This window comes from Streptomyces sp. NPDC048392 (assembly GCF_043200575.1).
Classification (GTDB): Bacteria; Actinomycetota; Actinomycetes; order Streptomycetales; family Streptomycetaceae; genus Streptomyces.
On record NZ_JBICYB010000009.1, the window covers coordinates 1 to 113,709 of the forward strand.

Genomic DNA, 113,709 nt, shown 5'->3' on the forward strand with positions numbered 1-113,709 from the left:
ACGGCGCCCGCTTCAAGAACGGTCACCTCGTCGAACGCCCCGAAGTCACCGCAGCCTGAACAACCCCACTGATCCACAACTCTTGACAATTACTCCAAGCTGGCCTTGCCTGCTGAAACGATGCGGGATCGTTTCAGTTCGAGTCCGACGTGGACGCGAGCCACGCGTCCATCTCGGCCCGCTCGCGCTGTGCGAGGCGCTGCGACCGCACGGTCGCGTCTGGCCTAAGCAGAGTCGGTTCGTACACGCCGTAGTCGGCAAGCAGATCAGACGAGATGGCGTGAGCCATTGTGCGCAACTGCATGCTTCCATTGCACAGGGCTTCCAGATACCCGATGCGATGGCACGGACTTCCTGTATCACTCGGCACCGGCACCCCCGGCACGAAGCGGGCGGTTCCATTGAGCGGCGTGCGGTCCAGGAGCACCTGGGCAGGAGCCGAAGTGCCGGCGAGCACATCGGCATCTCCGTAGGCTCCGGCCCACTCCGCATAGGCGCAGGCGAGATGAAGCCCGTAGAGCACGCTGCATTCCAGACGGGTGAGGTTCAGCACAGGGGCGGCTGCATCCTCTGCCGTGGGCACAGGTTCCGAAGTCAGATCGATCTGAAGGTGAGCGCTGCCGTCGGAGTGCCAGACGGCGTGGACGCCAGGCCCGGAGATCCGCATGCGGCCCCGGCGGATCACTGGGGCGTGGCCCAGCAAGCCGCGGGACAGAGCCGCCGACGGTGCACCCCCTGGACGCGCCAATACGCCGAGGAACCCTCGCACATCCTGGAGGAAGGTGCGGTCGATGCGGCGCTCTGCTCGTCCCGTAGGAACCAGAGAAATATCCAGTCTGATGCTGCCATCAACGGGAGACGCCAACCACGCGCAGTCGTCCTCGAACTGCGCGGTTACCCGATGAGAGTGGCCTTCTGCCAGTTTGAAGCGGTCGCGATAGAGGGTCGCTATCTCTGACTCGTCCAGCCAGGCAGTGGTCCGGCCCAGCCGACGCGCGTACCCGTACCGCTGCTGCCCCTTACCTCCGGTGGGGCGAACGGCGTGCGGGGCGACCGGACTACGCGGAACCCCGATCAGGATGTAGCCGCACTCCGGAGTGGTGGGACTGTCAGCGATCAGGCGTATGCGGAAGTCCGGGGGCAGGAAGGGGAAGACACGACTGCGTAGGCCCTGGACAAGCTGGTTGTGCAGTTTGTCGCTGATCGTGATGGGGGTCAAACTCTCCGCGCTGCCCTGGTCGTTCTCGGTAACGCCGACGACGATCAGGCCACCTCGCGCGTTGGCCATGGCCGACACGTCCTTGGCGAATTCGTCCAGTCCATCGGCGTCCTTGGTGTACGCGTTGTCCTGCTTGAAGTCCAAGTCCACGTCCTCGGCTGCATGCTGGTCGCAGAGCTCGACCAGATGGCTTCGATCCAGGCCGTCGAAGTCCGCGCCGAGCAACTGAGCAAGTCTGGGGATCCTCACCGTCACCTGCGCAGGTTACGTCCGAAGGGGCACATCAGAGACCTCAAATCCGCGATACATACCGTCCGTTGCGACGCACCCCGAAGGGTGACTCCCTGTCGACTGTGTGTACGCTCTCTGAATCTACGAACGGTCGAGGCGCAGCTCAGGCGCAGCGGCTTGTCGGGGGAGGGACGTAGATGTCACTTTTCGATCCGCAGAGGCTGATCGCGGGCGCACGATTACGGCTGCCGGGACACACCGAGCCTGTCACCGTGATCCAGGTCCAACCAGGTGCCTACTGGGAGTTCCTCGTCAAAGGCGACGCCGGGGACTATCGGAGTGTCAGCCTGCCCGAGGATGAGCTGCCCGGCATCGAGGTGGTCGACGTCGGCGGCGAGCGGCGGTACGACTCGGACGCACGAGTCTTCCGGCTCGGTGTGGAAGCGCGCAGGATCCGCACACGCTTCCAGAACGACATGGGGGCTCTTTCTGTATCCAGCATCGAGCCGCTGCCGCACCAACTCGAAGCGGTGTACGGCAGGTTCCTGGAGGAACCTCGACTGCGTTTCCTGCTGGCTGATGATCCAGGAGCCGGCAAGACGATCATGACCGGGCTCTACATCAAGGAGCTCCAACTCCGCGGTGCGGCCGACCGAGTGCTGATCGTCGCCCCTGCCAACCTCGGCTTCCAGTGGCAGCGCGAACTCGACGAGCGCTTCCGGATCGCGGCCCGCCGCATCACCAGGAACACCCTCGACGCGGACCCCATGGCCAACCCCTGGGAGTCCGACGGCGTCTTCATCGTCTCCCGCGATCTGCTGAAGACGGAGACAGTCCTGGCGTCCTTCGCCGCCGCACAACGCCCTTGGGACCTGGCGGTCCTCGACGAGGCCCACGGCTACACCCTGAAGGTCAACAAGCGCGGGGCGATCGACAACCGCACCGGTCGGTACAAGGCCGCCGAGCGCGTGGCACGTCACGCTGAACGACTGCTGCTCCTCACGGCCACTCCGCACTCCGGCCGCGAGGAGTCCCTGTGGGGGCTGATGCGGCTGCTGGATCGCGACGCATACGGCGACCGGTGCCCCGACCGCGTAGAGATCATGCCGCACCACTACTCCAGGACCACCAAGGAACAGATGGTGGACCTGCGCGGCCGTCCCCTCTTCCGGCCACGCGTCGCGCACACTGTCGCGTACACCCTCGATGGTGCCGAGCTCGACCTGTACAACCGGGTGTCCCAATTCATCACCCAGGGCCTCGCCGAGATCCGTCGCGAGCGCACCGACGGCGGCCGTGCATCCGTGTCCGGTTTCGCCCTGACGACCATGCAGCGTCGGCTGGCTTCTTCCGTACGGGCCATCTGCCGTACCTTGCAGCGCCGCGTGGAGCGCCTGGAGCGGGAACTGGAGCTGCCGACAGCGACAGCCACGGACGTCGACTCGACCCTGCTGGACAAAAACACCAACGGTGACCGTCCCGAGGACGAGCGCTGGGCGCTCGAGGAGCAGGCCCTTGATCAGCTCTCCCTCTTCAGAGACCCGGAAGAGATCGGGGCCGAACTCGATCTTCTCCGCCCGCTGCTGGCGCAAGCCGAGGAGACGGAGCTTCTGGGCGGGGAGATCAAGCTGCAGGAGTTATGGAAGATCCTGGATCAGTACGGGGTCGGCGACGACGCCTCGAAGAAGCTCCTGGTTTTCACTGAGCACAAGGACACCTTGGACTTCCTGGTCCGCGAGCTGTCCCCTCACTTCGACGTGGCTGTCATCCACGGTGGCCTGCGCCCTGCGGAACGGGTACAGGCCGAGCGTGACTTCCGGGAACATGCGCAGATCATGATCGCCACCGAGGCGGCGGGCGAAGGGATCAACCTCCAGTTCTGCCACCTCATGGTCAACTACGACATCCCATGGAACCCCAACCGCCTTGAACAGCGCATGGGACGAGTGCACCGCATCGGTCAGACCGAGAACGTTCACATTTTCAATCTCGTCGCGGCCAACACCAAAGAGGGGCACGTACTGGCCACGGTGCTCGGAAAGATCGAGACCATGCGCCAGAACGAAGCTCTGGGGGACCAAGTCTTCGACGTCATCGGCGAAATACTGTCGGGCTACCGTCTCCCCGAACTACTCGAAGCCGTAGTATCAGGTGAGCGGACATCTGAGGACGCAGCAGCGCAGTTCGGTACAGACGACGGGGAGTTCGACGATCAGCTCATCGCGCGCATGCGCGAACTCTCGGAGAAGGCTCTGGTCACGGGCCACATCGACTGGCGGATACAGCGCCAGGAGACGACCCGGGCGGAGGAACGTCGGCTGCCTCCGGAACACCTCAAACGCTTCTTTGTCGACGCCGTCGACCATCTGCACGGCCAGGCGCGCGAGCGGCTGGACCACGCGAGCATCAGGGTCACTCGGACCCCGGACATCCTGATCGCACGCGACCGGGATCTGGGTACGCTGCGCCAGCTGCAACCCACCTACGAGCGAGTCACCTTCGACAAGAGTGTCGCCGTGCAACGGCTGGCGCAGGACGCGGAGTCAGGGGCGCCCCGGGCGGAGCTCTGCGGTCCCGGGCACCCTTTGTTCGAGGCGATCCTGGATCTGGTCATCGAGCAAACAGCGAGCGCACTGCAGCGCGGCGCCGTCTTTCATGATCCCGGACTCAGCGCTCCCGCACTGCTGCACATCCTGGAAGGCGAAGTCACCGACGGACATCGATCGACAGTCCACCGCAGCATGGCTTCCGTCATCGAGGTCGCCGGCGAGTTCCTCCCCACGAGCGGCGCACTGTACGACCTGCTGCCTGGGCGACCTGCACAGCCGACTGGGGAAGGGTTGGCGCCCGCCCGTCCGGAATCCCAGCTCATCACGTGGGCACGAGCCAATGTCTACGAGGCTCGACTGCGCGAGGTCCGAGAGCGCCGTGCACGCACGGCCGACATTCAAGAGGAGTTCCTGACTACCTCGTTCCGCACCCTGCTGGCTCGCTACGACTCCGAGCTGCTCGATCTTGACGAGGAGTTGGAGGAGGGCAGAGCCGGGGCCGAGGGCCGTCATCGCAAGACGGAACTCATTCGGCGCACAGTGCTCGAACGCCGTGACAGGCGGATTGCGGACACGGCTCGCACACGGCAAGTGGACCGCGGACCTGTCACCGTTCTCGCGCAGGCAGTGCTCCTGCCTCCGCCCGCGTCCTCCAATCCTGTCGATGTCTGGGCCGAGCATGCAGCGAACGGGCGTGGACTCAGCGATCCAGAGATCGAGCGAATAGCCGTCCAAATCAGCATGGACCACGAATACGCACATGGCTCCGAAGACCTCAGGTCCGTCGAAGCCGACAACCTGGGCTTCGACCTCGTCTCCCAACGGGCAGAGACCACTCGCTACATCGAAGTGAAGGGACGCGCCGGGGTGGGGACCGTCGAGCTCACCTGGTCCGAGTACATCGCTGCCGGCAAGTTCGGTCCTGCCTACTGGCTCTACGTGGTGCTCGACTGCGCTACCGATCACCCTCGGCTCTACCGCATTCAGGACCCGGCTGTCGCTCTCGCAGGGAAATTCCGGCCCACGCATGAGGTGCGCTACAGCGTCGCCCCCGGACCCGTCATCGAAGCAGCGCAGGCCGTAGGAGGAGACACACAGTGAGACGTGCGCTCATCGAGGAGAAGCTCCCGCTGGCCCCCGTCAATGCCGCTTCCGCACGGGAGAAGCATCTGCGACACGGCCACATCTCCACCATGCATCTGTGGTGGGCTCGCAGGCCCCTCGCCATGGCCCGAAGCGTGGTGCTCGCTAGCTTGGTCCCCGACCCGGGAACCGACAGCCCGCACTCCCGTGAAAGGCTGCTCACCGACATCAGCCAGGCCGCCCCTTTCGAGGCTTCTTCCCGGACCGCCTATCTGGCCCCGCTGCGCACCGCCCTCGCCGGCGCTTGGCCCGAGCGTCGCCCCAAGGTCCTTGATTGCTTCGCAGGAGGGGGCGCGATCCCTCTGGAGGCCGCGCGCCTCGGGTGCGACACCACCGCTGTCGACATCAACCCCGTCGCCCATCTCATCCAGCGTTGCGTCCTGGAGTACCCCGCTCGCTTCGGCGGTGTGGGCGAGGATGGCGGGCGGCCTTTCATCGACGAGTTGGCCCAATGGGGCCAGTGGGTGCGTGAGACTGCGGACGCCCGGCTTGCCGAGGTTTTTCCACGCTGTGAGGACGGCACCAGGCCCGCGGTGTACTTCTGGGCGCGCACTGTGCCGTGCGCGGATCCGCACTGTGGCCGGACGGTTCCGCTGATCTCTTCGCGCAGGCTCGCCGATTCCACCCGGCACCGGATACGTCTCGACTACGACATACGACGGGACCGGATTGAACTGCGCCTCGCAGAAGGCCCGCCTGCCGACGGCAGCGACTGGAAACTCGGCACCAAGACGAGCCGCGGCTCCCAGGTGACTGTTACTTGCCCAGTCTGCGGGACCGCCCGACCGGACCAGGAACTGCGCAGCTATGCACGCGAGCACGGCTTTGGCTACCACCTTTATGCGGTTCTCGACATCGGCCCTGGCGGGGAACGTACTTACCGTGAACCCACGGCTGCCGACTACACCGCGGTTGAGCGGGCAGAAATCATGGCGGACAGCCTGGAGGACTATCCGGATGGAACCAGCGCCATCCCGGACGAGTTGGTGACCCGTTCCCAGTACCGGCGCTACCCCAACCTGACTTACGGCATCGACACCTGGGCGGGCATGTTCACGCCCCGCCAACGGTTGGTCCTTGCTGTGCTGGCCCAGACCGTTCGGGCTGCCCATATAGAAATGCTGGCACGCGGCACTGAACCAGCACGGGCGGATGCCCTGACCACGTATCTAGGGCTAGCCGTCGACCGGATAGCGGATTACAATTCATCCTTCGTCGCATGGGTCCCATCCGGTGAATTCCCGACACACACATTCCCGCAGCAATCCATCCGCATGGCCTGGGACTTCAGCGAGATCGACCCGTTGGCCCAAGGCCCCGGCAACTGGGACGGCGCCGTTCGATGGATAACCCAGTCCCTGCGTCACTGTGCTGCCGCCACCGAAGGAAATCCCTCCCAAGTCCAGCGCGCCAATGCTCAACACCTCCCCTTTGCCGACGGTGAGTTCGATGCAGTCATCATCGACCCGCCCTACTACGACGCATTTCAGTACGGCGACCTCTCGGACTTCTTCTACGTCTGGCTCAAGAGGTCCATCGGACACATCTACCCTGAGCTCTTCGCCACCGCACTGACTCCCAAGCGTGCCGAGGTAATCCAGAACCGTGCCCAGCGCGACTCCGCCGAGTACATATCCCGCGACGAATTCGAGGCCCGTCTGCAACGTGCCCTGGACGAGGTGGCCCGAGTCGTCGCCGACGACGGCATCGTTTCGTTGGTCTTCGCCCACACCGACAACGCTGCCTGGGAACACTTGCTGCGTGCTTTGCGTCGAGCCGGCCTGAAGGTCACGACCTCATGGCCGATGCAGTCCGAAAGGACAGGTCGCACCACCGACAACGTCGGCTCGGTGCTGGCCTCCTCAGTGGTACTGGTCTGCCGCAAGGTAGGCAGTGCCATCGACGGCTTCTACGACGACGTGGTCCGCGACCTGGACGCCCGCATCGCCGAACGCCTCGCTGTCTTCGATGACATGAAACTGTCCGGCGCCGACTACTTCGTCTCGGCCATCGGCCCTGCTTTCGAGGTCTTCGCCCGCTACTCCCGTGTCCTGCGCCTGTCGGGAGACGAGGTGGAAGTTGACGAGCTGATGGTGCTGGCTCGTCAGGCTGTGGCCCGACACGCCACCAGGTCGCTCACTGGGGGTGAATCCCTGGAGCGCCTGGACAGTCGTGCGCTCTTCTATCTCACTTGGCGCTGGGCATACGACGGACTGGCGATTCCCGCAGACGAGGCATACATGCTGTGCCGCGCGTTCGATCTCCATCTGGACGCCCTCACCGTACGGGGAGGGCTGATACGGAAGTCCGGATCTGACTACAAGCTCCTCGGACCTCACGAGCGCCGCAGCATTACGCTCGGCCAGCGCCCCTCCTGGGTAGATGTCATGCACTGCGCCTGCCTGCTCTACGACGAGGGTCGCCGCCAGGAACTCGACGCGCTGCTCGGCGCCAGTGGCGCAGGCACCGAGCCTGCCTTCTGGGCACTGGTCACCGCCGTCACCCAGCTCCTGCCGGAAGGCTCCCGTGAGCGCACTCTACTGCTCGGTCTCGGTGGCAACCGCGACGACCTGGCGGAACGGGCTGCCAAGTACTCCCCCGACTTCGAGGAGCTCACTCTCTTCGGCCCGCAGCCCTGATACCGCTCCAGCACCCGCAAAGCGAAAGGAACGTCCGTCCCGTGGCCGGCCTCAAGAGTTGGAACGAGATAGCCCCTCCGCATCTGGACATCGTCAACGGCTCATTCGACGAGGCGCTGTTCGCCGCAGACCTGGGCTTGGTCAGCAAAGGAGAGGGGCCACAGGATTACCTTGATGCCCAACTCTTCGTGCAAAAGACGTACTTGACAGCGAATCTGCGCACTGCTCTTGTAGAGATCGGGAATCGACTGGCCGGAAATCCCGCCGCCAAAGCAGTACACAGAATGCAGACGGAATTCGGTGGCGGAAAGACCCACACCCTGCTGTCCGCCTACCATCTCTTTGGCAACGCCCGTGCACTGTCACGCACCCGACTTGCCCGCCAGCTCTCCTCCTCCATCAAAGATGGCCGCCTTCCGCAAGCCACAGTCGTAGTCCTCGACGGCTCCGCCCTGGCCCCGGATCGCACCAAGGAGAACCGCTCACCGGGACGTACACTGCTCGGTCATCTCGCCTTTCAACTTGGCGGGCAAGAAGCGTACGAGGGTGTTCGCGCGGAGGACGAGGCCCGCCAAGCGACCTCCACCGCTCATCTAGTGGCCCTGCTCAAGCGCTACACGCCTTGCCTCATTCTGATGGATGAGACCCTCGAATACCTAGCGAAGACCATCACCGCCGATGGCGACCAAGGCGCTCTCACCACCAACACTCTAGTTTTCATTAAAGAGTTGACCACGGCGGTCGCCAACACCCCCGGCGCCTGTCTGGTCGCGACCCTCACCGCCTCCCACCTCGAAGATTTCACGGGTATCAACCACGAGGATCTACTGGAGCGCTTGGCAAAGATATTCGGCCGGACCGAGAACGTCATCACGCCCGTCGAAGGCGATGACATCTTTCCCGTCCTTCATACCCGGCTGTTCCAGAGCACCGGTACTCCAGCCCAGCGCCGTATCGTCGCGGACGCCTACGGCGACTACTACGCCGAGCAGTTCGGCGATGCTCTGCCAGCTGTATACCGTGATCCGGTCTACCGCGATCGCATCGAGGCCGCTTACCCCTTCCATCCCGAGCTGATCGACCTGCTCACCCATCGCTGGGGCTCGCTGTCCGGCTTCCAGCGCACACGCGGTGCACTGCGCACCCTCGCACACAGCATCAAGGCTCTCCATGCGGAAGGGCGTATCTCCCCCCTTATCCACCCGGGGGACATCCCTCTCCATGACCCCGGCGTGCGGGCTGAGATATTGAAGATCACCGGTGGTTCCTACCTGGCGGCCCTGAACGCCGACATCATTCGCGAGGACTCGCGAGCCCGCATCGAGGACCAGCGCCGTGGCGGCGAGGTCGAGAAGCTGAGGCTGGCGACCAAGCTCGCCACGACAGCCTTCGTCAACTCCTTCGGCTCCGACAAGGTCCCCGGGGCATCCGACGCCCAGATGACCGTCGGTGTGGGCCGACCAGGGCTGTCTCGCGGCGCTCTCGAAGATGTCCGGGACACCGTCAAGAATGTCGCCTGGTACATGCGCTACGAGGGTGGCCGCTACCGCTTCACCACCGAACCCAACCTGAACAAGGTCATCGTCGAACGTGAGAGCGCTGTACCCGAGGACGCGATCGCCGAGCTACTGGAAAGGGCCACCAAGAGTGTGGTTCCGTCCGAGTCCCCTTGGCGCACCCTGACAGACGTCCTAAGCTCTGCGGACGTCCGCGACGAACCTCGTCTGACACTCGCTCTGCTCGATCCCGAGCACCGGGTCGAGCCTTCTGCCCCAGGTGTCGTCAGGGACGCAGCCCAACGCATCCTGAGCGAATACGACCAGTCCGGCCGTATCAATAAGAACACGCTGGTCCTGGTCGCTCCCGACACCGGCGCCCTCGGCCGTGCCCGCGCACTGGCACGAACCCTGGCGGCGATGCGCGAGCTGCGAGACGACGTACACCGGCTGAAGCGGTTTAATCAGGAACAGCAGACCGACCTTCGTGAAAGGGTCGTACGCGCCGAGGACCGACTCCCCGGGCTGCTCACCACGGCCTACCGACATGTGTTCTTGCTGGCCAACGGCACGGGCGGATCGCCGCCCACCACACAGCACCTCGACCTCGGGCTGCCCCGAGCCAGCGAGACCGTCACCTCCCGAGTCACGGAACGCCTGCGGTCAGGTGATGGTCTACTGGATAGGCTCGCTCCGGCCGCATTGTTGTCGGACCGCTTCGACCTGCTGCCGGCAGACGTGGAAGCAGTCGAGATCGAGGACCTGCTCAAGGCGTTCCGGCGCTTCCCCCGGTTGCCGAAGCTCGCCTCTGCCGAGGTGCTGCGCGACTGTCTCGCCGAGGGGGTCAGGCGTGGAGTCTTCGGTCTCGTTTCGGGAGCCACCTGGCAGGCAGCCGACGCAGTGATCCGCATCGGGGAGGAGATCTCTCCAGATGAGATCGACTTCCAGCCAGGCACGTGGCTGGTACGGGCCGCACGCGCCCAGGCCCTGCGTGGTCCTGAGGCACCTCCTGCGCGTCCTTCCGACACGAGTAGCGCGAGTAGCCCGCGGACAGGGACGTCTGTCGCCCCCGAGACCAGAGAGTCGACGACCTCAGAGGCACCAGCGCCAAGGCCGCCCTCGGCAGGCCCCACCGGCCTGCGACTGCATATTGCAGACGTCCCGGCCGACAAGGTTCGCGACGTCGTAAAAGTGGCGGTTCTGCCTTTCGCCGCGCAGGGGGCCGAGGTACGCGTTGAACTGAACGTTTCCGTTCGATCCTCGAAGCAGATACCCCCGCATGTCATTGACTTGGTCGTCGAGGAGGGCCTCGGCCAACTGGGTCTCCGAGCCGAAACGCACGAACAATAGCCAGGTCCGCGATGCCGCCGTGTCCCCCCGGACTGCTCCGACAGCCTTCGCCGCCGAACCTCGCGCGAGACGACGCTTGAACGCGCTGAACTGGTCTCCCGGCGCTGTGTCAACGGCCACTGAGATGCCCAGGTGGGTGGCCGTTGGATGACCAGGCTGGTGGCCATCAGAAACCCAGGCGTGTGGCCAGTGGTGTTCCTGGGGGTGGGGGTCAGTTCAAGGGGACCACTCCCTTCCCGGCGAGGGCCTCGGCGAGGCGGTGCGAGTCGCCGGTGGTGGTCACGAGGTGAGCGTGGTGCATGAGGCGGTCGGTGCTGGCGCCCGCGAGGGTCTTGGGCATGATCGTGTCGAAGCCCGAGGGGTGGATGTTGCTGGTGACCGCGATGGACCGGCGCTCGTAGGCGGCATCGATGATCCGGTAGAACGCCTCGGCGGCGTCCTCGCCGACGGGCAGCAGGCCAATGTCATCAATGACGATCAAATCGGCCCGGCAGATCCGGGCGACGGTCCGTGGGGTGGACCCGTCGACCTTCGACTTGCCGATCACGGAGCTCAGCGTCTCCAGGGTGAACCAGGACACCCGCATGTCCTTCTCGATCGCGGCCTGGGCGAGTCCCTCGGTGAAGTGGCTCTTTCCCGTCCCCGAGGGTCCGGCGATCACCAGGTTCTCGGCCCGGCCGATCCATTCGAGGGTGGTCAGGGAGTTCTGGGTGGGTTCGGGGATGGTGGAGTCCTCGGCCCGCCAGGAGCCGAGGGTCTTGCCGGTGGGGAAGTTCGCCGAGTGCCGGCGAAGCCGGCGGGTGGCCGCGTCGCGGCCGGTGACCTCCTCGGCTATCAGCAGCCGCAGGACCTCGGCGGGGTCCCAGCGTTGGGCGCGGGCGGTGGCCAGGACATCGGGGGCCGCTTTGCGCATATAGGGCAGGCGCATGCGGCGCATGAGCTTGTCGAGTTCCTCGGGGATCGCGGGCGGGTTGGGAAAGCTCATGGAGGTGCCGTTCTCTTGGGTGACGTGCAGTCAAAAGGTGGTGGCGGGCGGCTAATTGGATCAGCGGCCCAGGGCCTGCCAGCCGCTGGTTCCGTTCTGGACGGAGTGGGTTTCGTCCGCGCGGACGACCTCGCCGGCGGGCTTGCTGTCGGCGATGTGCCCCAGGATCGACAGCAGGTCGCCGTCGGCGAAGCGCCCGGCCGTGGCCGCGAGTCCGAGGGCCTGGTCGACCCGGTCGTTGCCCAGGACGGTGGCCAGCTCGACCGCGCGGGCCATCTTGGCGCGGATGCGGGTGGCGCCTGCGGGTCCGGCTTCCTTGAGCCAGCGGCCCGCGCCGGGGCCGATACTCACGAACGCGATCTCAGCTTCCGAGCGGGGCTGCAGCCTCGGCTGGTGAATGCTGCGGCCGTCGGGATGGTCGGGATAGTGCTCGTCGATGATCTGCGGAACACCCGGAGTGGAAAGCTGATGGCGCCCAATCTCGGAGAGATCACCGGAGTTGGTGCGGGCAGTGATGGACAGTTCCTCGCCGACAACCCGGCACCACACCCTCACGCCGGTATAGCCCGGCGGGGTCGAGTAGCGCACCGAGTTGAAGCTGATCGTGCGATCCGAACCGACCAGCCGTTCCTCGCCCAGCGCGAGCGCCAGGGGTTCGATGGGCAGGACATGCAGCGTGGTGCGTTCGATATCGAGGCGGTCGGCGGGTATCTGACCCGTCGCCCGGTGGCGGCGGGAGTTCACCGCGTCGCACCAGGTCAGGCAGGCATCCGCGAGGTCGGCGAAGGTGTCGTAGGCGGCCAGCAGGTTCGCATCCGTGGGCACGAGGTCGGCCTTCGCGATACGGACCGTGGCTTCCGCACCGCCCTTGGATTCGGGGTCGTAGGGCACGCAGCTGACCACCTGGCAGCCGTAATGCCGGCCCGCGGCGACCATCTGCGGATGCCGCACCGGGATCCCGGCGATGTGCTCGACGGTGACCGTCTTCGCATTGTCGGTCAGCACATACGTCGGCGCCCCGCCGATCCGCCGCAACGTGGTGTCCAGGCAGGCCACCAAAGTGCCCAACGTGCAGTCCCAGACCGGGATCACCACCCGGAACCGCGACCAGGACAGCCACGCGCAGAACAACCACGTCCGACGCCCCGCGATGCGCGGACCCTCGCCCCAGTCGAACTGCAGCCACCGGCCCGGCTCGGGAATCCACGGCCGGTACGTCCGGCGCTTGCCCGCCTTCCACGCCGCCTTCGCGGCGTTCACCGCCCTTCTCGTCGAGCGCGCGCTGCCCCGGTAGCCCATCTTCACCAGCTTCTCGTGGACCACATCGGCGCGGATCGTCGCCTTCGACTGCTCGACCCACTCCTCGACCTTCTCCAGGAACGCGTCGATCATCTTCGGCCGCGGCTCTCGCTCATAGGGATTGCGCCCGCCGTTGCGGGCCTCGACATACCGCTTGACCGTCTTCGGGTCGTGTCCCGCCAGGCTCGCCGCCGACCAGACCGTCCCGGTCAGGTCGTACGCCTCAAGGATTTCCATAATCTCCGTGTCAGACTTCGTCACAGGACCTCTCCGGCCGGTAGCTGATGCGCGCAAACACCAGCAAACGGGCGGAGGGGTCTCCTCCAGTTAAGGAAGTGATCAGGAACACCACTGGTCAGACGGCCATCCACCGGGAATTCCGGTGGCCATCAGCCTGGACTCGGCTGGCCGCACATCTGGACTTTGCCACGGCCGCCGTCACGCTGGTCGACTGCTCAGGTGGATACCTTGTGCCCGCATGCATCCACCACAGTGGCGAACGACTCCGGACCGATCCGGCGTCGCTGCTCCACCATGCGAGCTGCAGTGCTGGGTGGGAGCCATCTGGGAGCCAACCCTCTCCCCAAGCCCCTTCGAGACCACCCGAGACCATCTCAGCCCAATGCCCTGACCAGGAAAAACACCAAAGCGCCCGGCGTCGATCACGCCCGAACCTCATTCGGGACGAAGAGGTCGTGGGTTCAAATCCCGCCACCCCGACAGTGAAGTACCAGGTCAGGGGCCTGATCCGCTTAGCGGGTCGGGTCCCTGAGTGGTTTCCGGGAGCGGGTCGGGAACCGTATGGGAGCCGACTACCGTGCGAGGTTCCGGCCGGTGACGGTCTCGTCGTGGTCCGGGGCCGCGGCCTGGCCTGGGGCGGCGTCAGGCCCGTGGCCGCAGCGCGGGGAGCCGACCCTTCCTCGCGCTGTCGCTGGGACCGGCCGCGGGGAGACTCCATGAGACCCAGAGGGCCGGTTTCGCTCAGCGGGTCGGCCCCCGAGTGGTTCTCTCGGGTGCCGCGGGGAGTGTCACCGTGATGCGGAGGCCGCCGTCACCGCGTGGGACGAGGGTGAGGGTGCCGTCGTGGGCTTGGGTGATGGTCTGGGCGATGGTCAGACCCAGGCCCACGCCCGCGTGGTCGGTGTGTACGCGTTCGGTGCCGCGCTGGAACGGTTCGGTGAGTGTGGCTGCCCGCTGGGGGCTGATCCGGTCGCCGGTGTTCTCGACGGTGAGCAGCGTGGCTCCGGGGCCGGCGGTGGTGTGGACGGCGGTGGTGTGGATCCACACGGTGCCCCGGCCGGGGAGGTTGTGGACGATCGCGTTGTGCACGAGATTCGTGTTCAGTTGCAGTAGGAGCGCCGGTGATCCGAGCGTGGGGGTGAGGTCGCCGCCGGTCTCCAGGGTGACGCCGTGCTTCTCCGCGAGGGGCAGAAGGGTTTCGGTGGCTTCTTCCGCGAGGAGGGACAGGTCGACGTGTTCCGGGGCGAAGGACCGTTGGCCGGCGCGGCTGAGCAGGAGCAGGGCCTCGGTGAGGTCGATCGCCCGGGTGTTGACGGCGTGCAGGCGGTCGATGATCTCGCCGGTGTCCTGGTTCGGGTCGGTGCGGGCCACGTCCAGCAGCGCCTTCGAGACGGCCAGCGGGGTGCGCAGCTCGTGAGAGGCGTTGGTGGCGAATCTCTGCTGTTCGGCGACGTGTGCTTCGAGCCGGGCGAGCATCGTGTCGAAGGCGTCGGCGAGTTCGCGGTACTCGTCGTTGGGGCCCGGCAGCCGGATCCGGTGGGAGAGGGACCCGGTGGCGGCCGTGCGGGTGGCGGCCGTGATGCGGGTCAGGGGGGCCAGCATGCGGCCGGCGAGGAGCCATCCTCCGAGCAGGCCGAACACCAGCAGGAAGGCCAGCACGACGGCCGCGATCGGCGCGAAGTCGCGGACGACGGAGTATTGGTAGTCGGGCTGGAAGATCAGCCCGACGTGGGGCACGCGCGTCAGGAACACCCACACCGACGCGAGGATCAGCAGGCCGGCGAGCATGAGGAAGCCCGCGTAGCTGAGGGTGAGTTTGAGGCGAACGCTCCACCCGGGCGGCCTATCCACGGTCGCCTCCCCCGGCCCCGGCCCCGGCCCCCGCGTCCGGCTGTGGGGCGATGCGGTAGCCGACGCCCGGAACGGTGGCGATGATCCAGGGTTCACCGAGACGCTTGCGCAGGGCCGAGACGGTGATGCGGACGGCGTTGGTGAACGGGTCGGCGTTCTCGTCCCACGCGCGTTCCAGGAGTTCCTCGGCGCTGACGACACCGCCCTCGGCGGCGACCAGGACTTCGAGCACGGCGAACTGCTTCCTGGTCAGCGCGACGTAGCGGCCGTCCCGGTAGACCTCTCTGCGGAACGGGTCGACGCGCAGACCCGCGATCTTGCGCACGGGTGGCCTGCTGGGGACGCGCCTGCGGTCGAGTGCCCTGAGTCTGAGCGCGAGCTCCCGCAGTTCGAACGGCTTGGTGAGGTAGTCGTCGGCGCCCAGTCCGAAGCCGGATGCCTTGTCGTCGAGACGATCGGCCGCGGTGAGCATGAGGATCGGCATGCCGCTGCCGGAGGCGACGATGCGTTCGGCGATCTCGTCACCGGACGGTCCCGGGATGTCGCGGTCGAGTACGGCGATGTCGTAGGCGTTGGTGCCCAGCAGCTCCAACGCGGTGTCGCCGTCGCCCGCGATGTCGGCCGCGATCGCGGCCAGGCGCAGGCCGTCGCGGATGGCTTCCGCCAGATAGGGCTCGTCCTCGACGATCAGCACACGCATGCTGCCGAGGTTACGAGTGGGCGCATATCGTCGGCGTATCGAAAACCGCATACGCGCCGGCAACACCGGGCCGCCTTCACTGGCCGTATGCGTCACATCCCACGATCAGCACGAACACGGAGCCGTCCGGTGCGTCGGCGTCTCGTCGCCGGCCCGCCGGTCGTCGTCGCAGTGACTGCCGTGGTCGTCGGCCTCCGGTCGACGGCATCCTCCCTCACGGCCTCCGCGTCCTCCACGGCATCCTTCTCGACCACCTCCCCCACAGCCCCCGCAGCCTCCACGGCATCCTTCTCGACCGCCTCCCCCACGGCCCCCGCGGCGGCGTCGCACTCCCGCTCGGCCGCACCACCGCTCGGGCCTTCTGCCGCGACGGCGTCGCCGGCCCGGCGCGGGGACGCGTGCGGGCTGTGCCGGACTCACGAGGACGAGCCCCGGCACCACCGACTGCGTTCCGGCGCGAGCGACCGCGGCTGTCCGCGGATGTACGCCGACCTCACCCAGGACCGGAGGACGCGGCAGTGACCATCACAGCGGAACGAGGACGGACGAAGGCGCCGCGCGTCCGCCGGGCCCTGCGCGCCGCCACCCGGCCGGGGCCCTGGAAGCGCGGCCCGGTGCTCACGGCGTCGGCGTTGCTGCTGGGCCTGGTCATGCTGCTGCACGCGCGGATTCCGAACCGGATCGGAGCCCTCGGCAGCCTGGCGGAGACCTTCCTGCCGTGGTTCGGCCTGTTGGTCCCGGTGCTCGCGGCCGGGGCGCTGCGGCGCCGCTCCGCGTCCGCGGTGACCGCGCTGCTGCTGCCGGTCACGGTGTGGCTGAGCCTCTTCGGCCCACTGCTCGGGGACAAGTCCCACCCGGGCGGCGACCTCACCGTGGCCACCCACAACGTGGGCGCCGAGAATCCCGACCCGGCCGGTACCGCCCGCGGCCTGGCCGCCTCCGGGGCGGACGTGCTCGCCCTGGAGGAGATCACCGCGCAGGCCCGGGGCACGTACGAGAGGGAGCTGGCGAAGGCGTACCCCTACCACACGGTGCAGGGCACGGTCGGGCTGTGGAGCAGGTTGCCGCTGTCGGACACGCGGCCGGTCGACATCGCGACGGACTACGGGCCGCTGGCGGACACCAAGCCGGCCGGCGTCAGGATGGCGGACAACCGGGCGCTGCGCACCACGGTGGCCACGGACCAGGGTCCGCTGGTGGTGTACGTGGCCCACCTGGGTTCCGTACGGCTGAATCCCAGGTCGGGTTTCTGGACGGGCTCGCGGGACCGGAACGCCGAGGCGCTCGGCGCGGCCGTCGCAGCCGACCGGAGTGAGCGGGTGGTGCTGCTCGGCGACCTGAACGGCACCATGGACGACCGCGCGTTCGCCGGCATCACCTCGCGGCTCCACTCGGTCCAGGACGCGGCCGGGGACGGTTTCGGCTTCAGCTGGCCGGCCGAGTTCCCGGTGGCGCGGATCGACCACATCCTGGTGCGCGGCGTGAAGCCGGCCGGAGCGTGGGTGCTGCCCGCCACGGGCAGCGACCACCTGCCGGTGGCGGCCGGGATCAGCTGGTGAGCGTGTGACCGCTCCAGGTTCTCGCGGTCGAGGCGACGTGTCATCTGACGAGTCCTGACGCGAGGGGTGCGGAGCCTTGGGGCTTCCTCACCCGCCGGCATCTCGAAGGTGCGGCCGGGTGCCGCGTACTCCACGGGGCCGGTGTACCGCCTCGGAGGTCGTCCGTCATGTGCGCTCGAGGCGTAGGGGCCGGCTGCGTCGTCGGGTCAGGTGGGGGACGCCGCGGAACTCCGGCCGTCCACCACTTGCCTGACCTATCGCTTTTCGATAGATTCCCATCGCGAGACGATGGGTGGCCTGAAGACCCGAAGACCCGAAGACCTGAAAATGCGAAGAACCGAAGAAAGTGAAGGAGGGGCGATGGGGAACCTGATGGTGCTTGCCCTGCGTGCCGTACTCGCGGTGCTGCTCGCGGGTTCGGTGTTCGTCCAGGCGGTGATGGTGCCGCTGCTGGCCATGGACTTCGAGGGGGCCGACGCGGCCCTCGCGTCGGTGCGCACACCGGTGCTGGTCATCGTCGTGCTGGGCGTCGTGACGGTCCAGACGGTGCTGGTCTGCGTCTGGCGGCTGGTGACGATGGTGCGGCGCGGGACCGTGTTCTCCCTCGCCGCCTTCCGGTACGTGCATGTCGTGATCGGCGCGTTCGTCGCGGCCGCGCTCCTGGTGTTCGCGCTCGCGGTCGTCCTGGCCCCGGGCGAGGCCGTCGCGCCGGGCATCGTCCTGCTGCTGTGCGGGGTCGTCGTGGCCGTCCTGGGGGTCGCGCTGATCGTTCTGGTCCTGCGGATGCTGCTCGCCCAGGCCGTCGCGCGCGACATCGAGGCTGCCCGGATGCGGGCCGAGCTGGCAGAGGTGATCTGATGCCGATCGTCGTCGACATCGACGTGATGCTGGCGAAGCGCAAGATGTCCGTGGGCGAACTGGCGGAGCGGGTCGGGATCACCCCCGCCAACCTGGCGGTGCTCAAGAACGGCCGCGCCAAGGCGGTGCGCTTCACGACGCTCGCCGCGCTCTGCGACGTACTCGAGTGCCAGCCGGGAGACCTGCTGCGCTGGGAGGGCGTGGAGGGCTGAGGTGCCGGGCGCGGTCGGCTCCAGGTGGCTTCCGGTGCCCTTCGGGGCGCAGTCTGGGAGAGGATCTGCGTGTCCTGCGCGTTCGCAGGGGGCCGACCGGGAAGGACCCAGCTCGTGATCATCTTCGGCACCAAGGGATACCTCTACCAGCTCGCGATACTCACGCTGGTGTGCGGCCGGTGCGGCAATCCCTCCGCGCACACGCTCAGGAAACGCGTCACGAAGTTCACGCTGTTCTTCGTGCCGCTCTTCCCGTTCTCCACGAAGTACGCGACGCAGTGCACCTTCTGCGGCGCCGAGCAGCAGGTGACCAGGGAACAGGCGGAGCAGCTCCAGGCCCAGGAGGCCGGCGGCCGGGGCGGCGTCGCAGGGCCCGGCGGCCAGGCGTACGGGCCGTCGGGGCAGCAGCCGTACCAGCGGCCGTGAGCCCGGCTCGGCGGCGGCTCACCGCGGGCACGGGTGCGGCCGGCCCGCACCGCACACGGAGGACCGCGCCCCTCACCTCGTCCTCGGCACGGGCGAGCCGGGCTGCGCGAAGCTCGCGGTCCGTCGTGCCGTGACCACGGCCGAGCAGCGTTCCGGTACCCGGGCGGGTCCGCAACCGCCGCACACCCTCGCGGGCTGCCGCCGGGCAGCGCGGTGCGGCGCCGCGTTCGGGACGAGGTCGTCCGCGCTGCGGCCCGGCGTGATCCGCGTCGGAGACGACGTGATCCGCGTCGGTTACGAGGTGTGGGTCGGCGAGCGGGGGACTCCGGGCCGGGCCGGAGTAGCCGGGTCCCGGCGGTCGCGCCGGCCGCTGGCGTCTGGCGCGACCGCCGGGTACGTCGCGGCGCGGAGGATAGCGACTGCCCCGCCTTTCCGCGTTGCCGGTTTCCGGCAGCGTTGACTACCCTCACGTTGCCGGACACCGCGCACCGGGCGTGAACGGCAGGGGAGGCGCGGGGTGACGGACCAGCGGACGGACCAGCGGGAGACGTATCTGACCGGGTACGCCGAGATCCTGGCGGGGGTCGCCGGCACGGGGCGTCGGCTGACCCGCGCCGAGTTGGAGGAGCGACGGCTCTTCGGTGAGCAGGCCGCGGAGGCGGGGCACAGTCTGCGCAGTCTCGTACGGCTGCACCTGGACGCCACGCGCGCGTCCTGGCCCGGCGGTTCGGCGGCCTCCGGCCCGGACGTCACGGACACCGTGCTCGCCGCCGTCACCCAGGCCGTCGACGCCTTCGCCGAGGGGTACGAACGCGCGCAGCGGCTCGCCGTACGCCAGGAGGAGGCCGCGCGGCGGGAGTTCATCGACGACCTGCTCTACGGGCGCAGCGACCTGGGCCGGCTCGCCGAACGGGCCGAGCGCTTCGGACTCGTCCTCTCCCGCGTCCACGCCGTCGCGGTGGCAGAGGGACCCGAGGCGTACGACGACGCCGCGCCGGTCACCCGGATCGTGGAGACCGCGCTCATCTCCCGCTTCGGTGACCGGCGCGTCCTGATCACCACCAAGAACGGGCAGTTGATCTGTATCGCGCCCGGCGACCAGGACGACGTCCTCTCCTTCTTCGCCAAGCAGGCCTACGCCGCCACGCACGGCAACAGGGTGGCCATCGGGCGCCCCCGGAGTGGCGCGGGAGGCGTGGTCCACAGCTACGAGGAGGCGCTCGGCACCCTCGAACTCGCCACCCGGCTGGGCCTGGACGAGCCCGTGGTGCGCGCCGCCGACATGCTGGTCTACCCGGTCCTCGCCCGGGACCGGCAGGCGATGGCCGACCTGGTGCTGAGCGTGCTGGGTCCGCTGCGCGAGGCCCGGGGCGGTGCCGAGCCGCTGCTGCGGACGCTGGAGGTGTACTTCGACGCCGGTTGCACCGCGGCCGAGGCCGCCCGGCGACTGGCGCTCAGTGTGCGGGCGCTTACCTACCGGCTGGACCGCATCCACCAGCTGACCGGGGCCAACGCCTCGGAGCCGGTGCACCGCTACACGCTGCAGACCGCGGTCATCGGGGCCCGGCTGCTGGGATGGCCCGCCCAGGAGATATAGGCCTGAGCGGGCCGCCGGGCCGGTCGATCACCGGGTCAGCCCGTGATCTCCACCTTGCCGTTGCGCTGGTCCTGCTGGTTCTGCCGGTCCTGCCGGTCCTGCTGGTCCTGCTGGTCCTGCTGGTCCCGCTGGTCCGGACGGGCCGCCTCGGTGGCGTCGCCCTTGGCCGTGATGCCCTTCAGCAGGGACGCCAGGTCCACGCCCGTGGTCGAGTTGAGCAGTTCCATGCCCTGCGCCACGTTGTCGGCGACCGTACGGGACAGCCGGCTCGCGCCGTCGGTCGAGATGACCGTCATCTTGTCCACGGCCGAGAGCGGCTCGGAGGCCTTGGCCACCACCTGCGGCAGCACCTCGACCAGCATCTGCAGCACGGCGGCGTCGCCGTACCGGTCGAAGGCGTCGGCCTTCTTCCACATCGCCTCGGCCTCGGCCGCGCCCTTCGCGCCGATCGCGGCGGCCTCCGCCTCGCCCTCCAGCCGTACGGCCTCGGCGATCGCAGCACGCCGGGAGCGCTCGGCCTCGCCCTGCTTGAGGCCCTCGACGGCCTGGGCCTCGGCCAGCGCGCTGCGCCGCTGCTTCTCGCCCTCACCGGTGAGCCGGGACCGCTCGGCCTCGGCCTGGGCGGCGGCGATCTCGGCGGCCCGTTCGGCCTCGGCCTGCTTCACCCGCGCGACCCGGCGGGCCTCCGCCTCCTGCTCGGCGGCGTACCGCTGGGCGTCGGCGGGCTTGCGCACCTCGGTGTCGAGCTGCCGGTCCTTCAGTGCGGCCTGCCGCTCGGCGACCTTCTCCTGCTCGGCGAGGATGTCCTGCTGCCGGGCCGCCTCCGCGAGGGGGCCCGAGGCGTTGGCACGGGCTTCCGCCTGGTCGGTCTCGGCCCTGATCTCGGCCTGCTTCAGGTAGAGGGTCCGCTGCGCGACCGCGATCTCCTCCTCGGCCTTCAGCCGGGCCTGCTCGGCCGCCCGCCGGGCCACCGCCTCCGCGATGTCGGCCTCCTGCTTCGCGCGGGCCGCCTCGGGACGACCGAGGTCCTCCAGGTAGGAGCCCTCGGTGGTGATGTCCTGGATCTGGAAGGCGTCGAGGACCAGACCCTGCCCGGACAGGCTCGCCTCCGCCTCCTCGGCGACCTGACCGGCGAACGCGGCCCGGTCCCGGATGACGTCCTCCACGGACATCCGGCCGACGATCGCGCGCAACGCGCCGGACAGCACCTCCTGGGTGAAGCCGACGATGCCGTCCTGCTGCATCAGGAACCGCTGGGCGGCGGCGCGGATCGCGTCCTCCGTGCCCCCGACCTTGACGATCGCGACGCCCTCCAGGTGGGCCTTCACCCCACGCAGCGTCACCGCGCCGCGCACGGCGACCGGGATGTGCCGCGAGGAGAGGTCGAGGATGAACCGCTGCTGCACGAACGGCACGACGAACACGCCGCCGCCGACCACGACCTTCTGGCCGCTGTTGTCGGTGAACACACGGCCCGTCTCCGGATCGGTGGACTTCTTGCCGCGCCGTCCGGTGACGATGAACGCCTCGCTCGGACCGGCCACCTTGTAGCGGCTGACCACCACCAGGGCGAGCAGCACCAGGAGTACGACGACTCCCAGCACCGCGATGACGACAGGACTCATGACAACGCCCCCGAATCAACCAGAGAGAACAGAAACAACAGGCCAGAAGAGAAACATCGGTGTCGGTGCGAAAGTTCGGTGCACGAGGCCGGTGCGGAAGGCCGGTGCGACAGGACGGTGCGAGAGCTCAGTGGTCCACCGGGCGCACCACGACCGATGTTCCCGTCGGCACCGCCTCGACCCACACCTCGGCACCCCGCGCCACCGGCTCCGCGCTGCGCGCCGCGCACTTCAGCGGCTGACCGGCGAGCCGGAGCAGGACCTCGCCGTAGCCCTCCGCCGGGATGGCGGTCACGACCTTGCCGGACGTGCCGACGAGGTCGTCCGTACTGGGCGTGACGGAGGTCTGATCGCGCATCAGCGCGCGGCTGAAGCGGTACGTCAGCCAGCCCGCGCCCACTCCGGCGACCACGCCGGCCCCGGCGGCACCCGCGGGGCCGGCCCAGCCGGTGCCGAGGGCGATGGCGCCACCGAAGCCGGTCATCGCCACGAACCCGGCGACGACCGGCAGCGACAGCCACCCCTCCAGGACGCCGTCCAGCGCTCCCCCGAACGCGCCTTCCAGCAATCCGTCGAAGACCAGCGACAGGGCGAGCAGCACGACCCCCGTGATACCCAGCCCGAGAAACCAGGTCATGCGTGCCGTCCCCCCCTCTCACCCGTCGCTGAGCTTCGGTGCAACGAATCGTCACATGCGACGCGACAGCACGTCATTGCCGGGGTCCGGCAATCTTTACGCGCCTTTAATGCCGCCTCCGGTCTCTCCGGACGCTTCGGGAACCGCGCCCGGCGCCGGTACTGTCCTCTCCCAAATGGGAACTCATACGGGGAGCGTCCCGCACCAGGTTCCGCAGGGTGACGCGTACGCGCACATGGTGGTGTGCGGCGACGACGGGCTGGCGCACCGGCTGGCCGCCGAACTGCGCGGCGTCTACCGCGAACAGGTCACCCTCGTCGTCCCGCCCTCCGGGAGCCGCCTGCGTCAGCCGGTGACCGGCCGGGCCCGCGCGGCCTCGGCGGCACTGCTGGACATGGTCAACGCGGCCGTCAACCGGGCGGGCAACGGTCAACCGGTCGGCGCCGACCGTGAACTGGTCGCCACCGAGCCGACCGAGGAGGCGCTCGCGGACGCGGGCGTCGAGCGGGCCACCGCGCTGGCCCTCGTGTACGACGACGACGAGACCAACATCCGCGCCGCCCTGACCGCACGCCGCCTCAACCCCCGGCTGCGGCTGGTCCTGCGCCTGTACAACCGGCGGCTCGGCCGGCACATCGAGGACCTCCTCGATCAGAGCGCCGCGTTGGCGACCGGCGACGGGCCGGGCTCCCGAGCCGACGGCGCCGAGGCATCGACGACCGTACTGTCCGACGCCGACACCGCCGCCCCCGCGCTGGCCGCCACGGCGCTCGTGGGCACCAGCAAGATCGTCGAGACGGACGGTCTGCTGCTGCGCGCGGTCGAACGCGAACCGCCCCGGCCGGGCGAGGTGGCCGACCCGGGACTGTGCACCCTCGCACTGCTGTCCGCGACGAGCAACGACCCGGCCGGGGCGGACGGTTCGGAGAACAGCGGCGAGCACGGGCCGCAGCTGCTGCCCGACGCGGCGGCGGTGCAGGCGGCCACCGGGCGCGGGACCGTGGCCCTGGAGCAGGTGTCGTACTCCGGGCCGCCGCTGCCCGACGGGCGGGGCGGTGTGCCCTTCGGCGAGCTGTTCTCGCGGCGGCTGCGGTGGTCGCTGGCCGGTCTGGCGGCGTGCGTGGTGGCGCCCGCCGTGGCGCTGATGGTGGTCACCGGCGAACATCTGCTGCACGCCACGTACGTGACGCTGCTCGACCTGTTCTCCATCAACGACCCCGCCCACAACAAGGACACCGGCCGTCAGATCCTCCAGCTCCTCTCCGGCTTCGTCGGACTGCTGCTGCTGCCGGTGCTGCTGGCGGCCGTACTGGAGGCCCTCGGGACGTTCCGCAGCGCGTCGGCACTGCGGAAGCCGCCGCGCGGGCTCGGCGGGCACGTCGTCCTGCTGGGTCTCGGCAAGATCGGCACGCGGGTACTGACCCGGCTGCGGGAGATGGACATCCCCGTGGTGTGCGTCGAGGCCGACCCCGAGGCGCGCGGCATGGCGACCGCGCGGCGGCTGCGGGTGCCGGTGGTGCTCGGGGACGTCACCCAGGAGGGCGTCCTGGAGGCCGCCAAGATCCACCGTGCGCACTCGCTGCTCGCCCTGACCAGCGTGGACACGACCAACCTGGAGGCGGTGCTGTACGGCCGGTCCGTACGGTCACGGCTGCGGGTGGTGCTGCGCCTGTACGACGACGACTTCGCGACCGCCGTGTACCGCACCCTGCGCGCCGCCCACCCCGACGCCCTCACCCGGAGCCGGAGTGTGACGCACCTGGCCGCGCCGTCCTTCGCCGGGGCGATGATGGGCCGCCAGATCCTGGGGGCGATCCCCGTCGAACGTCGGGTGCTGCTGTTCGCGGCGGTGGCGGTGGCGGGGCATCCGCAGCTGGAGGGGAGGACGGTCGGGGAGGCGTTCCGGGCGGGGGCGTGGCGGGTGCTGGCGCTGGAGGTCTCCGACGGGCGGGCGGGGGGTGCCGGTGCCGGTGCCAGTGCCAGTGCCAGTGCCAGTGCCGAGGGAGCGCGGGAGTCCCAGCTGGTGTGGGAGCTGCCCGACACGTATGTCCTGCGGGGCGAGGACCGGGTGGTGCTGGCGGCGACGCGGCGGGGGCTGGCGGAGTTGCTCGGACGGCGGACGAGGCAGCGGACGGACGGATAGGGACGGCGGCCCTGCGACGCCGCCGGGGGACCGGCCCGCGGAAGGCCCGCCCCCTGGCCGCCCCCTGGCCGCCTGTCCTGCCCCGTCCACAACCTCCCCGGACAGAACGGCTAGCCCTTCGGCAGGTGCCTCTTCGCGAAGTCCAGTTCCAGGCGCACCTGCTTGATGCGTTCGTCGACGACCAGGGAACCGTGGCCCGCGTCGTAGCGGTAGACCTCGTGGACGGCGCCCCTGGCATCGAGGCGCTTGACGTAGTTCTCGACCTGGCGGATCGGGCAGCGCGGGTCGTTGACCCCGGCCGAGATGTACACCGGGGCCTTGACCTGGTCGACGTAGGTCAGCGGGGAGGACGCCTCGAAACGCTCGGGGACCTCCTCGGGGGTGCCGCCGAGCAGGGTGCGGTCCAGGGCCTTCAGTCCCTCCATCTCGTCGTGGTACGCGGTGACGTAGTCGGCGACCGGCACGGCGGCGATGCCCAGCGTCCACGCCTCGGGCTGGAGGCCGATGCCGAGAAGGGTCAGGTAGCCGCCCCAGGAGCCGCCGGTGAGGATCAGGCGCTCGGGGTCGGCGAGGCCCGATGTGACCGCCCATTCCCGTACCGCCGCGATGTCCTCCAGCTCGATGAGGCCCACCCGGTGCTTGAGGGCGTCGGTCCACGCGCGGCCGTATCCGGTGGAGCCCCGGTAGTTGACGCGGACCACCGCGTACCCGTGGTCGACCCAGGCGGCCGGGCCCGCGGCGAAGGAGTCGCTGTCGTGCCAGGTCGGGCCGCCGTGGATGTCGAAGACCGTCGGGAGCGGACCGGCCGCACCGGCCGGCTTCTGGACCAGGGCGTGGACGCGGCCTCCCGGACCGTCCACCCAGACGTCCTCCACCGGCACCGAGCGGGGTGACCTCATGCCGGGCGGGTCCAGGACGACGCGGCCGGTGGTGGAGCGGACGGCCGACGGCTCGGCGGCCGAGGACCACAGGTACTCCACGGTGCCGTCGGGGCGGGCCGTCGCCCCGGAGACGGTGCCCGGGGGCGTCTCGATCTCCGTCAGCCCGCGCTCGGCGAAGTCGTAGCGGAACAGTTCGCTGCGGGCCTCGAAGCCGTGCACGATCAGCAGGCCGCTGCCGTCCGGGTACCACTCGGCGCTGACGTCGCCCGGCAGCTCCAGGGCGAGGTCGGTCTGCTCCCCCGTCGCCACGTCCCACACCAGCGGCTCCCAGCGTCCCCGGCGCTGGTGGCCGATGAGGAGGCGGGTGTCGCCGTCGACCGGCGCGAAGCCCAGGACCTCCAGGCCGAGCTCCTCCTCGCCGCCCCGGGTGTCGTCCAGCTCGGCGACGGTCGAACCGTCGGGGCGCACCACGCGCAGCGCCGAGTGCATGGCATCGCCGTGCTCGGTGTGCTCGATGGCGATCAGCGTGCCGTCGCGGGAGAGGTCGCCGACGCCCGCGGACTCGCGGTGCCGGTAGATCTCCGCCGGGGGTCCGCCCGCGTGCGAGAGGTGGATCGTCGTACCGTCCTCGTCGGTGGAGCGGCCGATCACCGCCGTACGCCCGTCCCTGCCCAGGGCCAGGCCTGCCGGGTAGGAGGGGTCGAGGCCCGGCACCGCCGGCTCGTCCTCGCCGCCCGCGAAGGGCTGGCGGCGCCAGACGCCGAACTCGTCGCCGTCCTTGTCGTCGAACCACCAGATCCAGTCGCCGTCGGGTGCGAGCACTCCGTCCGTCGTGCCGTTGGGCCGGTCCGTGACCTGGCGCTGCGCTCCGGTCGACCGGTCCCAGGCGTACAGCTCGTACGTCCCCGTCGCGTTCGACACGAAAAGGGAGCGGTCGGGGGCGTCCTCGGCCCAGTCGGGCAGCGACACCCTCGGCGCCCGGAACCGCTTCTCCCAGTCGGGCATCCGCTCGCCCTGCGTCTGCCGCTCGTGAACGCCCATGTCCGACGGAACGGACCCGTTGCTCTCAGTCATGGCCCCATACTGCCCCGACCGGGCGGCAACGCGCAGAACAGGTCCCCAGCCTGTGGACAACCTCGTCCCGCCCACCCGTCCGCCGACCGTCCGCCCGCTGGTTTTCCACAGCCCCGCGGCGGGGCGGCCGGGCGCGCACCGTACCGTGGAGGGCGTGTACCGGTTTCTGCTGACGCCCCGATGGTGGGGGATCAACGTCTTCGTCGTCCTGGCCATCCCCTTCTGCGTCTTCATGGGTTCCTGGCAGCTGGGCCGGTTCGAGGACCGGGTGCAGGACCACGAGACCGCCTCCGCCCAGCAGGCGTCGGCCGACCGGGAGGCGGCGCGCCCGCTGGCCGAGCTGCTGCCCGTGGACAAGGCCACGGTCGGCAGGCAGACCACCGTGACCGGCCGGTACGACGACCAGCTGCTCGTCCCGGAACGCAAGCTGGACGACCGGGAGGGCTTCTACGTCCTCACCCTGCTGCGCACCGACAGTGGTGAGGCGCTGCCGGTCGTGCGCGGCTGGCTGCCCGGTGCGCCCGACCCGGCGAAGGCCCCCGCCCCGCCCACCGGCGAGGTCACCGTCACCGGCGCCCTCCAGGCCGCCGAGTCCCCCGGCGGCGACGGCGTCAGCAGCCGCTCCGGATGGCCCGACGGACAGACCGGCGCGATCAGCGCGGCGACGCTGCTGAACCTCGTGCCGTACGACGTGTACGACGCGTGGGTCACCCTGAACAAGGGCGACTCCGGGATGCGGGCGGTGCCCGTGAGCGCGCCGCAGAACACGGGCCTGGACCTGAAGGCCTTCCAGAACCTCGGCTACACCGCCGAGTGGTTCGCCTTCGTCGGCTTCGTGATCTTCATGTGGTTCCGGCTGCTGCGCCGCGAGGTCGAACTCGCCCGGGACGCGGAGCTGGGTCTGGTCGCGGAGGCCGGGGCCACGGCCGAAGGGGCCGAGGCGGAAGGGGCCGAGGCGGAAGGGGCCGAGGCGGAAGGGGCCAAGGCGGACCTCGCCTCCTGACCCGGCGGGGCAGCGACGGCGGCGCCGGGTGCCCCGCCCTCCCGGGGGCTACGCTCCCGTGTCCGCCAGCAGACCCGTCCAGTACACGGTCCCCACGCACGCGTTGGCCACCGTGGCCGTCGCCGAGCCGGAGCCGCCCTCGGGGGTGTACGTCACCGACACGCTCTCCTCGGCCGGGCCCTCCTCGGTGACCAGCTGGGTCGTGGGTCCGGCCTCGCCGCCACCGCCCGGGGAGGTGCCGCCCGCGGTGGTCGTTTCCCCGGAGGGCGAGGGCTCGGCCGTGGGCCCGCCGGTGCCGCCCCCCGTGGTGTCGCCGGGGGCGGGGCAAGTCTCGGAGGGCACCCAGGCGAACCGCACCTCGTACGCGGCGCCCGGTGCCAGGGTCAGCGAGGCGGCCTCCAGCGACGGGTCGGGCAGTCCGGCCGCGGCGTCCCCGGCGGCGTGCCGTGCGGTGCCGATCCTGGCGGCGTCCGCCGCGCCCGGCGAGGCGGTGACCACGTTGCCCGGGCCCGTGACGGTGCAACCGTCCGAGGAGACGTTGGTGACGCGGAAGGAGCCGTAGACCACGCCCGTCGAGTCGGGGGCGGCGCTGCTCGCGACGGCCGGGCCGAGCGCCCCCGGGGCGCAGGCGGGGATGTCGGCGGGGCTGCTGGCGGTGGGGGCGGTGCCGGGGGACGAGCCCGCCGCGGCGCCGCTCTCCTCGCCGCCGGGTGTCTCCCTGGGGCCGGTCTTGTCCTTGCCCTCGGGGGTGCCCGCGGAACCGGCGATGCCGCTCTGGCCGCCGGCGGGGTCCTTGCCCTGGGAGACGCCGCCCTGGGCCTGCGAGGCGTTGCCCGCGACGGACGGGTCGGCACCCGTGCCGGTGCGGTTGGAGACGTGCACGAGGGCCGGGACCGCCGTGCCGAGGAACAGGACGGCGGCCGCCACACCGACGACGGCCTGGCGCTTGCGGGCCCGCCTGGCCGGCACCGCGCGCCGCAGGTGCTCCAGGGTGCCGTCGCTCGGCTCCATCTCCCGGACCGCGTGGTGCATCATCGCCCGCAGGGCGGGCTCGTCGGTGTCCAGCCCGTCGGGCCCCGAGGCGTCGGGGCCCTGCTCGGCGGGGCCGTGGTTCACAGTTCCGTTCCCAGGGTGCGTGTGCGTGTGCTGTTCCCGCCCGTCCGGCCCGGCTGGACCGTCCGGTGCCCGGCCCTCCCGGTGGCCGTGGCCGTCGGGCGCGTCGTGCCCGGCGCGGGCGTCGTGCCCGAGGTGCGCGTCGTGACCGGCGCGGGCGTCGTGCCCCTCGCGGGCATCATGCCCGGCGCCGGCGTCGTGACCGACGTGCGCGTCGTGCCCGAGGTGGGCGTCGTGACCGGCGCGGGCATCATGCCCGAGGTGGGCGTCCGGTCGGGCGTCGTTGCCGTCGCTCATGCCGGCGCCTCCATGGCCACCCTGAGCGCCGCGATCCCGCGCGACCCGTACGCCTTGACCGAGCCCCGGGATATGCCGAGCGTCTCGGCGACCTGGGCCTCCGTCATGTCGGCGAAGTAGCGCAGCACGAGGACCTCGCGCTGGCGGCGCTGGAGCCCTTTCATCGCCTTGATCAGGGAGTCGCGCTCCAGCTGGTCGTAGGCGCCCTCCTCCGCGCTCGCCATGTCCGGCATGGGCTTGGACAGGAGCTTGAGGCCGAGGATGCGGCGGCGCAGCGCCGAGCGCGAGAGGTTGACGACGGTCTGACGCAGGTACGCCAGGGTCTTCTCCGGGTCACGGACGCGTTTGCGCGCCGAGTGGACGCGGATGAAGGCCTCCTGGACCACGTCCTCGCAGGAGGCCGTGTCGTCGAGGAGGAGGGCGGCGAGGCCGAGCAGCGAGCGGTAGTGCGCCCGGTAGGTCTCGGTGAGGTGGTCGACGGTGGTCCCCGCCGCCACGTCCTCGGCGCCGTCGCGCTGGTTCGATATGCGGGCCGGCCGCGCTGCGGGCATGGGCGCGATCACCGGCATGCCACCGGCCGGACCGGCCACTCGGGGACGGACGGACCGGACGGGCGGGCGCAGAGCCGCGCCCCGCGTCCCTGCGGTGAATTCGAGTACCTCTGCCACGCCGGTTGGACACGCTCACCCCCGTGAGGGTTGTACGTGCCGGGCGTCACGTTCCGGTGTCCTTCGGGCAGCCACCCGGCTGACGGTGCGTCATAGGCCCTCATCGTCCGCTCTTCCCCTGTGTCCCATGTGAACGGACGTCCCCACGCCCGTCGTCGGCGTCCCCACGCCGACCCACGCGTCCCGCGCCCTGAATGGGGTGACCGCAAAGACGCTCCCCGCCCTCCGCGTGGTTGCGGAGGGCGGGGAGGAAATCCTCTGACGCCGCAGGTGCCCGGTACAAGTGGTCCGGACCGGCTCAGCCGAACTCGGCCGCCACCAGCTCCGCGATCTGGGCGGTGTTCAGCGCGGCGCCCTTGCGCAGATTGTCGCCGCACACGAAGAGTTCGAGCGCGGTCGGGTCGTCCAGAGCCCGCCGCACCCGGCCGACCCAGGTGGGGTCGGTGCCGACCGCGTCGGCGGGAGTCGGGAACTCCCCCGCGGCCGGGTTGTCGAAGAGGACGACGCCCGGCGCGGTGGCCAGGATCTCCCGGGCCGCCTCGACGGTGACCTCGCTCTCGAAGCGGGCGTGCACGGTCAGCGAGTGGGTGGTGACCACGGGGACCCGTACGCACGTCACCGCGACCGGCAGCCGCGCCAGCCCGAGGATCTTGCGGGACTCGTCCCGCACCTTCATCTCCTCCGACGACCAGCCGTCGTCCCGCAGCGAACCGGCCCACGGTACGACGTTCAGCGCGACCGGCTCAGGGAACGGCCCGGTGTCGTCGCCGACGGCCCGCCGTACGTCGCCGGGATGGGTCCCCAGCTCCGTCCCGGCCACCAGCGACAGCTGCCGGCGCAGCGTCTCCACGCCGTCCCGGCCGGCACCGCTGACGGCCTGGTACGAGGAGACGACCAGCTCGCGCAGGCCGAACTCGGCGTGCAGCGCGCCCATCGCCACGATCATGGACAGGGTCGTGCAGTTCGGGTTGGCGACGATCCCGCGGGGCCGCATCCGCACCGCGTGCGGATTGACCTCGGGCACGACCAGCGGCACGTCCGGGTCCATCCGGAACGCGCCGGAGTTGTCGACCACCACCACGCCCTTGGCGGCGGCGACCGGCGCCCACTGCGCGGCGACCTCGTCGGGTACGTCGAACATGGCGACGTCGACCCCGTCGAAGACCTCCTCGCACAGCGCCACCACCTCGACCTCCTCCCCGCGCACGGCCAGCTTGCGGCCGGCCGAGCGCGGGGAGGCGATCAGGCGGATGTCGCCCCAGACGTCCGCGTGCTGGGACAGGATCTGGAGCATGACCGAGCCGACGGCCCCGGTCGCGCCCACGACGGCGAGCGTGGGCCGCCCGTCACGGCCGTCCCGGCCGGTGCCTCCCGTGCCGGACATCAGCGTCCGGTGCCTCCGTAGACGACTGCCTCGTCACGGTCGGAGTCGAGCCCGAAGGCGGTGTGCACGGCGCGCACGGCCTCGTTCACGTCGTCCTTGCGGGTGACCACCGAGATGCGGATCTCGGAGGTCGAGATCAGCTCGATGTTCACACCGGCGTCGGAGAGCGCGGTGAAGAAGTCGGCGGTGACGCCCGGGTTGCTCTTCATCCCCGCGCCGACCAGCGAGATCTTGCCGATCTGGTCGTCGTAGCGCAGCGATGCGAAGCCGATGCCCGACCGGTTCTTCTCCAGCGCGTCGATGGCCTTGCGGCCCTCGGTCTTGGGGAGCGTGAACGAGATGTCCGTCAGCCCCGTGGAGGCGGCGGACACGTTCTGCACGACCATGTCGATGTTGACCTGGGCGTCGGCGATGGCGCGGAAGATCGCGGCCGCCTCGCCCGGCTTGTCGGGCACCCCGACAACCGTGACCTTGGCCTCGGAGGTGTCGTGCGCGACTCCGGAGATGAGGGCCTGCTCCACGTGCTTTTCCCCTTGCTTGATCGGCTCGCTGCTGACCCACGTGCCCTGCAGTCCGCTGAAGCTGGACCGCACGTGGATCGGGATGTTGTACCGGCGGGCGTACTCCACGCAACGGTGGAGGAGGACCTTGGAGCCGGAGGCAGCGAGCTCCAGCATGTCCTCGAAGGAGATCCAGTCGATCTTCTTCGCCTTCGGCACCACGCGCGGGTCGGCGGTGAACACGCCGTCGACGTCGGTGTAGATCTCGCAGACGTCCGCGTCGAGCGCGGCGGCGAGCGCGACGGCCGTGGTGTCGGACCCGCCGCGGCCCAGCGTGGTGATGTCCTTGCTGTCCTGGCTGACGCCCTGGAAGCCGGCCACGATGGCGACGTTGCCCTCGTCCACCGAGGTGCGGATGCGGCCCGGCGTGACGTCGATGATCCGCGCCTTGTTGTGGACCGAGTCGGTGATGACTCCGGCCTGGCTGCCGGTGAACGACTGGGCTTCGTGGCCCAGGTTTTTGATCGCCATGGCCAGCAGCGCCATGGAGATACGCTCCCCGGCGGTCAGCAGCATGTCGAGTTCGCGCCCGGCAGGAATCGGGGAAACCTGCTCGGCGAGATCGATCAGCTCGTCCGTCGTGTCGCCCATCGCGGAAACAACGGCGACCACCTGGTTGCCGTTCTTCTTCGCTTCCACGATCCGCTTGGCGACGCGCTTGATGCCTTCGGCATCGGCTACGGAGGAGCCTCCGTACTTCTGCACGACAAGGCCCACGTGCGCTCCTCGCTCAATCCGTCTCTTTCCGCACGTACGTATATGTACTGCGGTCGGCTCATTTTACCGAGCGTCCGGGTTTCGCCCCTGCGGTATCGCATGGTGAGACCCGGGTACTCGCTCAGGCTGGCTCATGCCCAGGGCGGCGCGGGTCACTCGGAAAGTGCCCTGTGTCACACGTTCACAAGGGAAAGGCCTCAGTCCGCCCGCTCCCCGTAGGACCCGGCGTCGAGGGTGACGTCGACGCCCGTTCCGCCCTCGACGGCAGGCCGGCCGCCGCGCGTACCTCCGCCGCGCGGCGGGGGACGTCCACCCACTCGTACACGGCGTGGGCGTCGGGGTCGGCCAGGAAGGTGTCCGGCACGTACCCGGCGTCCAGCTCCCCGGCCGCCACGGCCGCCTCGTACTCGGCGCGGCAGTCCGGGCACATGCCGCCCCTGATCGTCGTGGTCAGCTCGTCCGCGTCGCAGGACATGCAGCAGATCACCGCGCGGGTGACGCGGGCCCGGCGCGGGGCGGCCTTCTGGCGGATCCTCGCCTTCTTGGGGGGCATCCTGTTCTCCAGTCGGTTGCGGGCGAGACCGCCCGGGTTGTTCACGGTCGCGGGAAGGCCGTCCGTCACCGCACGGGTGATGTCCCGGGGTGTCGCACCGCGTGTCAGCCATTCCTCGGCCAGGGACGCGAGGGACCGGCAGTCGGCTTCGGACAGGCGCATGCGGGGTTCCGCGTCGCGGATTTTGGCGAGGGTGAGGTACGAGGTGGCGGCTCCCGAGTCGGGGCGCGCGTCGGCCTCCGGTCCGGGCAGCTCGGGCTCGTCGGTGCGGGCCAGGCCGGGACGGAGGTCACCGGGCACGACGCGGCCGTTGCGCTGCCGGGCGAACTCCTCCCACCAGGCTTCCGACCTGCGGGTACGCGACCAGTACGTCCGCGTGACCCACCGCATGGTGTTGTCCTCGACGGTGAGGTGTTCCCTGATCCGGCGCAGGTGGCCGGCCTCGGTGAGGCGGGTCAGCGATGTGCGCATCGCCTGCTGGCCGTAGCGCGGGTGTTCCGCCGCGAGCACCTTGTGGCCCATCGCCCGGCCGTCGTCGAGGTGGTCGATGAAGACGGCGACCTCGGCCTCACGCGGGAGCAGATGTGCGAAGTCCGGGTCCGCGTGCGGGTCTTCGTCACCTGCGCGGCGTTTTCCGTAGCCCGGATTGGCCATGGGGTGGGACGGGGAGGGCAGGGCGGGACTAAGGTTGGCGCAAGCCACCATCGAACCTCTGATCTTCGATGCGTCGGTCAGGTCCCGGTTGGTGTTGGCGCACCGCCGGGGCCGACTCATTTGCCGGTCGTTTGCCGCGAACCTAGGGCGGCTTTACGCACCGACGCAAGCCGATCACGGAACGTCACTCTTACGAGGTACGTCGTCGCAACTCACGTGCAGGCTTGGTCGGTTGGGTATTTCAACCACACCAGAAACCCAAGGGAAGAGCTCGGGTCCCGGGGCTCAAGCTCCGGGCTGGACTGCGGCGATGAACGCCGACCAGGCGGGTGCCGAGACCGGGAACTCGGGGCCTTCCGGGCCGGACTTGGAGTCGCGGACGTGGATCGCGCCGCAGCGCGCGACCTCGACGCAGTTGCCGCCCTCGTTGTCGCTGTAGCTCGACCTGAACCACTTCAACTGGTCGCTCACGGCTCATTCACCATCCGCTCGATGAGGCGGGCCGACTCGTCGGGATCGAGAGCCCGCGTGCGGATCATGCTTAGCCGCTCGGTCACGCGGCTGACAACACCCGGATCGGCCGAAAGTTCGCTGGCGAACGCGCCCTCCATGAAGGCGAACCGCTCGTGGTCCTGCCCCTCCACCAAAACCATGGGGCCCATCAGCGCATCGTCGATGAGTGCCTGCGCGTATGCCCGCGTCTGCAGCAGCCCCGGAACGAGAGCGACTTCGTACGTCCACAGACTCGCCGCCTCGCGCTCCCGCTCGATGAAGTCCACCGCCGCGCGGAGTACCGCTCTCTGCTCACGTACTCCTTCGCCGCGCTCAGCATTCCCTGCGCGCCGCACAGTTCGTCCGCGATGTCGAGGAGCCTGGGCGACGGCATCCGTACGCCGCGCTCCATGGACGCGATGGTCTCGGGGGCGTAGTTGGCGGCGGCGGCCAGGGCCTCGCGGCTGACGTTGGCCATGGAGCGCCAGCGTTTGATCTGGTTACCGCTGTAGCACCAGGCCGCGGGTGCCTGGGAGTTGTTGTTCGGGACCGGCACGGCGCCCACCTCCGACTGCCCGCTGGCTACCGAGCGTAGGCGAGTGAGGCGCCTCCTGTGACCCGTTTCGGGGGACGTGGCGACGGTTGCCGGCTGCTGGACGCCGGTGTCGCGGTGGACGTGCCCGGTGAGGACGCGCGCGGCGCTCGGACAGGATGCCGCATGATCACCCAGTGGCGGTGCTGTCGGGGTCCCTCCGCCCCAGAAGCGTGAACACTTCGCCCCCACTGTCCTCACGACACTCATTTGAGCGCCTCAGTGACACTTCCTTGTCATCTGCTCACGCTTTTCAGCACAGCACCCGTCCCCAGCCCGCCGAAACGGCCCGCGTCACGTGACCGGACGCAGACCCAGCGGGCCCGCGATCTCCTGCACCATGACCTTGCCGGCCTCCGACTCCAGGGCGTCGTCGCCGAGGTCCTGGTCGGTGTCGAGGCCGTCCAGCTCCTCCAGGGGCTGGTTCAGGCGGACGTGGGCGACGACCGACTGGAGGGCGCGCAGGGCCGCGGAGGCGGTGGAGCCCCAGTTGGAGAAGTAGGAGAACTGCCACCACCACAGGGCCTCCGTGGTGCGGCCGGCCTTGTAGTGGACCATGCCGTGGCGGAGGTCGGTGGCGACGTCGGTGAGGTCGTCGGAGATACGGGCCGGGACCGGGGCCTTGCGCGGCTCGTAGGGGTCGAAGACCTCGGAGTAGACGTCGATCGGGTCGAGGAGGCGGGCCAGGTTCTCGCGGAGGGCGTCCACGTCGAGCTCCGGGCCCGGGTCGGGCTCGTAGCGATCGTCCGGGACGATGTCCTCGTGGGCGCCCAGGCGGCCGCCGGCCAGCATGAGCTGGGAGACCTCCAGAAGGAGGAAGGGGACCGCCGAGTCCGGTTCGTCACCCTTGGCGACCTCGGTGACGGCCACCAGGAAGCTCTCGATCTGGTCGGCGATCTGGACCGCGAAGTCGTCGGGGTTCTGGTTGGTCGCGTGCAGCGTGGCGTCAGACATCTAGGAGTCGTCTCCCCTCGAAGGCGCGGCCGAGGGTCACCTCGTCCGCGTACTCCAGGTCGCCGCCCACCGGGAGGCCGCTGGCCAGGCGGGTGACCTTGAGGCCCATGGGCTTGATCATGCGGGCGAGGTACGTGGCCGTCGCCTCGCCCTCCAGATTCGGGTCCGTGGCCAGGATCAGTTCCGTGACCGAGCCGTCCGCCAGGCGGGCCAGCAGCTCACGGATGCGGAGGTCGTCGGGGCCGATCCCGTCGATCGGGCTGATCGCGCCGCCGAGCACGTGGTAGCGCCCGCGGAACTCGCGGGTGCGTTCGATGGCGACGACGTCCTTCGGTTCCTCCACCACGCAGAGCACCGCGGGGTCCCGGCGCGGGTCGCGGCAGATGTTGCACTGCTCCTCCTGCGCCACGTTTCCGCAGGTCGCGCAGAAGCGGACCTTGGCCTTCACCTCCATGAGGGCCTGGGCGAGCCGCCGTACGTCGGTCGGCTCCGCCTGCAGGATGTGGAAGGCGATCCGCTGCGCGCTCTTGGGACCGACGCCGGGCAGCCGCCCCAGCTCGTCGATGAGGTCCTGGACCACGCCTTCGTACAACGGACTGCCGTCCTTCCTGAGGTTCGTGCACTACGTACGGTAGATGGCTCCGGCCGGTCTGAGAAAGGCGTACTCAGAAAGGCAGGCCGGGGATGCCGCCGCCGCCCAGCCCCTCGGCGAGCGGACCGAGCTTCTGCTGCTGTAGGTTCTGCGCGTTCTCGTTGGCCGCCTGGACCGCGGCGACGATCAGGTCGGCGAGGGTCTCGGTGTCCTCAGGGTCCACCGCCTTCGGATCGATCCTGAGACCGCGCAGCTCGCCGGAGCCGGTGACCGTGGCCTGCACCAGGCCACCGCCCGCCTGGCCGTCGACCTCCGTCTGCGCCAGTTCCTCCTGGGCCTTCGCCAGGTCCTGCTGCATCTTCTGGGCCTGCTGGAGCAGCTGCTGCATGTTGGGCTGGCCACCACCGGGGATCACGTTCAGCTCCCATCGCTTCCGGGTCGCTACGGTTTTGCCGTTCGGCACGAGCCTACGTGGTCTGGGCGGCCCTCGCCCCAGCACTCTTTCGGGTGATGTCGGGGGAGTCCTATACCTGATCAACGCCCTCTTCCGGGCGGAAAAGAGGCGGAACCCGGCTCTTCGCCACCCGTTGGGCGGTAGGAAGGGGTCCGGCGCATGAGGTCTTCGCGGACGGCGAGCAGCAGTAGGGAGTGCCGGGTGGGTCAGCCGGAGATGCAGCCCGAGGGGCCGCCGCAGGACGGACGGGACGGTGAGGGGGCGGCCGGGCCACGGCCGGGCGACCTGACCGGGCGGGCGTTCCCCCTCGGGGACTGGGCTCTGCCCGCCGAGCGGCTGGACGAGCTGTACCGGTGGGTGGAGCGGGGCGCGCTGGACACGGCGGCCTGGTACCTGGCGGACCGGGTGTGGAAGCGGCGCGGCGCCGTGCTGCTGCGGGCCGGGGCGGCGGTGGGCGCGGTCGCCGGGGCGGCGCTGCCGCTGCTGGACATGTCCGGCGTGGTGGGCGGGGTCGCGCCCTGGGGGTATCTGGCCGTGCTGTGGGCGGTGGCGTGTGTGGCGGGTGACCGGTTCTTCGGGGTCACCTCCGGGTGGATGCGGGACGTGGCCACGGCCCAGGCGGTGCAGCGGCGGCTCCAGGCGCTCCAGTTCGACTGGGCGTCGGAGAGCGTGCGGGAGGTGCTGGGACCGGCGGACGGGACGGCGAGCGAGGCGGCGGACCGGTGCCTGCTGGTGCTGCGGCGCTTCTCGGAGGACGTGACGGAGCTGGTGCGGGCGGAGACCGCGGACTGGATGGTGGACTTCCGGACCGGGGTCGCGCCGCTGGGATTGCAGTCGGGGACGGCCGGTGGGGCGGCGGGGGCGGGGCGGTCGGATGCGGGGTTCGCGGGGCCGGGGCGGTTCTCCGTGCCGGCGAACGGGGCTCGGCCGAACATGCCCCGGCAGCGGCCTCCGGAGCCGCGGTGAGCCGCGGTGAGCTGCGACGAGCCGCGGTGAGCTGCGCTGCCGGGTGCGGTGAGCGACTGCCCGCAGCTTGGCGGGCGGGGCGGCGCGGCTGCCCGTAACCACGGTGGTGCGCGGCGGCCCGTGGCGGTGTGCGGCCGGCTCCGGGGTGCTACTGGCGGATGTACGTCAGGTTTTCGCCGGTGCTGGTGTCGGTGCGTTCCAGGGTGCCGTTCGGCAGGAGGGTGATGCGGGTGGGGGCGCCCGGGGTGCAGGAGGCGGCGGGACCGGCCGTGACCGTGGAGGGGCCGACGTTCACGGGGCCGTCGGTGCCCGGCGCGCCGGTCAGGTCGGCCTCGAAGACGCAGTGGTAGGTGCCGTTGCCCGCGGGGCCGTCGGCGACGAGGGAGAGGACCGTGTCGCCCACGTCTCCCTGCTGGACGGTCAGCCGCCGGGTGTGCACACCTGAGGCGTTGTCGATGGTGGTGGCCCACGTCCCCAGGTAGGCCGTGGGAATCGTGCCGTCCCGGGGCCGGGTCGGCCGGTTCACATCGGCCGTCGGCGTCGAACCGTCCGGTCCGGTGCCCTGGTGCCGGGACACGGACGTTGTCGGCGTGTTCGTGGGGTCGCCGCCGGCCCGGTTGCCTTCGTCGTCCCCGCTCATCAGGGCGTAGACCGTGCCCCCGGCGCCCAGCGCGACGACCAGGGCGACGACGACCAGCAGCGCGGTGGAGCGTCCTCCCCGGGACGGCTCGTGCGGCGGTCCGTACGGCGGCGGGGGCCCGTAGGGCGGGGTCGGCCCGTAGGGCGGGGTCGAGCCGAGGCCGCCGCCGTACGGCTGCTGGTATCCGGACGGCGGGGCGTTCCACGCCGGGACCGGTGCGTATCCGTGGACGGGCTGCTGTGGCTGCTGTGGCTGTGGCTGCTGCGGGTGACCGTGGGCGGTGGGCGGGGCCGTCGGCGGCGCCTGGCCCGCGACCATGGTGGGGAGGTGGCTGAACGGGGCGCCGCCACTGCCCGGCTCGCGCGGTGGCGGCGGGCCGTCCGGCGACGCGACGGCCGGTTCCCCGTCCGGGACCGCGGGGTAAGGGGCGGGCGGACGCGCGGGGGGCTGCGCGGGCGGGTTCTGGGCCGTGCCCGGCGCACCGGGCTGCGGAACGGTCTCCCGGACCATGGCGGCGGCCTCCGGTGCCCCGGACATACCTGAGGGACCCGCCGCCACCGATGGACCCGCCGCCACCGGCGCACCCGACGCACCCGCCCCCGCCGAGCCCTCCGGCGCCCCCGCCCCCGATGGACCCGCCGCCTCCGGCGCCCCCGATGCCTCCGGTGCCCCCGACGCACCCGCCGCCGAGCCCCCCGACGCACCCGCCGCCGAGCCCTCCGGCGCCCCCGACGCACCCGCCGCCGAGCTCTCCGGCGCCCCCGACGCACCCGCCGCCGAGCTCTCCGGCGCCCCCGGCGCACCCGCCGCTGCCGCTCCCGGCACCCCAGGGCTCTCGGGATCCTCCGTGTCCAGCAGCCGCACCGCGTGCCGGCCGAGCTGGGCGACCAGCGCGCCGGGCAGCCACGGGTCGCGGGAGCGGCCCTCGGTGACCGTGTCCTGCGCACCCGTGCGCTCCAGGACCTCCGCAAGGCCCGGCCGCGCGGCGGGGTCCTTCTTGAGGCAGTCCCGTACGAGGTCCGCGATGCCCTCGGGCACGCCCTCCAGGTCGGGTTCCTCCTGCGCGATGCGGAACATCAGCGCGTGCACGCCGCTGTTGGCGGTGCCGAAGGGCAGGTCGCCGGTGGCGGCGTAGGCGAGGACCGAGCCGAGGCAGAAGACGTCGCAGGCGGGGGTGACACGGTCGCCGCGCACCTGCTCGGGTGCCATGAAGCCGGGCGAGCCGACGAGCGCGCCGGTGCGGGTGAGACCGCCGTCGGTCACCGTCTGCAGGGCACGCGCGATGCCGAAGTCGATGACGCGGGGGCCGTCGATGGTGACCAGGACGTTGGACGGCTTGAGGTCGCGGTGGACGATCCCGGCGGCGTGGATGTCCTGCAGCGCGTGGGCGAGACCGGTGGCCAGCGTGCGCACCGAGCGCTCCGGCAGCGCGCCGTGATCGTGCCCCACGACCTGCTGGAGGCTGGGTCCTGCGACGTACCCGGTGGCGACCCACGGCACGGCGGCCTCGGTGTCCGCGTCCAGTACGGGCGCCGTCCAGTATCCGCCGACCCGCCGCGCGGACTCGACCTCCTGCCGGAACCGCTCGCGGAACTCCTCCAGCGCGGCCAGTTCCTCGCGCACCAGCTTGACGGCGACCGTGCGCCCGCGGTCCGAGCGGGCCAGATAGACGTGGCCCATGCCTCCCGCGCCCAGCCGCCCCAGCAACCGGTACGCCCCGATGTGCCGCGGGTCCCCGCCCCCGAGCTTCTGCATGCTGCGCCGCCTTCCCCCGCACGTGAACCCACGTGAGCAACAACCGAGGATAGTGCCGGGGCGGCCCCGCGGTGAGCCGGTCTTGTCCACGGTTCCGTAACGGACGGGCCCGCCGGGCACGTCGACAACCTGTCGTGGAAAGCCGAGGACCGCAGACAGGACGCCGATTCCGTTTCCGCATCGCGGACACCTACCCTCGGCCGCATGACCCCTCAGCCCCATCCCCAGGCCGGCGCCGCCGTGAAGGCCGCGGACCGCGCGCATGTCTTCCACTCCTGGTCAGCGCAAGAGCTGATCGACCCGCTCGCCGTCGCCGGCGCCGAGGGGTCGTACTTCTGGGACTACGAAGGCAAGCGCTACCTCGACCTCTCCAGCGGCCTCGTCTACACCAACATCGGCTACCAGCACCCCAAGGTCGTCGCCGCGATCCAGGAGCAGGCGGCGAAGATGACGACGTTCGCGCCCGCGTTCGCCGTCGAGGCGCGCTCGGAGGCGGCCCGGCTGATCGCCGAGCGGACACCCGGCGACCTGGACAAGATCTTCTTCACCAACGGCGGCGCGGACGCCGTCGAGCACGCCGTGCGTATGGCGCGGCTGCACACCGGACGCCCGAAGGTGCTGTCGGCGTACCGCTCGTACCACGGCGGCACCCAGCAGGCGATCAACCTCACCGGCGACCCGCGCCGCTGGGCCTCCGACAGCGGCTCCGCCGGTACCGTGCACTTCTGGGCGCCCTTCCTGTACCGCTCGCGCTTCTACGCCGAGACCGAGGAGCAGGAGTGCGCGCGGGCCCTGGAGCACCTGGAGACGACGATCGCCTTCGAGGGCCCGGGGACGGTCGCCGCGATCATCCTGGAGACGATCCCGGGCACGGCGGGGATCATGATGCCGCCGGCCGGTTACCTGGCCGGGGTCCGCGAGATCTGCGACAAGTACGGGATCGTGTTCGTGCTCGACGAGGTCATGGCCGGGTTCGGGCGGACCGGCACGTGGTTCGCCGCCGACCTGTACGACGTGGTGCCCGACCTGATGACCTTCGCCAAGGGCGTGAACTCGGGTTACGTGCCGCTGGGCGGCGTCGCGATCTCGGGCGAGATCGCCGCGTCCTTCGCCGAGCGCCCCTACCCCGGCGGACTGACCTACTCCGGGCACCCGCTGGCCTGCGCCGCCGCCGTCGCCACGATCAACGTCATGGCCCGGGAGGGCGTCGTCGCACACGCGGCGCGGCTCGGTGCCCAGGTCGTCGAGCCGGCGCTGCGGGAGCTGGCCGAGCGCCACCCGAGCGTGGGCGAGGTGCGGGGGACCGGCATGTTCTGGGCGCTGGAGCTGGTGAAGAACCGGGAGACCCGGGAGCCGCTGGTGCCCTACAACGCGACCGGACAGGCGGCCACCCCGATGTCGGCGTTCGCCGCCTCCGCAAAGGCCCACGGCGTGTGGCCGTTCGTGAACATGAACCGGACCCACGTGGTGCCGCCGTGCAACATCTCCGAGGCCGAGCTGAAGGAGGGCCTGGCGGCCCTGGACACAGCACTGTCCGTGGCGGACGAGTACACGGAGCGGACCTGACCGGGTGAGGAGCCCGAGCGCGTAGGGTTGCGTGCTCGTACGCGGTAGACATGTGTACGAGCACGCCCCCGGACGCGACGAGGAGACGCCCGACCATGCCCGGCCACAGCGGCACCGGTGCCGTCACGCGCAGCACCCTGCGGCGGCAGATCGCCGACGCGCTCCGCGACGAGGTGCTGGCCGGGCGGCTCCAGCCGGGGCAGGAGTTCACCGTCAAGGAGATCGCCGAGCAGTACGGGGTCTCCGCGACACCGGTGCGCGAGGCCCTGGTCGACCTGTCCGCTCAGGGCCTCCTCGACGCCGACCACCACCGCGGCTTCCGTGTCCACGAGTACTCGGTGGCCGACTTCCGCGGCATGATCGCGGCCCGCAGTCTCGTGACCGACGGGATGTTCCTCGTCCTCGACGCGGACCAGTGGGCGGGCCCCGACCCGCACGACCCGCGCATCGCCGCCGCCCTCGCCGGAGTCCGCCGGCGCGGCGAGGAGGCCCAGCGCGCCGCCGCGGCCGGGGACCTGACCGTCCTGATCGGCTACGACCTGCGCTACTGGCGCGAGCTGGCCATCCTCTTCGGCAACCCCTACCTCTCCGACTTCCTGCACCGGCTGCGCGTGCAGAGCTGGGTGTGCACGGTGCAGCACCTGCGCCGGCTCAGCGAACTGCGCGGCGCGCTGTGGTCCGGGCACACCGAGCTGGTCGACGCCCTCGCCCACCGCGACCTCCCGGGCGCGCGCTCGCTCGTCAACGTGTACAACACCCACTCGCTCGCCCTGATCGAGCGGCTCGGCGGGGAATGACCGGCGTACGCCGACCGATGACCGGCTCCCGACGTGTCGTGGTCCGGCCCCAGATGGGTATGGGACCTGCACGCGACACGCACCGACTACGCTTCGCTTCCCTGACCACCGTGCTGTGTGAGGAGCCCTCTTTTGGCCTGTGACCTGTGGCTGGTACCGCTCGTCGACGTCTTGTGCCACACGCCGGACAACCCGTTCGCCGAGGAACTCGCGCAATACGACAAGGTGCTGGCCGAGGCGGGGCTGCCGCCGGTGCCGGTCTACCAGTACATGCCGGGGCTCTCCGGCGAGGTCGCGCCGGTGGCCGGGTTCGACTACGACGCGCTGCACTTCCTGCGCCGGGCGCATCTGCTCCAGGTGTGCGGGCTGCCGGTGACCCCGGTGGACGAACTGGGCGGGGACTACGAGCAGTTGCTGGAGATGTTCGAGTCGACGGCCCAGCAGTCCCACCTGGTCTGGCACTACGACCACGCGGGCGCCTACGTCCCGGTCGACTTCCCGCACCCGCTCGCCAGTGACGAACTCCTGGCGGGAGGCGGCCCGTTGGGCTCCTCGCACGCCCTGCTGCGGGAACTGGAGACCGTCGCCCCGGCCCTCGGCATCGATCCGGCCAACCCTCCGGCCCCGCCGCAGCCGCCGCTCGCCCCGACGGAGCTGGAGGAACCGGCCGTGCCCGGGCCGTACGACTCCAGCCCCTTCGCCCGGGAGCGCCATGTGTGGCTGGGCCTGCACGCGGCGGCCACGCGGAGCCTGGCGCAGGGATCGATGATCGTCTTCAGCTGATCCGGGGGACCGGGCGCCCGGTCAGCGGAGCTGGGACAGCCCCTTGCGCAGGTCGTCGGCGTTCATGATCGGAACGACCTCGATCTCGGCGTTCAGCTCGGTGAAGAACGGCTCACCGGTGGGCGGCAGCTCCGAACTGTCCTGCATGTCGAAGACCATCAGGGCCGTCCGCCGACCGCCGAGAAGGCCGAAGTAGGCGGCCTCCGGCTTGACGTCGTCGAGCGTCCGGCCGATCACCTCGGGCAACTTCCCGCTGCGAATCGCCTCGTTCGCCTTCTCCGTGTCCAGCGTCGCCTTGAGCAGCACGCGCATCGCACTCACCTTCTTCTGCCGACGCGACGTGTACGGGTTCAGCTTATGCCCGTGATGCCCAGTTCGTTCAGGCGTTCCCGCTCCGCGATCACGTCGATGCCGATGACGCGTCCGTCGTCCGCGAAGCTGAAGCGGGGTACGACGCGCAGCCTGCCGTGCTCGGCCATCGCCAGGCGCGCCCGGCCGTCGGCCCAGGACGACGGCGGCGGCCCCGGACCGGCCCATCGAGACCGTCGCGCCCCTGGCCGCCCGCTCCCCTGCCGCTGACGGCGACGGGTCCGGGTGCCGGGACCACCGCGGCGTCGGCCTCGCGGCCCGAGGGACCGGCCACGTCGGAGGTGTCCGTGCGGTCGGCACGCAGCAGGCGTCCTGGAGGGCGTCGTCGGCCTCGCCGAGCGAGCCGAGGATCCGGTACGCGACCGCCCGCAGCCGGGGCCCCGTTCGAACTGCCGGGCCGTGCCGTCGGACCGCGCGGGCGCCGTACGGCTTCCTGCCGCGTCCTCACGCCCTCGGGGCGGGTCACCCGGCGTGCGCGTGCCCGCAGCGGCCTCTCACCGCACCAGGGTGATCCGCGGCGGCCACAGCACCCTGTCGGCCAGCAGCAGCGACGGTCCCAGATGTACGGGGCACACCCGCAGCGCCGTCCGCAGATGCCGGGCGACCTCGAAGCGGGCCGGGTCACCGCAGTCGCCGGGGCCGGTCTCGCCGCCGTACGGGCCCTGACAGGAAGCGGCACTGTCACGGTCGGTCATACCCCGATCCGACACCACCCACCGCGCCGACGCCCGGTGGAGGGGGCCGAACGGCTAGAGGGCGGTGTCGGCGTCGTCGAGGCCGATGCACTTCCTCGTCTGCGGGATCCACCGCACGGCGGGGTCCAGGGCGGCGAGGACGCCGCCCACGTCCTCACGCGGACCGGTGTACGTGAGCTCCACGGCCGGTGAGCGGCCGTACGTCCGCAGGACGCTCACCCCGTCGCGCTTGAGCCGCGCCTCGTCCAGGACCCAGTCGACACCGTCCGCCGTGACGCAGAGGTCGACGTTGGGCTGCAGCTCCTCGGCGCCGCAGCGGAACAGCGCCTTCCGGCCGCCCCAGGAGGCGACGCCGTCCCCGAGGGCCCAGTCGCGCGAGGCGCCTGGCAGGTCGTCCGGGAGGCGGGAGACCACCTTGTCGCACTTGGGGTCGTCGGCGTGCGGCGCGGCGGAGACGCGGTGGCCGTCGACGTAGAGGAGACCCCCGGTCACGGCGAGAACCGCCACGGTCAGCCAGATCCACGTCCGGGTGGTGGGCTTCCGCATGTTCCGCTCGCTCCGTGCTGTCCGCTGTCCGCTGTGCGTGCTGTGCCTGCTGTGCGTGCTGTCCGCAGTGCGCGGGTGCGCCTGTGCGTCGCGTGCGCCTGTGCGCTGTGCGGCGTGTGCGCTGCCTGCTCCGGCCAGCGTATCCGCCGCCCGGATGCCGACGGCCGGGCCCCTGCGCGGGGTCCGGCCGTCGGCGCGCACGATGCTCGTCGGTGCGCTTCCGCGGTTCCTACAGGAACGAGTTGATCTCGATCGTCTCGTCCCGGCCGGGGCCGACGCCGATCGCGGAGATCTGGGCGCCGGACATCTCCTCGAGCGCCTTGACGTAGGCCTGGGCGTTCTTCGGCAGGTCGGAGAAGGACTTCGCCTTGGTGATGTCCTCGCTCCAGCCGGGCAGCGTCTCGTAGACCGGCTTCGCGTGGTGGAAGTCGGACTGCGAGTACGGCAGCTCCTCGACGCGCTTGCCGTCGATCTCGTACGCCACGCAGACCGGGATCCGCTCCCAGCCGGTGAGGACGTCGAGCTTGGTGAGGAAGAAGTCGGTGAGGCCGTTGACGCGGGTGGCGTAGCGGGCGATCACCGCGTCGAACCAGCCGCAGCGCCGGTCGCGGCCGGTGGTGACGCCACGCTCGCCGCCGATGCGGCGCAGGGCCTCGCCGTCCTCGTCGAACAGCTCGGTCGGGAAGGGGCCGGCGCCGACGCGGGTCGTGTACGCCTTGAGGATGCCGATGACCCGGCTGATCTTCGTCGGGCCCACGCCGGCGCCCGTGCAGGCGCCGCCCGCGGTCGGGTTCGACGAGGTGACGAAGGGGTACGTGCCGTGGTCGATGTCCAGGAGCGTGCCCTGGCCGCCCTCGAAGAGGACCACCTTGTCGTCGTCGAGGGCCCGGTTGAGGACCAGGACGGTGTCGGCGACGTACGGCGCGAGCTTGTCCGCGTACCCCAGCAGCTCCTCGACGACCTGGCCGGTGGCGATGGCGCGGCGGTTGTAGAGCTTGGTGAGCATCTGGTTCTTGACGTCGAGCGCCGCTTCGACCTTCTGGGTGAGGATCGACTCGTCGTAGAGGTCCTGGACGCGGATGCCGACGCGGTTGATCTTGTCGGCGTAGGTCGGGCCGATGCCGCGGCCGGTGGTGCCGATCTTGCGCTTGCCGAGGAAGCGCTCCGTCACCTTGTCGACGGTGACGTTGTACGGCGTGATGATGTGAGCGTTTCCGCTGACCAGGAGCTTGGACGTGTCGACGCCGCGCTCGTTCAGCCCGCTCAGCTCGGAGAACAGGACCGACGGGTCGACGACGACACCGTTACCGATGACCGGCGTACAGCCGGGAGACAGGATTCCGGAAGGGAGCAGGTGGAGGGCGTACTTCTGGTCGCCCACGACTACCGTGTGGCCGGCGTTGTTGCCGCCCTGGTAGCGCACCACATAGTCGACGGACCCACCGAGCAGGTCCGTCGCCTTTCCCTTGCCTTCGTCACCCCACTGAGCACCGAGCAGCACAAGTGCGGGCACGCGCGTACACCCCTTCCGGGCGGGGCATGTCCATGGTCGAGGGCGTACGCGGAGGCGATCCACCGCGTGCACCGCGACCGTCGTTGGCCGCCAACCGTCGGACCGGATGCCCCGGAATAGACGAAGCCCCTGGCGCAGTAGCGCAAGGGGCTCTTGCACAAAGATGCTACCCGAGGAAGCGAGGCATGGCCGAGGTGGCGACTTCCGCGAGCTCTTCCGCGAACTCTTCCGCGACGTCCGATCAGCTTCTGGTGGTCGTCGATCCGGTCGCCCGGCGGATGGACGGGGAGTCCGTCCGCATCGCGAAAGACGTGCTCAGCGCGGGGGCGGCGCATACGAAGGTGTGTCTGCCGGACGGACCGGAGGAGTTCGCGCGGGCGCTGCGGCGACGCGGTTCGCGGCGGCCCGTCGTGATCGGCGACGACAGCACGCTGCTGCGGGCCGTGGCCCTGCTGCACCGGCAGCGGGAGCTGGCGGGCTGCACGCTGTCGGTGGTGCCGGTGGGGTCGGCGCTCGGTCTCGCCCGGTCCCTGGGGCTGCCGACGGAGGCGGTGGCGGCGGCGCGGGCCGTGCTGGACGGGGCGGAACGGCGCCTGGACCTGCTCGTCGACGACAGCGACGGGGTGGTGCTGGGGACGGTGGGGATTCCGCCGGTCCTGGTGCCGGTACCGAGCCGTGCGGACTCGGACGCGGGAGCGGAGGCGGACTCGGGGCCGGGCGGCGGGCCCGGGCCGGCCTCTGCCCGTCCCTGGCTGCGGACCTGCCAGGCCCTCGTCCGGACCCTGGCGTCCTCGCGTCCGGGCCGGACCGCCGTCATGTCCGGGACCGCCGGTCCGGCCCGGCTGCGGGTGGAGGTCGACGGATCGACGCTGGTGGACCTGGACCAGCCGGTCGAGGCGGTGTCGGTGACGCCGGGAGCCGGAGGGGTGGCCGTGGTGGAGGTACGGCCGCTGTCGGTGGGCGCGGAGGCGGCGCCGCTGACGATGAGCGGGCACACGGTGACCGTGTCGGGGGCGCACTTCCGGTACCGGGCCGACGCGGTGGTCTCGGGGCCGGTGGGGACACGGACGTGGACGGTGCGCGAGGGGGCCTGGGGGCTGACGCTGCCGGTGCGGTGAACGGCGCGCGGAAGCCCGGCCCCGGTGCCCGCGCTCCCCGCCGGACCTGATCCGGGGAGCGTGCGTGAGCCGGTACTTCGACGTGGGCGACGAGACGCTGCGGGAGCCGTCCGAGAGGCGGCGGGCCGTTTCTGCGGACGCTGCGGGGGACGCTGCGCGTCTGCGAGGAAGAGGCCGGGCCCGCCACCCGTTCGTGTCCGCGATGGTCGGGATGCTCGGGCTGATCGCCGCCCTGTACGTCGTGGCGTCGGTGCTGCGGCTCAGCGGCGAGGAGACCTCCGGGCGCGCGGAACCGGTCCTCGCGGGTGCCGTGGGCGGGCTGCGGTGGGCCGCCGGGCATCTCGTCGTCGCCTTCGGCGGCGCGGCGCTCGTCATGCTGCTCGCCGGGCTCGGCTTCGCGGCCGGGTACGGGCAGGACGCCGGGGCGCTCCTGGGCGCGTGTCTGGTGCAGCTGCCCGCGGTGCGGGTGATCGGCGGGGCCGCGGTGCTGCTGTACGGCGTGCTCCCGCGGGGCGCGGTGGCGGCATGGGGGGTGGCGGGCACGGTGCTGCTGTACGGCTGGATCGGGTCGGCGCTGGACTTGCCGCAGGCCGTGCTCGACGCGTCGCCGTTCGGGCATCTGCCGAAGTTCCCTGGCGGAGAGAGGAGCTGGTCGCCGGTGCCGGTACTGCTGCTGCTGCTCGCGGCGACGCTGGTGGCGGTGGGGCTGGCGGGGCCGCGGCGGCGGGACCCGACGACTTGAGCCGGGTCGTGAACGGGGAGCGTCGGCATGGGTCTGCGGCATGGGGTTGTGAGTCGGGGGTCGGGGGTCGGGGGTCGGGGATCGTGAGTCGGGGCAGGGCGGGGCGGGGCGGCGAACCGTAGGGCAGGTCGGCGGCGTCCTGGTGGGCATGAGGCGAGACGCGGTGACGTGCGGTGGGTGTCTGGTGTCGGCGGCGGGAGCCGTGGGAGCCGTGTGGCTGTGGGGGACTTCGGACCGCACGCGGCGGCATCTGGGCATGGCGTTCGAGAACAACGGCCAGGACTTCGGCGCCGCCCTCACCGAACTTCCCCTCGTCGTCCTCGCCGGGGCCGTGCTGCCAGCGCTGGTGTGGGCGTCCGGCGCCTGGCTGCTGGCCCGGCGCCGACGCTCAGAGTTCCACGCGTAGTCCCGTGAGGCCCCGCATCACGAAGTTCGGCCTGCGGTCCGGCTCCGCCCCCAGCCGCAGCGTCGGGGCCCGCCTCAGCAGGGAGGTCATGGACGCGGCCAGCTCGATGCGGGCCAGCGGTGCGCCGATGCAGTAGTGGATACCGGCGCTGAAGGAGATGTGGGGGTTGTCCCCGCGGGTGAGGTCGAGGCGGTCCGGCGCGGTGAAGACCGCCGGGTCATGGTTGGCGGAGCCGAACAGCATCGCCACCTCCGCGCCGCGCGGGACGGTCGTCCCGTCGATCTCGATCTCGTCGAGGACCCAGCGTTCGAAGAGCTGCAGCGGCGTGTCGTAGCGCATCAGCTCCTCCACGGCCGAGGGGACGAGGGAGTGGTCGGCGCGCAGGGCCGCCAGCTGGTCCGGGTTGCGGAAGAGCGCCAGCCAGCCGTTGGCCGTGGCGTTGACCGTGGCCTCGTGACCGGCGTTCAGGAGCAGGACGCAGGTCGAGATCATCTCCTGCTCGGTGAGGCGGTCGTCGTCCTCGTCGTGGGCCGCGATCAGGCCGGAGATCAGGTCGTCGCCGGGCTCCTTGCGACGGGCCGCGATCAGTGCGCGCAGGTAGTCCGAGAAGTCGAGCGACGCGCGGACCGCCTCCGCCGCCGTCTCCTCGGACGGGTTCAGCTCGTACATCCCGCAGATGTCGGCCGACCAGGGGCGCAGCGGGGCACGGTCGGCCTCCGGGATGCCCAGCATCTCGGCGATCACGGCGACCGGGAGCGGCTCGGCCACGTCCGTCAGCAGGTCGCCGCCGCCCGCCGCCACCAGCCCGGACACCAGCTCGTCGGCCAGCCCGTGCACGTACGGCCTCAGCCGTTCCACCGTGCGCGGCGTGAACGCCTTGGACACCAGACGCCTGATACGGGTGTGGTCCGGCGGTTCCAGGTCGAGCATCCCGTGGTCGTTGAGCGTGTGGAAGGGCTCTTGCTCCGGCGGGGGCGGGGTGCGGCCGAAGTCCTCGTGGGTGAAACGGTGCTGGTAGGTCCGGCCCAGCCGGCGGTCGCGCAGCAGGGCGGAGACGTCCGCGTGGTGCGGGACCAGCCACTGGTCGCTCGGCTCGTAGTAGAGCACCCGGCCCCGGTCCCTCAGCTCGGCGAAGGCGGGGTAGGGATCGGCGACGAACGCCGGGTCCCACGGGTCGAACGCGAGGTCGCTGTCAGCCGTCATGGACGGACGATAGGGCTTCGACCGGGCCGTTCACCAGGAGACGGTGTCGCACAGGAGGACCGCCGACACCGCGTGGGCGACCCCGGCACTCGCTGCCCCGACGACCGGGGGAGGATCGGCAGCGAACCGCCGCCCCTCCTGTGCTTCGCGCCTGCCGCAGGACACAACCCGACGCGAGCAGCGCCGCCGACAGCAGGACAGCAGGACAGCAGGACAGCAGGACAGCAGCCGGTGACTTCTCACGCCGCCGGGCAGGGGGCACGCCCTCCCCCGGGCCTGTTCGGCGACCGGGCCAGTACGTGTGGTGCCCACTCGGCGCCGGTCAGCCCGGCGTGACCAGCCGCGCCTCGTAGGCGAAGACGGCCGCCTGCGTCCGGTCCCTGAGGCCCAGCTTCACCAGGACGCGGCTGACGTGCGTCTTGATCGTCGACTCGGCGACCACCAGCCGTTCGGCGATCTCCGAGTTCGACAGGCCCTGCGCGATCAGCACCAGCACCTCCGTCTCCCGCTCGGTCAGGTCGCCGTACGCCGCGTGCGCCGAGGACATCGGGCGCGGCCCGTCGGACAGCTTGGAGAACTCGGTGATCAGACGCTTGGTGATCGAGGGCGCCAGGAGGGCCTCGCCGGCGGCGACCACCCGGACGCCGTCGGCGAGCTGGCGGGCCGAGGCGTCCTTGAGGAGGAAGCCGGACGCGCCGGCGCGCAGCGCCTGGTACACGTACTCGTCGAGGTCGAAGGTGGTGAGGACGAGGACCTTCGCCGCCCCGTCTGCGGCGACGATCTCCCGCGTCGCCTCGATGCCGTTCAGCTCGGGCATCCGGATGTCCATCAGGACGACGTCCGGGGCCAGTTCGCGGACCTTCGCCACGGCCTCCCGGCCGTTGACCGCCTCGCCCACGACCTCGATGTCCGGCATCGCGTTCAGCAGGACCGAGAATCCCTCACGCACCATCATCTGGTCGTCGGCGATCAGTACCCGGATCGTGCGGTCCCTCATGCGTCACCTTCGCTCGGCGTGGTGACCGGCAGGAACACCGCCACCTCGTAGCCCCCCTCGTCGGTCGGGCCGGCCGTCATCTCACCGTTCAGCATCGACACCCGCTCCCGCATGCCGGTCACTCCGTGCCCCGCGCCGGGTGACGGTTTGACCAGGGTGTTGTGCGGGATGGCGGTATTGACGATCCGCAGGCCGAGACCGCCCAGGACGTACGAGATCTCGACGCGGGCCGTCGCGCCGGGCGCGTGCCGCAGGCTGTTGCTCAACGCCTCCTGCACGATCCGGTACGCCGACAGCTCCACGCCGGGCGGCAGCTCGCGCACCGCGCCGGTCACCGCCTTGTCCACGGCCAGCCCCGCCTCACGCACGTTGGCGAGCAGCGGATCCAGGTCGGCGAGCGTGGGCTGCGGGGCGTCCGGGGCCTCGTAGTCCTCGGCGCGGACGACACCGAGCACGCGACGCAGCTCGGTCAGCGCGGCCACCGCGTTCTCCCGGATGGTGGCGAAGGCCCGCTCCAGCTCCTCCGGCGGATTCTCCACCCGGTAGGGCGCGGCCTCCGCCTGGATGGCGACCACCGACATGTGGTGGGCGACCACGTCGTGCAGCTCACGGGCGATGGTGGTGCGCTCCTCCAGCAGGGTGCGCCGGGACCGCTCCTGCGCGGTGACCGTCTGCTGCGCGGTCACCTGCTGCCGGGCGTCGCGCCGGATGTGCCACACCGATATCAGGAGCAGGGCGAAGGCCGTGAGGACCAGCAGCGGCGCGGAATTGGTGCTGTAGCGACCGGCACCCCAGAAGGACTCGTTGAGGAATCCGTACGCGGCGGTCAGGGCCCACATCCACACGGCCGTCCGGGGCCGGGTGCGTATCGCCACGATCACCAGCACCGCCGTGTGGCACATGAACGCGCCGGGCATCCACGGCCAGTCCCCCCAGCTGCTGCCGAGCAGCGCGACCACGGGGGTCGCGGCCATGGACATCCAGAAGGCACCGATCGGCCGGACCAGCGTGGCCAGCACCGGGACCGCGCACACCAGTCCGCTCAGCAGGCCCAGCGGGCCGTCGGTCACACCGCCGGTCGCACCTCCGTAGAAGCAGAGCAGCGCGACGGCGGCCACCGCCGCATACGGGAGGCGGGCCGCGTAGGACCTCATCCGTGCCGGCAGGCGGCGGGCCAAGGGGCCGTCCGTGGCCGGGCGTGGCAGCGGGCGGTAGGCGAAGGCCTCGTGGAACAGGTCCTCGCGCAGCCCGCTCAGCGCGTTCAGCGCCAGCCGGTACTCGGGGCTGCGCGGTCCGCCTCCCTCTCCGGGCGGCGTGGTCGGCATCTGGGTCGTCTCGGTCACGCTGGCAACGGTAGGCGCAGCCGGGCTACGCCGTCGTCACCGGTAAGAGGGGTCCTCCGGCATCCGCCTCAGGTACTACGGCCCGGCCTCGGTGGCTGCGGGGAGGCCGCGCCCGGGCAGTGGGGGCGGCGCCCGGGCGGTGGGGGGTGGCGCCCGGGCGGTGGGGCGGCGCCCGGCGCAGCTCGGTGACGGGCGGCAACGGACGCCGGGCGGCCGCGGGCCACGAGCGGGCGGCGGCGGGTGACGGACGCCGCGCACCGGCGGTCAGTAGCCGGAGGGGCGGGCGGGGGCCCGACTCGTACGCGAAGACCGCTGCCTGGGCGCGGTCTCTGACTCCCAGCTTCACCAGGTTCCTGCCCACGTGGGTCTTCACCGTCTGCTCGGCGACCACCAGACGCTGCGCGATCTCCGCGTTGGATCGTGGCGACCGCGGTGCTGATGGTGCCCGGTGTCTAGCAGCCCAGCCAGACCACGACGGCGGTGCGCGTCCCGTCGGGCGCCTCGCCGGCGAGCTGCCGGTGCGGGGCCAGGGCGACGGCGCGAACGCGGCCGTACGTGACGACGGCCGCCGCGAGCACGACGGCCATCCCTCTCATCCGAGCGGCCCGAGGACAATCCCAGGGGAAGTGTTCACGCCTTCCACCACCCACCCTCCCCCGCTCACCAAGCCAGCTGCACGATCTCCTCCGCCACCACCGCGCACGCGTCCGCCGCCGGGTCGATCAGCGGATAGTGGCCGATGTCCTCCAGCAGGGTCACGCCCACCACCTCTCCCGCCTTGGCCGCCGCGTCGGCGTACGCCTCGGCGACCGCTTGCGGTACGTCCACGTCGGCGCGGCCCTGCACGAGGGTCGTCGCGATACCGGTGGGCAGCAGCAGGGCGGGGTCGGCGTAGGGCCGACGTTCGGCGAACAGGTCCTTGCCGCCCAGCAGTTGCCGTGTCGCGCCACCGCACACGTCGAGCTTGTCGGCGACCTCGAAGTCGGCGATCGGCGCGAGGGCGACGACGCCGCGCAGAGGCGCCGGACGGTCGGTCCGCCACGGGGCGTCGGCGGGCAGCAGGTGCCGCGCGGCCGCCCACAGGGCGAGGTGGCCGCCGGCGGAATGGCCGGTGAGCACCACACGGCGCGCGTCGGCCCGCGGCAGGTGCCGTCGGACCAGGTCAGGCAGGGCGTCCAGCGCGGCTGCCACGTCGTCGAAGGTGTCGGGCCAGCGCCCCGCGACGGGAGCACCACCCGGCCCCTCGGCGCCCGGGCCCGCACCGCCCTCCACGCCACGCCGGTACTCCACACTGGCCACGGCGAACCCCCGGCGGGCCAGGAAACCGGCGAACGGGCTGATGTGACGCCGGTCGTACGGGGCGCGCCAGGACCCTCCGTGCAGGACCACCACGACGGGAGCGGCCTCGCCCGGACCCGCCGCGCCGCGCGGCACGTAGAAGTCGATCACTTGGTCGGGGTGGTCGCCGTAGCCGGCGGTGCTGTCGGGCTCGACCGCCGGGTGGGAGAGGGCCGATTCCTCCTCCGCGGCATCCCTCGCGGCAGCGGTGCCCGGTTCTGCGGCGGCGTCCGGCATGCTCAACCTCTCAGCGGCGAAACGGTGTTGGCGGACCGGGGGAACGAAATCGGCCGTTGGCGGGACGTTATCAGGCCGGTAACGTGCGCGGACATGGGGATATGACGCTGGGTGAGGGCCAAACGCTCGTCCGGCCCCCACCCGGCGGCTCAGCCCGCCACCAGGCCCGCGACTCAGCCCGCGAGTCAGCCGCCACCCGGCCCGCGACTCAGCCCGCCAGCGTCCGAGCCAGCACCCGCGCCGCCCGCTCCACGTCCGCGAAACCGACGTACAGCGGGGTGAAGCCGAACCGCAGCACGTCCGGGGCGCGGTAGTCCCCGACCACCCCGCGCTCGATCAGCCGCTTCATCACCTCACCCGCGTCGTCGCAGCGCAACGCGACCTGGCTGCCCCGCTCGGCGTGTGCCGCCGGGGTCACGGACTCCACGCGGCCGTCCGGGACGTACGCCCCGACGCAGCGCAGGAAGAAGTCCGTCAGCGCCAGGGACTTGTCCCGCACCGCCGCCACCGAGACCCCGTCCTCGTCCCACACGTCCAGTGCCGCCTCCAGAGCGAGCAGGGAGAGGATGTCCGGCGTACCGACGCGGCCGCGCTGAGCACCGGACGCCGGCTCGTACCCGGGCCGCATGCCGAACGGCTCGGCGTGCGAGTTCCAGCCCGGCAGCGGGGAGTCGAAACGGTGCTGCAGGTCGCGGCGGACGTACAGGTACGCGGGCGAACCGGGGCCGCCGTTGAGGTACTTGTAGGTGCACCCGACGGCCAGGTCCACGCCGTGCTCGTCGAGCCCGACCGGCAGCGCGCCCGCACTGTGGCACAGGTCCCAGACGGCGTACGCCCCCGCCGCGTGCACCGCGGCCGTGAGCGCGGGCAGGTCGTGCAGGCGGCCCGTGCGGTAGTCGACGTGGTTGAGCAGGACGGCGGCGGTGCGGCCGTCCAGCGCCGACGGCACCTCGGCCGGGGCGACCGGGCGCAGGGCGCAACCCGTCATCCGGGCCGCCGACTCGGCGATGTACCCGTCCGTGGGGAAGGTGCCGGCGTCGACGAGGATCTCGTCCCGGCCCGCGCCGACCGCACCGCCCGCACCGTCCTCCCGGGCCATGCGCACGGCGGCGACGAGCGCCTTGAAGACGTTGACGCTCGTCGAGTCGCCGACCACGACCTGCCCGGCCGCCGCCCCGACCAGCGGGGCGATCCGGTCGCCGGTCCGCTCGGGCGCGGTCCACCAGCCGCTCTCCTCCCAGGAGCGGATGCGCAGCTCCCCCCACTGGCGCCGTACGACGTCCGCCACGCGGTCGGGGACGTGCGCAGGGAGAGCGCCGAGGGAGTTGCCGTCCAGGTATGTCACGTCGTCGAGGACGAACCGCTCACGCACCGCGGCCAGCCCGTCGGCGGCGTCCAGCTCCTCCGCCTCGCTCATCAGCTCAGACATACGACCGCGCCGTCCACAGCTCGGGAAACACGTTGTTCCGGGCCCGCTTCTCCAGCCAGGCCACCCCGGCCGAGCCGCCGGTGCCGGTCTTGGAGCCCATCGCGCGGCGGGTGGCGACCAGGTGGTCGTTGCGCCAGCGCCACACCAGCTCGGCGACGTCGGTGAGTGCCTCGCCGAGGCGGGCCAGTTCGCCGTTCTGGTCACCGGAGTAGACGGCCGTCCAGGCGGCCTCCACCTCGGGTGCCGCCTCGTACTTCCGGGTGACGTCGCGCTGGAGCACGGCGTCCGGGATGTCGTACCCGCGCCGGGCGAGCAGCCGGACCACCTCGTCGTACAGGCTCGGCTCGTGCAGCGCCTTCTCCAGTTCCGCGTGGACGCGCGGGGCGCCGCGGTGCGGGACGAGCATGGACGCGGACTTGTCACCGAGCAGGAACTCCAGGCGGCGGTACATCGCCGACTGGAAGCCGGAGCCCTCGCCGAGGGCCGACCGGTAGGAGTTGAACTGGGCGGGGGTGAGCTGCCCCAGGGGCGTCCAGGAGGCGTTGAGCGCCTCCAGCTCCCGCACCGAGCGCTTGAGCGCGTCGGTCGCCACCGGGATCCGGTCCTCGCGCAGGGCGCGGGCGGCGGTCTCCCATTCGTGGACGATGACGGTGAACCACAGCTCCATGACCTGGGTCGTGACCAGGAAGACCATCTCTCCGGGATCGTCGGAGAGGGTGTGCTGGAGGTGGGTGAGCACGTCCGCCTTGACGTAGTCCTCGTACGGCGTGCTGCCCTCGAAGTCGAGATTCGGGGCGTCGTGGGACATCGCTGTCTCCTGAGGTGCACTTCGGGTAGCGGTCCGCCCTGCCGTTACCGGCACGGGGCCCCGGTCCCCAACGGCATCCTCCGCAATCGTCCCAGGAAACCGCAAGGCCCGCCCGCGCACGGCGGCGGGGACGGGCCAGGACGGCGGGACGCGCCCGGGTGAGGTCAGCCCAGCACTTCGGCCGCCTCCGGTGAGGAGTCCCTCAGGAACTGGCTGCAGCGCTCGTACTCCTCCTTCTCGCCGATCGCCTGGGCGGCGCGGGCGAGGGCGTGCAGGGCGCGCAGGAAGCCGCGGTTCGGCTCGTGCTCCCAGGGCACCGGGCCGTGCCCCTTCCAGCCACTGCGGCGCAGGGAGTCGAGGCCGCGGTGGTAGCCCGTACGGGCGTACGCGTACGACTCCACGACGCCGCCCCGCTCGAACGCCTCGTCGGCCAGCCGGGCCCAGGCGAGCGAGGAGGTCGGGTACTTCGCGGCGACGTCGGCGGGCGAGGTGCCGCCCGCCAGCAGCTCGCGCGGCCCGGGGTCGTCGGGGAGGTGGGTCGGGGGCGGTCCCCCGAGGAGGTTCTCGTGAATGGCCATGGGACAAGTCTGCGGCATGCGCCCCGCTCCGCCGGACGGGTCACGTGGTCCTGTCGCGCTCCCGTGCCCCCTCCAGCGGCGGTGCCAGCACCGAGCCGTGGGTACGGCACTGCGGCCGGGCGCAGTCCGGGGCCGGGCGGCGCACCGTCGTGAAGGCGATCACGGAGCCCGTCACCAGGACACCCGCGCAGATCAGCATCGCCGGCCCGAAAGCGTCGTCGAACGCCCGGGGCGACCGGTACGCCTCCTCACCCATGCCGGTGAGCAGGGGCAGCGCGGCGACCGCGACGAGCCCCGCCGCACGGGCCGCCGCGTTGTTGATGCCGCTGGCGAGACCGGCGCGGGCGGTGTCCACGGCGGCCAGCACGCTCGCCGTCAGCGGCGCGACCAGCGTGACCATGCCGAGGCCGAGCACCAGCAGGGCGGGCAGCACGTCGGCGACGTAGGAGGCGCCCGGGCCGACCCGCAGCATCAGGACCATCCCGGCCGCGCACAGCAGGGGGCCGGCGGTGAGCTGGAGCCGCGGGCCGAGGCGTTCGGCGAGTTCGCCGGAGCGGGCGGAGAGCAGCAGCATCAGGACGGTGGTCGGCAGCAGGGCCGTACCGGCGGCCAGGGCGGACCAGCCGACGGCTACCTGGAGCTGGAGCGCGGCGAGGAAGAAGAAGCCGCCGAAGGCCGCGTAGACGCACAGCGTGACCATGTTGACCGCCGTGAACTGGCGGGACGAGAAGACGTCGAGCGGCATCATCGGGTCCTTGCCGCGCCGCTCGACGGTCACGAAGGCCACTGCGGCCGCCACCCCGGCCACCGCGCTGAGCGCCACCGTCCAGGACGCCGTACGGGCCTCGATCAGCGCGTAGGTGAGCAGCGCGAGGCCCGTCGCGCACAGGACCGCGCCGAGCACGTCGAAGCGCGAGTGGGCGCGCTCGTCCGAGGACTCCGGTACGTGCCGCAGCGCGATCGGGGCGCACAGCAACGCCAGCGGGACATTGAGCAGGAAGACCCAGCGCCAGCCCGCGCCGTCCACGAGCCAGCCCCCGAGGAACGGCCCCACCGCCGCGCCGACGCCCCCGAACCCCGACCACAGACCCACCGCCCGGGCCCGGTCGTCGGCGTCGAAGGAGGCCTGGATGAGGGCGAGGGAACCGGGCGTGAGCAGCGCACCGCCGACACCCTGCAGGGCGCGGGCGACGATCAGGACACCGGCGTTCGGCGCGAGGCCGCACAGCAGGGACGCGGCGGCGAACCACAGCACGCCGAGGACGAAGATCCGGCGGCGGCCGAACCGGTCGCCGAGCGCGCCGCCCAGGAGGATCAGACCGGCCAGCGTGACCATGTAGGCGTTGACGGTCCACTGGAGGGCGGCGAGGTCCGCGCCGAGGTCGCGGCCGATGTGGGGCAGCGCGACGTTGACGACGGTCGAGTCCAGCAGGGCCATGCTGGAACCGAGGACGGTGGTCAGCAGGATCCACTTGCCTTGCGGCGAGGCCAGCCGGACATCGGGCATCCCCCAGGTATACAGCGAGCCCGGCGCGTTCGGCGCCGGGCTCGTGCAAGCGGTCGGGTGACCGCCGGGGGGCTACTTGAGCTTCGTGCCGGCGGACCGCAGGTGACCGCAGGCCTCGACGACGCGCGCGGCCATGCCGGCCTCGGCCAGCTTGCCCCAGGTGCGCGGGTCGTAGGTCTTCTTGTTGCCGACCTCACCGTCGACCTTGAGGACGCCGTCGTAGTTGCGGAACACGTGGTCGGCGACCGGACGCGTGAAGGCGTACTGGGTGTCCGTGTCGATGTTCATCTTGACCACGCCGTTCTCCAGCGCGGTCGCGATCTCCTCGGCGGAGGAGCCGGAGCCGCCGTGGAAGACGAAGTTGAAGGGCTTGCTGCCGGCGGGCTGACCGTACTTGGCGGCGACGCCCTCGTTCAGGTCCTTCAGCAGGTCGGGGCGGAGGACGACGTTGCCCGGCTTGTACACGCCGTGGACGTTGCCGAAGGACGCGGCGAGCAGGTAGCGGCCCTTCTCGCCCAGGCCCAGGGCCTCGACGGTACGGACCGCGTCGTCGACCGTGGTGTACAGGGAGTCGTTGATCTCGTGGGAGACGCCGTCCTCCTCACCGCCGGTCGGGGTGATCTCGACCTCAAGGATGATCTTGGCAGCGCGGGCGCGCTCCAGCAGCTCGGTGGCGATGGAGAGGTTGTCGGCCAGGGTCTCGGCCGACCCGTCCCACATGTGCGACTGGAAGAGCGGGTTGCGGCCGGCCTTCACGCGCTCCTCGGAGACCGCCAGCAGCGGGCGGACGTACCCGTCGAGCTTGTCCTTCGGGCAGTGGTCCGTGTGCAGGGCGACGGTGACGTCGTACTTCTCGGCGACGATGTGCGCGAACTCGGCGAGGGCGACGGCGCCGGTCACCATGTCCTTCTTGTGCTGGCCGCCCAGGAACTCGGCACCGCCGGTGGAGATCTGGACGATGCCGTCGCTCTCCGCCTCAGCGAAACCGCGCAGGGCCGCGTGCAGCGTCTGGGAGGAGGTCACGTTGATGGCCGGGTAGGCGAACTTTCCTGCCTTCGCCCGGTCCAGCATCTCGTTGTAGACCTCGGGAGTTGCGATGGGCATCTGTCCGCTCCTTGTATGTGCGGTGGGCGTGTTGTTGCTTATGGCCCTGGCCTAGGACTGGGGGGCGACGTCATCGTCGGCCCCATCCTTCCAGACGGGCCGGGAATACCCGAGCGGACCCCAGTCCCGTATCAGTCCAGGCCCAGCTCGTCCTTGTCGTACGCGTAGAGGTACGGCACTCCGGCGCCGTCCCGGATCTTCTCGGCGGCGCCCGTCGCCCGGTCGACGATCGTCGCGACGGCGACCACCTCCGCGCCGGCCTCGCGCACGGCCTCGACGGCGGTGAGCGGGGAGCCGCCGGTGGTGGAGGTGTCCTCGACGACCACGACACGACGGCCCCTGATCTCCGGACCCTCGACACGGCGCTGCAGCCCGTGCGCCTTGGCGGCCTTGCGGACGACGAACGCGTCCAGCCTGCGGCCGCGCGCGGCGGCGGCGTGCAGCATGCTCGCGGCGACCGGGTCGGCGCCCATGGTCAGCCCGCCCACCGCGTCGAAGTCCAGGTCGGCGGTCAGGGCGAGCAGCACCTGCCCGACCAGCGGCGCGGCCTCGCCGTCGAGGGTGATGCGGCGCAGGTCGACGTAGTAGTCGGCCTCCAGACCCGAGGAGAGGGTCACCCTGCCGTGCACCACGGCCTTGTCCTTGATCTGCTGCAGCAGCTCGCCGCGTACGTCCGTCATGTACGCCAGCTTAGAGGCGACGCCAGGACCAGGTCGTCGTGGCCTCCAGCGGCTCCAGGGGCGTGACCAGGCGCGGGAGGGTGTTCAGGCCGTTGGGCGGCCCGGTCTGCGGTTCCACGCAGACGGCGGCCTCCTGCTCGTCGTAGACCACGACCCACTGCTCGCGGCTGGTCACCCTCAGCTCCAGCCGCCCCGGCCAGGTCAGCGTGACGTCGACGCCGTCCGGCATGCCGAAGCAGTCGTCCCACGGGCCCGGCTTCGGGTCGACGCGGTTGCCGGTGGGCAGGTGGTCGTCACCGCGTTCCTCCTGCCAGGCGGGGTCGAAGCCGAGCGAGACGTCCGCCCCGCCGAGGGACCGGTTGAACCAGGGGTGCCAGCCGATCTGCGCCGGGAAGGACGACTCGTACGTCTCCACGGACATCGTCAGCGTGAGCCCGTCCTCGGCGAGAGCGACCACCTGGGTGACGCGGCCGGTGTAGGGCCAGGGGTCGACGAGGTCGTAGGTGATGACGGCCTCGTTCGCGGTGACGCGGGCGGTGCGCCAGGCGGCGTCGCGGGCGGTGCCGTGGATGGCGTGCGGCGGGGAGTTCAGGGGCATCTGGCGGACGACGGCGCCGTCGCCGAAGCGGCCGTCGCGAATGCGGCCGCACCAGGGGACCATCGGGAAGCAGCCGTAGCGCTCGCCCTGGCGGAGCAGTTCCGTGCCGCCGACGCGGAGTCCGCCGATCCGGCCGCCGTTGCCCGGCAGCACGGTCGCCTCCGCGTCACCCGCGGTCAGCGTGATGGGTTCGTTACTCACGCCACGACCCTACTGGGGCGATCAAGGGCGCCCCACCCGGCCGGCCACCGGCGCGCTTCAACGGGGATCAGCGGCGTCTGCGCAGCGCGCGGCCCACCACGATCGCCGACGCCACGACCAGCGCCGCCGCGGGGGCGGCCCAGCGCAGGGGTGCGCCGACCGCACTCGACTGGGGCGCGGGCACGGGGGCGTACCGCCCGCGTGGCGGTGCGTGGTCCACCTCCTCGGCGCTGCGGCCGATCATCGTGCGGCGCGCGTGCGCCGCCTCGGCGGGGGGCTGGGCGGCCGGCCCGTCATGGGCGGCCGGCCCGTCGTGGGCGGCCGGCCCGTCGTGGGCGGCCGGCCCGTCGTGGGCGGCCGGCCCGTCGTCGGTGTCCGGCGACTCGCCCTTCCCGTCCTTCCCGCCTTCCCTGTCCCGGCCCGTGTCCTCGTCCGTGTCCTCGCCCCCGGCCCCGACGCCGTCCGCGTCCGCGTCCCCGTCCATGAGGGAGGGCGGGGGGATCTCCGTGTCGAGGACGGAGGTGTGCTCCGGCTCGGGGGCGGCGGCGGGGGGCGCTTTCCCCGCCTGCGCCGCCGTGCCCAGGTTCTCGGCGAAGCGGGTCAGCAGCCGGGCCGCGGCCGACGCCACCGACTCCCGCGGAAGCTCCGTGATCCGCCCGTCCGCGGTGGCCGTCCCGGTGAACGTGAGGGTGGAGCCGCCGTCGGCGTCGCCCGCGCGCAGGGTCAGCGCGAGGGTGACCGTGCCGGTGCCGCGCGACTCGGTGGCGTCGCCCTCGACGGCGTACGTGCCGTCCTCCCGCCCGGACAGGCGCAGGGAGCCGCGGTAGGTGATGGAGTGACTGCCGACGCGCACCTTCAGCCGGCCCGCGACGGGCTCGGCACCGGCGTCCTGCTGGAGCCCCGGAACCGCCCGGGCGACCCGGACGGGGTCGGCCAGCACGTCCCTGAGCCGCTCGGCCGGAACCGGAACGAACACCTCATGCTCCATGTCAGCGCAGCCTACCCAGCGGGCGCCCGGTACACCCCCCGTCGGCACAAAGTCACCCGCCGCCCGTGCGCTGACGAACAGGCGGTCGGCGGCCTCGGCGTTGCTCAGGCCGCGGGCGGCCAGTCGCGGGGCCTCGGCCTCGCGGCCGGTCGGCGTCGTCGGCGCGGGCGGCGGACCGGCGTCCGACGGTTCCGTACGCCCGTGTCCGTCATCCGCGCGAACGCCTCCACCGGGCGCCGGGCGACCGCGGGGGCGGACAGCGCGTCGCCGCCGTGCACCGCGGTGACCGCGGGCCGGCAGCCGTCCGGGGCCGGCGTCCTCGACCAGGAAGCCGGAGGCGCCGGCCCGCGGGGGCGCCGTACACGCGCGCGTCGAGGTCGGAGGCGGTCGCGGCGTCTCCCTCGGGCTCAGTACCGCGGATGCACCAGCGTCGAGGGCGGCAGCCCGGCGATCCGGGTGCGGGCCGCGTCGCGGGCGTCCCGGGCCAGGGAACCCGGCGTGAGGGAGTGCGGCCGGGGGGCCGCCGGATCGAGGCGCAGCGCGGGGGGCGTACGGGCGGCCAGCAGGAAGCCCCAGCCGCGGGGGGCGCGAAGTCCGGCGGCCGCGCGGTCGGGCCCCGAGGCGGGCCCGGTGTTCCGGGCCACGACGCGGTAGGCGACGGTGCGCAGGCCGGCCGCGCGGAGCGTGGCGTCCACCGTCCAGAAGGGCCGGGGGCGGGCGGAGACCGGGCCCGCGTGCACCACCAGCCGCCCGTCGGGGGCGAGCACCCGCCGCAGCAGACCGTAGAACTCCTGCGAGTACAGCTTGGTGCCGGCCGTGATGCCCGGGTCGGGCAGGTCCGAGATGACCGCGTCGTACGTCGCGGAGGGCGTCGAGCGCAGTCGGCGGAAGGCGTCCCCCGTGGTGACGTGGACGCGCGCGTCGCCGTAGGCGTGCTCGTTGAGGGTGGACAGGCCTGGGTCGTGCCGGGCCAGCCGGGCGAGGCCGGGGTCGAGTTCGGCGACGTCGACGCGGCGCACTCCGGGGTGGCGCAGTACCTCCCGCACGGCGAGGCCGTCGCCGCCGCCGAGGATCAGCACGCGCGCGTGGGGGCCGCTCATGGCGGGGTGCACGAGCGCCTCGTGGTACCGCCGCTCGTCGCTGCCGCTGACCCTGAGCCGCCCGTCGAGGAACAGGTCGAGGGGCCGCCCGTCGGTGTCGCCGGTGAGGACGATCTCCTGGACGTCGGTCTGTACGGCCACGCGGACGTCCTGTCCGTACACGGCGTGCCGGGCGGCGCGTTCGAAGTCGTCGGCGAGGACGGTCGCCGTGGCGAGCAGGGCGAGGACGACGGCGTTGGCGGTCAGCAGCAGCCAGCGGGCCCGCAGGGTCAGGTCGCGCCGGAACAGGCCGAGGACCAGGGCGGCGCCGACGACCGCGTTGACGGTGCCGGTGACCAGCGCGCCGGTGAGCTGGCCGAGGAAGGGCAGCAGCACGAAGGGGAAGGCGAGACCGCCGACGAGCGCGCCGACGTAGTCCGCGGCGAACAGGTCGGCGACGGCGCCTCCGGGGTCCTGGCGGCGGACGCGCTGGATCAGCTCCATCAGCAGCGGCACCTCGGCGCCGATCAGCACGCCGATGGCGAGGGAGAAGGCGACCAGCAGCACGCGCGGGCCGTCGGCCCACAGGCCACCCCAGCCGCCGGTCCAGGCGAAGAGGGCGTACAGCACCATCGCGCTGGAGCCGCCGACGAGGGCGAGGGCGGCCTCGAGCGCGCCGAAACCGGCCGCGGCGAGGCGGCGCAGCCGTTTGGCGGCGAGCGAGCCGAGGCCCATCGCGAAGACCATGACGGACAGCACGACGGAGGCCTGGGTGACCGAGTCGCCGATCAGGTACGAGGCGAGCGCGACGAGTTCGAGTTCGTACACGAGCCCGCAGGCCGCGCAGACGAACACGCCCGCCAGTACCAGGAACCGCCCGACGGCGGGCCGGACGGGCAACCGTGTGGGCGCGTCCGGGCCGCCGAGGCCGCCCCGGGACGGCGGAGAGCCGGGCGGAGCGGGCGCGTGCGGTTCGATCACGGGGTGACGGTACGTCACTCCCCTATCGCGCTTCGTCACCCACACGTGTGAAACTCAGGTGCTGCGGGGCACCAGAGGTTTATGCGGCCCCCACCCGCCCACGCGGCAGGCGACCACCCGCTCACACCGCGGACGGGCTGAGCCGGGTGGTCGGCATCCGTACGCCCACCCGGGTCCGGGTCGCCACCAACTGGCCGTCCTGCGGATAGGCGTGCCAGGTCCGCCAGTGCACCTGCCCCTCGTACCGCCGGGCCAGCAGCGCGGTGAAGGCGTGCGGGCTGCCGGGGAAGACGCCGGCCAGCCCGTACGGGTGGTCGGCGACCAGGGCCAGCAGCTCCTCGGCACGTCCGACGAAGGAGCCCGGCGTCAGCACCTCGACACGGGCGGCGAACTCGTACTCCCAGTCGCCCACCCGCTTGGCGACGCCGAGCGGCAGAGGGGTGCTGCTGCCGGGGATGCACGCCACCGTCTCCGAGCAACTGCCCCCCTCCTCCTCGAGCAGGACCTGATGCGAGGCGCCCAGGAGCCTCAACTGAAGTCTCGCGTCCGTCAGTTCGACTTCCAGACTGGCGAGCGCGGGCAGCGGTTCGCGCCCCAGGGCCCAGGCCAGGTCTGCGGCGCGCGTGTCGGTGTAGGCGGTTTTCAGGGTCGTGAGCATGGATCGGCTCCGCAAGCACACAAGGAGAGGAAGGTGTGGGGCCTGCGCATCCCGGCCACTGCCGGGGATGCGGCCCGCTCAGCCCAGTCGGCCGGTCAGGAGGGGGGTCAACAGGTCGTCCGAGGAGCTGCGTTGATGAGGGAGAGCGAATCATGAACTGTGGCGCCGCCACAGCGTTTTTACCCAACTTCGTGGCGTTTCCATCCCTCAGGGGGCTCCACAGCTCAACTGTTCAACCACGGCGCACACCCCGTCCGTACGGAGTGCGCCGGTGCGTGGGAGCGCCCACCGGGTGTGCGATCCGGCGGGCGCTCTGGGTGGGACCGCGGGGCCCGGCCCAGGAGCGGGCCCCGCGGAGGGGACGCGGCTTTCCCCGGCCGGAGCTCAGCTGCCCCGTGTCAGCTGCCCCCGCCGCATCCGCCGCCTCCTCCCCCGCAGGACGAACCGCCTCCGCAGGAGTGACCCGAGTGGTGTCCGCCCGAGGACGAGCCGCCGCCCCCGTCACCGGCCCACCAGCTGCCGCCGCCGCTGTCGCCGCCCCCGCCGGTGCTCGACCAGCGCGCACCCCGGCCGCCCCTGCCCTGGACGGTGCGGGAGGCACGCCTTCCCACCACGGTTCCCCTGATCACCAGGGCTGCTACCACGATCAGGATGATGCCTGTGACCACGGCTCCACCCTCCTTCCGTTCCCGGGCGTGCGCCCGGAAGGTCCCCCGAAGCAATCCCCCGTCGGATGCCTCGCTGCATGTGGTTCACGCGGTGAAGCTCGTTGCGTGAACGGGAGATGCCCTCGGCCGCCACGCCCCAAAGCAGAGTTGAGGAACTCCAGAGCTTCGGCGCAGGATGGCCGCCATGACCTCGATGAGCGCCAGCGCCCGCCCCCTCCTGAACCGCAGGCTCGCGGAGTTCGGGACGACGATCTTCGCCGAGATGTCCGCCCTGGCGGTGACGACCGGGGCGATCAACCTCGGCCAGGGATTCCCGGACACCGACGGCCCCGAGGAGGTCAGGGAGGCGGCCGTGCGGGCGCTGCGCGACGGGCGCGGCAACCAGTACCCGCCGGGCCCCGGCGTCCCCGAGCTGCGCGCCGCCGTCGCCGAGCACCAGCGCCGCCTCTACGGCCTGTCCCACGACCCCGACACCGAGGTCCTGGTCACCGCCGGCGCCACGGAGGCCATCGCCGCCGCCCTGCTGGCCCTGCTGGAGCCCGGTGACGAGGTCGTCGCGCTGGAGCCGTACTACGACTCGTACGCCGCCTGCATCGCCATGGCGGGCGGTACGCGCGTGCCCGTGACCCTGCGCCCGCACGCGGCGGACGGGGAGGCCCGCTTCCGCCTGGACCTCGACGAGCTGCGCGACGCGGTCACCGGCCGTACCCGGCTGCTGCTGCTGAACACCCCGCACAACCCGACGGGCACGGTCCTGACCCGCGACGAACTGGCGGCGATCGCCGAACTGGCCGTGGAGCGGGACCTGCTGGTGGTGACCGACGAGGTCTACGAGCACCTGGTCTTCGACGAGGCCGAGCACCTCCCCCTGGCGTCGTTCCCGGGGATGCGCGAGCGCACGGTGACCATCGGGTCGGCCGGCAAGACGTTCTCGTTCACCGGCTGGAAGGTCGGCTGGGTCACCGCCGCGCCCGCCCTGGTCACGGCGGTCCGCTCGGCCAAGCAGTACCTCACCTACGTCTCCGCGGGCCCCTTCCAGTACGCGGTGGCCGGCGCCCTCGCCCTCCCCGACTCGTACTTCACCGACTTCCGCGCCGACATGCTCGCCAAGCGCGACCTCCTGGCGGCGGGCCTGGAGGAGGCCGGCCTGACGGTCTACCGCCCGTCCGGCACCTACTTCATCACCGCCGACATCCGCCCCCTGGGCGAGACCGACGGCATCACCTTCTGCCGTGCGCTGCCGGAGCGCTGCGGGGTGGTCGCGATCCCCAACGCGGTCTTCTACGACCACCGGGAGCAGGGCGCACCCTTTGTCCGCTTCGCGTTCTGCAAGCGGACGGGCGTGCTGGAGGAGGCGGCCTCCCGGCTCAAGACGCTGGCCGCCTGACCGCGCCGCGCTCGGTCCGCGAACCGCTGGAGCGCCGCCCCGTCCCGGACGTCCACGCCCTGCTCGGCGGCCGTCATCACCCAGAACTTCGCCAGTCCCCGGCGAGTGCGGTCCGTCATCGCCGCCAGATGCTGTTCGGCGACCCTGTCGGCCGCGGCAAGGGAATCCCGGAGCGAGGGGCCGCGCGGGTCCGCCAACTGCGCGGCGTGCAGATAACGCAGGAGCGTGCGCAGTGTGTCCGGGGCGTCGGCGCGTTCCTCCCCGGGAAGCCCGGTGACCTGCTGGGGAAGCCAGGAGAGCAGTAGCTCCTCTACATGGCGCGGCTCCCACAGCCCCAGTCGGCCGTCGGCAGTCGCCAGGTGCCGGTAGTCCAGCGCCGTCTCGGCCAGGTGCCCGTCCACCGGCAGCCCCCGCTCCCCGGCCCACCGAACCAGGCGGTCGGCCAGCAGCCCACGCGCCGCCTCGAACTCCTCCTCGGCCTCGGGCTCGAACCGCATCCGCATGAAATCCCGTCCACCTGTCTGCAGCAGTCGTCGCCGTCCACGCCATCGCCCGACCGGGGCCGCCAACTCGGCCGGGGACAGGCGGGCCCGCTGCCTCAAGGCAGTACGTGGTGGTTGCCGCCCGCGGCGAACGCGGCTTCGCAGACCTGACGGTCCCGGAGTCTCTTCGCTCCGGGGGGGCGTGATCACTGGCGGGGTGAGCCGCGGCCGCACCCAGGACGAGAGCCCGGCCCCCGCTGCGGCGGGGGCCGGGCTCTCGTGGATTCCGCCGCGGGGACGGACTACTCGCCGTCCTCGTCGGTCGGCTTCTCCGCCTCGTCGACCTCCTGCTCCAGGCCGAGCTGCTCCACGAGCCACCGGTCGAACTCGATGGCGGCCCGCACCCAGCTGACCGTCGAGGAGACGAAGTGCTCCAGGCTGACGCCCATGCCGATCAGCATCTGCGCCTCGCCGATCAGGCGGACCGTGCCGTCGTCGTGGGTGTGGGAGTACACCTTGGGCCACAGGGTGCGCCGGTTCCAGTCGTCGACCGACTCGAGCAGCTGCGGCTTCTCGTCGATCTGGTGGGGCCGGTCGTAGAACGTCCGCACCGAGAAGACCTGCTGGTCGCCCTCGCCGCGGAACATGAAGTACGTACGGAACTGCTCCCACGGCGCCGCGAGGTCGCCCTCGTCGTCGACGACGTACTTCAGCTCCATCTGTTCGAGGAGCTGCTTCACAAGATCCTGATCCGGGACGACGGGGCCCGCCGGTCCTTGGGGCTGCGGCTCGGGCTGCTTGCCCCCGAAGTTCGGAATCGAGGACGGGTCGATGGTCACCGTGAATTTCCCTTCGTACGGATCCGGCCATCCTCCCCCATGCGGGGAGGGGCGTGGCAAGCCCGCCGGGGGCCTGTCAGCCCTGGGCTGACATGATCCGGCCGGTCGGGTGGACCCAGGGCGTCGTCGTGTCCGGCGCCGAGTACCCGCTCGGCGGCGGTCCCGAACGCGGCCCCGTCCGCCCTCCGCGCCGGACGGGGCCGCGATCTGTGTCCGGATCCGGCCGCACGCGCGGCCCGCCACCCACCGGGGGTGACGGGCCGCGCGCCACGCCGGGCCGACGCGGGGCGGGGCGGGCCAACGCGGGGCGGCTGGGCGCGGGCCACGGCGGGGCGGGGCGGCTACAGCGTCTTGCCGCGCGCAGGTCCAACGATCAGCTCGTCGCCGAAGCGGTCGACGCGGACCGTGTCACCGTCCTTGACCTCACCGGACAGGATCTCCCGGGCGAGCCGGTCGCCGATCGACGTCTGGACGAGTCGGCGCAGCGGGCGGGCGCCGTAGGCCGGGTCCATGCCCTCGGCGGCCAGCCAAGCCAGGGCGTCGTCGGTGACCTCCAGGGTGAGGCGGCGCTCGGCGAGCCGCCGGGCCAGGCCGGTGATCTGGAGCCGCGCGATCCGGCTCAGCTCCTCCTTGCTCAGGGCCGAGAAGACCACCAGGTCGTCCAGCCGGTTGAGGAACTCCGGCTTGAAGGAGGACCGGACCACCTCCAGGACCTGCTCCTTCTTCTCCGCCTCCCCGGTCAACGGGTCGACCAGGTACTGGCTGCCCAGGTTGGAGGTGAGGACCAGGATGGTGTTGCGGAAGTCGACCGTACGGCCCTGTCCGTCGGTGAGTCGGCCGTCGTCCAGCACCTGGAGCAGGATGTCGAAGACCTCCGGGTGCGCCTTCTCAACCTCGTCCAGCAGCACGACGGTGTACGGCCGCCGCCGCACGGCCTCCGTGAGCTGGCCGCCCTCCTCGTACCCGACGTATCCGGGCGGAGCGCCGACCAGCCGGGCGACGCTGTGCTTCTCGCTGTACTCCGACATGTCGATGCGGACCATGGCCCGCTCGTCGTCGAAGAGGAAGTCGGCGAGCGCCTTGGCCAGCTCGGTCTTGCCGACACCGGTCGGGCCGAGGAACAGGAACGACCCGGTCGGCCGGTCCGGGTCGGCGATCCCGGCCCGGCTGCGCCGCACGGCGTCGGACACGGCCCGTACGGCCTCGGTCTGCCCGATGAGCCGCTTGCCGAGCTCGTCCTCCATGCGCAGCAGCTTCTGCGTCTCGCCCTCCAGCAGGCGCCCGGCGGGGATGCCGGTCCAGGAGGCGACGACGTCCGCGATGTCGTCGGCGCCGACCTCCTCCTTGACCATGGTGTCCCTGGCGACCTCCTCCTCGGCCTCGGAGGCGGCCTCCAGGTCCCGTTCCAGGGTCGGGATCTCGCCGTAGAGCAGCTTGGAGGCGGTGTCGAAGTCTCCGTCGCGCTGGGCGCGTTCGGCCTGCCCGCGCAGTTCGTCGAGCTTCTCCTTCAGCTCGCCGACCCGGTTGAGGGACTTCTTCTCCTTCTCCCAGCGGGCGTTGAGGCCGCGCAGCTCCTCCTCCTTGTCGGCGAGGTCGCGCCGCAGCCGCTCCAGGCGTTCGAGCGAGGCGGCGTCGGTCTCCTTGCCGATCGCCAGCTCCTCCATCTTCAGCCGGTCGACGGCGCGCTGCAGTTCGTCGATCTCGACCGGCGAGGAGTCGATCTCCATGCGCAGCCGGGAGGCGGCCTCGTCGACGAGGTCGATGGCCTTGTCGGGCAGGAACCGGGAGGTGATGTACCGGTCGGACAGACCGGCGGCGGCCACCAGGGCGCTGTCGGCGATCTGCACCTTGTGGTGCGCCTCGTAGCGGCCCTTGAGCCCGCGCAGGATGGCGATCGAGTCCTCGACGGTCGGCTCGGCGACCAGCACCTGCTGGAAGCGCCGCTCCAGGGCGGGGTCCTTCTCGATCCGCTCGCGGTACTCGTCGAGGGTCGTGGCGCCCACCATGCGCAGCTCGCCACGCGCCAGCATGGGCTTGAGCATGTTCCCGGCGTCCATGGCGGAGTCCCCGCCCGCCCCGGCACCGACGACGGTGTGCAGTTCGTCGATGAAGGTGACGATCTGCCCGTCGGAGTCCTTGATCTCGGCGAGCACGGTCTTCAGCCGCTCCTCGAACTCACCGCGGTACTTGGCGCCGGCGACCATGGCGCCCAGGTCGAGCGCGACCAGCCGCTTGTCCTTCAGCGACTCCGGCACGTCCCCCTTGATGATCCGCTGGGCGAGCCCCTCGACGACGGCGGTCTTGCCCACCCCCGGTTCGCCGATGAGCACGGGGTTGTTCTTGGTCCGCCGGCTGAGCACCTGCACGACCCGCCGGATCTCCTGGTCCCGCCCGATGACGGGGTCGAGCTTCCCGTCCCGTGCGGCGGCGGTGAGGTCGGTGCCGAACTTCTCCAGCGCCTTGTACTGGCCCTCGGGGTCGGCGCTGGTCACCCGGCGTCCTCCCCTCGCCTCGCGGAAGGCCTCCTGCAGCTTCTTCGCACTGGCTCCCTGCCCCTCCAGTACCTCACCGGCCGCGCCGCCCTTCGCGGCGATGCCGAGGAGCAGGTGCTCGGTGGACAGGTACTCGTCCCCGAGCTCCTTGGCGCGGGCCTGGGCGTCGGCGACCACGGCGAGCATCTCACGGTTGGGCTGCGGGGGCGCGACGGTGGACCCGGTCACGCTGGGCAGCCCGGCGACGAGGCGCTCGGCGCCGGAGCGCACGGCGGCCAGGTCGGCCTCGACGGCGGCGAGCAGGTCGGTGATGTTCTCGTTGTCCTGGCCCTGGAGCAGAGCCAGGAGCAGGTGGGCAGGGGTGAGGTCGGCGTTTCCCTCGGTCACGGCCCGGTTGCTGGCCGCGTTGATCGCGTCCCGGCTCCGGTTGGTCAGCTCGGCGTCCACGTTCTGGCTCTCCTCCTCGCGTCGGCCGTCGGCGGTCCGGCCATGTCTCCCATTGCTGACTCAGGCAACGTACACAAAGTTGAGTGTATTCCACTCAAGGGGGAGGACGCACGCCCGCGTCGGCGGCACCGGGGTGGTCGTGGGCGGTGGCGACCGGGCCGCACGAGTGCGCTCCCGGCCGGGTCGCGGACCGACGGATACGGGTACCACGAGACGTCCGCGCACATACGACAGCGGCGTCACCGTGTTCAGGTCACGGTGACGCCGCTGCCGGGGGGAGCACCTGCGCGATTTGTTGCGACGGGGGAATCGCGTCAGGCGCTGCGGGGGGTGGCCGAGATGGTCCTCACTTCGGGGATCTCCGGCTGCGCGAGCCGGTGGTCCCTCTGGTCCAGGTTCACAAAGATCATTCCGTACCGAATGGCACACCGCACAGGCTGCGGCGCTCCTCGCGGCCGCCGCAGACACCGGTACGCCCGTACGTCGCCGTCCTCGTCCAGCGTGACGACGACCGGCTCGCCGAAGACGGTCACCATCAGGGAGTCACCGGAGTGGGGGATCGCGGTGACCAGGTCGATGAAGTGCCAGCCCGAGCGGTAGGCGGTGGCCATTTCACGACGGAATGAACGGTCGTCGGGTGGAGTCGTCATGTCGATCAGTCCCACTTGCTGTCCGCCGGGAGATTGACTGCCTCGTCACCGACCGCGGCGGCAGGCGCAATCTCGACCCCAACAACCGCACCGTGCGCGTCGCCCTTCGCACCGGAGAGGCCAGCCAGAGCTCCGAAGGCCACAACGGCGGAGACGGCGACAACAAGCACCGAGCGAAGCATTTTCTTACGCATAGTCGGCTTCGTCCTCACTTGAAGATCCCCTCTATCCCCCGTCGGATAAGACGATGGCTCATTCAGGCACGTCATGGCCACACAATCGGTGCATCATGTTCCTGCACGTTCAGGACCCTGGGGGGTGGAGATTTGACATCAAATGGGACTAACACGACACATCCCCATACGGTCACCGAGCTCTGCGAGGACGGAAGGCGCCTCTACGCGGGTGCTCTGCGCACAGGACGCGTCCTGCGGACGGATGCCGAGTCCGCTCCGTGTCTGATGGAGTTCGCGCTGCTTCATCCCGATCCCGACGACGCGCAATGGCTGCGTCCGGTGCCTCCGGCGATCGCCCTCGCCCAGCGGCTCAACCCCATCGAGCGCGAGATCACCGAGCATCGGCGGCTGTCGATCGCACTCTCCGAAGTCTTCGAACCGTTCATGGCTCTCGGTGTCCAGGACACCGCCCCCACCCACTCCATCAGTGTGCTGGAGGGCCTGGACCGCATCAACGCGGCTCTCGACCTGGCCACGGCCCAGTGCCAGACCGAGATGCTCACCGTGCAGCCCAGTGGCAGCGCCCGCAGCGCCGAGCACCGCGTCCTGGAGGCGCTGGAGCGCGACAAGCCGCTGATCGAGCGGGGGGTCAGGATCCGGACCCTCTACCAGCACACCGCGCGGTACAACCCCGAACGACTGGCCTACGTGGACCAGTTCGCGAACGGAAAGGTCGAGTACCGCACCATCGACGAACTCGTCGAGCGCCTCATCATCTGTGACGAGGCCGTCGCCTTCATCCCCATCCGTGAGGACCGGCAGGTCGCTCTGGAGCTGCGCCATCCGGGACTGGTGCGCTACCTCACCAAGGTGTTCGAGTTCATGTGGGGTCGCGCGGTGCCGCTGTCCGCCGGCGCCCCCTACGAGACCGCCTCCGACGGCATCACCGGCATCCAGCACTCCATCGCCAAGCTCCTCGTCGAGGGCCACGTCGACGAGGCCATCGCCCGGCGCCTGGGCATGAACGTCCGGACCTGCCGGGCCCACATAGCCAAGCTGGCCTCCGCCCTGGGCAGCGGCAGCCGCGCCCAGCTCGGCTTCCTCATCGCCCAGTCGGGGATTCTCGACCACGACAGCTGAGCGGCACGACCACGCGGCAGAGGCACTGTGCGCGGCGGGCCCGAAGGTGCACACCCGTGCCCTGCGCGAAGGCTTCGAGCCCCTGAATGCGGGCGAACCGCCAGGAGCCGGCGCCCAGCTCGGCCACCTCATCGGGCAGTCGGGGATTCCTGACCCGGAAGAGTGAACCTCGCGGTCCGGCGGCGGGAGGCGCCGTCCAGCCCCGCCTGGGCGATGCGTACGCCCAACTGCGTGCGGCTGGCCGCGCCCAGGGTCTCCGAGAGGCGGGCGATGTGCGCGCGGGCCGTGCGGACGCTCATGCCGAGGCGCTCCGCGATCACCGCGTCCTGGTGGCCCTCCGCGAGGAGCGCCGCGATGGACTGCTCGCGGTGGGAGATGCCCTCGATGCCGGTGTCGGGAAGGGGGGCGGTCAGGGGGATCGCCAGGCGCCACAGGCGTTCGAAGACCGTGACCAGGTAGGCGACCAGCGCGGGGTGGCGAAGTTCCAGGGCCATCGTGCGGTCGGAGTTGGCAGGCACGAAGGCGACCGTGCGGTCGAAGAGGATGAGGCGGTCGATGACCTCGTCGAGGGTGCGGGCCTCCACCGCGTCGCCCATCAGCTCCAGGTAGTTGAGCAGACCCTGCCCGTGCCGGGCCACGTGCGTGTACAGGTCCCGCATCCGCACCCCGCGCCCGCGCAGCGCCAGCGCCCGGTGCAGCCCCTCCGACAGCTCGTGCTCACGCCGGATGCCGCCGGGCTGGACGGTGAGCACCTCCGTCGTACAGGCCTGCGTCGCCTCGTCCATCGCGGCCTGGATGCGGGACAGCCCGTCGAGGACCCGGATCGCCGTGCTCTCCGGGCCGGCCGGGGTCCGGAGCAGCCGGCCGAGGCCCGCGTACCGCTCGAAGGCGTCCACCGCCGAGCCCACCCGCCGCTGACTGGCGCTGACCTCGTCGCGGACCCCGCGCAGCAGCCGGGTCATGACCTCCTGCGGGGAGGTCGGCACCAGCCAGTCCATGTCGTCGGGGTCGGGGTGCAGCAGGGCCAGTTCCAGGAGGCAGGGGACCGGCTCGGCGTCCCGGCGCGACACCCGGCCGCGCCGTACGGCCCGGGAGTACAGGCGGTCCCCGGCCGCGCACAGCCGGTCGGCCCCGTGCGGGTGCTCCTGAGCCCCGTGCCCGGCCATCGCCCATCCCACCCCCGGTTCCGGCTCTTCCGCAGCGCAACTATGCGCGGACGGGACCGGCTCCGCAACACGGCTCCGTCCGGAGCAGGAGCCGGAAAGGAACGGTAGCGACCGGAATGCCCGGGCGGCGCGACCGGGAGGACCAGCGGGCTACTTCAGCCCGATCTCCGCGCAGTCGTTCGTGTACTTGGCGGTGCAGATGTCGGTGACCTTGTAGAAGCCGTCCGCGACGACCGTCTCTCCGATGTTGTCCTGGGTGAGGGCGACGACGGGGACGAGCTGGGCGGGGACGGACTTGTGGGTGGGGCTGTCGACCTTGTCGCGGGTGAGCGCGTCGAACTGGATGTCCCGGCCCTGGACCCGCGCCACGGCCATCTCCGCCGCGTTCTCGGCCTCCTGGGGGTAGGACTTGTACACGCTCATGTACTGCTCGCCGGTGACGATCCGCTGCACCGCCGCCAGTTCCGCGTCCTGCCCGGTGATCGGCGGCAGGTCGGTGACGCCCGCAGCCTCCAGGGCCTTGATGATGCCGCCCGCCATGCCGTCGTTGGCGGAGTAGACGCCCGCGATGTTCTTCTTGCCGATCTTCTCGATCGCCTCGGTCATGTTGGCCTCGGCGTTCTCCGGCTTCCAGTCCTTGGTGTCGAAGGACTGGGCGATGTTCACCTTGCCGCTCAGCTCGGACAGCGCGCCCGCCTTGAACTGCTTGGCGTTCGGGTCGGTGGACGAGCCGTTCATCATGACGACCTTGTCGGAGCTGCTCGACTTGTCGCCGAGCGCCTCGACGAGGGAACGGCCCTGGACCTCGCCGACCAGCTCGTTGTCGAAGGAGATGTAGGCGTCGATCGGGCCCTCGGCCAGCCGGTCGTAGGCGATGACGGGGATACCGGCGTCCTTGGCCTTCCGCACGCCGTCCCCGATGGCGTGCGCGTCGACCGCGTCAAGCACGATCACGTCGACCTCGTCCTCGACCATCTGCTGCATCTGCTCGGCCTGCTTGGGGGCGCTGGCCTCGGCGTTGGCGTACTTGACGTTGCCCTCGTCGCGCGTGAGGTCGCCGACCTTCGCCTTGAAGAAGGGGTAGTCGAACTGCTCGTAGCGCGTGTTCTCCTTCTCCGGGAGCAGCAGCCCGACCGTGATGTCGTTGCCCTTGGTCGGACTCGCCTCGTCGCTGCTCTCCGACGCGCCCAGCACTCCACAGGAGGCCAGCGAGGCGGTCATCAGGGACGCGGCCACGGATATGGCGATACGACGGGCACGGCTGCTCACTGCGCTTGCCTTCCGACACACGGGTGTTGTGGGTGACCCGGGTGACCGGGTGACCCAGGTGAAGGAAGCCAACGCTGTCTTCACCAAATCGTCAAGAAGTACTAGACCAATGAGACAGCACCGTTGTGAACAAGCCCCGGAGGCCGGGTCGGGCCGCCGGGGCTGTCGATGCCGTTTCCCTTGTGCCGCCTGTCAGTCCGGGGACTGACCAGGACGCTTGGGCCGCCACACCACCAGGGCGCTTGTCTGCTGTACCTCTTGGTAAGGGACCAGGTCACGGCGGTACGACGCGTGCACCGCCGCCTCGCGCTGGCGCATCGCCGTGGCCGCGCCGTCGAGGGCGGCCGCCAGCTCCGCGGCCCGGGCCTGGAGCGCGGCGACCTGGTTCTCCAGTTCGATGATGCGCTTGATTCCGGCCAGGTTGATGCCCTCGTCCTGCGACAACTGCTGGACCTGCCGGAGCAGTTCGATGTCGCGGGCCGAGTAGCGGCGGCCGCGGCCGGGCGTGCGGTCCGGGGAGACCAGGCCGAGGCGGTCGTACTGGCGCAGGGTCTGCGGGTGCAGACCGGAGAGCTGGGCCGCCACCGAGATGACGTAGACCGGGGTGTCCTCGGTCAGTTCATACGGGTTGCGTCGACGACCGTCCATCCCCATCAAGCTCCCTTCGCCGCCTGGAACAACTCCGCCCGCGGATCCTCGTCCGCGGTCGCCTCGCGATACGCCTCCAGTGCGTCACGAGCCTTCCCCGTCAGATCCTTCGGAACACTCACCTCCACGGTGACCAGGAGGTCGCCGCGGGTGCCGTCCTTGCGGACCGCGCCCTTGCCCCGGGCCCGCATGGTGCGGCCGTTGGGCGTGCCCGCCGGCAGCTTCAGCGTGACGGGCGGACCGCCCAGGGTGGGCACCCTGACCTCGCCGCCGAGGGCCGCCTCGGCGTAGGTGACCGGGACGGTGACGGTGAGGTTGTCGCCCCTGCGGCCGAAGACGGGGTGTTCCTTGACGTGCACGACCACGTACAGGTCGCCCGCCGGGCCGCCCCGCTCGCCCGGCGTGCCCTTGCCGCGCAGCCGGATGCGCTGCCCGTCCGACACCCCGGCGGGGATGCGGACCTGCATCGTCCGCGAGGACTTGGCGCGTCCGGAGCCCTTGCAGACCTCGCAGGGGTCCTCGGCGATCAGGCCGCGGCCCTTGCAGTCCGGGCACGGGTCGGTGAGCGAGAAGCCGCCGCCCGAGCCCCGGGCGACCTGGCCGGTGCCGACGCAGGTCGGGCACACGCGCGGCGTGCCGTTCTTGTCGCCGGTGCCGGAACAGGCCTTGCAGGGCGCCTGCGAGGACATCCGCAGCGGGACGGTCGCGCCCTCGATGGCCTCGGTGAAGCTCAGGGTGACCTCGGACTCGATGTCCTGCCCGCGCCGCGGCTGTGTGCGCGTGCCGGTGCCCGGGCCGCCGCCGGTGCGGTTGAACAGGCCGCCGAAGACGTCCCCGAGCCCGCCGCCGAAGCCTCCGGCGCCACCCGGCCCTCCGCCCTGGGCGCCGCCTCCGAAGAGGTCGCCCAGGTCGAAGTTGAAGGTGCCGCCGCCGCCCGCGCCCGGCCCCGGACGGAAACCGCCGTTGCCGAAGAGGGCGCGGGCCTCGTCGTACTCCTTGCGCTTCTTGGGGTCACCGAGGATGTCGTTGGCCTCGGAGATCTCCTTGAAACGCTCCTCCGCCCTGACGTTTCCCTTGTTGGCGTCCGGGTGGTTCTCGCGGGCGAGCTTCCGGTACGCCTTCTTGATCTCGGCCTCGGTGGCGTCCTTGGGGACGCCGAGAACCTTGTAGTAGTCCTTCTCGATGAAGTCCTTGGTACTCATCCCCGACGTCCCTCCTTCCTCGTCTTCCTCGTCACTTCGAGCTCAGCCCTCGTCCGGGCCACCGCTCTCCTTGTTTCCGGCGTCGTCCGGGGAGTCGGTCTGCGCCTCGGCGCCCTCCTCGGCCGGCTTGACCGTCTGGGCGCCCGGCTGCGGCTCGGCGACCGCCACCCGCGCGGGGCGGATGGTGCGTTCGCCGATCCGGTACCCGGGCTGCAGGATCGCCACGCAGGTCGTCTCGGTGACGTCGGGTGCGTAGGAGTGCATCAGGGCCTCGTGGATCGTCGGGTCGAAGAGCTCGCCCTCCTTGCCGAACTGCTGGAGGCCCATCTTGGCGATGATCGTCTCCAGCGACTCCGCGACGGACTTGAAGCCTCCGACCAGTTCGCCGTGCTCCCGGGCGCGCCCGACGTCGTCGAGCACGGGCAGCAGCTCGGACAGGAGGTTCGCGACGGCGACCTCCTTGACCGCGGCGCGGTCCCGCTCCACCCGGCGGCGGTAGTTCTGGTATTCGGCCTGGAGCCGCTGGAGGTCCGCCGTGCGCTCACCGAGCGCCGTGCGCACCTGGTCCAGCTGGGCCACCAGGCCCGCGTTCTCGCTCGCGTCCCCGGCCGGGACCGCCCCCTCTTCAGGGGCGGCCTTCGGCTCGGCGTCGTCGGGGGTGGCGCCGGAGGGGACGTCGGGCTTCTCGTCGAAACCCGGGGTCTCCTCCGTCACGCGGCACCGTCCTTGCGCTCGTCGTCCACGATCTCGGCGTCGACGACGTCGTCGTCGGCGGCCTTGTCACCGGCACCCGCGCCGGCGCCCGGGGCCTCGCCGCCGGCGGCCTGCGCGCCCTGGGCGTCGGCGTACATGGCCTGGCCCAGCTTCTGCGAGACGGCGGCGACCTTCTCCGTGGCGGTGCGGATCTCGGCGGTGTCCTCGCCCTTGAGCTTCTCCTTCAGCTCGGCGACGGCGCCCTCGACCTCGGTCTTGATCTCGCCGGGGACCTTGTCCTCGTTGTCCTTGAGGAACTTCTCCGTCTGGTAGACGAGCTGCTCGCCCTGGTTGCGGGACTCGGCGGCCTCGCGGCGGGCGTGGTCCTCCTCCGCGTACTTCTCGGCCTCCTGGCGCATCCGGTCGACCTCGTCCTTCGGCAGCGAGGAGCCGCCGGTGACGGTCATCTTCTGCTCCTTGCCCGTGCCCAGGTCCTTCGCGGTCACGTGCATGATGCCGTTGGCGTCGATGTCGAAGGCGACCTCGATCTGCGGGACGCCGCGGGGCGCCGGGGGCAGACCGGTCAGCTCGAACATCCCGAGCTTCTTGTTGTACGCCGCGATCTCGCGCTCGCCCTGGTAGACCTGGATCTGGACGGAGGGCTGGTTGTCCTCGGCGGTGGTGAAGATCTCCGAGCGCTTCGTCGGGATCGTCGTGTTCCGCTCGATCAGCTTGGTCATGATGCCGCCCTTGGTCTCGATGCCGAGGGACAGCGGGGTGACGTCGAGGAGCAGGACGTCCTTGACCTCGCCCTTGAGGACACCGGCCTGCAGGGCGGCGCCGATGGCGACGACCTCGTCCGGGTTGACGCCCTTGTTGGCGTCCTTGCCGCCGGTCAGCTCCTTGACGAGCTCCGCGACGGCGGGCATACGGGTGGAGCCGCCGACGAGAACGACGTGGTCGATCTCGGACAGCTGGATGCCGGCGTCCTTGATGACGTTGTGGAACGGCGTCTTGCAGCGCTCCAGCAGGTCGGAGGTCAGCTGCTGGAACTGGGCCCGGGTGAGCTTCTCGTCCAGGTGCAGCGGGCCCTCGGCGGACGCCGTGATGTAGGGGAGGTTGATCGAGGTCTCGGTGGACGAGGACAGCTCGATCTTGGCCTTCTCGGCGGCCTCGCGCAGGCGCTGGAGGGCCATCTTGTCCTTGCCGAGGTCCACGCCGTGGCCGGACTGGAACTGCTTGACCAGGTAGTCGACGACGCGCTGGTCCCAGTCGTCACCACCGAGGTTGTTGTCACCGTTGGTGGCCTTCACCTCGACGACGCCGTCGCCGATCTCCAGCAGCGAGACGTCGAACGTACCGCCACCGAGGTCGAAGACCAGGATGACCTGCTCGTCCTTGTCCAGGCCGTACGCCAGCGCGGCGGCCGTCGGCTCGTTGACGATGCGCAGGACGTTGAGGCCCGCGATCTCACCGGCCTCCTTGGTGGCCTGGCGCTCGGCGTCGTTGAAGTACGCCGGGACGGTGATGACCGCGTCGGTCACCTTCTCGCCCAGGTAGGACTCGGCGTCCCGCTTCAGCTTCTGCAGCACGAAGGCGCTGATCTGCTGCGGGTTGAAGTCCTTGCCGTCCAGGTTGACCTTCCAGTCGGTGCCCATGTGGCGCTTCACCGAGCGGATGGTCCTGTCGACGTTCGTGACCGCCTGGCGCTTGGCCACCTCGCCGACCAGCACCTCACCGTTCTTGGCGAAGGCGACGACGGACGGCGTGGTCCTGGCGCCCTCGGCGTTGGTGATGACGGTGGGCTCGCCGCCCTCCAGAACGCTGACGACGGAGTTAGTCGTGCCCAGGTCGATGCCGACCGCACGTGCCATGGTTAATAACCTCCAGCTGACTTGAGTGGAACAGGCTCAAGTGTGCATGACGCCCGGCGATGGGTCAACAGAGGTGAGTCGAGAAGGCTCAACTCTTATCCGTTCCTTACACGCAACGGCGTTCTGACCTGCGCGTTCTCGCCACGCCTGGCCTGACGAACCGGAAAATTCGCCCGCGGGGAGGACGCGCGGTCCGGTGCTCCGGTTGCCCCTCCGGGCGCCGGGGACTCCTCCCGCGGCCGACGAACCCGCGCCCGGGTTCCCCCGGCCGCCTCCCGCCGGGGCCCGTACACCCGTACCCGCAACAGCCCCAGCACTCCGGCGGCGACCCCGCCCGCCACCCACGGCACCGCCTGCCCGCCCACCCTGCCGGTGTGCGCGAGCACGCCCACGAGCACCGTGCACAGCGCGGTCCCGCCGAGGACCACCACGGCGCCCTGCGCGGTGAGCCCGAGCCGCCGCAGCCGGTGCGCGAGATGGTCGGGGCCGCCGCGCGACAGGGGCCGTCCGGCCAGGCGGCGCGAGAGGAGGACGAGGACGGCGTCGGCGACCGGCAGGGCGGTCAGCGCGAACAGCACTCCCGCGCCGCCGCCGGGCTCGTACCCCGCCCGGGTGAACACGGCGGTCCCGGCGAGCAGGAAACCGGTGAAGAGCGACCCGCAGGCGCCGAGCGCGATCCGCGCGGGATGCCAGTTGTGCAGCAGGAACCCGGTGAGCGCCGCGGCCAGCGCCAGCAGCAGCACCGCCGGTCCGTCCATCAGGTCCGCCGCGGCGCACGCGCCTACCCCGAAGGCGGTCACGACACCCACCGTGCCGGCCACCCCGTCGGCGTGGTCGAGCCCCCGGAAGGCGGCGGTGACCAGCGCGATCCAGCCCACGGCGAGCGCCCCGGCCAGCGGCCCGGTCTCGCCGTACGGCACCACGCAGGCCGCGGCGACGGCCGTACCGGCGAGGAGCCACCGACGCCGCAGCCGCCAGACGTCGGCGGCGAGGCCGAGAGCACCGACGGCGGCCGCGGCCACCAGCAGCCGGCCGGCCGCCGGTCCGAGCGGTACGACGCCTGACCGGTCACCGGCCCAGGCGACCAGCCCGGTGACGAGGGCGACGGCCAGTCCGCCGAGCAGCGGGACGGGCCGCTGCCGCCGGTCGACGAGGGCCAGGCGCAGGGCGGGCGCCTTCAGCAGCGCGGTGAGGAGGGCGGCGAGGAGGAAGGAAGCGGTGGCGGCGGCGATCCCGTAGAGCACGGACCCACGCTATGCCGGATATCACGTTTTGTTATGAATCGCGCGTCCGGCCCGGCGTGGCGCCGCGGCTCCCGCGACCCGGCGCGGACCGGTCCGAGCGGGTCAGGGTCACCTCAGCGACGCAGATCACCGCACGTCCGGCTACAGTGCGGCGCAGGATGGGGGTAGTCTCGGACGAACTGAATAAGTTACCGCTTAGTAATACCGCCCCCTCGTAACCTCGCAGGCCCGAGGAGCCCTCACATGCAACTCGCCGCGATCATCGTGTCGCTGGTTCTGATCGTGGTCGGCGTCGCACTGTTCGCCCGCGCCGTCCTGCAGATCTTCACCCACATGCGGCTGGGCCAGCCGGTGCCGGCCGGAACACGGACCAACGACCCCGTGGACCGCACCGTCACCGTGGTCAGGGAGTTCCTCGGCCACACCCGGATGAACCGCTGGGGCATCGTCGGAGTGGCGCACTGGTTCGTCGCGGTGGGCTTCTTCTCCCTGCTGCTGACGATCGTCAACGCCGTCGGCCAGCTCTTCCAGGCCGACTGGATCCTGCCGGTCATCGGCGACTGGGCGCCGTACAACGTCTTCGTCGAGTTCATCGGCACGATGACCGTGATCGGCATCCTCGTCCTGATCGCGATCCGCCAGATGAGCAAGCCGAACAGGCCGGGCCGCAAGTCCCGCTTCGCCGGTTCCAACTTCGGCCAGGCGTACTTCGTCGAGGCCGTCATCCTCGTCGTCGGCGTCTGCATCTTCATGCTGCACGCGCTGGAGGGCGTCCTCCACCACGTGGACGGCTACGAGGCGTCGTTCTTCATCTCGTACCCGGTCGTCTCCGCGCTGCGGGACGTGGACCTTTCCACGCTGCAGAACCTCGTCTACTTCTTCGCGGGCCTGAAGATCGCGACCTCGTTCGTCTGGATGATCACGGTCGCCCTGAAGACCGACATGGGCGTGGCCTGGCACCGCTTCCTCGCCTTCCCGAACATCTGGTTCAAGCGCGACGCCAAGGGCGGCACCGCCCTCGGCCCGCTGCTGCCGATGACCTCGGGCGGCGAGCCCATCGACTTCACCGACCCCGGCGACGACGACGTCTTCGGCGTCTCCCAGGTCGAGCAGTTCTCGTGGAAGGGCCTGCTGGACTTCTCCACCTGCACCGAGTGCGGCCGCTGCCAGTCGCAGTGCCCCGCCTGGAACACCGGCAAGCCGCTCTCCCCCAAGCTCCTGATCATGTCCCTGCGCGACCACGCGCACGCCAAGGCCCCCTACCTGCTGGCCGGCGGCGGCAAGACCATGGAGGGCGAGGAGAAGGCGTCCGCCGAGCAGCTGGGGGACGTCCCCGCGGCGGCGCTCGCCGAGGCCGAGCGTCCGCTGATCGGCACGCTGGAGGAGAACGGCGTCATCGACCCCGACGTCCTGTGGTCCTGCACCACCTGCGGCGCCTGCGTCGAGCAGTGCCCGGTCGACATCGAGCACGTCGACCACATCGTCGACATGCGCCGCTACCAGGTCATGATCGAGTCGGCGTTCCCGTCCGAGGCGGGCACGATGCTCAAGAACCTGGAGAAGAAGGGCAACCCCTGGGGCCTGGCGAAGAAGCAGCGCCTGGAGTGGCTCAAGGAACTCGACTTCGAGGTCCCGGTCGTCGGCAAGGACATCGAGGACCTCACCGAGGTCGAGTACCTGTACTGGGTCGGCTGCGCCGGCGCCCTGGAGGACCGCGCCAAGAAGACCACCAAGGCCTTCGCCGAACTCCTCCACATCGCGGGCGTCAAGTTCGCGATCATGGGCGGGGACGAGAAGTGCACCGGCGACTCCGCCCGCCGCCTCGGCAACGAGCCCCTGTTCCAGGAGCTCGGCATGGAGAACGTCATGTCCCTCAACGCCGCCTTCGGCGAGGAGATGGACGACGACGGCAAGGTCACCGACGAGTCGAGGAAGCCCAGGTCGGCCAAGAAGATCGTCGCCACCTGCCCGCACTGCCTCAACACCCTCGGCAACGAGTACCCGCAGCTCGGCGGCGACTACGAGGTCATCCACCACACCCAGCTGCTCCAGCACCTGGTCGACGAGGGCAAGCTGCTCCCGGTCACCCCGGTCGAGGGCATCGTCACCTACCACGACCCGTGCTATCTGGGCCGCCACAACAAGATCTACACGCCTCCGCGCGAGATCATCGCCGCCGTCCCGGGTGTCCGGAACGAGGAGATGCACCGCCACAAGGAGCGCGGCTTCTGCTGCGGCGCCGGCGGCGCGCGGATGTGGATGGAGGAGCGGATCGGCAAGCGCATCAACAACGAGCGCGTCGACGAGGCCCTGTCCGTCAACCCCGACATCATCTCCACGGCCTGCCCGTTCTGCCTGGTGATGCTGACGGACTCCGTCAACGGCAAGAAGGCCGAATCCGACAGCGGCTCCGCCGGGGGCGGCAAGGCCAAGGAATCCATCCAGGTCGTCGACGTCGCCCAGCTCCTGCTCGACTCCGTCAGGACCCCGGCCGACCCGGCCGGCGAGCCGGAGACGGAGAACGAGCCGACGCCGGAGCCGGTGAAGTAGCCGCCCTCCGCCCACCGCTCTCGACCGGCACCCCCGGGTCCCGTCCGGACCCGGGGGTGCCGTCCGGACCCGGGGGTGCCGTCCGGACCCGGGGGTGCCGTCGCCTGTCGACCACGTGCATCATTGCCCGGTCGTCGACGGTGATACGGGTCGGTACGGATACGGACGAGGTGAGCGGTGCGCCCGCGAAGACACACCCTGACCGGCACAGCCGCCGCCGGCTGCCTGCTGCTGCTCGCCGCCTGCGGCCACAATGGGGCGCCCGCCACCGAGGACGCCGCCCCGGTCCGCGCCGCCGGCACCCCCGCCCCGCTCCCGGTGCCGCGCGGCCGGGGCAGCGAGGTCCCCGACGACTTCAACGGCGACGGCCACCGCGACCTCGTCCTGGACGACCTGGTCAAGGCGCGGAGCCACACGGACGACGCCGGCATCGGCATCGTGTACGGCTCGTCCCGCGGACCGGCCCCCGGCACCCGGCAGTTGCTCACGCCCGAGGAACACGCGGCCCCGGTCGGCGGGCGGTCGCCGGCCGTCTTCGAGGCCGAGGCGAGCTGCGACCTCGACGGCGACGGCTTCACCGACCTGGTGGTCACCACCGACCCGCCCTACGACGGCGAGGGCCGCCCGCCTGTCCCCCTCCAGCTCCTCTTCGGCTCCCCGTCGGGACCGGCCGGCCGCGCGGTCCCGCTGACCGTCCCCGACCGGGCCCGCCACGGCGACGACTGGCCCGAACGTCCGGTGTGCGGCGACTTCGACGGCGACGGCGCCGAGGACCTGGTCGTCCACGCCTCGGCCGGCCGCCTCAGCTATCTGCGCGGCCCCTTCACCCGCGAGGGCGCCCCGCGCGGGGCCGGGGCGCCCGTCCCCTCCCCCGGCGAGGCGCCGACCGGCCCCGCCGCCGACGTGAACCGCGACGGGTACGACGACCTGGTCGTCCGCGCCTCGGCCGGCCCCGGCGGGGCGAGCGTCGTCCTGGGCGGCCCGGACGGCCCGACCCGCACCGGGGCCGCCCTGCCCACCGGTGCCGACGTCGCCCTCGGCGCCTTCGGCAGGGGCGAGGCACTGGACGCGGCCGTGGGCGCCCTGGACGGCACCGCGCTGCGCTACGACCTCCCCGGCGCCGCACGGGGCACCCTCGACACCCCCGGCTCGATGCTCGACGCCGCCGACTTCGACGGCGACGGCCTGGACGAACTGGTCTCCAGCGGCTCCGGAGTACGCGTCCTGCCGGGCCGCGGGGCGGGCCCCACGACACGGGGCGCGGTCACGGTGCGGCCCGCGGCGACGGGCACGGCACGGGTGCTGACGGCGGGCGACTTCGACGGCGACGGCCTGGCGGACCTGGTGGTGCGGACGTACCGGGGGGACACGGAGGACACCGTCGCGGTGTACCGGGGCGCGAAGAAGGCCCTGGTGACGGCGGAGCCCGCGGTCACGTTCTCGACGTCGCAGTTCCTGACCCCGTAGGGGGCACCGGCGGGCGACGCGCGGAGCGGGCGGGACCGACGCCGGGAAGCCCTCGGGGTGCACTCGGGGTGCACTCGGGGACGACCCGTAGGGGATGTCACAGCTCGGCAGCAAAGGATGCCCCGAAGGGCCGGTGCCCGCACGTCACTCTCCGGGACCAGGTACGTTCGAAGGCGTGGCTGGATTCAGGATCGGACGCGGCCGGGACAACGGCGCTCCAAACGCGCGACCGCAACGCCCCCCGTACGGACAGCAGGCGCCCCAGGGACCGTCGTACGGCGGTCCCGCCGCGCCTCGGCAGCCGTACCCGCAACCGCCGTACGGGGGTGGCGCCCCCGGCCCCGGTCCCGGCGGCTCCCCGTGGCCGCAGGCACACGGCGGCGGGCACGGTGGCGGGCACAACGGCGGGCATGGTGAGCCGGAGTACTTCGGCGACGGCGGCTACGGCCAGGGCGGGGGCCCGCACGGCGGCCAGCCCCGCCAGGCCCCGTACGACCCGTACGCGGCCGACAACCCCGGCCACACCCAGGCGTTCACGGTCGACGACCCCTACAACCAGGGCGACACCTACCGCGCCGGCTCCGCCCCCGCGCCCGGCCCGGTCGGCCCCCGCCTGCGCTGGAAGGACCTGCTGAAGGGCGTCGTCCTCGCGCCCAACCAGACCTTCCTCCAGATGCGGGACTACGCGATGTGGACCCCTGCCCTCATCGTGACGTTCCTCTACGGCCTGCTCGCGGTCTTCGGCTTCGACGGCGCCCGCGAGGAGGCGATCAACGCCACCCTCTCGAACGCGATCCCGATCGTCCTGACCACGGCGGTCGCGCTGGTGCTGAGCGCCTTCGTCCTGGGCGTGGTCACCCACACCCTGGCCCGCCAGCTCGGCGGCGACGGCGCCTGGCAGCCCACGGTCGGCCTCTCCATGCTGATCATGTCCCTCACGGACGCCCCACGCCTGGTCGTCGCGATGTTCGCCGGCGGCGACGCGCCCTTCGTCCAGATCCTCGGCTGGGCCACCTGGATCGCGGCCGGCGCCCTGCTGACCCTGATGGTCGGCCGCTCCCACGACCTGCCCTGGCCCAAGGCGCTCGGCGCCTCCGCGATCCAGCTGATCGCCCTGCTGTCCATCGTGAAGCTGGGCACGTTCTAGTCGTCCGCGTGAGGAAGGGCTGCCGACGCGTACCGGTACCGGACGCTGCCGGTCCGCCGGGGGCCCGTTCCTCCGGCGCCTCCGCGGCCGTCAGGCGTCCAGCACCTGCCCGTCCCGCCGCACGACCGGCGGCTGCGCGGACCACGGGAAGTCGATCCACTCATCGGTCCGCTTCCACACGTACTCGCACTGGACCAGCGAGTGCGACTTCTCGTAGATCACCGCGCAGCGGACCTCGGCGACCGTGTCGAGGCAGAAGTCCCGCACCAGCTTGAGCGTCTTGCCGGTGTCGGCGACGTCGTCGGTGATGAGGACCTTCTTGTCGGAGAAGTCGATGACGTTCGGGACGGGTGCGAGCATGACGGGCATGTCGAGCGTGGTCCCGACCCCGGTGTAGAACTCCACGTTCACGAGATGGATGTTCTTGCAGTCGAGCGCGTAGGCCAGCCCACCCGCCACGAAGACACCACCGCGGGCGATGGAAAGCACTATGTCCGGCTCGTACCCGTCGTCGGCGACGGCCCGGGCGAGTTCGCGCACGGCGACGCCGAACTGCTCGTAGGTCAGGCTCTCCCGAACATCACTCATCCGCGCGTCCTGCTCATACCTGGGTCCGGTGGAAGTTGAGGAAGGACCGGGAGGCGGTCGGCCCCCGCTGCCCCTGGTAACGGGACCCGTAGCGCTCGCTCCCGTACGGGTGCTCGGCCGGCGAGGTGAGCCGGAACATGCACAGCTGCCCGATCTTCATTCCCGGCCACAGCTTGATGGGCAGGGTCGCGAGATTGCTCAGCTCCAGCGTCACATGCCCGGAGAAGCCCGGGTCGATGAACCCGGCGGTGGAGTGCGTGACGAGGCCGAGCCGCCCGAGCGAGCTCTTCCCCTCCAGCCGCGAGGCGAGATCGTCGGGCAGCGAGACGACCTCGTACGTGCTGGCCAGCACGAACTCCCCGGGATGCAGGATGAACGGCTCGTCGCCCTCCGGCTCCACGAGACGGGTGAGATCCACCTGTTCGACGGAGGGGTCGATGTGCGGGTACCGGTGGTTCTCGAACACCCGGAAATAGCGGTCGAGGCGCACGTCGATGCTCGACGGCTGCACCATGGAGTCGTCGAAGGGCTCGATGCGGACCCGTCCGGCGTCGATCTCGGCCCGGATGTCCTTGTCTGAGAGAAGCACGCACCGAGGATACGCAAGGCGCGCGGAGCAGCGACAACCGCCGCCGCGCCGCGCGCCCGGTCCTACTGGGTCTCCCTGCCGAAAGGCAGGCCGTTGCCGCCCGTTACCGCTTCTGCAGGCTCACCGGCACGGCACTCCGCAGCCGCGCACACCGCGGACATCGGACGAGCCGACCGGGGCCGAGCCGCTCGGCCTGCTGCATCGGGAACGAGCTGGCGGTGAACACGTGCCCATCGGCACAGCGGACGACGGTGCGCTCCATCAAGTCCTTCAAGTCCCTTCCCCAAGAGCCGCGTCTGACTTACTACCCTGACGACAAAAGCCACAGTACGGGATGAAAGAGACGACACTCCAGGCGGCACTCCGCCCCCACGCACACCCTCTCCGGGTCCCCCACCGTACGCCCCAACTCCGAGCCCTCGCAGTCGCGTCCCCGCCCCCGAGACGGCCACCGGCCCCACGGCGCGAACACCGGGGGCCGGGCATGGGGTAGAGTGAGCGAGCGTCCAGGCACCGACGGACCACGGTCGGCGTCTTGCGCGGGTGTAGTTTAATGGTAGAACATCAGCTTCCCAAGCTGAGAGCGCGAGTTCGATTCTCGTCACCCGCTCCATGCGAAACCCCCAGGCCATTGGCTTGGGGGTTGTTTGTTGTCTAGTCCAATTCGGGAGTGCCGTGCCCTCCGCGCGCCCTAACCCGCAATAGCGGGTCCATCCAGGCGACCCGGAGCTCCACTTCGAAGGCAGCAGCACCGAACCTTCTCAAATAGCGAGACGCATTCTATGTGACCTGCACCACTCGGCGAGTGAGTGGGGGCGAAGTCGCTCTCGCAATCGGGGAGTTTGCAGCGAGCCAGAGAAGCCGCGTCCACAGGCGCCGCAACCACCTTCCCTGGGGCGCTCCGGGCAGAAGGACTCAGCTGCCTTCCACGACCGCAGCGAGGCAGGCAGTGGTAGATAGCCCGGCGCGTCTACGCAGGATCGGCGACGTGACTAGCGCGGCCAGTAACGAGGCGGCTCCTTGGCAGGGTCGACCAGGTCGAACCGCTGCTTACTGCCCGGGTTCAAGCCTTTGATGTGGACGAGCTGCTGGCCGTGCGCCGTATCGAGCTCACGGACGATCAGAGGCATCGCGGCGATCACAGCGCCCATGGCCAGCCCCAGGCCGGCCATGCCCTTGTGGCCGTGGCTGAACCGGATGTGGTGCATGCCGGACTTCTTGATCGCGGACGTCTCCGACGGATCCTCCAGCTGACGCCCATCCTTGGTGAGAAAGACTTCGAAGCCTCTCTTCGCAGCATCGGGGAGGAGCGCGAGATCCTTCTTCCCCGCCCACTTGATCTCACTGACGTGGCGCACATCGTGCCCGGGCAGCAGCCGCCGGAGCATCTCCAGCATCTGTACCGGGACGTTCTCGTCGATGAGTATTCGCATCAGGCAGCGCGCGGTCCCGGGCTGTAGCTGTCCACATACAGTGCGAAGGAAACCGCATCGCGGGCGGCCTCCACTGTCACGCCGGGGTAATAGGCGGCGATCTCGTCAAGAGGGACGCCGTCCTCCACCAGCTCCGCGACGGCGTCGAACGGGACGCGAGTGCCGGTGATGACCGGCTGCCCCCCTTGCGTGTCCGGGTCCACACTGACGTGTTGCTTGGGCCGCAGAAGATGTGGGACGACAACGCCGGCGCGGGGCGCGAACTCCTGGAGGATATCGTCCATGGTCGCGATGACCCGCTGCCCAGGATGCTTGACAAGATCAGTTGCGTGATCGTCCTCGCTGTCGCCCACAAGGACGATGGAGTCGCCCTCGGCAACCAGGGAGTAGCTGGACAGGTGCTCGAACTCACCGAACCGCTTCAGTGTGGCCAGAGCCTTGCGGATCTTCTGCAGCGACACGTCCTGCCGGAGGATGGCGAACGCGCGTAGCGCCAGGACGTCCCGGAAGGAGTACAGAGCAGGCTTGGCCGCCAGCTCAGGGCAGAGAATCGGCCCATTACCTCGGTCCTGCCGCCACGAGCGCAGTTGTCCAGTGGTGGCTCCGGAGAGAGCCGCAGCCATGCGAGTCGAGTACGCCATGGTCCACTCCCTCCAGTCGTCGCAGAATCCTCAGGCCCCAGCATCCCAGCTATGCGCCTCAGGACGCTACAGGAAGTACGGACCGGCAGGGCCGAAAGCGGCACAAAGCCCCGTAACACGCTGATGGTCATTGACCAGGTCGAAAGCGCGGGCAGACGCGAAGAGGCGGATCGCCTGCCCTCCTCGGCCGGGGTCCATCTGAAAGTCGGTCCCGGGGCGGGGGCAGGCGACAATCGTGCCTCGCAGGCACTTCTCCGTACGCCTGGCGGTGCTTCGCCGAGCCTCTCCCTCACCTCAGCATCGATACCTCGGGCCAGCCTCCGCTGATGCTTGGCCGCCGAGTGCTGGTAGATCAGCTGGGCCCGCTCCGAGGACTGGCCGGCGCGCACCATGAGGTCCTTCAGCTTGGCGCCGGTGTCGGCGGCAAGGGTGTTTCCGGTGTGCCGGAGGTCGTAGAAACGGAAGTTGTCGGGCAGCCCCACCCTCGTCCTGGCCTTGCGCCATTTCCGTCCGAACGTCGAGCGGCGGAACGGGGCTCCCTTCTCCCCGACGAAGAGGAGCCCGTCCGGCTCCTTCTCGGCGAACCACTGCACGTGGCGTCGCAGCTCGGGCAGGAGGAAGTCGGGCAGGTACACGGTGCGCCTGCCCGCTCGGGACTTGGGATCGCCGGTGACCCTCCTGCCGTTGGTCAGCTCCGGTGACGCATGCGTGATCCGCAGGGAGCATTCGTCGAGATCGACACTGCGGCGGCGCAGTTCGGCCAGTTCCTCGGGGCGGAGCGAGGCGAAAGCGCCGAGCAGGACCATCAGGCGCCAGCGCGGACCCAAGGCGTCGGCGAGGTCGAAGACCTGCTCCACGGTGGCGGTCGGCCGCTCGTCGGCTTCCTCCCGACCGGCGCCCTTGATCCGGCACGGGTTGGTCCGCAGGAGGTCGTCGTCGACCGCGGTCTGCAGGATGGCCTTCAGCAGCCGGTACGACTTGGCGACCGTCGTGGCACCCGTTGCCTTGAGCCGCTCGGCTCGCCAGGTGCGGACGGAAGGCGGTGTGATCTCGTCCAGGTCCTTGCCGCCGAAGGCCGGCAGGAGATGCAGGCGTAGCAGGCCGTCGTAGCGGTCGACCGTGGTCGGCGCCAGACCGCGCTCCTCCACCCAGCGGAGGGCGTACCTCTCGAAGTTGATTGCGCCGGCGTCCGGGTCGCGCCAGTGGTCACGTTCGATGTCGGCACGGACCAGGTTCAGCCAGTCCTGCGCGTCGGTCTTCGTATCGAAGGTCTCGGGGGCCTTGTGGCGCTGCCCGTCCGGGCCCAGATAGCGGGCCTGCCATCGACCGGACGGGAGCTTGCGAACGGTGCCGAACTCCCGACGACGCTGGGGCCTGCGTGTCGGCATCAGGCGGCCCTCCCGTACCGGGTGCGGGTGCGCCGGGTCGGTTCGACCGTGCGTGCCTCGATGTACTCGGTGACGGCGCTCTCGGGGACGCGCACGGGACGGCCGAGCTTGACGTAGCGAATGCGGCGCTCGGCGATCAGGCGGCGAATGAACCGTTCGCCGGTACCGAGCTGTTCGGCGGCTTCGGCCACCGTCAGAAGGCGATCAGTCATGGGCGACCGCCCCCTTTCGGCTGTGCTGCTGTGGGCAACGAGCCGGGGCTATTGCGTGTCGGTGCAACGGTGAGGCTTCCTTACCGAGGTCGGGAACTGGAGCGGGCACGGCGGGCCAGGAGTGGCTTCAACAAGTCGCGGAGTCCTGGAGCAGGGCACGGGCCGGGACGCGAAGTGCCTGCGCGAGGGCGAGCAGGTCGTCGATGTCGCAGCGGCGCTGTGCGCGTTCGATGCGGGACAGCATCGTGTTGGACATTGGCCGGCCGAGGGCGGTGACGCGAGCGGCCAGCTCTCGCTGGGAGAGGCCGCGCTCGGTGCGGAGAATTTCGATCGTACGGGCGGCCCTTATCCCGGCCGGGCCGATTTCCAGTGAACGTGCTGCCATGACTCCAATTCTCGGCTGCGTTCGCCGGTTTGGTTAACCGGCGATCGTCGGCTATGTTGCGCCGCCCTGCGATTGGCGGGCGGGTGGCCATTTCGTCGATACGTTCCCCGTGACAGCGGCCCGAGCAGTGCTCGACAGCGTCTCTGACGTGGGATGTTGTGTTGTAGCTTCGTCACTCACCGGACGTCAACGCCTTGCCGATGTGATCCTTCTGGCTTGTCGCTCAGAACAACTATTTGGTCAACCGCCGATCGTGACCTACCGTTTTCACACCGCCCTCGCCGCCCCGATTCCCTACGACCTTTCTGCCGACAGAGATTCGACAGGTCAGGGCTGGACTTGTGCCGCTCGGGTGTGGCTATGTTGACGACACCCCCGGAGAAGCGCGACCGGCTCTCAGTCAGCCTCGCGTCAACGGCCGGCCAACTCCCCCGCCTTTGCCGTCACGACCGACGGTGAGCCATGGGTGCCCGCCCATCGGCCACCGAGTGAGGAACACTCCGCTCTTGGCACGGATCCGCACCATCAAGCCCGAAGCCTTCGTATCCGAATCCCTCGCCGTCGTCACCCTGACCGCCGAGCGCACCTTCTTCGGTCTGCTCACCCAGGCCGACGACCAGGGCCGCTATCGCGACCACGCGGCGATCATCGCCGGTCAGCTGTGGGTTCTGCGCCCGGAGCACACTCCCGCCGAGGTCGAAAAGGATCTCGCCCAGCTCGCCGACGCCGGCCTGGTCTGCCGGTACAAGGGCCCGGACGACAAGCGCTACCTGCACATCGTCACGTGGCACAAGCACCAGAAAATCAACCGGGCCAGCAAGAGCCGCATCCCGGCCTGCCCTCGCCACAATGATCCAGACGGTGCCCCGCGCGACACCGAGGCTGTCGAGGCGGTGGCACCCGCGCCGTCCGTAACGCACGGAGACGTCGCGGACCATGCGCCGAACCCTCACGGAGGTGGCAGTGAAGGGGCATGGAACCCGCACGGTCCCTCGGCCCAAATGGAAAAAACCAGCAAACCCACAGGTCAGGAGGCATTCAGTGCGCCCTCACGTGAACCTCATGGGCTCGTGCTTGAGGCCGCGGTGACACCTCACGGTCCGGATCTAGGACCTAGGATCATGGATCTAGGATCTACCCCTTCGGGGGGCGCAAGCGCCCCCGCGGCCAACACCGTCTCGGCCAAGCAGCTCATCGCCGAATACAGCGCGGCATGCGCCCACCGCCCGCCCCAGGACGTCCTGGGTCATCTCGGCCGAGAGGTGCGCAAGCTGCTCGCCGAAGGCATCGCTCCCGACCACATCAGGGCAGGGCTCGTCCTCCACAGGACCAAGGGCAAGCACCCCAGCATCCTGCCGAGCCTGGTGCACGAGGCCATGAACGCCGCCCTCGCCCAGCCCGTCATCCACAGGGCGTGGACAAACCCCGCCGACGTCGAAGCCGCCTACGGAGAACAGCTCTGACCTCCACCCTCACCCGCGAACCCCAGCACGTCGGCCCGCTCGCCGACCGTCTGAACGGCATACTGGCGGGCCGTGGCATCGACCCCGGCGCCGTAGCCGCGGAGCCGCCCGCCGAGCCCGTCACCGCCCTGGAGCTGGCCGACGCCCGCATCCCGGCCCGTTACCGCCGCGCCCTCGCCGACCACCCTCAGATCATCGCCTGGGCCGACCACATCGCCCATGCCGGACGCCCCGGCCCCAGTGGGCCCGGCATCGCCGAGGGTCCCTCCCTGCTGATCGCCGGCCCCACCGGCACGGGCAAGACGCATCAGGCGTACGGCGCCGTCCGGGCACTCCTCACCCGCGGGGTCCGCCTGCGCTGGGAAGCCGTCACCACCGCCGACCTGTACGCCCGCCTGCGTCCCCGTGCCGGCCACGACGCCGAGCGCGACCTGCGGACCCTGGCCCGCAGCCCACTACTGCTTCTGGACGACCTCGGAGCGGCCAAGACCAGCGAGTGGACCGAGGAGCTGACCTACCGGCTCATCAACCACCGGTACGAGCACCTGCTCCCCACCCTCATCACCACCAACCTCCCCACCGCCGAGCTGCGCACCACCCTCGGTGACCGCGTCGCCTCCCGCCTCGCGGAGATGACCGACCGCGTCATCCTCAAGGGCCCTGACAGACGACGTCACCGCTCCTCCTGACGATCGACGGGGACCGGACGCCGGAAGGGCAGTCCGCGAGCGCGTGTCCTTTCACCAGGAGGACCGGCCTCGTGCCGCGTCGAGGACCGAGCGAGGGTGTCGGGGACCGGTCCTCAATGGCCGGGGACCGGACGGCACATGCGGGGACCGAGCATCCCGGTCCCGGGACCATGACCACCCGAGGTGGGGACCGGTCCTCACCAGACACCGAGGGCCGGTCCCGTACGTCTCGGGGACCGGTCCCCGACGGTCCCGTCGGATACCGGAACGGTTCCAGGGAAAAGCAGCAGGTCACAGCCCTCAGGTGAGCAGAAGCAACGGTCCTGCACCGCAGATGAAAGTCAATCGTGAGGGGGGACCGAGCCCCGCCGGGTCCCTGTCCTGCCGAGGACCGAAGACCCGCAGAACCCGGCACGCGGTCCCCGAGCGTGATGCACAGTGGGAGAGAGGACCGGTCCCCGCGGACCGCTCCAACCTGGAGCCCACCGCCCCACACGGTCCCGTAACGAGCCTGCCCGGTGCCAGCCGCGTACGGCCGCCACTACGGGCTCTCGCCGTAGAACACCCATCCAGAAAGCACCCATGCACCCACCACATCAGCACACTCCCGGCGACGTGCGTCAGGAGGCAACCATCTCAGCCCCTGGCGGAGCAAGTTGGTGCAAGAGCATTGCTCCCGAGGGGAGCAATGCTCTTGCGTCTCCCGCCCCGAGAGCGGCGGGAATGGATCGGCTCCTGGAGGCGCCGATCCATCCGGATGCGACCGAGGACGGATCGCAAACCGGTGGGGAAGAGCCACACGCGAACCACAGCATCGACTGCGCGCGCAGCTCTCCGTCGCAGCCCCGCCTACAGCAGCGCGAACGCCTGCGCGACGAGAACAAGCGCCTGCACCAGCCCAGCTGCCGCATGAACGATGCCGAGTACCAACTGCTCGCCCGAGCAGCCGCCACGTGTCACATGAGCGTCGCCGGCTTCCTCGCCCGCGCCGCTCTCGACGCCGCCCGTGACCTCGCTCGCACCACCGCGGACATAGCGGGCGAGCGAGAGATGCTGCAGGAGCTGTTCGCGCTGCGGCGCCATCTCGGGCAATTCGGCAACAACCTCAACCAGGTGGCCAAGGCGCTGAACTCCGGCGCCGACGCACCGCAGGCAGAAGCGGTCCTCACCGCCGTCCAGCGCATCGCCAAGCGCGTCGACGCCTTCACCCAGCACCACTTGGACAACGGGACGGCCGGGTGATCCCCCGCGTCCACGCAAGAGGCACGCGCACCATCGGCCTGCTCCACTACCTGTATGGGCCCGGCACGCACGAAGAACACACAGACCCGCACCTGGTGGCCGCCTGGGACAGCCTCGCCCCTGATCCCGGGCGCGACCCCGAGGCCACGTACGGCGATCTCCAGCGGCTACTCGACCAGCCGGTCAACGCCCTGCCGAAGAGCCGACGGCCCGCCGAGCACGTGTGGCATCTGTAGGTACGCGCCGCTCCTGAGGACCCGGTCCTGTCGGACGAGCAGTGGGGCGAGATAGCGCGCCGAATGGTCGCCGCCACCGGCATCGCTCCCGACGGTGACGACGCCGCCTGCCGCTGGGCAGCGATTCGGCACGCCGACGACCACATCCACATCATCGCCACCGTCATACGAGAGGACGGCCGCCAAGCCCGTATCCGCCAGGACGGCAGGCGTTCCCAAGCCGAAGCCCGCGTGATCGAGATCGACTACGGGTTGCGCCGCCTCGCCACCGGCGATGGCACCGCGGCCCGTCGTCCGACCAGCGCCGAACGGCACAAGGCCCAGCGGGAAGGCCGGGAGCGCACCGCGCGGGAGGAACTCCGTGAGTCCGTGCGCCGGGCAGTGGCCGGTGCTGCCTCGACGGACGAGTTCTTCGACCGCCTGGCCGCCGCCGGTCTGCTGATCCGCAAGCGTCTCGCGCCCTCCGGCGATCTCCTCGGGTACAAGGTCGCCCTCCCTGATGACCGGAACAAGGACGGCGAGCCGGTCTTCTACTCAGGATCCAAGCTGGCGCCCGACCTGTCCCTGCCCCGTGTCCGTGAACGCTGGGGCCGGCCCTCGGAGACGCCCACCGCCGTCGACGGCTCATGGCCGGATCAGTCTGCACTGCCGCCCGTGACAGGCCCCGCGTTCGCGCGGCGGCGGGCCGCGGCTGCCACGTGGCAGGCCCTGCTTGTGATCGACCACGGCGACGACGGCACTGTAGCGGCCCAGATCGCCGCGACCGGAGAGGTCCTGGACGCGCTGGCCAAGACCTCCGCCGCCCACACCCGGGCTGAACTGCGCGATGCGGCCTCCGCGTTCGAGCGCGCGAGCCGCTCCCACGTGAAGGCAGTACGCGGGCACGACCGGGCCCTGCGACAAGCCGCCCGTGATCTCGTGCACAGCGGGCCGGTCCTGGGCCGGGGCGAAGACGGCGCCTCCACGGCCATGCTTATCGACATGGCCTTCTTCGTCGTGACCGCCGCAGCGAAGTGGCACGCCAGGAAGCACCACAGCCAGCAGGCCGCCGCCGCCCGGCAAGCCGCCGAGCACCTCCGCGCCGCCTATCAGGCCGCCGCAGTCCAGCCCATGACCGCACTGAGCCAGCGAGGCCGGCGACTGACTCCACGTGTTCGGCAACAGCAGGCGAACCTGCTCCACCAAGTGCTGCCGGCGCTGGCCCACCAGATCCAAGCCGAGTCCGGCTGGCCTGCCCTGGCCGCCACACTGGACGACGCCCGGAGGGCCGGCCATGACCCGGCCGCCCTGCTGACCGAAGCCACGGCACGGCGCGAACTACGCTCCGCCGGATCCATGAGCGACGTCCTCGTCTGGCGTCTGCGCCGCAACGCTCACCTGCCCGCACTACCCGACGACCGCAACGCCACGTCCCTCCGAGCCAACCGGCACACCTCGCACTCGGCGCCCACCACGCAGTCGGCGCCCGGCCCGACAGGGAACGATCCCCGCCGTGGGCGCTGACGACCGCGTCCTGATCACCTGTACCGGGTCACGGTGTACGCGGTAGGCCCGTGCAAGGTGCCTGCTCCGATCCCGTCGGTGATCTGGAGGACGTCGAAGCCGGCGAGGGCCGCGTACAGCTCCAGCTCACGCGGTCCGAGGACACGTCGACAGATCACGTCCCGTGTTTCCTCACCTGAGCCGAACACCCAGTGCCGGCGCATGGTGTTCATCTGGGCCCGCAGGTCCCACTCGTAGGTGATGGTCACTTGGGCCGTGCCCGATCCGGTCTCGACCTCTGTTTCCTGCGGCTCATCACGCTCGATCGGGGCTACGGAGCAGCAAAGTACGAGGAGCGTCCCAGGACGGGCATGCGCTGCGAAGGTCCGGAAGACCGCCTGGATGTCCTGGTTGTCGTGCACGTAGGAGAGGGAGTTTCCCAGGCAGGTCAGCACGTCAGCGGTGTGGTCGAGGCGGATGGTGCGCATGTCGCCGAGGCGGATGTCGAGGCCGGGCCGCGTGCGGCGGGCGTAGTCGACCAGGCCGGGCTGGACCTCGACGCCGATGCAGTCGAAGTAATGGGCCAGCAGCTCCAGGTCTCTGCCGGTTCCGCAGCCCAGGTCCAGCAGAGTGCGGGCGTCCGGGCGGTGCCGGTCGACGAGCGCCCGGCAGGTGCTCGCGCTGGTGCTGTCGGACTGCACTCTGTCGTACAGGGCGGGGTCTCGGTAGAAGAGGTTGGAGGCTGCCAGGTGGCTGGGTTCGGCGATGTCCAGGCCGCTCATGCGAGGCTCCGCAGTCCGGCTTCCAGGGCGAGTGTGTCGCACAGCAGGTCGGGCACCGCGGGAGTCCGCTCGGAGTGGTCACGGGCCCGGCTGAGGGCGTCGGCATCAACGTAGCCGAGATCGATCAGCAGGGAATCGGTCAGCATCTCGTCCAGGAGAGGGAGCCCGTAGGTGCGCAGTCCCGACTCCATGACCGCGAGGAAGTTCTCCGGCTCGGTGGGAGCCGCGACGGACTCGGGCAGACCCGCCCGCCGAAGCCGGTCGCGGAACATCCTCTTGTCGCGTTTGTACTCGTGCGGCAGCTGCTCCATGAAGCGGATCATCCGGGGGTGGACGAGGGGTGCCACCGGCCAGATACCGAGTCTCACGTACGCCGGGTTGTGCAGGCCGAACGCCATGAGCGTGGGCACAGGCAGGACCGGGATGGGAGCGAGGTTCTCGTTCACCTGGGCCAGCGCCGCGGTGGCCTTGTCGCCGAGCCACGGCACCGGCTCGCTCGGCGGAAGTCCGGATTCCGTACGCGAGTGGTGGGCGTTGACCTCGTCCCCACCACATCCGGTGAAGACCAGCTCGCAGCCGTGTGCGGCCACGTGCCCGCGCACGACATCGAACGCCTCCTGGTAGAAGGCGCCCGCCGGGTCGTGTGGGCGCCTGCGATCCCGTACTCCGCCAGGCACGAAGGGCGGGTGCTGCATCGCTGGCACAGCGGTGTCCCACAGGCCCAAGAGGTCCACCAGGGCGCGGCGGCGGTCTCGCTGGAGCTGACCGATCCGGCCGTCCATGAGCAGCCCGAAGGTGTGCACGGAGCCGAAACCGGCCGCGACGGCGGACAGTGCCACGTTGGCCGAGTCCGCTCCGCCGGACACCTCGACACCGACACGGCTTGCCGTCGATCGCCACTCGGCCGCGGCCTCGGTGAGCAGTGCGTCGAATGTGGTCACGGGGTCCACTCCGCTACGGAGGCTGCGGGGTTCCAGGACGTGCTGGGCGGGCTCGGGGTAGACGATGGAGAGCCCTGCCGGTGTGAAGACCGCGGTGGCGCGTTCGGTGAGTCGGTACACGCCGTCGAAGAGGGTGTCGGTGCTGTAGCGGTGTTGGCGGCTCAAGGTGCGGGCGACCGCTCGTGGATTGAGCCGGTCAGGTCGCAGGTGAGGCCGGAGGTCGACGATGTCCCACGACCCGAAGATCTCGTCGCCTACTGCTGTGAGGTACAGCGGGACGGTCCCCAGCACTCCCGCCGAGACCTGGATCTCGTCGGGCCGGACGAGCAGCGACGTGTAGTCGGCTTCACCGTCTCTGTTTTCCCGCACCAGCGCACAGACGCTCGATCCGTCGCCCGGTATGAGGTCCGCGACCAGGACGGTTGCGTGAGCGGGCCGGATCCAGCTCTCCCCCTTGACCCAGCGGTCTGTGTCCCACCGCCAGCCGGCGTCCCGGGTGTCTGCCAGCCGCACTCGAAACGAGAGCACTCCACTCCCCTCCTCTACGGAGCGGCGGAGCAGGACGCCAGGCCCTGCTCCGCCGCGTTGCCTGGCCGATCAGCTGCAGTGGTCGCCGTTGTTGTCGCCGCCGCCGGGCATCTTGTCGAGCAGCGCCGCGTCCATGCTGGGGACGCCGGTGACCAGGTCGCCCGTGAAGAGTTCGTCGATGATCATGGCTGTTCCTTCCTCCTGCGGAGTGGGTGGACGGGCCCCGCGAGCTGCGGAGCCCGGACCCGTCCCTGCCGCCGGCGTTCACGGCGAACTGGACGGGAGCGCGTTGGGTGGGGGGCCCGCTCTGGCCGAGGGGGAGAGCGGCTGAGCCCTTCCCCGGTGGGGACCGGGTCTTCATGAGGGCTCGCTCGGCCAGAGCGGGAGTCGGTAGGTCGGGAGCGGACCGGTGGTCTCTCAGTCGGGGGCGAAGTGCCACAGAGCCCAGGCGACCGGGATAGTGGAGACGATGATCAGGGCCGACAGCAGCCACTGCCGCCAGCCATAGGGGCGACCTCGCCTGCTGCGTCGCCGGCTCACCATCCCCGGGACACCGCCACCACGATCGATCCCCCGAGCGCCAGGACGCACGCGATGTACATGACCTGGGCCGTGACCTGGCCTTTCACTGCGCGTCCTGGCCCTTGCCACGCTGTTGCCCCACGGTCGGCGCGAGGCCGGGGCGGCCGATGAAGACGCGTCGTGCTCGTTCCTGGTCGGGCAGAGTGGCGCCAGGCGAGCGCACTGGCAGCTCGTTTGGGGGTTGGTCAGCCATCGTCCTGGTCCTTCTTCCGGGTCGCGCGGTAGACGTCGGCGAAGCGTCTGGTCAGCGCGCCGACGTCGCGCATGTACTGGTAGGCGATGAAGTGGGGGGACTGCTCCGTCGGCCGGCGCGTCAGGTCGAGGACCCGGTAGCCCTCTCGGAACAACGCCTGGACGGCCGGGTCCTCGTCAAAGCCGAGTTCCTCGGCCATCAGCACTCTCAGGTGGCTGACCAGGTCACGGGTCGTCGCGTCGATCACCGGGCGTTCGGGCATCATCAGGCGAATGGCCAGCGCAGTGTCCACGGCCTCGTCGACCGCCTCCAGGACGATCGACACTCCAGCCGCCTCGGACGACGTGACGCTTCCTGCTGCCATATCCGCACCCCTTCTCCGGTCTCCACCGTTGTCGTGCCTGACAACGTCCAGAAAAGCGGCTCGCGTTGGCGCGGACCACGGCATCCACGGGGCAGTCCTGGGACACTTCTGGGACAGCCCGGTGCCGTCGGGTTAGACGCGGGTTGATGCGTGGAAAGGGGGCGGCATGGGGCTTGCGGAGAGGCGCAGGACGCTGGGCTACAGTCAGGAAGAGCTCGCGCACGCCCTTGGCGTGGACCGACGAACCGTCGGCCGCTGGGAAGGCCGCACCACCACCCCGCAGCCGCCGCTGAGACCACGGCTGGCCGAGTTGCTCCACCTCGACCTTGACGAACTCGACGCCTTGGTGGGACAGCCACGAGCAGCCCGACCGGAGTCGGCAGGGCCGCCGCCTCGCGACCACCACGGCTCAGGGGACCTCGACGACATGATCCGACGCCAGTTCCTGCGCGCCATCACCGTCACCAGTGCCCTGGTGGCCCTATCCCCCGACGGGGGCGCAGCCCTCGCGGAGGGCGCGCTGCGCGGGATGTCCGACGACTTCCTGCGCATGAACGGACACCTGTGGCAGGTCTACCAACTCGCCCGCGCCAAGCGTTCCGTCTACCCGGTCGTCCGCGACCAGCTCACCGCCCTGAACGAGACCCTCGACGGGCGGCCCGAGGCCGAAGCACAGGCTTTGTGCGGCGCGGCCGGTGACCTCTTCCAGCTCGCCGGAGAACTGGCCTTCGACGGCAACCGCTACACCGACGCCGCCGCCTCCTACACGCTCGCCGCCTCTGCCAGCCGGGAGGCGAAGTCCTACGACCTGTGGGCGTGTGCCCTCGTCCGCCACGCCTACGTCGATCTGTACGAACGCCGCTACGCCGACGCGGTCGGCACGCTGTCGGCCGCCGAGAAGGTGGCACGGCGCGGGGACGGTTCCCTGTCCACCCGTTACTGGGTCGCTGCCGTCCAGGCCGAGGCGTACGCCGGCCTCGGCGACCTCGCCGCCTGCGAACGCGCCCTGGACAAAGCGGAGAAGGTGACCGGCCTGAGCGGGGCGGCCCACAACGGCGGCTGGCTGCGTTTCGACGGCTCCCGACTCGCAGAGGAGCGCGGAGCGCGCTACCTCCAGCTCGGACACCTCGACCTCGCCGAGAAGGCACTCAGTACCGCACTCGGCCAGGACATCCTCGCTTCCGGCCAGTCCTTCCGCCGACGCGGTGCGGTCCTGACCGACCTCGCAGCCATCGGCGCCCGGCGTCACGACCCCGACCAAGTACTCGCCTACGGCGGGGAGGCGTTGCGACTCGCCCGCACGTCATCCTCCGGTTACGTCGCCCATAAACTTCAAGGGCTACGAACCGACCTCGGCCCGCTCACCCGCGACGCTCGTGTGGCGGAGCTGGGCGCCGAGATCGACGCACTGTGCACGACGTAACGAGAGGGGAAGGCATGTCGCAGTCCGAGGGCGCCCGACTGTTCCGCGAGGCTTGGATCACCGGAGTGCGCAAACACTTCCCCGGCGAGCCCAAGCCCGGCTACGTCACCCCCTGGGAAGAGACGCCCGAGTGGGAGCGCCAGGCCGCCGGCGCCGTCCACGACCAGGTGCGCCAGTTCCTCGGCCTCAGCGACCGCCACGCCTCCCGCCTCACCCGCGAGCAGAAGAGCCGCTTCGTCGCCACCTGCTGGACCGCGCAGATGTACAAGCATTTCGAGAACCCGAAGCCCGGCTACGTCGCCGACTGGCCGGACCTGCCCGACTGGCAGAAGGAGACCGACGCCGACATCTTCGAGGCCATCGAGGATGCCTCGAAGTAGCCACGGACTCGTTTCCGTTCAAGCCCGGCTCCGGACCTGACCCCGCTGCGGCCTCGCTCGCCCACCCGTCGCACTAGTCTCGGTCGCCCTCGCCGCCACTCAACGTCTGTCGGAGACCACCGCCAACACGCTGGCGCCCAGGGACACTCCCGCGAGGACCCAGAAGAGGGCCGGGTACCCGCCGAGGGCTGCGGCGAGGGCGGCGCCGACGAAGGGGGCGACGGCGCCGGCGGTCGTGACCGGTGCGGCGAGGAGCCCGGACAGCGTGCCATAGTGGGTGGCCCCCCAGCGTTCGGTGATGGCGGTGGCCTGGAGCAGGGTGAGGTTTCCTCTGACCATGCCCGCGGTGACGGACAGAAGGACGAGGACCGCGTAGGGCCCCGGAGTTATCGCAAGGGACGCGGTGGTTGCGCCGCCTGCCACGATGAGGGCCACCGTGCGTGTGGTGACCGAGGTGCGGCGCACCAGGGCGGAGTAGAGAGTACGACCGAGCGTCTGGCCTGCGCCGCCCAGGCCGAGTGCCCACGCGGCCGCGGTGGGACTCATCCCTCGCTCGGTCAGCAGCGGGACGAGCGCGATGACGACGGCGTACAGCGCGAAGCCGTTCAAGGTCAGCGCGGCTGCCAGCATCAGGAACGGGCGGCTGCGGGCGACCGTGCCGCTTTCGCCCGCCTGTTGTGTGGCGTGGGTGGGCAAGGGCGGCCATGGGGCTCGTAGCGCCAGGGCGTGGGCGGGGACGGTGACGACCGCGAGGATCAGAGCGAGGAGTGCATAGGTGTTTCGCCAGCTGAGGTGCTCGGCGAGCGCGGCCGTGAGAGGTGCGAAGACCGTCGAGGCCAGACCACCGGCAAGCGTGACCACGGTGAGCGCTCGGACTCGGTCCTCGCCCCACCAGCGGGTGACGGCGGCAAAGGCGGGCTGGTAGAAGGTCGCGGCCATGGCCAGACCCGCCAGCAGCCAGGCAGCCGTGAAAGCAGCCAGGTTGGGCGCGTGGGCGAGGGCGAGGACGGCGGTGACACCGAGGACCGAGCCCACGGTCATGACCGTACGCGGGCCACGGCGGTCGAGGACGCGGCCGACGGGTATGCCCGCGAGCGCCGACACGATCAGGGCGGCGGAGAAGGCGCCGGTGGTGGCGGTCGTCGACCAACCGGTGTCGGCGGTGATCCTCGGGTTCAGGACGGGGAATGCGTAGTAGACGATTCCCCAGCTGGTGATCTGGGTGACGCACAGGGCGGGCAGGGCGGCGCGAGGCCGCGACCGGTCCCCCGTTCCGGTCACGGCCTCGCTGGTGTGAAGGTTGGCCATCGGCGGGTCAGCAGCATCCGGCAGCGTCGGCCGGTTCCTTGGCACCGGCGTCAGCATCGGCAGCGCCGGCGCTCTGCTTGGTCAGGGTGTCGGCGTCGGCCTTCACCACGTAGACCTCCCATGGCTCCTGGCCCGGGCCGTGGACCCAGACCTTGTCCTGCAGGGCGTAGCAGCAGGCCGTGTCGTTCTCCTCGACCGTGGCCAGTCCCGCTTCGCTCAACCGGGCGGCGGCCGCGTGGACGGCTTCCGTGCTGTCGGCCTCGACCCCGAGGTGATCCATACGTGTCGCCGTGTCCGGCTCGCCTTCGATCAGAACGAGCTTGAGCGGGGGTTCGACGATGGCGAAGTTGGCGTAGCCGTCGCGGAGCTTGGCGGGTTCGACTCCGAACAGCTTCGTGTAGAAGGCGATGGAAGCGGAGAGATCCGGGACCCGTAGGGCGAGTTGCACGCGGGACATGGTGAACCTCCTGGGCTGGGATGCTGTTTCAGCAGCCGCCGGATGCGGCCGCGGCGCCGGTGCCGATCTGGAGGGTGGCCGGGGCCGCGCAGCAGCCGCCGCCCTCGTCGCTCTGCGCGGCGTCGGGCTCGTCGAACAGGCCGGCGCCGCCGCAGACGCCGGTCTCCGGCAGGGTCAGCTCGACGCGCTCGGCCGCCTCGTGGTCGCCGGCCAGGGCGGCGGTGATCGAGCGGACCTGCTCGTAGCCGGTCATGGCGAGGAACGTGGGGGCGCGGCCGTAGGACTTCATGCCGACCAGGTACACGCCCTGTTCCGGGTGGGACAACTCCTTCACGCCGTGCGGGTAGACCGTGCCGCAGGAGTGGGCGTTCGGGTCGATCAGCGGGGCGAGCGCGGTCGGGGCCTGGAGCCGCTCGTCGAGACCGAGGCGGAGTTCGGAGAGGAAGGAGAGGTCGGGGCGGAAGCCGGTCAGGACGATGACCTCGTCGACCGCGTCCAGGCGGCGGCCGTCCTCGGCGACGAGGACCAGCCGGTCACCGTCCCGCTCGACGCCTTCCGTGCGGAATCCGGTGACGGCACTGGCATGCCCCGCCTCCACCGCCGCCTTGGCACGCAGGCCGAGGGCGCCGCGCGCCGGGAGCTGGTCGGCCTCGCCGCCGCCGTACGTGGCGTCGCCGATGCCCCGGCGCAGGATCCACACCGCATGTGTGTCCGCCTCCTCCCCGGCCAGGTCGGCGAGGAGGGCGAGGGCGGTGAAGGCGGAGGCGCCGGAGCCGACGACCGCTGTGCGCTTACCGGCGTAGCGGGCCCGTACGGCCGGGTCCTTCAATTCGGGGACGCGATAGGCGATGTGGTCCGAGGCGGACTTCTCGCCGAGGGCGGGGAGGCCGTTGGCGCCCATCGGGCTCGGCACGGACCAGGTGCCGGAGGCGTCGATGACGGCTCGGGCGGTGATCCGCTCCTCGGCACCGTCCGCCGTCTCGATGTGCACGGTGAAGGGCTGCTCCTCGCGGCCCGAGTCGACGATCCGGTCACGGCCGGCGCGGGCCACGCCGGTGACCCTCGCTCCATAGCGAACCTTGTCGCCGAGGGTGTCGGCGAGCGGCTGGAGGTAGCGCTCGGCCCAGTCACCGCCGGTCGGGTACGTCTTCCCACCGGGGCGCGTCCAGCCGGTCGGGGCCAGCAGCTTCTCGGCGGCCGGGTCGGTGACCTCGGCCCAGGGTGAGAACAAGCGGACGTGCGCCCACTCCCGTACCGCCGTCGCGGCCGACGGGCCGGCCTCCAGCACCAGCGGCTCGATGCCGCGTTCTACGAGGTGTGCGGCGGCGGCCAGGCCGACCGGGCCGGCTCCGACGACCACGACGGGCAGGTTCTGCTTCTCCATGGCGATGCTTCCTTCGATTCGTTGCTCGGATGGGCGGAGTCGGAGCGGTGGACGGCTCAGCGGAGAGGGGCGTGCGGTGCCGACGAAAGCTGTTCACTCCGGCGCTGGACCCGGGCCCGGCAGGCGCTGTCACACACCTGTGCGCAGCTGTCGCAGAAGTGGACGCCGACCAGATGCCGGGCGGCAGAGCGAGTGAAGACGCTACGGATCCAGGCGGCGGCCATTTTCGGCTCCTTGCTTCGATGCATGTCAATGGCTTGCGCCGCCAGCATGGCACCTGCTTCGATGAACGTCAAGATAGACATTCATCGAAACCGGGAGGGCGAGCTATGGAGCACGTAGACGTCGCAGTGATCGGGGGCGGCCAGTCCGGCCTGGCCACCGCACACGCACTGCGCCGACAGGGACTGAAGCCGGTGATCCTGGAGGCGTCGGCACAGACGTCCGGGTCGTGGCCGCGGTACTACGACAGCCTCACCCTGTTCTCCCCGGCCGGCCGCAGCTCGCTCCCCGGCCTGCCGTTCGGCGGCGATCCGGACCGCTACCCGCACCGGGACGAGGTCATCGCCTACCTGCTGCGTTACGCCGACCGCCTGGACGCCGACATCCGCACCGGAGTGCGCGTGCGGGAGGTGGCCACTGCGGACGAGGGCTTCACCCTCACCCTGGAGGAGGGCTGCCAGCTCTCGGCCCGGAGCGTCGTGGCGGCGTCCGGGACCTTCGGTCGCCCCTATCTCCCTGCTCTTCCAGGACTGGAGCAGTACGCGGGGGCCATACTGCACGCCGCCGAATACCGAGCACCCCGGTCCTTCGCCGGGCTGGGGGTCCCCCCGGCCGGAGGCTGGGGGAGAGTGGTGGTCGTCGGGGCCGGAAACAGCGCGGTGCAGATCGCCGCCGAGCTGGCGGCGCACGCCCGGGTCACCCTCGCGGCGCGCCATCCTGCGCGCTTTACCAGGCAGCACGTACTGGGCCGGGATCTCCACTGGTGGCTGAGGGTGACAGGTATCGACGTTCTGCCCGTGGGCCGTTTCCTGCGCACGCCGCCGACACAGTTGGTGATCGACGACGGCCGCTACCGCGCCGCCGTCACGGCCGGCGCCCCTGACGTGCGCCCCGTGTTCAGCGGGATCGAAGGCACGAAGGTGACGTGGACCGACGGCAGCACCGAGGAGGTCGACACCATCGTCCTCGCCACCGGCTACCGCCCCGACCTCGACTACCTGCGCCCGCTCGGCACCCTCGACGCCGACGGCCACCCGCAGCACCGGGAGGGCGTATCGACCACCCACTCCGGCCTCGCCTACGTCGGACTGGAGTGGCAGCGCAGCCTCTCCTCGAACTCCCTTCGGGGAGTCGGCAGGGACGCCACCCGCATCGCCGGCCGGCTCGCCGGCCGGCTCGCCGCCCGGCTGCGCGCCCGCTGACCCTGGGCGCCCTGGTTCGACGTGTGTCAACATAGACGTATGTCAAACGTCAAAGCGCTGCCGCTCCTGGAACCCGAGGCCCCCGACGCCGTGGTGCCGTGCTGCCCGCCGCTGAGCGAGCGCCCCTTCACCGCGGAGGAGGCCGAGCGGACGGCGCGCATGTTCAAGGCACTCGGGGACCCGGTACGGCTGCGGCTCTTCTCGGCCGTCGCCTCCCACGAGGGCGGCGAGGCATGCGTGTGCGACATCTCCGACGTGGGCGTCTCCCAGCCGACCGTCTCCCACCACCTGAAGAAGCTCAAGGAGGCCGGCCTGCTCACCTCCGAGCGGCGCGGAACCTGGGTCTACTACCGCGTCGAACCGTCGGTGCTGGCGGCTATGGGACAGCTGCTGACCGTCCGGTAGCCCGCTCTGGGCAGTGACCCCGGCCGCCCGCGCGACGGATCGACACCCCTGTGCGACAAGAGCGTGTCAGCAGACGTTCGCCTCCGCGCAACCCACACCAGTGCCGCATAGGCAAGCATCTATGTCCTGGCGGGTGGGGTGAGAGCGACGGCCAGTACACGGCACTGCGGTCGACCTGCCACCCGTATGCCTGTCGAGAGGGGCCAGGGTGCAGCATCGGCGCAGAAAACGAAGGCTTCTTCTGCCGCTCAGCGCGGCTGTGGCCGTTGCGGCGGCCACGGGCGGAGGCGTGGCTTGGGTCTGGGGAGCCAACGACACCGGGAGCACGTCGAGTACGCCGTCGGAAGCGCCTGCTGTCGCACGGGCCGACTGCGCCACGCACGGAAAGCTGCCGGGCTCGGGCTCGACCGCCCAGGAGAACGCCATGAAGTACTGGATCAGGCAGTACGAGCGGGCGTGTCCTCCGGTGCGGATCGCCTACAACCCCCTGGGCTCCGGTGCCGGCGTCGTCCAGTTCATGCAGAGCAGCACGGCATTCGGAGGTACCGACAGCCCGGTCGACACCGAGGAGAACCAACCGGACCCGGGAGTGTGCTCAGGCGGTGAGGTCATCAATCTGCCCATGGTGGGTGGCTCCATCGCGCTCGGTTACAGCATTCCGGGCGTGGAGGACCTGGTGCTGGACGCCGATACGATCGCCAAGATCTTCGACTCGCAGATCACCGAGTGGGACGATCCGGCCATCCGGAAACTGAATCCCGGTGCCGAGCTGCCGTCCCTGCCCATCCGTGCGGTGCACCGGTCCGACAACTCCGGCACCACACAGAACTTCCAGGCGTATCTCGCGAGCGCCGCTCCGGAGGTCTGGCAGCACCCGGCGGAGAAGGCGTGGCAGGGCAAGGGCGGTGAGTCGGCATCCGGCTCCACCGCTGTGGCGACCGCGGTGGCCTCGACAGCGGGGTCCATCGGTTACTTCGAGCTTTCCTTCGCCGCCGCCCGCCATCTCAAGACGGTCCGTATCGACACCGGCGCCTCCGAGCCCGTGGCGGCGACCCCGGCGACGGCGTCGGCGGGCATCGCCGCCGCCACGGTGGTCGGCAAGGGCAAGGACATGACCCTGGAGTTCGACTACCGGACCTCCGCCGACGGCACATACCCGATCGTCCTGGTCAGCTACGAGATCGTCTGCGACACGGGCAACGCGGCCGAGACGCTGCCTGCCCTGAAATCCTTCCTGGCCTACACCGCCAGCGACGCCGGCCAGGAGCCGCTCTCGACCATTCATTACGCGCCGCTGCCGGAGTCCGTGGCCGCCGAAGTGCGCAAAGTCGTCAGCACGTTGAGCTGACGACGTGTGCTTCACCTCTCGGCGTCGAGGAGCCCGGAGATCGCACGGGCCGCGTCGCGGGCCGGCCGCCCGACGCCGATGAGGGTCGCGGAGGCGGGGCCGGTCCAGTCGCCGTAGCCGATCAGGTGCAGGCGTGGCTCGTCCGCGGCCCGCGTACCCACCGTGGCGATGTGACCGCGCGGGCCGCGCAGGCCCAGGGGCGCCAGGTGCGAGAGGGCCGGGCGGAAGCCGGTGCACCAGATCACCGCGTCGGCGGGCACCCGCGTGCCGTCGGCCCAGACGGCACCCTCGCGGTCGAGGCGTTCGAACATGGGCGACGCCTGGAGCCGCCCGGCATCGCGAGCCTCACGGACCGGCGGTACGGCGACGATGTCGCCCAGTGAGGCGACGCCTCCCGTGTCGGTGCGGCCGGCGTCGAGGGCACGGCGGCGGGCGGTGGCCGCGTCGAAGAGGGCGCGGCCGTCGATGTCGTCGGCGAGGTAGCGGGGCGGGCGCTGGGTCACCCAGGTCAGTTCGGTGTGGTGGGCGAGGTCGGTGGCGATCTGGGCGCCGGAGTTGCCGCCTCCGACGACGATCACCCGCCGGCCCGCGAAGTCCTGCGGGCTCCGGTAGGAGACGGTGTGCAGGTGACGGCCCGCGAAGTCCTCGCGGCCGGGTACGGCGGGGAGGAAGGGGCGCCACCAGGTGCCGGTGGCGCTGATCACCGCGCGTGCGTGCCAGGTGCCGGAGTCGGCCTCGACTCTCAGCAGCCGTCCGTCGTCGTGCACGCCGATGACCTGGACCGGCCGCTGCACGGGGAGGTCGTACCGCTTCTCGTAGTCGCGCAGGTAGGCCACCACGTGCCCGGCCTCGGGATACTCCTCGCCCGGTTGCGGCGGCATGAGGCGCCCCGGCAGGGAGGAGAAGGCGGCCGGGGAGAACAGACGCAGGGAGTCCCAGGTGTGCTGCCAGGCCCCGCCCGGGGCGGCCTGGGCGTCGAGGATGACGAAGTCCAGGCCCTGGCGGCGCAGGTGGTAGCCGGCGGCGAGCCCTGCCTGGCCGCCGCCGATCACCACCACACCGGTGTGCTGTGTCATGCCGCCCGCGCCGCCGGGCGCATGGTGCACGGAACGGTGCGGGCCGTGACCTCCCCGGGGCGTCCGGGGAGGGGTCCCCCACGCGCGACGCGGTCGGCGGTGAGCGTGCGCTCGTGGCAGACGGCGGCTCCGCGGTCGGGGCGGACACCGGCGGCCGTGCCGGCCGTTTCCCGCGCGCGGCGGTCCGGGCAGTGCATCAGGAGTGCCTCCCGGCGGTGGTGACGGCGGACGGGGCGAACTTCTTGCGCCAGGCCAGCGACACGTAGACCAGGCCGATCAGGACGGGTACCTCGATCAGCGGTCCCACGACTCCGGACAGGGCCTGGCCGGAGGTGACGCCGAAGGTGGCGATGGCGACGGCGATGGCCAGCTCGAAGTTGTTGCCGGCGGCGGTGAAGGCGAGGGTGGCCGTGCGGTCGTAGGCGAGGCCGATCGCCTTGCCCAGCAGGAAGGTACCGGCCCACATCACGGCGAAGTACACCAGCAGCGGCAGTGCGATGCGTACGACGTCGAGCGGCTGCGAGGTGATGGTGCCGCCCTGCAGGGCGAAGAGGATGACGATCGTGAAGAGGAGGCCGTAGAGCGCCCAGGGGCCGATCTTCGGCAGGAAGTTGGACTCGTACCTCTCGCGGCCGAGCTTCTTCTCGCCGACGCGGCGGGTGAGGAATCCGGCGAGCAGCGGGACGCCGAGGAAGATGACGACGTTCAGGGCGATCTTCCACATGGAGATGTCGAGGTGTTCGCCGTCGCCCAGGCCGAGCCAGCCGGGCAGCAGGTCGAGGTAGAACCAGCCGAGCAGGCCGAACGCCAGTACCTGGAAGACGGAGTTCAGCGCCACCAGGACGGCCGCCGCCTCGCGGTCGCCGCAGGCGAGGTCGTTCCAGATGATGACCATGGCGATGCAGCGGGCCAGCCCCACGATGATCAGGCCGGTGCGGTACTCGGGCAGGTCCGGCAGGAAGATCCACGCCAGGGCGAACATCACCGCCGGGCCGACGATCCAGTTGATCACCAGCGACGAGGCCATGAGCCTGCGGTCACCCGTGACGGCGTCGAGCTTGTCGTAACGGACCTTGGCCAGGACCGGATACATCATGATCAGCAGGCCGACGGCGATCGGCAGGGAGATGCCGCCGACCTCGACCTCGGCGAGGGCGTCGTCGAGGCCCGGGACGGCTCGGCCCAGACCGAGACCGACGGCCATGGCGATGAGGATCCAGACGGCGAGGAAGCGGTCGAGCGTCGACAGCTTGGCGACGACGGAGGACTCCTCGGCGGTCGTCTCGGGTGCTTCGGTGCGGGTCACGGACAGGCCCTCTTGTTCTCGGCGGCGGTACGGGCGGACTCGGCCAGATCGGCGAACTGGCCGGCGAGCGAGGCGATGACGTCCGGGCGGACCTTGTAGTACGTGTAACGGCCGCACGGCTCCGTCTCCACGATCCCTGCCTCGCGCAGCACTCTCAGGTGGTTGGAGAGGTTGGTCTGCCGGGCACCGGTCTCCTCCACGAGGTGGGTGGTGCACAGCGTCTCTTGGGCGAGCAGGGTCACGATCCGCAGCCTGAGCGGGTCCGCCAGAACCCGGATCAGGTCAGTGTCGACTGACGTCATCATGTACTGATACTCTCACATCAGTGGTGACTGACACCACCGGGTGCTGAAGTCATGCGCGCCTGATGCCGTCGCGAGACAAGAGAGACCTCCTGATGTCCGACAAGCCCTCCGTGCTGTTCGTCTGTGTCCACAACGCCGGCCGCTCGCAGATGGCCGCCGCGTGGCTGACCCACCTGGCCGGGGACCGCGTCGAGGTCCGTTCCGCCGGCTCGAACCCGGGTGAGAACGTCAACCCGGCCGCCGTCGAGGCGATGCGCGAGGCCGGCATCGACATCTCCGCCGAGGTGCCCAAGATGCTGACCGTGGACGCGGTCAAGGAGTCCGACGTCTGCATCACCATGGGCTGCGGCGACACCTGCCCGGTCTTCCCCGGCAAGCGGTACCTGGACTGGCGGCTCGAAGACCCGGCCGGCCGGGGCGTCGAGGCCGTCCGCCCGATCCGCGACGAGATCAAGGTGCTGGTCGAGGGTCTGATCAAGGAGATCGCGCCGGAGCCCCGGTCATGAGCACGACCGCGGACATCCGCGAGGTCGTCGTCATCGGCTCCGGCCCCGCGGGCTGAACCGCCGCGCTCTGCACCGCCCGCGCCCGGCTCCGCACGCTGGTCTTCGGCGGAGCCGTCTTCGGCGGAGCCGTCTTCGGCGGAGCCGTCTTCGTCGGTGGTGCGCTCACCACGACGACCGAGGCCGAGAACTTCCCCGGCTTCCCCGAGGGCGTCGACGGCCCGGACCTGCCGGCGGGCATGCGCGCGCCCACACGTCGGAACCTCTGCGGCGCCCGGGACACCGACAGCGAGCGGCGCGGCGTCAGTCCGTCGGCCTTCCCCGCCTTCGCAAGCCGACCGGACCGCGTGCCACGCGCGCACCACCTCCCGCAAGTCCGGCGGCAGGCACCGGAACTGACGGGGCGGGATGCGCGGGACCGCGGCATCCGCGACCCTCCCGAGCCCTGTCGCGATCCGCCGCATCGGCTGCCTCACTCGCCCAGCGCCCAGGGCGCCTGCGGAGTGGCAAGGCCGGGCGGTGACTCATGAGCCTCCGCGCCGGAGGAGATCGGCTGCCGCGGACAGGGTGGCCCGCGGGCGGCAGCCGACAGGTCCCTGCCGCGGCGGCGAGCCGCCCCGGTACGGGCTGCCCCACGGCGTTGGCGACGCCGTCACGCCGTACACGCCGGCAACGCTCTCGCGCCACCGGCGTCCGACACGTCCCCAGTGCGTCCCTGCGCCGCTCCGTACGTCCCGGCGCGACCCCGTACGTCCCCGGCGCCGCACCATACGTCCCCGGCACGACCCCGTACGTCCCCGGCGCCGCACCGTACATCCCGGCGCCACCCCGTGGGTCCCGGCTGCTTGCCGCTACTTCTTCTTGCGGCGCAGCAGCAGCCAGGCGAGGGCGAGGGCTGCGCCGGCGGCGATGAGCGGGGCCCCGTTGTCGCGTACCGGTTCCGGGGCTTGGTCCTGCCACCTGCGCCGGGCCTGCCCGGCCTTGGCCTTCGCCTGTTCCGCGGCTGCGGCGGCCTTGGCCTTGACCGGGTCGGGCAGCTTCTCCCGAACCAGGTGAGCGGTCTCGGACGCCTTGGCCCTGACCTGCTCGGTCAGCTCCGTGGCCTTCGCCGACGCCTGCTCCCTGGCCGCTACGGCCTTCTCCTGGGCGCGGGCCTTGACGTCGGTCCGGTCGGCCAGTGCCTCGACCGTGTCCCCCAGTTGGTGGCGGGTCTGCTCGACCTGCTCGCGCAGCTCGTCCGGGCCGGCGGCGGTGGGCTCGTCGTGGGGCGGCTGGGTCATCGCTTGGCACTCTCCTTGATCTCGGCCACGTCGGCCTTCACGCTGTCGATGGTCTGCTCGGGAGCCGGCGGTGCGGCCCGGGTGACTTCCTTCTTGCCCGTCAGCGCCAACACAAGCGAGACGACGCCCAGGACGGCGGTCACGATGAGGGCCGCCGCCCACACGGGCAGCGGCACCGCGAGGGCGGCGATCACCGTGGCGATCAGCGCCTGGAGAGTGAAGAAGCCGGCCAGGCCGGCCCCGCCGAACAGGCCACCGCCCCTGCCGTAGCGCCTGCCCTTCTCCTTCATCTCCGCCTGCGCCAGCCGCATCTCCGCCCGCACCAGCTCCGTCAGCTGCTGCGACGCACGCTGCACCAACTCCCCCACCGGTTCGTCGCTCGGGGCAGCACGCCCGGTCCGGTCGCCGGGTACGGAGCGGTCCGCCTCATCCATCGTCAACACCTTCCTGCCGTAAGGACCGACCGGGTCCCACCGGACGCCGGAGGAACACCTGTCCGGCCGCGTCGCCACGGGCCGTTCACGAGATCACCCTGTGCAGCAGAGCCGGCAGCCGGCGCACCGCCCAGACCGACGCCGCGCCGATGGCCGCTCCCGCGGCGACGTCGCTGGGATAGTGCGCGCCCGAGTGCACGCGTTGCACCGCCACCACCGCGGCCGGCAGCGCGCACACCGTGCCGGCCGCCGGCCACACCACCGCGACCGCGCCGGTGAACCCGCACGCGGCCGCGGTGTGCCCGGACGGAAACGACGAGGAGTCGGGGCGGTCTTCGACGTCGTCGTGCGGAATGAGCTCCTTGGGCGGGCGCCGCCGCCCCCACAGCGGCTTGGCCACCGCGTTCGACAGCGTCTCGGAGACCGCCATCGCGGTCAGTCCCGCCAGCGCGGCCCGCTTGCCCCGCGTGCCGCCCCAGGCCGCCATGACCAGGGCGGCGCCCCACCAGAGCTTGGTCCGCTCCGCCGCCTCCTCCACCACCGGCACGCACCTGCGCACCCACCCGGGTCTCCACCCGGCCACCCGCCGCAACGGACCCCGCTCCACCCGGTACAACTCGGCTTCCACGTTCATGGACAGGCGAGTCACCCACCCGGACCGGATCAATCCACGCCGGACGGCACCGGCATCGTCACTCCCGCGCTTCGCGGCGATCCTGCTCGTCCCAGGCGCGGGTGTCGCGGGGCGGTACGTAGGGCTCCTCCTGGGGGTCCATGCCTCCGGCGATCGCCCGCTCACGGGCCATCTCCGCGTCGAACTCGAGGCCCAGCAGGATCGCGATGTTGCTGACCCACAGCCACACCAGGAAGATGATCACCCCGGTCAGCGTGCCGTAGGTCTTGTTGTAGGAGGAGAAGTTGGCGACGTAGAACGCGAACGCGGCCGACGCGAGCATCCAGATCACCAGCGCGACCACGCTGCCCGGGCTGATCCACCTGAAGCCGCGGCCCTTCACGTTCGGCGT

At 71.0% G+C, this 113,709-nt stretch carries 104 protein-coding genes, 1 tRNA gene and 5 pseudogenes (1 of these 110 only partly in view); 34 read left to right on the forward strand and 76 right to left on the reverse strand.

Translation table 11 applies throughout. The features are described 5' to 3' along the window. Positions 1-133: 133 nt before the first annotated feature. Positions 134-1,474, reverse strand: coding sequence for a helix-turn-helix domain-containing protein (locus ACGFYH_RS14940; protein WP_393803542.1), 1,341 nt, complete (start codon positions 1,472-1,474; stop codon positions 134-136). Positions 1,475-1,647: 173 nt separating this feature from the next. Between ACGFYH_RS14940 and ACGFYH_RS14945 the strand changes: the two genes are divergently transcribed. The 3 genes from ACGFYH_RS14945 to ACGFYH_RS14955 are packed head-to-tail and all read left to right on the forward strand — an operon-like array spanning position 1,648 to position 10,627. Continuing rightward, a complete protein-coding gene (locus tag ACGFYH_RS14945; RefSeq protein ID WP_393803543.1) occupies positions 1,648-5,100 on the forward strand; it encodes a helicase-related protein in 3,453 nt (1,150 codons plus the stop codon). Beyond that, positions 5,097-7,781: a DUF1156 domain-containing protein gene (locus ACGFYH_RS14950; protein WP_393803544.1), complete on the forward strand. Its 2,685-nt coding sequence runs from the start codon at positions 5,097-5,099 to the stop codon at positions 7,779-7,781. The genes ACGFYH_RS14945 and ACGFYH_RS14950 overlap by 4 nt, the downstream gene beginning before the upstream one ends. 41 nt (positions 7,782-7,822) lie before the next feature. Further along, positions 7,823-10,627, forward strand: coding sequence for an ATP-binding protein (locus ACGFYH_RS14955; protein WP_393803545.1), 2,805 nt, complete (start codon positions 7,823-7,825; stop codon positions 10,625-10,627). Positions 10,628-10,838: 211 nt separating this feature from the next. On the opposite strand, the gene istB is transcribed toward ACGFYH_RS14955, so the two are convergent. From istB to ACGFYH_RS14980, 5 genes are all read right to left on the reverse strand, one after another. Next, complete coding sequence (gene istB, locus ACGFYH_RS14960) at positions 10,839-11,612, reverse strand: IS21-like element helper ATPase IstB (protein ID WP_393803546.1); 774 nt, start codon at positions 11,610-11,612, stop codon at positions 10,839-10,841. Between the two features lie 60 nt (positions 11,613-11,672). Continuing rightward, positions 11,673-13,148, reverse strand: a complete 1,476-nt coding sequence (gene istA / locus ACGFYH_RS14965; protein ID WP_393803745.1) for an IS21 family transposase — start codon at positions 13,146-13,148, stop codon at positions 11,673-11,675. Between the two features lie 744 nt (positions 13,149-13,892). Next, positions 13,893-15,002, reverse strand: coding sequence for a sensor histidine kinase (locus tag ACGFYH_RS14970; RefSeq protein ID WP_393803547.1), 1,110 nt, complete (start codon positions 15,000-15,002; stop codon positions 13,893-13,895). Then, positions 14,995-15,702 (reverse strand): response regulator transcription factor, encoded by a 708-nt coding sequence (locus ACGFYH_RS14975; protein ID WP_393803548.1) that lies wholly within the window; start codon positions 15,700-15,702, stop codon positions 14,995-14,997. The genes ACGFYH_RS14970 and ACGFYH_RS14975 overlap by 8 nt, the downstream gene beginning before the upstream one ends. Positions 15,703-15,794: 92 nt before the next feature. After that, positions 15,795-16,010, reverse strand: coding sequence for a hypothetical protein (locus ACGFYH_RS14980; RefSeq protein ID WP_393803549.1), 216 nt, complete (start codon positions 16,008-16,010; stop codon positions 15,795-15,797). A 210-nt stretch (positions 16,011-16,220) separates the two neighbouring features. On the opposite strand from ACGFYH_RS14980, the gene ACGFYH_RS14985 reads away from it, so the two are divergent. The 5 genes from ACGFYH_RS14985 to ACGFYH_RS15005 all read left to right on the forward strand — a co-directional run bounded on the left by ACGFYH_RS14985 (position 16,221) and on the right by ACGFYH_RS15005 (position 20,354). Then, positions 16,221-17,261 carry an endonuclease/exonuclease/phosphatase family protein gene (locus ACGFYH_RS14985; RefSeq protein ID WP_393803550.1) on the forward strand — a complete coding sequence of 347 codons (1,041 nt, stop codon included), beginning with the start codon at positions 16,221-16,223 and terminating at the stop codon, positions 17,259-17,261. A 360-nt stretch (positions 17,262-17,621) separates the two neighbouring features. Continuing rightward, positions 17,622-18,119 (forward strand): DUF2975 domain-containing protein, encoded by a 498-nt coding sequence (locus ACGFYH_RS14990; protein ID WP_393803551.1) that lies wholly within the window; start codon positions 17,622-17,624, stop codon positions 18,117-18,119. Continuing rightward, positions 18,119-18,331, forward strand: a complete 213-nt coding sequence (locus ACGFYH_RS14995) for a helix-turn-helix domain-containing protein (protein ID WP_393803552.1) — start codon at positions 18,119-18,121, stop codon at positions 18,329-18,331. The genes ACGFYH_RS14990 and ACGFYH_RS14995 overlap by 1 nt, the downstream gene beginning before the upstream one ends. Before the next feature lie 114 nt (positions 18,332-18,445). Beyond that, positions 18,446-18,757: a zinc-ribbon domain-containing protein gene (locus tag ACGFYH_RS15000; protein ID WP_393803553.1), complete on the forward strand. Its 312-nt coding sequence runs from the start codon at positions 18,446-18,448 to the stop codon at positions 18,755-18,757. A gap of 517 nt (positions 18,758-19,274) precedes the next feature. Continuing rightward, positions 19,275-20,354, forward strand: coding sequence for a PucR family transcriptional regulator (locus ACGFYH_RS15005; RefSeq protein ID WP_393803554.1), 1,080 nt, complete (start codon positions 19,275-19,277; stop codon positions 20,352-20,354). Positions 20,355-20,389: 35 nt separating this feature from the next. Here the strand turns inward: ACGFYH_RS15005 and ACGFYH_RS15010 are convergent, their stop codons facing one another. Both ACGFYH_RS15010 and ACGFYH_RS15015 read right to left on the reverse strand, forming a co-directional pair. Continuing rightward, positions 20,390-21,979, reverse strand: coding sequence for an SPFH domain-containing protein (locus tag ACGFYH_RS15010; protein WP_393803555.1), 1,590 nt, complete (start codon positions 21,977-21,979; stop codon positions 20,390-20,392). Between the two features lie 127 nt (positions 21,980-22,106). Next, positions 22,107-22,616, reverse strand: a complete 510-nt coding sequence (locus ACGFYH_RS15015) for a hypothetical protein (RefSeq protein WP_393803556.1) — start codon at positions 22,614-22,616, stop codon at positions 22,107-22,109. A gap of 235 nt (positions 22,617-22,851) precedes the next feature. On the opposite strand from ACGFYH_RS15015, the gene ACGFYH_RS15020 reads away from it, so the two are divergent. Beyond that, positions 22,852-24,759, forward strand: a complete 1,908-nt coding sequence (locus ACGFYH_RS15020) for an NAD-binding protein (RefSeq protein ID WP_393803746.1) — start codon at positions 22,852-22,854, stop codon at positions 24,757-24,759. A 110-nt stretch (positions 24,760-24,869) separates the two neighbouring features. Here the strand turns inward: ACGFYH_RS15020 and ACGFYH_RS15025 are convergent, their stop codons facing one another. Beyond that, entirely contained in the window at positions 24,870-26,714 is a 1,845-nt protein-coding gene (locus ACGFYH_RS15025; protein WP_393803557.1) for a prolyl oligopeptidase family serine peptidase, read from the reverse strand. A gap of 154 nt (positions 26,715-26,868) precedes the next feature. Between ACGFYH_RS15025 and ACGFYH_RS15030 the strand changes: the two genes are divergently transcribed. Then, entirely contained in the window at positions 26,869-27,717 is an 849-nt protein-coding gene (locus tag ACGFYH_RS15030; RefSeq protein ID WP_393803558.1) for an SURF1 family protein, read from the forward strand. Between the two features lie 48 nt (positions 27,718-27,765). Here ACGFYH_RS15030 and ACGFYH_RS15035 read toward each other — a convergent pair whose 3' ends face one another. From ACGFYH_RS15035 to ACGFYH_RS15085, 11 genes are all read right to left on the reverse strand, one after another. Next, positions 27,766-29,127, reverse strand: a complete 1,362-nt coding sequence (locus ACGFYH_RS15035; protein WP_393803559.1) for a hypothetical protein — start codon at positions 29,125-29,127, stop codon at positions 27,766-27,768. Then, entirely contained in the window at positions 29,124-29,696 is a 573-nt protein-coding gene (locus tag ACGFYH_RS15040; protein WP_393803560.1) for a SigE family RNA polymerase sigma factor, read from the reverse strand. The genes ACGFYH_RS15035 and ACGFYH_RS15040 overlap by 4 nt, the downstream gene beginning before the upstream one ends. A 397-nt stretch (positions 29,697-30,093) precedes the next feature. Continuing rightward, positions 30,094-31,179, reverse strand: coding sequence for an aspartate-semialdehyde dehydrogenase (locus ACGFYH_RS15045; protein WP_393803561.1), 1,086 nt, complete (start codon positions 31,177-31,179; stop codon positions 30,094-30,096). Then, positions 31,179-32,456: an aspartate kinase gene (locus tag ACGFYH_RS15050; RefSeq protein ID WP_393803562.1), complete on the reverse strand. Its 1,278-nt coding sequence runs from the start codon at positions 32,454-32,456 to the stop codon at positions 31,179-31,181. Before ACGFYH_RS15050 ends, ACGFYH_RS15045 begins: the two co-directional genes overlap by 1 nt. A 181-nt stretch (positions 32,457-32,637) precedes the next feature. Next, the gene (locus ACGFYH_RS15055; protein ID WP_393803563.1) at positions 32,638-33,783 is read right to left on the reverse strand and encodes a hypothetical protein; all 1,146 of its coding nucleotides are present in this window, start codon (positions 33,781-33,783) and stop codon (positions 32,638-32,640) included. Between the two features lie 165 nt (positions 33,784-33,948). Beyond that, positions 33,949-34,134, reverse strand: a complete 186-nt coding sequence (locus ACGFYH_RS15060; protein ID WP_393803564.1) for a DUF397 domain-containing protein — start codon at positions 34,132-34,134, stop codon at positions 33,949-33,951. Further along, a complete protein-coding gene (locus ACGFYH_RS15065; protein WP_393803565.1) occupies positions 34,131-34,442 on the reverse strand; it encodes a Scr1 family TA system antitoxin-like transcriptional regulator in 312 nt (103 codons plus the stop codon). The genes ACGFYH_RS15060 and ACGFYH_RS15065 overlap by 4 nt, the downstream gene beginning before the upstream one ends. After that, positions 34,325-34,957: a helix-turn-helix domain-containing protein gene (locus tag ACGFYH_RS15070; RefSeq protein WP_393803566.1), complete on the reverse strand. Its 633-nt coding sequence runs from the start codon at positions 34,955-34,957 to the stop codon at positions 34,325-34,327. Before ACGFYH_RS15070 ends, ACGFYH_RS15065 begins: the two co-directional genes overlap by 118 nt. 84 nt (positions 34,958-35,041) lie before the next feature. Continuing rightward, positions 35,042-35,701, reverse strand: a complete 660-nt coding sequence (locus ACGFYH_RS15075; RefSeq protein ID WP_393803567.1) for a DUF5063 domain-containing protein — start codon at positions 35,699-35,701, stop codon at positions 35,042-35,044. Continuing rightward, on the reverse strand, positions 35,694-36,293 hold the full coding sequence (gene recR, locus ACGFYH_RS15080) for a recombination mediator RecR (protein ID WP_393803568.1): 600 nt from the start codon (positions 36,291-36,293) through the stop codon (positions 35,694-35,696). Before recR ends, ACGFYH_RS15075 begins: the two co-directional genes overlap by 8 nt. A gap of 73 nt (positions 36,294-36,366) precedes the next feature. Then, on the reverse strand, positions 36,367-36,708 hold the full coding sequence (locus tag ACGFYH_RS15085) for a YbaB/EbfC family nucleoid-associated protein (protein WP_393803569.1): 342 nt from the start codon (positions 36,706-36,708) through the stop codon (positions 36,367-36,369). A 240-nt stretch (positions 36,709-36,948) separates the two neighbouring features. Between ACGFYH_RS15085 and ACGFYH_RS15090 the strand changes: the two genes are divergently transcribed. Beyond that, positions 36,949-37,713 (forward strand): SLATT domain-containing protein, encoded by a 765-nt coding sequence (locus tag ACGFYH_RS15090; RefSeq protein ID WP_393803570.1) that lies wholly within the window; start codon positions 36,949-36,951, stop codon positions 37,711-37,713. 148 nt (positions 37,714-37,861) lie between these two features. Here the strand turns inward: ACGFYH_RS15090 and ACGFYH_RS15095 are convergent, their stop codons facing one another. Further along, complete coding sequence (locus ACGFYH_RS15095) at positions 37,862-40,108, reverse strand: serine/threonine-protein kinase (protein ID WP_393803571.1); 2,247 nt, start codon at positions 40,106-40,108, stop codon at positions 37,862-37,864. A gap of 204 nt (positions 40,109-40,312) precedes the next feature. Here ACGFYH_RS15095 and ACGFYH_RS15100 point away from each other — a divergent pair, with 204 nt between their 5' ends. The 3 genes from ACGFYH_RS15100 (at position 40,313) to ACGFYH_RS15110 (ending at position 43,254) form a co-directional block, all read left to right on the forward strand. After that, positions 40,313-41,674 carry an aspartate aminotransferase family protein gene (locus ACGFYH_RS15100; protein ID WP_393803572.1) on the forward strand — a complete coding sequence of 454 codons (1,362 nt, stop codon included), beginning with the start codon at positions 40,313-40,315 and terminating at the stop codon, positions 41,672-41,674. Positions 41,675-41,769: 95 nt separating this feature from the next. Then, positions 41,770-42,471: a GntR family transcriptional regulator gene (locus ACGFYH_RS15105; RefSeq protein ID WP_393803573.1), complete on the forward strand. Its 702-nt coding sequence runs from the start codon at positions 41,770-41,772 to the stop codon at positions 42,469-42,471. 132 nt (positions 42,472-42,603) lie between these two features. After that, complete coding sequence (locus ACGFYH_RS15110) at positions 42,604-43,254, forward strand: hypothetical protein (protein ID WP_393803574.1); 651 nt, start codon at positions 42,604-42,606, stop codon at positions 43,252-43,254. Positions 43,255-43,275: 21 nt separating this feature from the next. Here ACGFYH_RS15110 and ACGFYH_RS15115 read toward each other — a convergent pair whose 3' ends face one another. The 5 genes from ACGFYH_RS15115 to ACGFYH_RS15135 all read right to left on the reverse strand — a co-directional run bounded on the left by ACGFYH_RS15115 (position 43,276) and on the right by ACGFYH_RS15135 (position 46,377). Next, positions 43,276-43,566 (reverse strand): hypothetical protein, encoded by a 291-nt coding sequence (locus ACGFYH_RS15115; protein WP_393803575.1) that lies wholly within the window; start codon positions 43,564-43,566, stop codon positions 43,276-43,278. Positions 43,567-43,604: 38 nt separating this feature from the next. Beyond that, on the reverse strand, positions 43,605-43,733 hold the full coding sequence (locus tag ACGFYH_RS15120; RefSeq protein ID WP_393803576.1) for a hypothetical protein: 129 nt from the start codon (positions 43,731-43,733) through the stop codon (positions 43,605-43,607). Positions 43,734-44,117: 384 nt separating this feature from the next. Further along, positions 44,118-44,318, reverse strand: coding sequence for a hypothetical protein (locus tag ACGFYH_RS15125; protein ID WP_393803577.1), 201 nt, complete (start codon positions 44,316-44,318; stop codon positions 44,118-44,120). Positions 44,319-44,372: 54 nt separating this feature from the next. Further along, entirely contained in the window at positions 44,373-44,864 is a 492-nt protein-coding gene (locus ACGFYH_RS15130) for a DUF3515 family protein (RefSeq protein WP_393803578.1), read from the reverse strand. 229 nt (positions 44,865-45,093) lie between these two features. After that, positions 45,094-46,377 carry an adenylosuccinate synthase gene (locus ACGFYH_RS15135; protein WP_393803579.1) on the reverse strand — a complete coding sequence of 428 codons (1,284 nt, stop codon included), beginning with the start codon at positions 46,375-46,377 and terminating at the stop codon, positions 45,094-45,096. Between the two features lie 185 nt (positions 46,378-46,562). Between ACGFYH_RS15135 and ACGFYH_RS15140 the strand changes: the two genes are divergently transcribed. The 3 genes and pseudogenes from ACGFYH_RS15140 (at position 46,563) to ACGFYH_RS15150 (ending at position 48,643) form a co-directional block, all read left to right on the forward strand. Then, positions 46,563-47,495: a diacylglycerol kinase family protein gene (locus ACGFYH_RS15140; RefSeq protein ID WP_393803580.1), complete on the forward strand. Its 933-nt coding sequence runs from the start codon at positions 46,563-46,565 to the stop codon at positions 47,493-47,495. A gap of 130 nt (positions 47,496-47,625) precedes the next feature. Next, positions 47,626-48,237 (forward strand): annotated as a pseudogene (locus ACGFYH_RS15145) (ABC transporter permease); the annotation flags it as partial. A gap of 256 nt (positions 48,238-48,493) precedes the next feature. Next, entirely contained in the window at positions 48,494-48,643 is a 150-nt protein-coding gene (locus ACGFYH_RS15150; protein WP_393803581.1) for a hypothetical protein, read from the forward strand. Here the strand turns inward: ACGFYH_RS15150 and ACGFYH_RS15155 are convergent. The 17 genes and pseudogenes from ACGFYH_RS15155 to ACGFYH_RS15235 form a co-directional block, all read right to left on the reverse strand. Then, positions 48,626-49,846, reverse strand: coding sequence for a cytochrome P450 (locus ACGFYH_RS15155; protein WP_393803582.1), 1,221 nt, complete (start codon positions 49,844-49,846; stop codon positions 48,626-48,628). The two genes, ACGFYH_RS15150 and ACGFYH_RS15155, sit on opposite strands and share 18 nt — an antisense overlap. 322 nt (positions 49,847-50,168) lie before the next feature. Next, positions 50,169-50,843: a response regulator gene (locus ACGFYH_RS15160; RefSeq protein WP_393803583.1), complete on the reverse strand. Its 675-nt coding sequence runs from the start codon at positions 50,841-50,843 to the stop codon at positions 50,169-50,171. Then, the gene (locus ACGFYH_RS15165; protein WP_393803584.1) at positions 50,840-52,186 is read right to left on the reverse strand and encodes a sensor histidine kinase; all 1,347 of its coding nucleotides are present in this window, start codon (positions 52,184-52,186) and stop codon (positions 50,840-50,842) included. Before ACGFYH_RS15165 ends, ACGFYH_RS15160 begins: the two co-directional genes overlap by 4 nt. Positions 52,187-52,450: 264 nt before the next feature. Beyond that, positions 52,451-52,604, reverse strand: a pseudogene (locus ACGFYH_RS15170) (response regulator transcription factor); the annotation flags it as partial. Positions 52,605-52,638: 34 nt separating this feature from the next. Then, positions 52,639-52,773, reverse strand: a complete 135-nt coding sequence (locus tag ACGFYH_RS15175) for a hypothetical protein (protein ID WP_393803585.1) — start codon at positions 52,771-52,773, stop codon at positions 52,639-52,641. Positions 52,774-52,846: 73 nt separating this feature from the next. Next, positions 52,847-53,761, reverse strand: a complete 915-nt coding sequence (locus ACGFYH_RS15180) for an alpha/beta hydrolase (RefSeq protein ID WP_393803586.1) — start codon at positions 53,759-53,761, stop codon at positions 52,847-52,849. A 208-nt stretch (positions 53,762-53,969) separates the two neighbouring features. Further along, positions 53,970-55,190, reverse strand: a complete 1,221-nt coding sequence (gene kynU / locus ACGFYH_RS15185; protein ID WP_393803587.1) for a kynureninase — start codon at positions 55,188-55,190, stop codon at positions 53,970-53,972. Beyond that, a complete protein-coding gene (locus ACGFYH_RS15190; RefSeq protein ID WP_164249322.1) occupies positions 55,183-55,998 on the reverse strand; it encodes a tryptophan 2,3-dioxygenase in 816 nt (271 codons plus the stop codon). Before ACGFYH_RS15190 ends, kynU begins: the two co-directional genes overlap by 8 nt. A 164-nt stretch (positions 55,999-56,162) precedes the next feature. Continuing rightward, positions 56,163-56,576: a DUF3151 domain-containing protein gene (locus tag ACGFYH_RS15195; RefSeq protein WP_393803588.1), complete on the reverse strand. Its 414-nt coding sequence runs from the start codon at positions 56,574-56,576 to the stop codon at positions 56,163-56,165. A gap of 40 nt (positions 56,577-56,616) precedes the next feature. Then, on the reverse strand, positions 56,617-58,083 hold the full coding sequence (locus tag ACGFYH_RS15200; protein WP_393803589.1) for an MFS transporter: 1,467 nt from the start codon (positions 58,081-58,083) through the stop codon (positions 56,617-56,619). A 72-nt stretch (positions 58,084-58,155) separates the two neighbouring features. Next, complete coding sequence (fbaA, locus tag ACGFYH_RS15205; protein WP_393803590.1) at positions 58,156-59,187, reverse strand: class II fructose-bisphosphate aldolase; 1,032 nt, start codon at positions 59,185-59,187, stop codon at positions 58,156-58,158. A 131-nt stretch (positions 59,188-59,318) separates the two neighbouring features. Continuing rightward, complete coding sequence (gene pyrE / locus ACGFYH_RS15210; RefSeq protein ID WP_393803591.1) at positions 59,319-59,867, reverse strand: orotate phosphoribosyltransferase; 549 nt, start codon at positions 59,865-59,867, stop codon at positions 59,319-59,321. Positions 59,868-59,877: 10 nt separating this feature from the next. After that, entirely contained in the window at positions 59,878-60,666 is a 789-nt protein-coding gene (locus ACGFYH_RS15215) for an aldose 1-epimerase (protein WP_393803592.1), read from the reverse strand. A gap of 67 nt (positions 60,667-60,733) precedes the next feature. Next, complete coding sequence (locus ACGFYH_RS15220; protein ID WP_393803593.1) at positions 60,734-61,654, reverse strand: SRPBCC domain-containing protein; 921 nt, start codon at positions 61,652-61,654, stop codon at positions 60,734-60,736. A 407-nt stretch (positions 61,655-62,061) separates the two neighbouring features. After that, a complete protein-coding gene (locus ACGFYH_RS15225; RefSeq protein ID WP_393803594.1) occupies positions 62,062-63,714 on the reverse strand; it encodes a polyamine aminopropyltransferase in 1,653 nt (550 codons plus the stop codon). 121 nt (positions 63,715-63,835) lie between these two features. Then, positions 63,836-64,372: a DUF2617 family protein gene (locus ACGFYH_RS15230; protein WP_393803595.1), complete on the reverse strand. Its 537-nt coding sequence runs from the start codon at positions 64,370-64,372 to the stop codon at positions 63,836-63,838. 398 nt (positions 64,373-64,770) lie between these two features. Beyond that, the gene (locus ACGFYH_RS15235; protein WP_393803596.1) at positions 64,771-65,040 is read right to left on the reverse strand and encodes a hypothetical protein; all 270 of its coding nucleotides are present in this window, start codon (positions 65,038-65,040) and stop codon (positions 64,771-64,773) included. A 184-nt stretch (positions 65,041-65,224) separates the two neighbouring features. On the opposite strand from ACGFYH_RS15235, the gene ACGFYH_RS15240 reads away from it, so the two are divergent. After that, the gene (locus ACGFYH_RS15240; RefSeq protein ID WP_393803597.1) at positions 65,225-66,427 is read left to right on the forward strand and encodes a pyridoxal phosphate-dependent aminotransferase; all 1,203 of its coding nucleotides are present in this window, start codon (positions 65,225-65,227) and stop codon (positions 66,425-66,427) included. On the opposite strand, the gene ACGFYH_RS15245 is transcribed toward ACGFYH_RS15240, so the two are convergent. From ACGFYH_RS15245 to ACGFYH_RS15265, 5 genes are all read right to left on the reverse strand, one after another. Continuing rightward, the gene (locus tag ACGFYH_RS15245) at positions 66,322-66,930 is read right to left on the reverse strand and encodes a hypothetical protein (RefSeq protein ID WP_393803598.1); all 609 of its coding nucleotides are present in this window, start codon (positions 66,928-66,930) and stop codon (positions 66,322-66,324) included. The two genes, ACGFYH_RS15240 and ACGFYH_RS15245, sit on opposite strands and share 106 nt — an antisense overlap. 281 nt (positions 66,931-67,211) lie before the next feature. Then, complete coding sequence (locus ACGFYH_RS15250; RefSeq protein ID WP_393803599.1) at positions 67,212-67,748, reverse strand: YbjN domain-containing protein; 537 nt, start codon at positions 67,746-67,748, stop codon at positions 67,212-67,214. 341 nt (positions 67,749-68,089) lie between these two features. Next, entirely contained in the window at positions 68,090-70,687 is a 2,598-nt protein-coding gene (clpB, locus tag ACGFYH_RS15255; protein ID WP_393803600.1) for an ATP-dependent chaperone ClpB, read from the reverse strand. Between the two features lie 314 nt (positions 70,688-71,001). Next, positions 71,002-71,337 carry a hypothetical protein gene (locus ACGFYH_RS15260; protein WP_279566063.1) on the reverse strand — a complete coding sequence of 112 codons (336 nt, stop codon included), beginning with the start codon at positions 71,335-71,337 and terminating at the stop codon, positions 71,002-71,004. Positions 71,338-71,342: 5 nt separating this feature from the next. Beyond that, positions 71,343-71,531: a hypothetical protein gene (locus ACGFYH_RS15265; RefSeq protein WP_393803601.1), complete on the reverse strand. Its 189-nt coding sequence runs from the start codon at positions 71,529-71,531 to the stop codon at positions 71,343-71,345. A 132-nt stretch (positions 71,532-71,663) separates the two neighbouring features. Between ACGFYH_RS15265 and ACGFYH_RS15270 the strand changes: the two genes are divergently transcribed. Continuing rightward, positions 71,664-72,653, forward strand: a complete 990-nt coding sequence (locus tag ACGFYH_RS15270) for a helix-turn-helix transcriptional regulator (protein WP_393803602.1) — start codon at positions 71,664-71,666, stop codon at positions 72,651-72,653. A gap of 128 nt (positions 72,654-72,781) precedes the next feature. Here ACGFYH_RS15270 and ACGFYH_RS15275 read toward each other — a convergent pair whose 3' ends face one another. The 7 genes from ACGFYH_RS15275 to ACGFYH_RS15305 form a co-directional block, all read right to left on the reverse strand. Next, complete coding sequence (locus tag ACGFYH_RS15275) at positions 72,782-73,819, reverse strand: LuxR C-terminal-related transcriptional regulator (protein WP_393803603.1); 1,038 nt, start codon at positions 73,817-73,819, stop codon at positions 72,782-72,784. A 150-nt stretch (positions 73,820-73,969) separates the two neighbouring features. Beyond that, positions 73,970-75,088 carry a sugar ABC transporter substrate-binding protein gene (locus ACGFYH_RS15280; RefSeq protein ID WP_393803604.1) on the reverse strand — a complete coding sequence of 373 codons (1,119 nt, stop codon included), beginning with the start codon at positions 75,086-75,088 and terminating at the stop codon, positions 73,970-73,972. 192 nt (positions 75,089-75,280) lie between these two features. Further along, positions 75,281-75,736, reverse strand: a complete 456-nt coding sequence (locus tag ACGFYH_RS15285) for a heat shock protein transcriptional repressor HspR (RefSeq protein ID WP_393803605.1) — start codon at positions 75,734-75,736, stop codon at positions 75,281-75,283. 5 nt (positions 75,737-75,741) lie between these two features. Beyond that, on the reverse strand, positions 75,742-76,938 hold the full coding sequence (gene dnaJ, locus ACGFYH_RS15290; RefSeq protein WP_393803606.1) for a molecular chaperone DnaJ: 1,197 nt from the start codon (positions 76,936-76,938) through the stop codon (positions 75,742-75,744). Positions 76,939-76,980: 42 nt separating this feature from the next. Further along, a complete protein-coding gene (grpE, locus tag ACGFYH_RS15295; RefSeq protein ID WP_393803607.1) occupies positions 76,981-77,652 on the reverse strand; it encodes a nucleotide exchange factor GrpE in 672 nt (223 codons plus the stop codon). Beyond that, positions 77,649-79,505, reverse strand: coding sequence for a molecular chaperone DnaK (gene dnaK, locus ACGFYH_RS15300; protein ID WP_393803608.1), 1,857 nt, complete (start codon positions 79,503-79,505; stop codon positions 77,649-77,651). Before dnaK ends, grpE begins: the two co-directional genes overlap by 4 nt. A gap of 95 nt (positions 79,506-79,600) precedes the next feature. After that, positions 79,601-80,749 carry an MraY family glycosyltransferase gene (locus ACGFYH_RS15305; RefSeq protein ID WP_393803609.1) on the reverse strand — a complete coding sequence of 383 codons (1,149 nt, stop codon included), beginning with the start codon at positions 80,747-80,749 and terminating at the stop codon, positions 79,601-79,603. Positions 80,750-80,992: 243 nt separating this feature from the next. Between ACGFYH_RS15305 and ACGFYH_RS15310 the strand changes: the two genes are divergently transcribed. From ACGFYH_RS15310 to ACGFYH_RS15320, 3 genes are all read left to right on the forward strand, one after another. Further along, a complete protein-coding gene (locus tag ACGFYH_RS15310; RefSeq protein ID WP_393803610.1) occupies positions 80,993-83,299 on the forward strand; it encodes a (Fe-S)-binding protein in 2,307 nt (768 codons plus the stop codon). A gap of 177 nt (positions 83,300-83,476) precedes the next feature. Then, positions 83,477-84,766: an FG-GAP repeat domain-containing protein gene (locus ACGFYH_RS15315; RefSeq protein WP_393803611.1), complete on the forward strand. Its 1,290-nt coding sequence runs from the start codon at positions 83,477-83,479 to the stop codon at positions 84,764-84,766. Between the two features lie 94 nt (positions 84,767-84,860). Next, a complete protein-coding gene (locus tag ACGFYH_RS15320) occupies positions 84,861-85,913 on the forward strand; it encodes a Yip1 family protein (RefSeq protein ID WP_393803612.1) in 1,053 nt (350 codons plus the stop codon). 90 nt (positions 85,914-86,003) lie between these two features. Here ACGFYH_RS15320 and ACGFYH_RS15325 read toward each other — a convergent pair whose 3' ends face one another. Beyond that, positions 86,004-86,501 (reverse strand): phosphoribosyltransferase, encoded by a 498-nt coding sequence (locus tag ACGFYH_RS15325; protein ID WP_393803613.1) that lies wholly within the window; start codon positions 86,499-86,501, stop codon positions 86,004-86,006. A 13-nt stretch (positions 86,502-86,514) separates the two neighbouring features. Beyond that, positions 86,515-87,090 carry a dCTP deaminase gene (gene dcd / locus ACGFYH_RS15330; protein WP_393803614.1) on the reverse strand — a complete coding sequence of 192 codons (576 nt, stop codon included), beginning with the start codon at positions 87,088-87,090 and terminating at the stop codon, positions 86,515-86,517. A gap of 539 nt (positions 87,091-87,629) precedes the next feature. Between dcd and ACGFYH_RS15335 the strand changes: the two genes are divergently transcribed. After that, positions 87,630-87,703: transfer RNA gene (locus ACGFYH_RS15335), tRNA-Gly, on the forward strand. A 379-nt stretch (positions 87,704-88,082) separates the two neighbouring features. Here the strand turns inward: ACGFYH_RS15335 and ACGFYH_RS15340 are convergent. The 5 genes and pseudogenes from ACGFYH_RS15340 to ACGFYH_RS15360 all read right to left on the reverse strand — a co-directional run bounded on the left by ACGFYH_RS15340 (position 88,083) and on the right by ACGFYH_RS15360 (position 91,149). Beyond that, the gene (locus ACGFYH_RS15340) at positions 88,083-88,523 is read right to left on the reverse strand and encodes a DUF5615 family PIN-like protein (RefSeq protein ID WP_393803615.1); all 441 of its coding nucleotides are present in this window, start codon (positions 88,521-88,523) and stop codon (positions 88,083-88,085) included. After that, positions 88,523-88,984, reverse strand: coding sequence for a DUF433 domain-containing protein (locus tag ACGFYH_RS15345; RefSeq protein WP_393803616.1), 462 nt, complete (start codon positions 88,982-88,984; stop codon positions 88,523-88,525). Before ACGFYH_RS15345 ends, ACGFYH_RS15340 begins: the two co-directional genes overlap by 1 nt. A 416-nt stretch (positions 88,985-89,400) precedes the next feature. Beyond that, positions 89,401-90,552, reverse strand: a pseudogene (locus ACGFYH_RS15350) (tyrosine-type recombinase/integrase); the annotation flags it as partial. Then, on the reverse strand, positions 90,552-90,764 hold the full coding sequence (locus ACGFYH_RS15355) for an excisionase family DNA-binding protein (protein WP_030214964.1): 213 nt from the start codon (positions 90,762-90,764) through the stop codon (positions 90,552-90,554). The pseudogene ACGFYH_RS15350 and the gene ACGFYH_RS15355, both read right to left, overlap by 1 nt. Before the next feature lie 127 nt (positions 90,765-90,891). Next, positions 90,892-91,149, reverse strand: coding sequence for a helix-turn-helix transcriptional regulator (locus ACGFYH_RS15360; protein WP_333750434.1), 258 nt, complete (start codon positions 91,147-91,149; stop codon positions 90,892-90,894). Positions 91,150-91,655: 506 nt separating this feature from the next. Between ACGFYH_RS15360 and ACGFYH_RS15365 the strand changes: the two genes are divergently transcribed. The 4 genes and pseudogenes from ACGFYH_RS15365 to ACGFYH_RS15380 all read left to right on the forward strand — a co-directional run bounded on the left by ACGFYH_RS15365 (position 91,656) and on the right by ACGFYH_RS15380 (position 96,282). Then, the gene (locus tag ACGFYH_RS15365) at positions 91,656-92,612 is read left to right on the forward strand and encodes a hypothetical protein (protein WP_393803617.1); all 957 of its coding nucleotides are present in this window, start codon (positions 91,656-91,658) and stop codon (positions 92,610-92,612) included. Further along, positions 92,609-93,301: an ATP-binding protein gene (locus ACGFYH_RS15370; protein ID WP_382805562.1), complete on the forward strand. Its 693-nt coding sequence runs from the start codon at positions 92,609-92,611 to the stop codon at positions 93,299-93,301. Before ACGFYH_RS15365 ends, ACGFYH_RS15370 begins: the two co-directional genes overlap by 4 nt. Before the next feature lie 888 nt (positions 93,302-94,189). Then, entirely contained in the window at positions 94,190-94,543 is a 354-nt protein-coding gene (locus tag ACGFYH_RS15375) for a plasmid mobilization protein (protein WP_393803747.1), read from the forward strand. Continuing rightward, positions 94,540-96,282, forward strand: a pseudogene (locus ACGFYH_RS15380) (relaxase/mobilization nuclease domain-containing protein). Before ACGFYH_RS15375 ends, ACGFYH_RS15380 begins: the two are co-directional and overlap by 4 nt. Before the next feature lie 14 nt (positions 96,283-96,296). Here ACGFYH_RS15380 and ACGFYH_RS15385 read toward each other — a convergent pair. From ACGFYH_RS15385 to ACGFYH_RS15400, 4 genes are all read right to left on the reverse strand, one after another. Continuing rightward, positions 96,297-97,043, reverse strand: a complete 747-nt coding sequence (locus tag ACGFYH_RS15385) for a class I SAM-dependent methyltransferase (RefSeq protein ID WP_393803618.1) — start codon at positions 97,041-97,043, stop codon at positions 96,297-96,299. Further along, positions 97,040-98,512, reverse strand: a complete 1,473-nt coding sequence (locus ACGFYH_RS15390; RefSeq protein ID WP_393803619.1) for an asparagine synthase — start codon at positions 98,510-98,512, stop codon at positions 97,040-97,042. The genes ACGFYH_RS15385 and ACGFYH_RS15390 overlap by 4 nt, the downstream gene beginning before the upstream one ends. A 417-nt stretch (positions 98,513-98,929) precedes the next feature. Continuing rightward, complete coding sequence (locus ACGFYH_RS15395) at positions 98,930-99,055, reverse strand: hypothetical protein (RefSeq protein WP_393803620.1); 126 nt, start codon at positions 99,053-99,055, stop codon at positions 98,930-98,932. Positions 99,056-99,279: 224 nt separating this feature from the next. After that, positions 99,280-99,651 (reverse strand): hypothetical protein, encoded by a 372-nt coding sequence (locus ACGFYH_RS15400; RefSeq protein ID WP_393803621.1) that lies wholly within the window; start codon positions 99,649-99,651, stop codon positions 99,280-99,282. 166 nt (positions 99,652-99,817) lie between these two features. Between ACGFYH_RS15400 and ACGFYH_RS15405 the strand changes: the two genes are divergently transcribed. Beyond that, on the forward strand, positions 99,818-101,074 hold the full coding sequence (locus ACGFYH_RS15405) for a helix-turn-helix transcriptional regulator (RefSeq protein WP_393803622.1): 1,257 nt from the start codon (positions 99,818-99,820) through the stop codon (positions 101,072-101,074). Positions 101,075-101,088: 14 nt separating this feature from the next. After that, entirely contained in the window at positions 101,089-101,454 is a 366-nt protein-coding gene (locus tag ACGFYH_RS15410) for a hypothetical protein (RefSeq protein WP_393803623.1), read from the forward strand. 99 nt (positions 101,455-101,553) lie between these two features. On the opposite strand, the gene ACGFYH_RS15415 is transcribed toward ACGFYH_RS15410, so the two are convergent. From ACGFYH_RS15415 to ACGFYH_RS15425, 3 genes are read right to left on the reverse strand one after another with little or no spacing between them, the layout of a single operon-like run. Continuing rightward, entirely contained in the window at positions 101,554-102,762 is a 1,209-nt protein-coding gene (locus ACGFYH_RS15415) for an MFS transporter (protein WP_393803624.1), read from the reverse strand. A gap of 7 nt (positions 102,763-102,769) precedes the next feature. After that, positions 102,770-103,219, reverse strand: a complete 450-nt coding sequence (locus tag ACGFYH_RS15420) for an ArsI/CadI family heavy metal resistance metalloenzyme (RefSeq protein WP_393803625.1) — start codon at positions 103,217-103,219, stop codon at positions 102,770-102,772. A gap of 28 nt (positions 103,220-103,247) precedes the next feature. Then, the gene (locus tag ACGFYH_RS15425; RefSeq protein WP_393803626.1) at positions 103,248-104,603 is read right to left on the reverse strand and encodes an NAD(P)-binding domain-containing protein; all 1,356 of its coding nucleotides are present in this window, start codon (positions 104,601-104,603) and stop codon (positions 103,248-103,250) included. A gap of 329 nt (positions 104,604-104,932) precedes the next feature. Here ACGFYH_RS15425 and ACGFYH_RS15430 point away from each other — a divergent pair, with 329 nt between their 5' ends. The 3 genes from ACGFYH_RS15430 to pstS all read left to right on the forward strand — a co-directional run bounded on the left by ACGFYH_RS15430 (position 104,933) and on the right by pstS (position 107,780). Then, the gene (locus ACGFYH_RS15430) at positions 104,933-106,027 is read left to right on the forward strand and encodes a flavin-containing monooxygenase (protein ID WP_393803627.1); all 1,095 of its coding nucleotides are present in this window, start codon (positions 104,933-104,935) and stop codon (positions 106,025-106,027) included. A 39-nt stretch (positions 106,028-106,066) separates the two neighbouring features. Further along, on the forward strand, positions 106,067-106,432 hold the full coding sequence (locus ACGFYH_RS15435) for an ArsR/SmtB family transcription factor (RefSeq protein ID WP_393803628.1): 366 nt from the start codon (positions 106,067-106,069) through the stop codon (positions 106,430-106,432). Positions 106,433-106,691: 259 nt separating this feature from the next. Continuing rightward, positions 106,692-107,780, forward strand: a complete 1,089-nt coding sequence (gene pstS, locus ACGFYH_RS15440) for a phosphate ABC transporter substrate-binding protein PstS (protein ID WP_393803629.1) — start codon at positions 106,692-106,694, stop codon at positions 107,778-107,780. Between the two features lie 11 nt (positions 107,781-107,791). Here the strand turns inward: pstS and ACGFYH_RS15445 are convergent, their stop codons facing one another. The 3 genes from ACGFYH_RS15445 to ACGFYH_RS15455 all read right to left on the reverse strand — a co-directional run bounded on the left by ACGFYH_RS15445 (position 107,792) and on the right by ACGFYH_RS15455 (position 110,467). Further along, positions 107,792-108,856: an ArsO family NAD(P)H-dependent flavin-containing monooxygenase gene (locus ACGFYH_RS15445; RefSeq protein WP_393803630.1), complete on the reverse strand. Its 1,065-nt coding sequence runs from the start codon at positions 108,854-108,856 to the stop codon at positions 107,792-107,794. Positions 108,857-109,052: 196 nt separating this feature from the next. Then, positions 109,053-110,162, reverse strand: coding sequence for an ACR3 family arsenite efflux transporter (arsB, locus tag ACGFYH_RS15450; RefSeq protein WP_393803631.1), 1,110 nt, complete (start codon positions 110,160-110,162; stop codon positions 109,053-109,055). Next, positions 110,159-110,467: an ArsR/SmtB family transcription factor gene (locus ACGFYH_RS15455; protein ID WP_393803632.1), complete on the reverse strand. Its 309-nt coding sequence runs from the start codon at positions 110,465-110,467 to the stop codon at positions 110,159-110,161. The genes arsB and ACGFYH_RS15455 overlap by 4 nt, the downstream gene beginning before the upstream one ends. A 92-nt stretch (positions 110,468-110,559) precedes the next feature. On the opposite strand from ACGFYH_RS15455, the gene ACGFYH_RS15460 reads away from it, so the two are divergent. Both ACGFYH_RS15460 and ACGFYH_RS15465 read left to right on the forward strand, forming a co-directional pair. Then, positions 110,560-110,973 (forward strand): arsenate reductase ArsC, encoded by a 414-nt coding sequence (locus ACGFYH_RS15460; RefSeq protein WP_393803633.1) that lies wholly within the window; start codon positions 110,560-110,562, stop codon positions 110,971-110,973. After that, a pseudogene (locus tag ACGFYH_RS15465) lies at positions 110,970-111,230 on the forward strand (hypothetical protein); the annotation flags it as partial. The gene ACGFYH_RS15460 and the pseudogene ACGFYH_RS15465, both read left to right, overlap by 4 nt. Before the next feature lie 591 nt (positions 111,231-111,821). On the opposite strand, the gene ACGFYH_RS15470 reads toward ACGFYH_RS15465, so the two are convergent. The 4 genes from ACGFYH_RS15470 to ACGFYH_RS15485 form a co-directional block, all read right to left on the reverse strand. Then, positions 111,822-112,250: a DUF3618 domain-containing protein gene (locus tag ACGFYH_RS15470; protein WP_393803634.1), complete on the reverse strand. Its 429-nt coding sequence runs from the start codon at positions 112,248-112,250 to the stop codon at positions 111,822-111,824. Then, the gene (locus tag ACGFYH_RS15475) at positions 112,247-112,684 is read right to left on the reverse strand and encodes a phage holin family protein (RefSeq protein WP_393803635.1); all 438 of its coding nucleotides are present in this window, start codon (positions 112,682-112,684) and stop codon (positions 112,247-112,249) included. Before ACGFYH_RS15475 ends, ACGFYH_RS15470 begins: the two co-directional genes overlap by 4 nt. Before the next feature lie 85 nt (positions 112,685-112,769). Further along, positions 112,770-113,243 carry a phosphatase PAP2 family protein gene (locus ACGFYH_RS15480; protein ID WP_393803636.1) on the reverse strand — a complete coding sequence of 158 codons (474 nt, stop codon included), beginning with the start codon at positions 113,241-113,243 and terminating at the stop codon, positions 112,770-112,772. Positions 113,244-113,376: 133 nt separating this feature from the next. Beyond that, on the reverse strand, positions 113,377-113,709 hold the final stretch of the coding sequence (locus ACGFYH_RS15485) for a YihY/virulence factor BrkB family protein (RefSeq protein WP_393803637.1). The gene runs 723 nt beyond the window's last position; 333 of the gene's 1,056 nt are visible here — the last part of the coding sequence; the start codon falls outside the window, past its right edge — the gene reads right to left on this strand; it ends in the stop codon at positions 113,377-113,379.

Bases quoted from the DNA above. Each gene is read 5' to 3' on its own strand.
- ACGFYH_RS14945 (WP_393803543.1), top strand. From the start codon at position 1,648: ATGTCACTTTTCGATCCGCAGAGGCTGATCGCGGGCGCACGATTACGG.
- istB (WP_393803546.1), bottom strand. From the start codon at position 11,612: ATGAGCTTTCCCAACCCGCCCGCGATCCCCGAGGAACTCGACAAGCTC.
- istA (WP_393803745.1), bottom strand. From the start codon at position 13,148: ATGGAAATCCTTGAGGCGTACGACCTGACCGGGACGGTCTGGTCGGCG.
- ACGFYH_RS14975 (WP_393803548.1), bottom strand. From the start codon at position 15,702: ATGCGTGTGCTGATCGTCGAGGACGAGCCCTATCTGGCGGAAGCCATC.
- ACGFYH_RS14990 (WP_393803551.1), top strand. From the start codon at position 17,622: ATGGGGAACCTGATGGTGCTTGCCCTGCGTGCCGTACTCGCGGTGCTG.
- ACGFYH_RS14995 (WP_393803552.1), top strand. From the start codon at position 18,119: ATGCCGATCGTCGTCGACATCGACGTGATGCTGGCGAAGCGCAAGATG.
- ACGFYH_RS15010 (WP_393803555.1), bottom strand. From the start codon at position 21,979: ATGAGTCCTGTCGTCATCGCGGTGCTGGGAGTCGTCGTACTCCTGGTG.
- ACGFYH_RS15015 (WP_393803556.1), bottom strand. From the start codon at position 22,616: ATGACCTGGTTTCTCGGGCTGGGTATCACGGGGGTCGTGCTGCTCGCC.
- ACGFYH_RS15020 (WP_393803746.1), top strand. From the start codon at position 22,852: ATGGTGGTGTGCGGCGACGACGGGCTGGCGCACCGGCTGGCCGCCGAA.
- ACGFYH_RS15025 (WP_393803557.1), bottom strand. From the start codon at position 26,714: ATGACTGAGAGCAACGGGTCCGTTCCGTCGGACATGGGCGTTCACGAG.
- ACGFYH_RS15035 (WP_393803559.1), bottom strand. From the start codon at position 29,127: ATGAGCGACGGCAACGACGCCCGACCGGACGCCCACCTCGGGCATGAT.
- ACGFYH_RS15040 (WP_393803560.1), bottom strand. From the start codon at position 29,696: ATGCCGGTGATCGCGCCCATGCCCGCAGCGCGGCCGGCCCGCATATCG.
- ACGFYH_RS15045 (WP_393803561.1), bottom strand. From the start codon at position 31,179: ATGTCCGGCACGGGAGGCACCGGCCGGGACGGCCGTGACGGGCGGCCC.
- ACGFYH_RS15055 (WP_393803563.1), bottom strand. From the start codon at position 33,783: ATGAGTCGGCCCCGGCGGTGCGCCAACACCAACCGGGACCTGACCGAC.
- ACGFYH_RS15070 (WP_393803566.1), bottom strand. From the start codon at position 34,957: ATGAGTGTCGTGAGGACAGTGGGGGCGAAGTGTTCACGCTTCTGGGGC.
- ACGFYH_RS15075 (WP_393803567.1), bottom strand. From the start codon at position 35,701: ATGTCTGACGCCACGCTGCACGCGACCAACCAGAACCCCGACGACTTC.
- ACGFYH_RS15095 (WP_393803571.1), bottom strand. From the start codon at position 40,108: ATGCAGAAGCTCGGGGGCGGGGACCCGCGGCACATCGGGGCGTACCGG.
- ACGFYH_RS15100 (WP_393803572.1), top strand. From the start codon at position 40,313: ATGACCCCTCAGCCCCATCCCCAGGCCGGCGCCGCCGTGAAGGCCGCG.
- ACGFYH_RS15105 (WP_393803573.1), top strand. From the start codon at position 41,770: ATGCCCGGCCACAGCGGCACCGGTGCCGTCACGCGCAGCACCCTGCGG.
- ACGFYH_RS15115 (WP_393803575.1), bottom strand. From the start codon at position 43,566: ATGCGCGTGCTGCTCAAGGCGACGCTGGACACGGAGAAGGCGAACGAG.
- ACGFYH_RS15120 (WP_393803576.1), bottom strand. From the start codon at position 43,733: ATGGCCGAGCACGGCAGGCTGCGCGTCGTACCCCGCTTCAGCTTCGCG.
- ACGFYH_RS15125 (WP_393803577.1), bottom strand. From the start codon at position 44,318: ATGACCGACCGTGACAGTGCCGCTTCCTGTCAGGGCCCGTACGGCGGC.
- ACGFYH_RS15130 (WP_393803578.1), bottom strand. From the start codon at position 44,864: ATGCGGAAGCCCACCACCCGGACGTGGATCTGGCTGACCGTGGCGGTT.
- ACGFYH_RS15140 (WP_393803580.1), top strand. From the start codon at position 46,563: ATGGCCGAGGTGGCGACTTCCGCGAGCTCTTCCGCGAACTCTTCCGCG.
- ACGFYH_RS15150 (WP_393803581.1), top strand. From the start codon at position 48,494: ATGGCGTTCGAGAACAACGGCCAGGACTTCGGCGCCGCCCTCACCGAA.
- ACGFYH_RS15155 (WP_393803582.1), bottom strand. From the start codon at position 49,846: ATGACGGCTGACAGCGACCTCGCGTTCGACCCGTGGGACCCGGCGTTC.
- ACGFYH_RS15160 (WP_393803583.1), bottom strand. From the start codon at position 50,843: ATGAGGGACCGCACGATCCGGGTACTGATCGCCGACGACCAGATGATG.
- ACGFYH_RS15175 (WP_393803585.1), bottom strand. From the start codon at position 52,773: ATGGCCGTCGTGCTCGCGGCGGCCGTCGTCACGTACGGCCGCGTTCGC.
- ACGFYH_RS15180 (WP_393803586.1), bottom strand. From the start codon at position 53,761: ATGCCGGACGCCGCCGCAGAACCGGGCACCGCTGCCGCGAGGGATGCC.
- kynU (WP_393803587.1), bottom strand. From the start codon at position 55,190: ATGTCTGAGCTGATGAGCGAGGCGGAGGAGCTGGACGCCGCCGACGGG.
- ACGFYH_RS15190 (WP_164249322.1), bottom strand. From the start codon at position 55,998: ATGTCCCACGACGCCCCGAATCTCGACTTCGAGGGCAGCACGCCGTAC.
- ACGFYH_RS15195 (WP_393803588.1), bottom strand. From the start codon at position 56,576: ATGGCCATTCACGAGAACCTCCTCGGGGGACCGCCCCCGACCCACCTC.
- ACGFYH_RS15200 (WP_393803589.1), bottom strand. From the start codon at position 58,083: ATGCCCGATGTCCGGCTGGCCTCGCCGCAAGGCAAGTGGATCCTGCTG.
- fbaA (WP_393803590.1), bottom strand. From the start codon at position 59,187: ATGCCCATCGCAACTCCCGAGGTCTACAACGAGATGCTGGACCGGGCG.
- pyrE (WP_393803591.1), bottom strand. From the start codon at position 59,867: ATGACGGACGTACGCGGCGAGCTGCTGCAGCAGATCAAGGACAAGGCC.
- ACGFYH_RS15220 (WP_393803593.1), bottom strand. From the start codon at position 61,654: ATGGAGCATGAGGTGTTCGTTCCGGTTCCGGCCGAGCGGCTCAGGGAC.
- ACGFYH_RS15230 (WP_393803595.1), bottom strand. From the start codon at position 64,372: ATGCTCACGACCCTGAAAACCGCCTACACCGACACGCGCGCCGCAGAC.
- ACGFYH_RS15240 (WP_393803597.1), top strand. From the start codon at position 65,225: ATGACCTCGATGAGCGCCAGCGCCCGCCCCCTCCTGAACCGCAGGCTC.
- ACGFYH_RS15245 (WP_393803598.1), bottom strand. From the start codon at position 66,930: ATGCGGATGCGGTTCGAGCCCGAGGCCGAGGAGGAGTTCGAGGCGGCG.
- ACGFYH_RS15260 (WP_279566063.1), bottom strand. From the start codon at position 71,337: ATGACGACTCCACCCGACGACCGTTCATTCCGTCGTGAAATGGCCACC.
- ACGFYH_RS15265 (WP_393803601.1), bottom strand. From the start codon at position 71,531: ATGCGTAAGAAAATGCTTCGCTCGGTGCTTGTTGTCGCCGTCTCCGCC.
- ACGFYH_RS15275 (WP_393803603.1), bottom strand. From the start codon at position 73,819: ATGGCCGGGCACGGGGCTCAGGAGCACCCGCACGGGGCCGACCGGCTG.
- ACGFYH_RS15285 (WP_393803605.1), bottom strand. From the start codon at position 75,736: ATGGACGGTCGTCGACGCAACCCGTATGAACTGACCGAGGACACCCCG.
- dnaJ (WP_393803606.1), bottom strand. From the start codon at position 76,938: ATGAGTACCAAGGACTTCATCGAGAAGGACTACTACAAGGTTCTCGGC.
- dnaK (WP_393803608.1), bottom strand. From the start codon at position 79,505: ATGGCACGTGCGGTCGGCATCGACCTGGGCACGACTAACTCCGTCGTC.
- ACGFYH_RS15310 (WP_393803610.1), top strand. From the start codon at position 80,993: ATGCAACTCGCCGCGATCATCGTGTCGCTGGTTCTGATCGTGGTCGGC.
- ACGFYH_RS15320 (WP_393803612.1), top strand. From the start codon at position 84,861: ATGTCACAGCTCGGCAGCAAAGGATGCCCCGAAGGGCCGGTGCCCGCA.
- ACGFYH_RS15325 (WP_393803613.1), bottom strand. From the start codon at position 86,501: ATGAGTGATGTTCGGGAGAGCCTGACCTACGAGCAGTTCGGCGTCGCC.
- ACGFYH_RS15340 (WP_393803615.1), bottom strand. From the start codon at position 88,523: ATGCGAATACTCATCGACGAGAACGTCCCGGTACAGATGCTGGAGATG.
- ACGFYH_RS15355 (WP_030214964.1), bottom strand. From the start codon at position 90,764: ATGACTGATCGCCTTCTGACGGTGGCCGAAGCCGCCGAACAGCTCGGT.
- ACGFYH_RS15360 (WP_333750434.1), bottom strand. From the start codon at position 91,149: ATGGCAGCACGTTCACTGGAAATCGGCCCGGCCGGGATAAGGGCCGCC.
- ACGFYH_RS15385 (WP_393803618.1), bottom strand. From the start codon at position 97,043: ATGAGCGGCCTGGACATCGCCGAACCCAGCCACCTGGCAGCCTCCAAC.
- ACGFYH_RS15395 (WP_393803620.1), bottom strand. From the start codon at position 99,055: ATGGTGAGCCGGCGACGCAGCAGGCGAGGTCGCCCCTATGGCTGGCGG.
- ACGFYH_RS15400 (WP_393803621.1), bottom strand. From the start codon at position 99,651: ATGGCAGCAGGAAGCGTCACGTCGTCCGAGGCGGCTGGAGTGTCGATC.
- ACGFYH_RS15405 (WP_393803622.1), top strand. From the start codon at position 99,818: ATGGGGCTTGCGGAGAGGCGCAGGACGCTGGGCTACAGTCAGGAAGAG.
- ACGFYH_RS15410 (WP_393803623.1), top strand. From the start codon at position 101,089: ATGTCGCAGTCCGAGGGCGCCCGACTGTTCCGCGAGGCTTGGATCACC.
- ACGFYH_RS15415 (WP_393803624.1), bottom strand. From the start codon at position 102,762: ATGGCCAACCTTCACACCAGCGAGGCCGTGACCGGAACGGGGGACCGG.
- ACGFYH_RS15420 (WP_393803625.1), bottom strand. From the start codon at position 103,219: ATGTCCCGCGTGCAACTCGCCCTACGGGTCCCGGATCTCTCCGCTTCC.
- ACGFYH_RS15425 (WP_393803626.1), bottom strand. From the start codon at position 104,603: ATGGAGAAGCAGAACCTGCCCGTCGTGGTCGTCGGAGCCGGCCCGGTC.
- ACGFYH_RS15430 (WP_393803627.1), top strand. From the start codon at position 104,933: ATGGAGCACGTAGACGTCGCAGTGATCGGGGGCGGCCAGTCCGGCCTG.
- ACGFYH_RS15435 (WP_393803628.1), top strand. From the start codon at position 106,067: ATGTCAAACGTCAAAGCGCTGCCGCTCCTGGAACCCGAGGCCCCCGAC.
- ACGFYH_RS15445 (WP_393803630.1), bottom strand. From the start codon at position 108,856: ATGACACAGCACACCGGTGTGGTGGTGATCGGCGGCGGCCAGGCAGGG.
- ACGFYH_RS15455 (WP_393803632.1), bottom strand. From the start codon at position 110,467: ATGATGACGTCAGTCGACACTGACCTGATCCGGGTTCTGGCGGACCCG.
- ACGFYH_RS15460 (WP_393803633.1), top strand. From the start codon at position 110,560: ATGTCCGACAAGCCCTCCGTGCTGTTCGTCTGTGTCCACAACGCCGGC.
- ACGFYH_RS15470 (WP_393803634.1), bottom strand. From the start codon at position 112,250: ATGACCCAGCCGCCCCACGACGAGCCCACCGCCGCCGGCCCGGACGAG.
- ACGFYH_RS15475 (WP_393803635.1), bottom strand. From the start codon at position 112,684: ATGGATGAGGCGGACCGCTCCGTACCCGGCGACCGGACCGGGCGTGCT.